This window comes from Aquimarina sp. AD10 (assembly GCF_003443715.1).
Taxonomy (GTDB): Bacteria; Bacteroidota; Bacteroidia; order Flavobacteriales; family Flavobacteriaceae; genus Aquimarina; species Aquimarina aggregata.
In genome coordinates, this window is the sequence record NZ_CP031965.1 from 1,267,401 (window position 1) to 1,382,743 (window position 115,343).

Here is a 115,343-nt window from a genome sequence, read left to right on the forward strand (position 1 = left end):
CATTTGCTATATCTTCTGGAGAACCTCCTCTTTTTAGTGGGATTGCATTTCTCCATCCTTCAACAACTTTTTCATCTAGTTTTGCAGTCATTTCGGTTTCGATAAAACCTGGTGCAACAACATTACTTCTTATATTTCTCGATCCAAGTTCAAGAGCAACAGATTTAGAAAAACCGATAATACCAGCTTTAGAGGCCGCATAGTTAGCTTGCCCAGCATTACCTTTAATACCGACAACAGAGCTCATATTAATAATACTTCCTTTGCGTTGCTTAAGCATAGTTCTCTGTACTGCTTTAGTCATATTAAAAATACTCTTAAGGTTTACCTCTATTACTTTGTCAAAATCTTCTTCGCCCATGCGCATTAAAAGATTATCCTTTGTAATACCAGCATTATTTACCAAAATATCAATACTTCCAAAAGTTTCTAATACATCTTTAGCTAGCTCCTGTGCCTGATCATAATTAGCTGCATTACTTTGATAACCTTTTGCCTTGATACCTAAATCATTTAATTCTTTTTCTAATTTTTCTGCAGCTTCTACTGAAGAACTATATGTAAAAGCAACATTGGCCCCGTTTTGTGCAAAAACTTCTGCTATACCCTTTCCTATACCTCTTGTGGCACCTGTGATAATAGCCGTTTTTCCTTGTAAAAGATTCATTCGCCTTAATTATTTTTGTGTTATTTAATGATTAGATCAAATATAAGAATTACAAACTGGTGACCAACAATAAACCCTGTGATTTCTCACAGGGTTTATTACAAAATTTTTCTAAAAATAAAATTTTAAAGCTTAACATCTTTACTTTCTTTTTCATAGTTAAAAAGATAATCTATATCCATCTCTTTAACTTCTCCTAACTTAGACAACGATTTAAAATCTATATCTTTTTTATTACCAATAACTAGAACATTATAATTCTCTCCCTTAATGTTCTTATTAAAGAATAGTTTAAGATCGTCTAGCGTCATGTTTTTAATTGTATTATATATTTCTTCTCTATTATCATTATCGATTCCTCTTTTCTTAAGGCTTTCATAGGTCCAAAAAATACTTGATTTTGTTATTCGCTGAGCTGCAATCTTCTTCAAAGTAGCTGTTTTAGCTTGATTAAATTGCTCTTCTGCTTCTGGCATGTTTGTCATTAACTCCATCATTGCATCTACAGCCTGAGGCATCTTATTTGCTTGTGTACCAATATATGCATATACGACATCTGATTTTCCTTTCTCTGAAGCTTGTGCATATGATGAAAAAGCAGAATATGCCAATGATTTTGATTCTCGAATTTCTTGAAAAACTATCGATGATAATCCTCCACCAAAATAAGTATTAAACAATCTAGAAGCAGCCATTTTTTTAGGATCAAATTCTGCACCTTTGGCTAACAACAACATTTCACTTTGAACCATATCATAATCTACAAAATACACATTACCTCCAGTTTCCTTTTGAATATAGGTTGTCTTTTCAGGGTAATCTTGTAATGATCCATCAACAACATGATGTTTATCTAATGATGCTATTGCTCCATCTAAATCTTTACCATAATAGAATATACGTTGTTTAAAATTACGTAATTCTTTTATTTTACTTACTAAATCCTCTGGATTCATATCTTTTAATTCAGAGATAGAATAAATATTACGCAATCTTGAATTTTCTCCATATTGTCCATAACTCATAAGTCCAGACCACAGTATATTTCCTTTTTGAGTTTTACTATCCTGTCTTCCTTTTAAGATTTTATCTACATATTTATCATATGTTTCTTGATTTGGAACAGCGTTATTCCAAAGATGCTCTAATAAAGTTAAACCTGCGTCAAGATTTTCTTTTAATCCAGAAATACCAACATAAGTTTTATCAGCAGATGCATTTACATTATAGCTAATTCCTATTTTATAAAACTCTTGCTTTAATTGTTCAGGTGTATACTTATCTGTTCCTAGATAATCTAAATATCCTGCTGCTAAAGATACTTTACGATCATGATCTCGTCCCATATCAAAAATAATATTAAGACTAAAAATATCATTGTTTGGGTTTTCTATATAAGAAACCTCTAGACCGTTACTTGTCTTACTTTCCTTAATTGCCGTTTTATAATCAATAAACTGCGGTGTTAAAGCTACAGGTTCTACCTTATTCAATTCTTTTAGAAAAGCGGACTCTTTTCCTCTATTCAATTCTATTGGCGTGATACCTGGCTTATCTACTTTTACTATATTTTTATCTTCGCCCTTAATCTTATGTACTTCTACGTAATTATTAGCATAAACCTTATTTGCCAAATCAACTACTTGTTGCTTTGTAATTCCTTTCATTTTGTCTAACATTTCTAAACGACTTTTCCAGTCTTGAAAACCTATAAAAGCATTTAGATATGAGTAAGCGGTAGAAGAAGCATTTTCATATTGTTGAATTTGCGATAATCTAAGATCATTAATCACGGCTTCTATTAACCAATCTTCAAACTCTCCTTTTTTTATCTTCTCTACTTGTGCTAATAAAAGTTCTTTAACTTCATCTAAAGTCTGATCTGCTTTTGGCGATCCGTATAAAATATGAAACCCATAATCATTATCAAAATTTGTAAATGATGAAGCATTTTGTACCAATTGTTTTTGGTTAAGATTTAAATCTATCAAACCTGCTTGCGCATTGGCTAACATATAATCAATTAAAGTTATCATGATCTCTTGTTCAGATCCTTTTCCTTCTGTTCTAAACGCTACATAAATAGACTCTGCTGTTGGTCCGTAAACTTCTTTTTTAATCGGAGAAGTTATTGGAGCCTCTGCCTTAAATGTTGGATGCTCGACTTCCTTTTTTTCATACCCTCCAAAAGCATCATTAACCTTTTTGATTGTAGTATCAAAATCAATATCCCCTACTAAAATAACTGCCATATTGTTTGGCACATAATACTTGTCAAAATATGCATGAATCGCTTCCATAGAAGGATTCTTTAAATGTTCTGATTTACCAATAGTAGATTGAGTACCATATGGGTGATTAGGAAATAACCCTTCTAGTACTGCAAAGTATTGCTTACGACCATCACTATCTTGGCCTCTATTAAATTCTTCATAAACTGCCTCTAACTCTGTATGAAACAAACGTAGAACCAACTGACTAAATCGTTCACTTTCTACCGTTAACCATTTGTCTAATTCGTTTGTTGGTATTTTATTTACATAAACCGTTTGCTCATTAGATGTAAATGCATTTGTTCCTTCTGCACCTAAGGATGTTAACATTTTGTCATATTCATTGGCAATAGATACCTTTGATGCTTCTTGAGAAACTTCATCAATTTTTTTATAAATCTCTTTTTTCTTCTCTGGATCGGTTTCTTTTTTATGTTCTTCGTATAAATCAGAAATTTGTTTTAAGAACACTTTTTCCTTTTCAAAATCCTGAGTTCCTATCTCATCAGTACCTTTAAAAACCATATGCTCTAAATAATGAGCTAAACCTGTATTATCTGCAGGGTCATAAGTCGAACCAGCTCGCACAGCAATTAATGTTTGAATTTTAGGTTCTTCTTCATTTTGACCTAAATATACTTTCAATCCATTATTTAAAGTATATAAACGTAATCCTGTAGGGTCATTTGTAACCGTCTCATACGTAAATCCTGCTGCGTCTGTATGTTGTTCTACAGCAATTTCTTTAGATTCATTTGTTTTTGATGATGAATCTTTACAATTACTTAGTAGCATTGTCAATGACAACAATAAAAAGGTGTTTAATAATTTCATATATCCAACTAAATTTATTTTATTTTTTCACAGTGTAAAGAAGTAATATTAATCTGGGAAAGAGTAGAATTATTTTAATTTTTAATAAATTTTTAACATTTGTTTTTTTTCAAAAAAAAACCCCTAAGTACGTAACTTAGAGGTTCTGATATCTTGTTAAAGCTATTATCCAATAACTTCTGCTACTTTTTTTCCTATTTCTGCTGGAGAATCAACAACATGAATACCACATTCTCTCATAATAGCTTTTTTAGCTGCAGCAGTATCTTCGCTACCGCCTACTATTGCTCCTGCATGTCCCATTGTACGTCCTGCTGGTGCAGTTTCACCTGCTATAAACCCAACTATTGGCTTAGTAGTACCGCTTTCTTTTATCCATTTTGCAGCATCGGCTTCAAGCTGTCCACCAATTTCACCAATCATAACAACACATTCTGTTTCAGGGTCATTTACTAAAAGCTCAACTGCTTCTTTTGTTGTAGTACCAATGATAGGATCTCCTCCGATTCCAATTGCAGTAGTAATTCCTAAACCTTGTTTTACAACCTGATCCGCCGCTTCATATGTTAATGTTCCTGATTTAGAAACAATACCAACTCTACCTTTCTTGAATACAAAACCTGGCATAATACCAACTTTTGCTTCTCCAGGTGTAATTACTCCCGGACAGTTAGGTCCAATAAGTCTACATTCTTTACTCTTTATATAATCTGAGGCCTTGATCATATCAGCCACAGGAATACCTTCTGTAATTGTAATAATAACTTTAATACCAGCATCTGCTGCTTCCATTATAGCGTCTGCAGCGAACGCAGGTGGCACAAAAATTATTGTAGTATCAGCACCTACTTCTTTAACAGCATCTTCTACCGTATTGAAAACAGGTTTATCAAGATGTACTTGTCCTCCTTTACCAGGAGTAACTCCACCAACAATATTAGTACCATATTCAATCATTTGCGTAGCATGAAATGTACCTTCACTACCTGTAAATCCTTGAACAATAATTTTTGAATCTTTATTTACTAAAACACTCATTGCGTTATTATTTTTTTAATTTCTTTTAGAGTTTCAAAAGTAAGCTTTTGTATACTATCGTTAAAATGAAAATCAAAAAAAATTTCTTTTAATATTATTTATTATTGAGAAATAAATGACTTCATACTTTCTGGGGTATTATCACCTTGTTGACTAATTTGGTACCCTTTATAAAGTTTACCTTCCTTAAGTTCCCAAATAGCAATAAAATGAGCAATAGCATCCTCTTTATCAGGGTTTTCTATAGTTTTTGCAAAGTATGTATATCGAATTGAAACTTGGTTTTCTTCTGCAATAAGATGACTAATCTCACATCTAAACGTCTCAAACGACACAGCCATGTCGGTAAACATCTTTTTAATATCTTCAAAATTTTTCTTGCTGAACCCAAAGCTACTATTCCAATATAGCTCTATATCAGGATGTAAATACTTCGAAAAAGCTTCAGCGTCGTGTATTAGATCAGCTTCATAAAAAGACTTTACTATATCCTTTCCTGTTTTACCCATTCTCTTTTAATTTTTCTATTAGATCAGGAACTTGCCTTATTGCTGCAATTTCCTTGTATTTTTTCCTAAAATCATCTGCTGGTGTTCCAAAGTAACTTTTATTTCCTGGTAAAGATTTACTTACACCCGATTGGGCCGAAATAATAGCTTTCTTTCCTATAGTTACATCACTAGTGATACCTACTTGTCCCCAAATAGTAACTTCATCCTCAATAACCACACATCCAGCAACACCAACTTGTGATGCTATTAAACATTTTTTACCAACTACAGTATCATGCCCGATATGCACTTGATTATCAATCTTCGTTCCTTCTTTAATTGTAGTATCTCCTGTAACCCCTTTATCAATAGTACATGACGCTCCTAAATCGACATTGTTTTCTATAACAACTCTTCCTCCAGAAAGCAACTTATCAAAACCTTCGGGTCTATTTTTATAATAAAATGCATCTGCACCCAGAACCGTTCCTGAGTGGATTGTTACATTATTTCCGATACTTGTATTGTCATATATACTAACATTAGCATGAATAAGGCAATTATCACCAATAGTAACATTATTACCTATAAAGCTTCCTGGTTGTATAATTGTATTTTTTCCAATTTTAGCCGAACTTGAAATTAGACTATTTGATTTTTCAAAAGGTTTGAAATAATTAGTTAATAAATTAAAATCTCTAAAAGGGTCATCAGAAATCAACAAAGCTTTCCCTTCTGGACACTCTACTTTTTTATTAATCAACACGATTGTAGCAGCACATTGTAGAGCCTTATCGTAATATTTAGGGTGATCAACAAATACAATATCTCCAGGAGTAACTACGTGAATCTCATTCATTCCTAGTACAGGAAAATCAGGATCCCCGATGTATTCGCTAGAAATTATAGTCGCTATTTGCTGTAATGTATGTTTTTGCGGAAATCTCATTTGGTTAATTGAAAATATTAATCTTTAGGATTAATACGTTAATTTTTTATGTTTTGCACAAACTTATATTTATAAAACAATAAAACCAAAGGTTTTGCCTTTGGTTTTTAGAGTTATTCTATTTTAATAGTCTATATTAATTATTCTTTAATACGTTCTTTGTAAGTACCTTTTTCTGTTTCAACTTTAATTTTATCCCCTTCATTTATAAATAGAGGTACCATTACTTCTGCTCCTGTTTCTACTGTAGCGGGTTTTGTTGCATTTGTTGCCGTATTTCCTTTTACACCAGGTTCTGTTGCTGTTACTTCAAGAATTACGCTTGCTGGCATTTCTACAGATAATGGCATTTGATCTTCAGAATTGATTATCACAGTAACTACTTCTCCTTCTTTTAATAATCCTGGAGCATCTAAAGAAGACTTTTCTAAAGTAATTTGATTATAATCTTCAGTATTCATGAAGTGATATGTATCTCCTTCGGCATACAAATATTGAAATTTATGTGTTTCAACTCTAACATCTTCAATCTTGTGCCCTGCAGAAAATGTATTATCAACCACTTTTCCTGTAGTAACACTTTTAAGTTTAGTTCTAACAAAAGCAGGTCCTTTTCCTGGTTTCACATGTAAAAACTCAATAATTTTATAAATGTCGTGGTTGTATTTAATACACAATCCATTTCTGATATCACTTGTACTTGCCATTATTCTATTTCTTTATTTTGCTGTTATTATTACTTATCGACTTATTCTCTTAATTTGAAAAATAGCCTTTCATAATTCCTCTTTGAGAATTTTTAATAAATTCTAAAACTTCATCTCGCTCAGGTGTAGCTTCCATTTCTGCTTCGATAATAGCTACTGCTTGAGTGTTATTATAATTTTGTTGATACAAAATTCTATATATGTTCTGTACTTCTCTAATTTTTTCTGTTGTAAATCCTCTTCTTCGTAAACCAATAGAATTAATTCCTACATATGATAATGGTTCACGAGCTGCTTTTACATATGGAGGAACGTCCTTACGAACCAATGACCCACCTGTGACAAAAGCGTGATTTCCTATACTACAAAATTGTTGTACTGCTGCCATACCTGCAAGCACTACATAATCACCTACATTAATATGTCCTGCTAACGTACTATTATTTGAAAATATACAATTATCCCCAACAATACAATCATGTGCAATATGGCAATAAGCCATGATCCAACAGTTTTTACCAATTTTGGTTTTCATTCTATCGGCTGTACCTCTATTTATAGTGACACATTCACGAATAGTTGTATTGTCTCCTATTTCTGTTATCGTATCTTCGTCATTAAATTTCTTATCCTGAGGTGTTGCAGAAATAACAGCTCCCGGAAAAATACTACAGTTTTTCCCAATACGGGCACCTTCCATAATCGTTACATTAGAGCCTATCCATGTACCCTCTCCTATTACTACATTATTATGAATTGTTGTAAAGGGTTCTATGACAACATTTTTTGCAATTTTTGCTCCCGGATGAACATATGCTAAAGGTTGATTCATTGGTTATGTTTATATTTTATTAATTTATTTTGATTTGACAATTTGTGCCATGAGTTCTGCCTCGGTGACTAATTTACCATTAGCATAGGCAAATGCTTGCATATGACATATACCTCTTCGAATTGGTGTTATTAATTCTAATTTAAAAATCAAAGTATCACCAGGTAATACCTGTTGTTTAAATTTTACCTTATCTATCTTCATGAAATAGGTAAGATAATTTTCTGGATCAGGTACTGTACTTAAAGCTAATATACCCCCTGTTTGTGCCATTGCCTCTACTTGCAATACTCCTGGCATAACGGGTGCTCCAGGAAAATGTCCTACAAAAAAGGGTTCGTTCATGGTTACATTCTTTAAACCAACCACATGTTTATCTGACATCTCTAAAATCCTATCTATTAATAAGAATGGTGATCTATGCGGTAACATATCCATTATCTTATTAATATCCATTAACGGAGGCTTAGAAAGATCAAACTGCGGAACTTTATTCCTTTTTTCAATCTTTATTATTTTTGAAAGTTTCTTGGCAAATTGGGTATTTACAAAATGACCTGGTTTATTTGCTATTATTTTACCTTTAATCCTAGTTCCGATAAGTGCTAAATCACCTATAACATCTAATAACTTATGTCGTGCAGCTTCATTAGGATAATGTAAAGTAAGGTTATCTAAAATACCATTTGGTTTAATTGCTATAGAATCTTTTCCGAAAGCAACTTTAAGTTTTTCCATGGTATTTGGACTTAACTCTTTATCAACATAAACAATGGCATTATTTAAATCGCCTCCTTTTATTAATCCATGCTCTAAAAGCATTTCTAATTCGTGTAAAAAGCTAAATGTTCTTGCATCGGCTATTTCTGTTTTAAAATCAGAAAGTCTTTTTAAAGATGCATTTTGGGTTCCTAAAACTTTAGTCCCAAAATCAACCATTGTAGTTACCTGATATTCTTCTGAAGGCATTACAATAATTTCACTTCCAGACTCTTCATCTGTATATGATATTACATCTTTTACGACATACTCTTCTCTTTCTGCATCTTGCTCGATTATATCTGCTTTTTCTAAGGCCTCGATAAAAAACTTACTAGAACCATCCATAATAGGCGGCTCTGATGCATCTAGCTCTATTAAAAGGTTATCAATTTCTAAACCAACACAGGCAGCCAGAACATGCTCAGATGTTTGGATACTAACCCCATTCTTTTCAAGATTTGTGCCTCTTTGTGTATTTACCACATAATTAGCATCTGCTTCAATGATAGGATTTCCTTCTAAATCAACTCTGCAAAATGCATATCCATGATTTTCGGGTGCAGGTTTAAAAGTTAACGTTACTTCTTTTCCTGTATGTAATCCTACTCCAGTAAGGGTTACTTCCTTTTTAATGGTTCTTTGTTTGCTTACAACAACATCACTCATTATTACTTATCTTTTTCTCTAGTTTGTATACTCTATCTACTATTTTAGGTAGATTTTTAAAATGTACATATGATTTATTGTAATCCGAATATCCTAAAGCAGGAGATCCTTGAATAGCTTCACCATCTTTAATATTTCTTCCAATACCTGATTGTGCTTGTATTCTTACTTTATTGCCTATAGTTAAATGTCCAGCGATACCTACTTGACCTCCAATTAGGCAATACTTACCAATCTTAGTAGATCCAGCAATACCGGTTTGTGCTGCAATAGCAGTGTGTTCTCCTATTTCAACATTATGAGCTATTTGTATCTGGTTATCTAATTTAACGCCTTTACGTATGATAGTAGAACCTAATGTAGCTCTATCTATTGTGGTTCCTGCACCAACATCTACATAGTCTTCTATAATAACATTACCTGTCTGCGGAACTTTACTATATTCTCCTTTTTCATTAGGTGTAAATCCAAACCCATCTGCTCCAACTATTGCACCACTATGTACGACGCAACCTTTTCCTATTACAGTTTCTGAATATATTTTTGCTCCTGAAAAAACGACAACATCATCTCCTATTGTAACATTATCACCAATATATACATTAGGATAAATTTTAGCATTTTGACCAATCTTTACATTTTCTCCTAAATAAGAAAAAGCTCCAAAATATATATTATCACCATAAGAAGCCGTTTCTGAAATAAAGCTAGGTTGTTCTATCCCGCTTTTATTCATTTTAACCATATTATAGTACTCTAATAATTGAGAGAAAGCTTTGTAGGCATCTTCAACTCTAATTAATGTGGTCTTAATACCTGATTCAGCTTCAAAGGATTTATCTACAATAGTAATTGAAGCATCTGTTGAATATATGTACTGAGTATATTTAGGATTGGACAAAAAAGTAAGTGACCCTTTAGTTCCTTCCTCTATTTTAGCTAGCTTAGATACTTCAACGGTCTCATCACCTTCAATTTCACCGTTTAAAATACCCGCAATTTGTGTGGCTGTAAAAATCATTCTAGCAAAAGTATAAAAAATGTGTTAATGTTTGTACTTTGGAGAGCACATAAAATATTTCTTAACAGGTTTTGACAAAGCCTCAAGATTATACTCATCTGTCGCTTCGACGATATCAACAATCTTTCTTGATTTAAAAAGAATATTTATATTCTGTTTATTTTGATGATAAGCTTGATTCGAAATTGTTCCCTCAAAAACAAAATAACGTGCATCTTCATCAGAAATTTGATATTCGTCTTTTATTTTTTCAATCTGTTTTTGTTTACTTTCCGTTTTAAAAGGCTTTTTCTTGATTTTTATTTTCAACAAATCTCTCTCTATAATCATTGCTGATAATGTTTTTAACACAAAATCATCAGAATACACCCATTCTTTCATTGCAGAAACTACATCGTAGTCGTCTAACCTTGAAAACAATTCTAGTACTTCTGGTGTAAAATTATCAAATGTAATTCTGTTTTCTAAAAAAAACGATAACGCCTTGCTAGCCGGCAGTTTTACTCCACTATTAACAAGTTCTTTTGCTCTTTGCAAAACTCTTATCAATAAATTCTCGGCTACCAAACTTGTCTTATGTAAGTAAACTTGCCAATACATCAATCTTCTGGCTAATAAAAATTTCTCAACAGAATAAATTCCTTTTTCTTCAATAACCAATTCATCATTTACAACAGTAATCATAGTGATTAATCGTTCACTATTAATATTACCTTCGGATACTCCTGTATAAAAACTATCTCTTTTTAAATAATCTAATCGATCCATATCCAATTGTCCAGAAATTAACTGATGCAAAAAGTTACGATCGTATTCTCCTTTAAAAATTTGAATAGCAAGCGTTAAACTACCGTTAAATTCTTCATTAATTTTCTCCATAAACATCAGAGAAATTGATTCGTGATTAACTTCGTTTACTATGCTATGTTCCATTGCATGTGAAAAAGGACCATGTCCTATATCATGCAATAAAATTGCTACATATAATGCTTCTTCTTCTTCTTCAGAAATGTTAACCCCCTTAAAACGAAGAACTCTCACTGCTTTCTGCATTAAGTGCATACAACCTAAAGCATGATGAAAACGTGTATGATGTGCCCCAGGGTAGACTAAATACGATAATCCCATTTGAGAGATGCGTCTTAATCTTTGAAAATATTTATGTTCTATAAGATCAAAAATAAGTTCATTAGGTATGGTAATAAAACCGTAAATTGGGTCGTTTAATATTTTTAGCTTATTTCTTTTTTTCAAGTTTACTTTACTTTTACAAAAGCAAATATACATATATGCAGCTCATATAGAACATTTCGAACCAAATTTAAGTCGGCTGGCAATATAAAAACATAGAGATAAGTTATACATTGAATTTTCAGATAATTAAAATTAGAATTAATGAGTAAAATAAAGATCCTTTGGGTAGATGACGAAATTGATTTACTTAAACCACATATATTATTTTTAGAGAAAAAAAACTACGAAGTTACCAAATGTCAAAGTGGAACTGAAGCTATAGAAATTATAGATGACCACAATTTTGATATTATTTTTTTAGATGAAAATATGCCTGGTCTCTCTGGACTAGAGACTTTATCTGAAATTAAGGAAAAGAAAGATAGTATTCCTGTTGTCATGATCACTAAAAGTGAAGAAGAATACATCATGGAAGAAGCTATTGGTAGTAAAATAGCAGATTATCTTATCAAACCCGTAAATCCAAATCAAATATTACTAAGTTTAAAGAAAAACTTAGATAACTCTCGTTTGGTTTCTGAAAAGACCACATCAAACTATCAACAAGAATTTAGAAAAATTGCTATGGATATGGCCATGGTGAATTCTTTTGAAGAGTGGTCAGAATTTTATCAGAGATTATTGTATTGGGAAATGCAATTAGAAGATATCGAAGATACGGGAATGTTTGAAATTTTAGAATCTCAAAAAACAGAAGCAAACTCACAATTCTGTAAATTTATAGACAAAAACTATCCAGATTGGTTTGATGGCAAAAATCATCCTCCTGTAATGTCTCATACATTATTTAAGGAAAAAATAATGCCCGAGATTAGCAAGGATCAACCTACATTACTAGTTGTTATTGATAATCTAAGATATGACCAATGGAAAGCTTTTGAACCCACTGTTAACAACTACTACAAAAAAGAAAGAGAAGAATCATATTACAGTATTTTACCTACAGCAACTCAATATGCTAGAAATGCAATTTTTTCAGGTTTAATGCCATCAGAGATGAAAAAAAGACATCCTGATTTGTGGTTAGATGATACTGATGAAGGTGGTAAAAACATGCATGAAAATGACTTTTTGACTGCACAAATTAAACGTTTGGGCATGAATATCAAACACGAGTATTACAAGATCACTAATGAAAGGTCTGGTAAAACACTAGCTGCAAATTTTAAAGGATTAAAAGACAATGATCTTACGGTAGTAGTTTATAATTTTGTGGATATGCTTTCTCATAGTAAAACCGAAATGGAAGTTATTAAAGAATTAGCTTCTAATGATAAATCATATCGATCTCTTACCCAGAGCTGGTTCAAAAACTCCCCATTATTAGAAATGATACAGCAGGCACAACAAATGGGCTTTAAATTAATTATTACTACTGATCACGGAACTATAAATGTAAAAAACCCTTCTAAAGTCATTGGCGATAAAAACACAAGTTTAAATCTTAGATATAAAACAGGAAAGAGCTTGACCTATGAAAAAAAGGAAGTTTTAGAGGCTACAAATCCAAAAACTGTACATCTTCCGTCAATAAATATGAGCAGTTCTTTTATTTTTGCCAAAGGAGATTATTTCTTTGCCTATCCAAATAACTATAATCATTATGTTAGTTATTATAGAAATACCTACCAGCATGGTGGCGTTTCTTTAGAAGAAATAATTATTCCATTTGTAGTTTTAAATCCAAGATAGTATTTCACTTTCTTGAAGTACACTTAAAAAATGACCATAGAATATACTCTTGAAGATCTTCCTATTGTAGCTAAACAAATATTAACCAATGTAAGTACAAAAATTGTTTTGTTTGATGCTGATATGGGAATGGGAAAAACAACATTGATTAAAGAAATATGTAAACAACTTGGGGTTCAGGATATCATTTCTAGCCCCACATATTCTTTAGTAAATGAATATGATACCGAAACAGGGCCTATTTATCATTTTGATTTTTATAGAATTGAAGATGAAGAAGAAGCATATCATATTGGTTTTGAAGAATATCTAGATAGTAATAATTGGGTTTTTATAGAGTGGCCAGAAAAAGTGTCAAACATACTTCCAAAAGACGTTTCTATAGTAAAAATCAACCTTTCGAATAATGACAAAAGAATACTTTTATTAAATAGTTAAAGTAAAACTTGGTTTTTAAAAATTTAATACTATTTGTTTTGTTGGCTTTTTTATTCGTAATTTGAGATACAGAATTTCACACAAATGAGTACATCCAAATCTCCTTTTACCAAAGAACAACTTCTACCACAGGAGGAAATGATTGAAGTTGCGCCTAAAAAAGGAAAATTGTTTATCGGAATCCCAAAAGAGACAAGTTATCAAGAAAAGAGGGTATGCCTTACTCCAGATGCAGTTGCAGCATTAACCGCTCATGGTCATAGAGTTTTATTAGAAACCAATGCAGGCATTGGAGCTAGTTTTACAGATAGAGATTATAGTGAAGCTGGAGCAGAAATCACTAATGATAGAACTAAAGTATTTGGGTGTCCTATTATATTAAAAGTAGAACCGCCGTCTCTGGAAGAACTTGAACATGTAAATCCGCAAACAGTTTTGATATCGGCTTTACAGTTAAAAACACAATCTAAAGAATATTTTCAAGCCTTAGCTAAAAAAAGAATTACTGCCTTAGGTTTTGAATTTATCCGAGATGCAGATGGTGCCTACCCTGCCGTAAGAGCATTAAGTGAGATTGCAGGGACCGCTGCGGTACTAATTGCATCAGAGTTAATGAGTAGCGCTACCACATCTCAAGGATCAGGACTAATGATGGGTAATATTAGTGGTGTACCCCCCGTAGAAGTGGTTATTTTAGGAGCCGGCACAGTTGGTGAGTTTGCTGCTCGTTCTGCAATAGGGTTAGGCGCTAATGTAAAAGTATTTGATAATTCTATTACCAAATTGCGATGTATCCAGACTAATGTAGGAAGACCTTTATTTACCTCTACAATTCAACCTAAAAATCTACTAAAAGCATTACGCAGATGTGATGTGGTTATTGGAGCGGTAAGAGGAAAAAATCGAGCTCCCGTTATCATCACAGAAAACATGGTAGAATGTATGAAAGCAGGTGCAGTTGCAATTGATGTAAGTATTGATATGGGCGGATGTTTTGAAACCAGTGAAGTTACATCTCATGATCACCCTACATTTATTAAACATGGTGTTTTACATTACTGTGTACCCAACATTCCATCGCGATACGCCAGAACATCTTCATTATCCATAAGTAATATTTTTACTCCTTACCTATTACAAATTGGTGACGAAGGAGGTATAGAAAATGCTGTAAGATTTGATCGAGGTTTAAAAAATGGATTATATTTTTATCACGGTATTTTAACCAGTAAACCCATTGCAGATTGGTTTGATTTATCTTACAGAGATATTAATTTATTAATTCTTTAAAAAACCGGATAACTCTATAAAATCCTTATCATTTATTCAATAAACTTTACTTACTTTTGGGCTCATATTTTTTAACATATGAAATTAGCTCATCGTTTATTTTACTACTTAGGTGGATTTGGAATTGGACTTATACTGTTATTTTTCTTTTTAGGAGGCAAAAAAGCATCATGTGACTATGGCCCATCATCAAGAGTTTTAAAAAATATCAGGATAAAAGAGAGAGTCTTTTCGAAAATGGTTCAAAATAGTATTCAAACAAACCAAATTGATACAGCAGATATATCTTATCTTTTACTTGAAGGAGATGTCGATTTTTCAAAAAGTAATACGAAACTGGATTCTTGTAGGACTTATTTTATAGAAGGCCTTGTTAAAGAGAAAATAATATCAATGCTAATTGAAAACTGCGATTCTATTGCTCGAATTAACACTATACAAATCTCAGAGTAATTACTACAGTTTTTTACGCATAGCCCAAAACTCAAAGGTTTCCTCGCCAATAGTAAAATTATGCTCTCCTACCATATCGTAACCTTTGCCTTTATAAAACATTACCGCTTCTTTTTTAATTTTTAGATTAGACAACCACAAATTAGTATACTTTTTTTCTGTTACCGTCTGTATAATACATTCATGAAGTTTACTACCAATACCCTGACCTTCATACCCTTTTAGCAAATAAATGCGATGTAGTTTACATGTGTTTTGATCTTTAATAAATTCTGAAGGCGAGTCCAATTTTAGTTTAGCATACCCAATAGCTTTAGCTCCTATTTTATCATATACTAACCAATATACGTTTTCTTGTTTTGCTAAACTGTTTTTTATTTTTTCGGTAGAAAAAGAAACATTTACATAACTATCAAGATTAGTCTTTTCTTTAAAAAAACCCCCATAAGACTCTATAAAGGTTTCCCTCCCTAAAAGAGAAATTTGCTCAGTATCGTCTATTGTTGCCCGCCTAATTTCAATCATAAATTACCTTTTTCTAGGTGCAATATCGATAAAAAAATCTAATACCTGTTTAAACTTATCTTTAACAATAGGTTTATACACTATTTTAGTAGACACAGGGTACTTTTCTGTACAGTTACCTGTTAAACAATTAACTGGACGTGTAGGTCTCTTCTCAAACCCTCCACCACAATTTGGACAAACATTATGTAAAATGGTATCAACACAATCTTTACAAAACGTGCATTCAAAAGAACAAATCATAGCCTCCGAGCTAGTGTTTGGCAAATCCTTTTTACAATTTTCGCAAACTGGTCTTATTTCTAACATATCAAATGGATTTATTTTTACTTACATAAAGCTTTACAGCTTCTGGTACTTTAACATCAAGAGGTAAATTCGTATCAGAAATAGCGTCATATGCGACTTGTTTTATAGGTACCACTCCTGCCCATATAGGCAAATCATGATCTTCTTGTTCATCATTTACTCCTTCTGCTCTAATTTTGGCTGATGCAGTATTTATTTTTATTTCTAAAACCAAGGTTGCATTAAACTCCTTAGTATTTGGGTGTCTAACATTGTCCCAATGTCCAGGAACCATATGATTCAAAATATAGGCCAAGGCTTCCATTTTTTCATCAGAATCATCAATTTTTCTAACACTACCAAAAATAGAAACAGATCTGTAATTAGCTGAGTGATGAAAAGCAGAACGCGCTAATACTAAACCATCTAAATGTGTCACAGAAACACTTGCTACACCAGCATCTAACAAACTAAGCATCATTCTATTCTTTAGCGATCCATGAATATAAATAACATCACCTTTTCTTGCATAAGCCGTGGGGATTACGATGGCTTGACCTTTATAAACATAGCCTACATGACATAGAAAAGAATCATCTAAAATCGAATTAATTGTATCTATATCATAATTAGCTCTTTTTGGACCTCGCTTTACTTTGTTTAATTCTGAAATTGAATATTCTGCCATAATTATTTATATATTAATGTTTCTTTACAAATAGTTTCTTCTCTTTAAAAGAGAAGAAACTAAATCTCGAAATAATACTAAAGCAATACATCTTAAATAAAACTTGTTTTATTTCTTGTTCAAAAATATTAGTTTTATGGTGTGTTGTAATAATCCAGTTTGTAAATATATAATAGTCCAGTTTTGTTTCCATTTAAAAATAATATCACTTTAGAGCGTAAAAATAATCGCAATCTGTATTTACAAATTTGTGATCAAATTATCGGATTTATCAAATCAGGTCAACTCCCCCCTTCTGCCAAATTACCAAGTTCAAGAAAACTTTCTGAAGATCTTAATGTTCATCGTAAAACAATAATAGCTGCGTATGATGAATTAATTGCCCAAGGATGGGTAGAAACTCTACCTGCAAAAGGCACCTATATTAAAAGCTCTTTACCTGTAATAAAACAACAATCTTTTGGCAAAAACAGCTTACAAACCAACTCTAAAACTAAAAGTAATTTCTCTTTTATACATCGTCCTCATTTAATTCGTAAAGAACAGAAAATTGATTCATTAGAATTAAGAATAGACGATGGAGTACCCGACAATAGATTAGCCCCAATAGAAGAAATTGCTAAAACCTATCGCAATATTACTAAAAGAGCATACTACACAAAGCTCTTAGGGTATGACTCTATATATGGCAATCTTGAACTTAGGAAAACTCTTGTTAACTACTTAAATGAAACACGTGGTTTAAACATTTCTCTAAATAACATATTAATTACTAGAGGAACCCAAATGGGAATGTATTTAGCAGGTCAACTTCTTCTTAATGATACTACAAATAGGATTATAGTAGGAACAACAAATTATATGACATCTGATAACACATTTACTGAAGCTGGTGGCATTATAGAACGTGTACCAGTTGATGAAAATGGATTAGATACGAATGTAATTGAAAATATTTGTGAAAGGAAAAAAATAAAAGCAATTTATGTAACTTCACATCACCACCACCCTACGACAGTTACATTATCTGCAAAAAGAAGGATGCACTTATTACAACTTGCAAAAAAGTACAATTTTGCAATTATTGAAGACGACTATGATTATGATTTTCATTATAGCAACTCCCCCATTCTACCTCTGGCCAGTAATGACAACTACGGAAATGTAATTTATATCGGAGGTTTTACCAAAATAATAGCTCCAGCTATGCGTATCGGATATATGATCGCACCAAAGGATTTTATCGATGAAGCAGCTAGATTAAGGCGTATAATAGATCGACAAGGAGATATGATTTTAGAACAAACTATGGCACGTATGATTATTTCTGGTGACATTCAAAGACATAGTAAAAAGGCATTAAAAATCTATAAAACACGTAGAGACTTATTTTGTGCTCTTTTAAAAGAAAAATTAGGGAATTATTTCGACTTTCAAATCCCCAAAGGCGGCATGGCTGTTTGGGTCTTACTAAATAAAAAATACAATTGGGATACCGTAATTTCAAAAGCCCAACTCTTAAACCTTGAGTTTAATGCTGAATGGAAACGCTACGATAATGATAACTCTGGTCATAATGGAATAAGGTTTGGTTTTGCATCTTTAAATGAAGAAGAAATTCATGAAGTAATTCATAGACTTTCTAAAATCATGAAATCTATAAATTGTTAGTTTTAGCAGGATATTGCCAAGATAATTATTGTATCAAAAGTGTTTTTTTAATTCATTTTTATAATTCAAAATCATTTGTTATAAGTTTCAAACCATATGACACACTTAAGGAAGAGTGCATTGTAAATATTTACAGTATTAACCAATGAACATCTTATTAAAGAAAAACACACAAATGAATAGCAACAATAAAGACCATTAGTATACTCAAAATATGTTAGTTGTTAAAAAATCTTCAAACGATTAGCAAATTTCTTAAAACTTTTACTTTTCTAAAATTTTGGGTATAAAATTTATACAAACTAAGTAATAATAGGTTCTATTTAGTAATACTAACTTGACAACACTTGTTAGTTGTTCTTTGGTAAATGCTTTTGTTAAAAAACATTTAAGCATTAATTGACATACAGTGTCGTGATTACTCGAAAACGAATTTTTAGTGAAGGAATGGAATACTTTATTAATTTTTTCAAATTCAAATTATAATCATGAAAGAACAGTCTAGTAAATTATTAAAAAAGTGTCTCATTACCTGTTTACTCACACTAATAATAGGTATATCCGATGCACATGCACAACAAACAATAACAGGTAAAGTTGTAGGCGAAGACGATGTAGGAATTCCTGGGGTAAATATTTTAGTTGAAGGAACATCGACAGGACAAATTACTGATTTTGATGGAAATTTTAGCATTTCTGCCGATACCGGAGATCAACTTATAATATCATATTTGGGGTTTATAACTCAAAAAATAACAATTGGCAATACAACAAACATCAACATTAAATTAATTGCAGATGTGCAATCCTTAGATGATGTTGTTGTTATTGGTTATGGTACTGCAAGAAAAAGTGATCTAACCGGTGCTGTTACACAAGTATCTGCAAAATCCTTTGAAGATCAACCTTTAGCCCGTTTAGAAGAGGCTTTACAAGGTAGAGCCGCAGGTGTTACAGTTGCTAAAGCTAATGGAGCTCCTGGTTCTGCTATTAAAGTAAGGATTCGAGGTGCAAATTCTATTAACCGTAGTAATGATCCACTAATTGTAATAGATGGTTTTATAGGCGGTGATTTAAGTACTTTAAACCCTAACGACATTGCTTCTATAGATGTCTTAAAAGATGCTTCTGCAACTGCTGTATATGGATCTAGAGGGTCTAATGGTGTTGTTTTGATAAGTACTAAAAAAGGTAAAGGAGTCGCAAAAATTGATATAGACTTCTTTACAACGATCTCTGCAGTTCCAGAATTACTTCCAACTTTAGGAGCCGCTGATTTTTCGAGGATAGAAAACAGCAGAAGAATCCGAGGTGGTGGAACAGCAATATTTACCGATGCAGAAATTGCCGGTTTCGAAGCTAATGGAGGAACCAACTATCAAGACGAAATTTTTCAAACAGCTATAAGTCAAAATCTTCAACTATCTGCGAATGGATCTGAAGGAAAAGTTGGATATTTTATATCGGGTAACTACGTTAATCAAGAAGGTGTGGTTATTAATACAAATTATGAACGATATTCGTTGCGATCAAATCTAAATGCAAATATCTCAGATAAATTTAAAATTGGCTTTAATATTTTTGGTAGTCGAACCACAACCATAAATGATTTAAACCAATTTGGGCGATTTCAAGGAAGTGTGGTACTAAATGCGTTGTCATGGGACCCCACTACTCCTATTTTTGACGAAAACGGAAATTACAACAACCTATCCAACCGTAGTTTGGCTTCTTTAAACTATAACCCTGTTGCCAACTTAACACTGGCAAATGTTGAAAATATAAGTGATCGTATTGATGCCAATATAAACCTTAGTTACAATATATTAGAAAATCTAACCTATACATTAATTGCTGGGGTTACTACTTTTAACGGATCTAGTGAAAGTTACAGAACATTTAGAGCTGATCCACCAACTGCTACTTTTGGTAATAACAAAAACACTACACATCAAATCAGTAATATCCTTTCATGGCAGAAAGAATTTGGTAAGCATAATTTAAAAGCGACCGGAGTTTATGAATTTTCAGGAATTCAAAATCGTTTTAATGGCTATACTGCTGCTCGTCTTTTTGTACCAGGTGGATTTTATTTTGCAGAAACCGCTCCTAGTTCTAGTCAAACCGTTTTTAACAATTTTTCAGAAAGAAGTATTCAATCTTTAATGGCACGTAGTGAATACATATACAACGACGCTCTATTTGTAACAGGTACGGTTCGTATGGATGAATCTTCTGTGTTTAGATCAGATAACAGAAGAGGGTATTTCCCTTCAGTGGCTTTAGCATATTCATTCGATAATATGCCATTTATAGAAAACAGTACTATTTTTAGTAATCTAAAATTGAGAGCTGGCTGGGGTCAAGTAGGTAATGAAAATATAGACCCATACACCACTTTTCCCAATGTACAAAATGCAAACTTCTCTTTTAATGGATCAGATGCTACACCAGGCGTAACACCTGATAGTTTTGGTAATCCAGACCTAAAATGGGAAACTACCACACAAACAAATGTAGGTGTTGATCTTACATTTCTAAAAGGAAGAATCAATTTCTCAATTGATGCATACCAAAAAAACACCACAGACCTACTTTTAGATGATCCGATTATCCCTTCTAATGGTGGTAATGTAACAATTTCAAAAAACATAGGAGAAGTTGAAAATAAAGGAATCGATATTGCTATTGCAGCAGATGTAGTCAATACGGATAATTTTAATTGGAATTCTAATTTTAATCTGTCACATAGTAAAAATGAAGTAACTGACTTAGGTGGACGTGATGAAATCCAAGGAACCTTTGGTAGTATCGATGGACAAGGCCGAATTTGGAATATTATCCAAGTAGGCCAACCACTTGGTCAATTTAATGGAACTACATTTTTAGGTACTTGGAAAACCTCTGAAGCTGCAGAAGCAGCTACTTTTGGAAGAATACCTGGAGATGCTAAATACCTTAGAGATGAAAATGGTGAAATTTTATTTGGAGCTATTGGTAATGGTACTCCAACCTTAACATGGGGATTTAATAATACGATTACTTATAAAAATTGGGATTTAAATGTATTCTTTCAAGGGGTACATAACTTTGATATTCTTAATGCTGTACAAGGTGTTATTGTAGGTAACACTGGAAATCAAAGAAGTTTTTTGGCTCCTGAACAATTAAACCAATGGACTCCACAAAATGAAACTGATATACCCGCAGGAGGTCCAAACGAAGCTGGATCCACTCGTTATGTAGAAAAAGGTGATTTTATTAGACTTAGCAATCTTACTTTGGGATATACCCTTAAAGACATAAAACACATAAATGCTAATGTGAAATTATACGTGACTGGGCAAAATTTATTTTTAATCACAGATTATACTGGTTATGACCCTGAGCTTACATCTGTACCCGCAGATGATAATGCAGGGAATAAAAGTGTAGATGTCGCAGCTGGTATAAATGCCGGAGCTTATCCCAATCCAAGGTCATTCATTTTTGGAGTAAAAGTAGGATTTTAATACAAAAAACAAATTTTATGAAAACAACATATAACAGAAACCGATATAATATAAGATCCATATTATCTTTTCTGATAATAGCATCTGTTTTTTACAGCTGTGCGGATTTAGATGAAGACCCAACAATTGCACAATTAGCTCCAGGTGCATACTCCAAAATTCAAGAATTAGAACTTGGAGTTACTGGGGTACACGCAAAGTTAAATGATGCTTCTTGGATGACAACTTTTTATGCTCCAGCTTGGGCCGGAGATGATATTACTACACATATTGGAAGTAATAAGGCAGAATTTAGAGAATTTGATCAACGATTAGTTTCTCAAGCCAATTCAAGAGTACGAAATAACTGGGAAGCAATTTACAGTACTATTCGTGCAGCAAATACTGTTTTGGCAAATAATGAAGGCTTAGTTCTTACCGAACCAAGTGAAATAGAAACTCAAAATCGACTCATTGCCGAAGTGTATTTTCTAAGAGGTGTAATGTTCTTTCATTTAGCCAGAATTCATGGAAGAATACCTTTACCTATTATTCCAGACCCAGATCAACAATTAGGATTAGCAGAACAGATTGATGTTTATGAACAAATTGAGTCAGATCTTTTAAGAGCCGAAAGTGGATTACCCGATATATACCCAGGAGTAAATGCTGGAGCTCCCAGACCAAACAGTGGTTCTGCAAGAGCATTACTAGCAAGATTATATCTAGATTGGGCAGGATTCCCGGTTAAGGATAATGCCAAATATACTGATGCAGCTTCTAGTGCAAAACAAGTAATTGACAATAGTGCGGCGCATAATTTTACGCTACTTGAAGATTTAGAAGATTTATGGACTTTAGAACATCGATTTAATGACGAAGCGGTTTGGACCATTCCTTATTGTCGAAGTTGTGGTCAACCTAATCGTAAATTCGGAAAGTTAGGTAATCCGTCAGATCTTCAAGGATGGCAAGAAACCTTTGCAGAAATTAGATTTTTTGAAGACTTCCCAGAAGGTGCAAGAAAAGAAGCCACATACAGAACCGAACTTGATTGGAAGAACTTTAGCGATCAACCAACACCGGTTTTTAAGAAAATTGTAGGTCCTATTGACGATATCCCATTATCAGATTTTCAAACTGATAGAAATGACTTCTTTATACGCTATGCCGAAGTTCTTTTAATCTATGCTGAAGCTTCTGCCCGATCAGGAAACATTACTCCAGAATCATGGGAAGCTTTAAATATGATTAGGCGAAGATCTGAAGGGCTTCCTTTTAATATTCCAGATCCATCGGTAGATGTAACTACAGGAGACCTTGCAGAATTAGCATTTACCGAAAGAAAATGGGAGTTTGCTGGTGAATATTTACGCTGGAATGATTTAGTGCGAATGGAACGAGTTGAACAGGCACTCTCGGATCGAGCACCACAAACCTCATTAAATAACAGTGGTGAATTGTTACCCGAACCAAATCCAATAAAAGGATCACTTGGTACAGATAATTACTTTACTCCTATTCCGCAACGAGAAATAGATCTTAACCCAAGTATAAACAATTAAACAAAAAGAAATACAATAATTTTGAATTAGTTATTTTTAAACACAACGGTAGAGTCTTACGTAACTTTATCGTTGTGTACTTTATATTCAACAATTAAATACGATTCTAGATAACAACAAAGCATGAAAACTTTTGAAATAAAATCATTATTAAGAAATATAAAAAGTATCGGTCTAGTATTTATAACTACTACGCTCTTTCTTGCTTGTTCGGAACCAAACAATTCTGCCATTTCTAAACATAAAACAGAAACAAAAAAACTCTTTACAGCAATAACGTCTACTATATCAGGTATTGATTTCGAAAATAAATTAATAGAAACATTAGAATCTAATTATTACCAATACATGTATACCTACATTGGTGGAGGTGTTGCGGCGGCAGATTTTAATAATGACGGATTAATGGATTTATTTTTTATTTCTAACACTCATGACAATAAATTATATCTAAATCAAGGTGATTTTCGCTTTAAGGATATTACAAAAAAGGCTGGTATACAAAAAAGAAAAGGTTTCGATTCTGGAGTTGCCGTAGCAGATGTTAATAATGATGGCTTTGTTGATATTTATATTTCTCGGGGTGGTTGGCAAGAAGAGGATAATAAATTTGCCAATATGCTTTATATAAATAATGGTGACCTTACGTTTACAGAAAAAGCTGAAGCTCTTGGTCTGGCAGATAAAAACCGTACAATACAAGCTACTTTTTTTGACTATGACAATGATAATGATCTTGATGTATATATCTCTAATACCCCTGATATTACAAGTAGATCAAAAGTTGTCGATCTAAAAGCTGTTGAAAACGATCCAAAAACATTACAGCTTAAAGGAAGTGATAGACTTTATAACAATGATGGAACAGGACATTTTACCGACGTTTCTGAAAAATCAGGACTAGTATATGATATAGGATTTGGTCTTAATCCTCAAGTTGGTGATCTTACTAATGATGGATTATTAGATATCTATGTATGCAATGATTTTAATGTACCAGATTTAGCATATATTAATAATGGAGATGGGACGTTTACAGAATCTAGGGATAAATTATTCAAGCATATGTCCTTTAATAGCATGGGTAGTGATATTGCCGATATTAATAACGATGGATTACCAGATTTAATGACATTAGATATGAATCCAGAAGACTATATTCGATCAAAAACCACAATGGCAATGACTTCTATTGAAAAATTTGATAAAATGGTTGCCAATGGATATCATCAACAATACATGCACAATATGCTCCAACTTAATAATGGTAATAACTCATTTAGCGAGATTGCCCATATGTCTGGCATAGCAAATACTGATTGGAGTTGGTCCCTATTAGCCGCCGATTTTGATTTAGACGGTTATAAAGATATATACATCACTAATGGAGTTTACAGAGATGTTATAGATAGAGATAAAAACAACGAAATACTCCAGATATTAAGAAAAAATGGTAGAAAACCAACTCAAGAAGACTTCTTCAGTTTTGCAAAAATGCTACCTCAACAAAAACTTACCAATTACTTCTATAAAAACAAGGGTAATAAAACATTTCAAAATACATCATCAACATGGGTAGATACTACAGCTACATTTTCTAATGGTGCCGTTTATGCCGATTTAGATAATGATGGTGACTTAGATATAGTTGTAAATAATATAAATGATAAAGCCAATATTCTTAAAAATAATGCTATCGAATTACAAAAAGGAAATTTTGTAAAAGTTAGACTAGAGGGACCAAAAAAAAACAACTTTGGTATAGGAACAAAAGTTAAAGTATACTTTACAAATAATACAATACAATCTCGTCAATTAATAAATACAAGAGGTTTTCTGTCATCTGTTAGTAATGTTTTACATTTTGGATTTAAAAAACAAGATACAATCTCAAAGATTGAAATCACATGGCCAGACGGAAAACAACATCTGTTACAAAAGGTTTCAAGTAACAAATTAATAACGGCAAAATATGCTAGTGATACCTCACTTCAAGATACATTTACAGAAAAAACAACAACAAAAACAATTTTCAAAAAAACAACTTCAAGATTTGGTCATATTGAAACTGCCTTTAACGATTATGACCTACAGATACTACTACCTCATAAACTCTCTCAAACTGGACCTGCAATAGCAAAATCAGATGTGAATAATGATGGCTACGACGACATTTTTATCGGTGGTGCGCATGGATACGTTGCACAATTACTATTAGGGAATAAATCTGGCGATTTTAAAGCTTATTCAAATTTAGATTTTAAAAAAGATAAACAGCGTGAAGATGTTGGGGCCTGCTTTTTTGATGTAGATAATGACGGAGATCAAGACTTATATGTCGTTAGCGGAAGTTATGAATTTAACAATACTCCAAAACTATTGCAAGACAGATTGTATCTAAACAATGGTGCCGGGCAATTTTCAAAATCAAAAAATCAGTTACCAGAAATGATAACTGCAGGATCAGTTGTTGTTCCTAATGATTATGATAATGATGGTGATATTGATTTATTTGTTGGCGGACGTGTTATCCCCAGTAAATACCCTTATGCTCCTTCTAGCTATTTATTAATAAATGATAATGGAAAATTTATTATCCAAACACCAGCTCTAGCGCCTGGCCTACAAGATATAGGTATGGTAACCGATGCCGTTTGGGTAGATATTAATAATGATGAAACCACTGATTTAGTGGTAACTGGAGAATGGATGGGTATCGAGGTTTTTATCAATAAAGACAACAAATTATTAAAAAGTGATCATTATGAAACACTATCCTCAACAACAGGTTGGTGGAACAAAATAGTAGTTGCTGACATTGATAATGATGGAGATCAAGATATTATAGCTGGTAACCTAGGGTTAAATTATAAATTTCATGCTTCTAAAGAAAAACCTTTTCATGTTTATACACGTGATTTTGATTTTAACGGGAAAGAAGATATCATACTGGCCAAATATTATAATGAAAAACAAGTGCCTGTTAGAGGGAAAGTTTGTACCGCCCAACAAATACCACATTTAGCAAAAAAAATAACGACATATAATGAATTTGCAAACAAAGACCTTGGTGGAATTTTAGGTAAAGGTATTACCTCTGCATTACATTATCAAGCTATAGAATTTCGTTCGGGAATATTTAAAAACAACGGCAATGGAGCATTTGAATTTTCTCCACTACCTATCGACGCACAACAATCGCCAATCAATAGTATTTTATTTGAAGATTTTGATGGAGATCAAATAAAAGATCTGTTAGTGGCGGGTAATAACTATCAATCAGAAGTAGAGACTACAAGAGCCGATGCAGGGATTGGTTCTTTTTTAAAAGGTAATGGTACAGAACTATTTAGTCCTATTTCTAATCAAAAGTCCGGTTTTTTCACCAATAAAGACACACGACACATGCTGTCTATAAAAAATGAGAAAGGAAAGTTTATAATAGTAGCAAATAATAATGATTTACTAGATATTTTTAAAGCATACTAATCATTTTTTACATCCAAAAACTTACGAAAAGACGAAGTGTTTTCTAGCCATACGATCAATAGAAAGCCTAATGTATATGCCAGTATATCCATCCAAGAAAAGGAGCTTCCGATAACAATTCTAGCTAGTTTTGATTCTTGTAGACCTAAAAAATAGATGACCTTAAAATATTGCATTATTTCGACAAAATAACAGAATAAAAGAACAAACAAAGCTGTCTTTAGTACTGGTAAATTGAAAAAAGTTTTAACCCCATAATATAAAAGGAATACAACCAAAGTATCTCCAAAATATGGTCTTATTATAGCATCATCAATATACATTGCAATGATGATTTCTATCAAAAACACTAAAATGGTTAAAATGAAATACTTTTTATGAAACCTTAACATCATAATGTTTACCTTCTTATTCTATATCCAAATCATACTTACTCAGTAATCCTAAGAGACCAAACTTACTAAATTTAGCTTTCTTTAAAATGTTATTATCCGGATCAATACTATAGTTTTTGGCTGTTCTAAAATCTGTTTTTTCAGCATTGGTATTATCAAAAACGGTCTTTGTCATATCACACTGATCAAATACAGCTCCTTTAATATTAGCATTCGTAAAATCAACTTCTTTTAAACTACAGCTTTTAAACATAGTATTCTTCATTTCGAATCCAAAAAAAGATGCATAATCAAGATTACAATGATCAAACACTACCGAAAACATAAATGTATTACATCCACTAAAATCTAAGCCAAGCATTTTACAACCAGAAAACAGAACCTCTTGAAATGAGGTTACTTTCATCAATATAGATCCAAAATTGCAGTTATTAAATTCACATTCTAAAAAAGTAACAACAGAAATATCAGTGTCAGAAAAATTACAATTTATAAAAGTACAATTGTCATATTCTTTTGACTCTAATTTTTTACCAGAAAAATTTTGACTGTCAAAAGTTTGATCAAGTATTGAATTACTCATATTTCTTATTGATTGTTTCTACCAAAATTTAAAAGTAGTGTATTGTATTTTTATAATCAGAAACATGACTAACTAATTACCAATCCTCCACGGTGGGTTTTTTCTGTTGTCTCCTGCAAAATAAAGGATTACTTGATTTCCATCAGGGTCTTTTAGTCTCGCTTCACGCCAAAGCCAAGTTTGATCTTTTGGCAATTGATCAAATACTACTCCATCTTGAGTAAGTCGTTTTACCTCATCATCTAATTTAGATGTTTCAAAATAGATATATGCTCCCTCTCCTTCAGAAAGTGTTTCTACCAAATGAATAGAAAAAGTTGCGTCTCCTTCTACACATTCAAACCTAGCATAGTGAGGCAACGCTTTTACGATTAAACGCAACCCTAGTTTTTCATAAAAAGAAATAGATTTTTCTATATCTAAGGATGGCACTGTTACTTGATTTAAGTTCATAAAGTCTATGCAAGGATTTTATAGTTTTCTACGTTTTTTTTCTTGTGATAAAAGATTTAACTCACGACTTGTTTGTCCGGCTACAGAAGTATTTTCTTCTGCTCTTCGTATCAAATAAGGCATTACATCTCGTACCGGTCCAAAGGGTAAATATTTTGCTACATTATAGCCTTCTGATGCTTGATTAAAACTAATATGATCACTCATGCCATATAGCTGGCCAAACCAAACTCTAAAATCATCTTTAGCGATAGACAGATCATCCATCAATTGCATGGCTAAATAACTACTATGCTCATTATGTGTACCTATAAAAACTGAAATATCTTCTATATTTTCAAGAATGTATTTCATAGTAGTATTAAAGTTTTCGTCGGTGTGTTCTTTACTTGCACAAATTGGTGTAGGATATCCTTTTTCTTCTGCACGTTCATTTTCTTTTTCCATATAGGCACCTCGCACTATCTTTACTCCTATTTTAAAACCATATACTCTTGCTTCTTCATGCAAACTCTTCAAATACTCTAAACGATCATGTCTGTATAATTGCAATGTATTATAAATAATAGCTTTTTCTGTATTATACTTACGCATCATTTTAGCAACTAAATCATCAGCAGCGTCTTGCATCCAACTTTCTTCTCCATCAATCAATAATGCAACATCACAATCAAATGCTTTTTGACAGACTAGTTCAAAGCGCTTTTCTATACGTTTCCATTGTTCTTCTTCTTCTTTAGTTAAAGCTTCACCTTTTGTTTTCTTTTCGAAAACCGAAAATCGTCCCAAACCTGTTGGTTTAAATACACTAAAAGGCATCGCGTCTTTATGATCTGCAAATTCAATCAATTCTATTGTTTTTAGAAGAACTGCATCAAATTGAGACTCGTCTTCTTTTCCTTCAACAGAATAATCTAAAACCGAACATACTCGTTTTTCGAACATTTTATCTACTACAGGTAAGCAATCTTCTTCACTAACTCCTCCACAGAAATGATCAAATACAGTTGCGCGTATCAATCCTTGTACTGGCAAATGAGCTTTAATAGCAAAATTTGTTACTGCAGTACCGATTCTTACTAATGGTTCATTAGAAATCATTTTAAACAAAAAATATGCTCTTTCTAATTCTGAATCGCTTTTTAACGAAAAAGCTTTTTGTGTATTCTCAAACAAGTTATTGTGACTCATCAAAAAAATAATTTAGATTATCATCAGTTTTATACTAGCATTCCTATAAATATGATCGATTTACAAGAATACTTTGTGTTTATTTTATGATATCTGCAAATATAGAACTTGCGAGTTTATTTTAATCTAAATTCTACTTAATTTCGCTCTCATAATTTAACTACACATGAAGCCCATAGTTTCTAAAGAATCAATAGTATATTTTGGTCAGGAATGTTATACTGCCCTAAACGCTTACTTAGAAAAAGCTAACCACTCTAAAATAGCCATTCTCGTTGATAGCAATACTCACGAATATTGTTTGTCATTACTAATGAGTACAATCGAAAAAGAATATGATATAGAGGTTATTGAAATTGAACCTGGCGAAATTCATAAAAATATTGAAACTTGTAGTGGTATTTGGAATGCTCTTTCTGAATTAGGTTTTGATCGTAAGAGTCTTCTAATTAACCTTGGAGGAGGTGTAGTTACTGATCTTGGAGGTTTTATAGCCTGTACATACAAAAGAGGTATTAACTATATCAATATACCAACTACTCTATTGGCCATGGTAGATGCATCTGTTGGAGGTAAAACTGGTGTTGATCTTGGCAATCTTAAAAACATGGTTGGGGTAATTAGTGAATCTGAAATGGTATTAATAGATACAGAATATTTAGGTACGCTCCCCGTAAATCAAATGTGTAGTGGTTTTGCAGAAATGTTGAAACATGGTTTAATTCAAGATCGTGAATATTGGAACAAAATTAGTGATCTCTCTCAATTAGATATTGAAGAATTAGATCAAATGATATATGATTCTGTAGTGATTAAAAATAAAATTGTTACTGAAGACCCTACAGAACAAAATATTAGGAAATACCTTAATTTTGGTCATACTCTTGGGCACGCTATAGAATCTTTTTACCTAACGCATCCAGATAAACCTGTTTTATTGCATGGTGAGGCCATTGCAATTGGTATGATTATGGAAGCCTATATTTCATCCCAGTTACTATCATTAACAGAAGAAGATTTACAACATATTAGCGATGTTATTCTTGCTACATTTCCAAAAATTGATATAGAATCTAAGGATTACCAAGAAATTATGAATCTTTTGATTCATGATAAAAAAAATGAAAAAGGAACCATTTTGTTTGTATTATTAACTTCTATAGGTGCTGCAAAATATAACTGCACTGTTGATGATGATTTGATTTTAAAGTCTTTTGAATATTACAAATCTCTTTAATACAATTTCACTACATTTAGTTTACCATACGAACTTAAATTCGCAACCTCTTGAAAAAGAAATTCTTTAAGCTGTTCAAAATATTAGTGTTGGGCATACTAACTTTGATTATTATTGTAGTTGCTTCACTTTATTTTTCTTTGAATGAAAAGATGCCTGAAGGTGAAACAGGTAGTAAAGCAGATCAATTTGCTTTAAAAATACAAGAAGCACTGCACTATCAAGCGTATCAAGATACTGATTACCTACAGTGGACATTTAGAAACAAGCATCATTACCTCTGGAATAAGCAACAACAAACTGTTCAAGTTAAGTGGGATGACCATACTGTACATCTTAATCTTAATAAACCACAAAAAAGTTATTTAGAAAATAAAAATGTAAACGAAAAAGAAAGAAAAAAAATTCTTTCTACAGCTCTAGCCTATTTTAACAATGATTCTTTTTGGGTAGTTGCTCCTTTTAAACTATTTGATACTGGTGTTACCAGAAAATTAGTAAAGTTAGATGATAATAGCCAAGGCTTACTTATAAACTATAGCTCTGGAGGAACAACCCCTGGAGATTCATATCTTTGGAAAGTTGATCAAAATTATATCCCTACTAGCTACCAAATGTGGGTTTCTATACTACCTATAGGAGGAATAGAAGCTACTTGGAGTGACTGGAAAAAAACAGAAAGTGGTACTTACTTATCGCAACAACATAAATTACTAGGCTTTGGAATTCCTATTAGTAATCTTAGAGCCTGGAACGATTAAGTTTCACATAGTATTAGAAAAATAGTGATACATAAAATTTAAACAACAAAATCAACAATAACACCGAGATCACATTCAAAATAAAGCCAACTTTAACCATTTCTGATACTTTAACATAACCACTTGCAAAAACTATTGCATTGGGTGGTGTAGCCATAGGAAGCATAAATGCACAACTAGCAGCCATAGTAACAGGAATTAACATATGAAGCATTGGTACATTTAAACCTAGTGCAATACCTGCAACAACGGGAACAAATATGGCTACCAAAGCCACATTGCTCATTAATTCGGTCATAAAAAGCATAAAAACAATTAATAATGCCGTGACTACTACTAAACTTAATCCTTTATTTTCTGCTATAGTATTTGCTACTAACTCTATTAAACCTGCATGTGACAATCCGCTTGCTAGAGCTAAACCTCCACCAAATAAGATTAAAATTCCCCATGGCAATTTTTGAGTATCTTTCCATTCTAAAGAAAACTCCCCTTTACTTAATCTAAAAGGAATTACAAACAAAGCAAAAGCTCCCATCATACTTATTCCTGTATCAGAAAGCTTTAAATCAGGAAAAAAACCATTAATTGTCGTTCTAGATATCCAAAGTGCAATTACTACACTAAAAATAACAAGTACTCGACGTTCTTGTTTTGAAATCTTGCCTAATTTTTTTAACTCTTCGTTGATTACATTTTGTGAAGCATTAAAACTTTTAATATGATTAGGATAAATCCATTTTACCATCACAAAATAAATAATAGTAATCATCGTCACCGAAAAAGGAAAAGCAAGTAACATCCAATTTAAAAAAGATATTTCTATTTGATATTCGTTTTCAAGAAATCCAACCAACACAGAATTAGGTGGTGTACCTATAATGGTTGCCACTCCACCAACATTGGCAGAAAAAGCAATTCCCAACATTATGCTTAATGCAAAATTTTTATCATTTTTTGTAAACCCATCTTTATCATCAATTAATAACTGTATCACTGATAAAGCAATAGGCAGCATCACTACTGTACATGCTGTATTGCTAATCCACATACTCATAAAAGCAGTAGCTATCATAAAACCAAGAATAACCCGATCAGGGCTTGTTCCGGTAATTTTTATAATGGTTAATGCTATTCTTTTATGAAGGTTTACTTTTTCTAAGGCCAAGGCCATTACAAAACCTCCAAAAAACAAAAATACAATAGGGCTACCATAACTCTGAGATACGGTTTTTAAGTCTAAAACTCCTACTAGAGGGAATAAGATTAATGGTATTAATGCTGTTACAGATATAGAAACAGCTTCTGTTATCCACCAAACTATCATCCAAACAGCAACAGATATAACCTTATCTGCTACTTCTGAGATGAATATAAAAGGTAAGTTGATCAATACCAAAAACAACAGAGGTCCTAGAATTAATCCTATTTTTTTAACAAGAGGGTATTTACTCATTTATTTTTAGAGCTATCCCCAACAAAGTGTTGAGATTTATTCTTAAAAAGCACATTAAATGTAGTCAAACTACCATAAATTCTCGTGATGTATTGTTGCAAGTCTATTTTGTCTTGTTGATCAAGGTTAGAGCTATTAATCTTCTGTTCCATCACTCGAATTCTATCCCTAACCATCACAATTTTATGAAAAAATTTATCAATAGGTAACTCTTTAGAAGTTAAATTCTGATCTCCAGGTTGCATTATTAGCTTACCCCCCTTCCACTTATCTGCGATAGGTACAATTTCTGAAATATCACTATATCGCTTTAAAAGATCTTTTACTACTTTTTCTACTTCATAGAAGCTAACCGTATCGACTTCATCTTCTACTCCATCAATGATTTCAAATTCATCGTCTACATTTACAGTTTCTAATCCATTATCTATAAAAGTTACCCAATACATTTTTGAAGTTACATTGGTTACTACGCCCAATCCAAATTCAGGATGTTTTATTCTGGAGCCTATCCCTAAAATCATAATTATAATTTTTAATCTAAAGTAGTAAGATTCGTAATAATTAGAAAATTAATACTATATAAAAAGGGTGAAGTTATTTACTTCACCCTAGTAGCCTAATTTTATATATACTCGAATATTATTCTATAAAAACTTTTTGAGTAATTATTCTATTAGAATTTGTAATCTGAACAAAATAAACTCCTGTAACCATATTACTAAGATCAAGTACTTGAACTCCATTTACTTTAGCTTCATTACTTACAGCTGTTGACTGTAAAGTTCTACCGTTAATATCTTTAACCAACACTTTTGACATTTCATCTGCAAATGTCCCCATCGTAATAGTTAATAGGTTTTTTACAGGATTAGGAAACATTCCTATTTCATTCTGCAAACCAGCTACCTGAGGTATAGCGGTATTATTTCTTAATCCATTTATTGTAAATTTCTCCCAAGAACCTATCCTTGTTCGATTACAGGTTATTGGAGCACCGCCATTCTCAGAAGAAACATACTTTCCATTATTTCCTTTTAGAGCTTTTTTACCTCCACCTGCATCTACTATAGTGAATTTCTCCCAAGAACCTATTCTGGTTCGATTACATGTCATAGGAGCCCCTCCATTTTCAGATGAAACATACCTTCCATTATTTCCTTTTAATGCCACTTGTCCTCCACCCGCGTCGACAACAGTAAATTTTTCAAAAGAACCTACAACCGTCCTATTACATGTCATTGGATTACTTCCATTTTCTGAAGAAATATATCTATTATTATTACCTTGAAAAGTTACTGATCCATCATTACCCGGACCACCATCACAAGTTTGCACACAGCTTTTTGAATTTATAGTTCTTTGAATCAAAGCTTTTGGCTGTGGACCAAAGCCTTTATTAAAATTAATACCAACATTAGTAAGGTGACAATAACTCATAATAGTACCTCCGCCAGATGGTAATCCGGGTCTTGCACAACCGCCTTCTGTTCCATAACAGCCATCGATAGCGGTATTATTATTATTCCACTTACAAGCTTGGGTATGTGGAGATCCTAAATTATGTCCCAATTCGTGAGCAACTACCTCTACAGACCATGAGTATGTAGGTACGTTACTAAAAGATTTTCTAATACCCGAAACTGCATATTTGTAAGAACCACATAACGCATTGACCCAGGCAACACCTCCAGAAAAGTTATAGGTTACAAAATGTCCTAAATCACCATTAAAACTATTTCGATTTCTATAATTTCGATAATTAGTTAACCCATCAAATGGGGCTGCACTGGTCCAAGCTTTTACTCCAGAAAGACGAATACTAATATCATCATTTGCATACAATACTGAAACCTGATTAAAAATAGCTTCAATAAAATCTGAAGCCCCCTGTGCACCTCCTTTATCACGAACAATATCATTTGCAATATCGAAGAATATTTTAGGGCATTTTACTGCTGCTTTACCTTGGGTATTATCTTGAAGTTGCTCGCTCTTTTCAGGATTATCTTCTATCCTACAAACAAAATCATTAAGGTGTCTTATGTCCTTATCTTCATAAATGATCTGTTCGTTACTATTTTTAAGTTTACCAATCACTAAATTGCTTGGTTTTTCACCAATACTAATAATACCAGATATTTCTGCGCTTAAAAAACTTATAGCAACAACAGAATTAGGTACTCCTTTTACAATACCTCTATAATGTAGTACATTATTATCTGGTGTTACAATTTTACCAGAGGGCATTTCAATAATTTGATAATCATCTGTAGTTATTTTTGTTTTTACAAGTTCTAATGACATTGCTTTCTTTTGGCCAGGAATAGTAAGAGTCATCGCAACAGGAGCTTTAGATTTAAAAGCGGCCTCCTTTCCTTTATCAAAAGAAAAAAGAGTATAGTCTTTTAATTCTGATGGGATTTTAGTTTTTGACTTTTGTTTATTAACTGTCGTAAAAAGATCTACGTTTTCAAATACAGTACCATTAGTTTTTTCTTGCTGTATTCTCTCACTAGGATTGTGGGGTTGCTTCTGTGCAAAACCAATTGCCGTTATTAGGGCAAACACAATTGTTAAAATGTTTTTCATCGTTAGAAGTTTTAATTTTGAAGATGAAGAATCTTGATGCATGTAGGCCAAATATGTTATCAAAATCTAAATACTTCAATGAGTTTGTATAACCTTAATTTACAAACTTTTAAACACAACATAGACAACCTTTGTGAACAAATCTAAAGTTGGCAGAAGAGTAGATTTCTTAGCGATTTTAATAAAAATATAAGCCAAAAAACAGTATTCAAAATCAAAAATAAGAACCTTCTATACTCATGATCTTAAAAAAAAAGTCTTATTTAATTATTCTGAAATGCAAAAAGGCTACTAACTATGGTTCACAAATTGTTAAAAAAAAAACAAAAAAAACACCTACAAAAAACTTACATAACATTTTCCGAAAGAAAATTACTACTAAGCATAAGCCTTATAAACAAAGAGGTTTTACCATTATATACTTAAACAATCGTTATAAAACGACGATAATTTATCAATAAAAAAGTCATGTAAACTTGAATAACTTCAGAAAATACATTTTTATTTCAAAAAATATTCTTTAAATACTAAAACGGAAAGGGTACTCATTTTACAAAACGCTATCAAATACCTACATTTGCAATCTTGGTTAAAATTTTATGGTAGTATCAAAAGAAAATATTGAGGTTTTAGGAGCACGAGTTCACAACTTAAAAAACATAGATGTAACTATACCCCGAGAAAAATTAGTAGTTATTACAGGCTTATCGGGATCTGGTAAATCTTCTCTTGCATTTGATACGATTTATGCAGAAGGACAAAGAAGATATATTGAGACTTTTTCTGCCTATGCACGTCAATTTCTAGGAGGTTTAGAAAGACCTGATGTAGATAAAATAGATGGGCTATCTCCAGTAATCGCTATCGAACAAAAAACTACCAGTAAAAGTCCGAGAAGTACTGTGGGAACAATCACAGAAATATATGATTTTTTAAGGCTGCTCTTTGCAAGAGGAAGTGATGCCTACAGCTATAACACAGGAGAAAAAATGGTGAGTTATAGCGATGATCAAATTAAAGATCTGATTCTAAAAGATTTTAGTGGAAAAAAAATCAATATCCTTGCGCCTATTGTACGATCTAGAAAAGGACATTATCGTGAGCTTTTTGAGCAAATTGCAAAACAAGGATTTGTTAAAGTTCGTACCGATGGCGAGATAAAAGATATTACTAAAGGAATGAAACTTGATCGCTACAAAACTCATGATATCGAGATTGTTATAGACAGACTCAAAGTTTCTGAAGATCAAGAGAATTCTAAGCGTTTAATGGAGACCATTAATACGGCTATGTACCATGGTGATGACGTTCTTATGATTATTGAACAAGAATCTCAGGAAGCGCGCTTTTTTAGTAGAAACTTAATGTGTCCTTCAAGTGGGATTTCTTATCCTAACCCAGAACCTAATAATTTTTCATTTAATTCTCCAAAAGGGGCATGTCCAAAATGTAATGGTATAGGTAATCTTTATGAAGTAAATATCAATAAAATTATTCCTGATGATTCAAAATCTATTAAAAGTGGTGGTTTAGCGCCGCAAGGACCTCAAAAAAATAATTGGATTTTTAAACAATTAGAACTCATTGGTCAACGCTTTGACTTTAAACTTAGTGACCCTATTAAAAAAATTCCTAAGGAAGCTATGGAGATTATTCTTCATGGTGGAAAAGAAAAATTTAGTGTTGATAGCAAGACTTTAGGAGTTAAAAGAGAATATAAAATTGATTTCGAAGGTATTGCAACTTTTATAGAAAATACATACAATACCAATGATTCTACTTCTTTAAGAAGATGGGCTAAGGAATTTATGGATAATATTCAATGTCCTGAATGTAATGGATCAAGACTGCGCAAAGAATCTCTGTATTTTAAAGTTAATGAAAAAAATATTGCCGAGTTAGCTTCGATGGATATAAGTGAGTTAACAGATTGGTTTAAAGAACTACCTGTTAAATTAAGTGAAAAGCAAAAGAAAATTTCTGGTGAAATTTTAAAAGAGATTAATGCGAGATTACAGTTTTTGATTGATGTAGGTCTTACCTATTTATCTTTGAATCGAAGTAGTAAATCTCTATCTGGTGGTGAGGCACAGCGTATACGACTTGCAACGCAAATTGGTTCTCAATTGGTAGGTGTACTTTATATATTAGATGAACCTAGTATTGGATTACACCAAAGAGATAATGAAAAACTTATCAATTCTCTTATTCAATTAAGAGATATTGGTAATTCTGTTATTGTGGTAGAGCATGATAAAGACATGATAGAACGTGCAGATCATGTTATAGACATTGGACCACATGCAGGAAAACACGGTGGAGAAATTATTAGTGAAGGAGATCCCTTAGATTTAAAAAAACACGATACCCTAACTGCCGACTATTTAAGCGGAAAAAGACAAATAGAAGTTCCTACTAAAAGAAGAAAAGGAAATGGTAAAACTATTTCTTTAAAAGGAGCTACAGGAAATAACCTAAAAAATGTTTCTATTACTATTCCTTTAGGAAAAATGATCGCTGTTACTGGAGTATCAGGTAGTGGTAAATCAACTTTAATTAATGAAACATTATACCCCATTCTTAATGCGTACTACTTTAACGGTGTCAAAAAACCAATGCCTTATAAAAGTATAAAAGGGTTAGAACATTCTGATAAAGTTATTGATGTAAATCAATCCCCTATTGGTCGTACTCCAAGATCAAATCCTGCTACTTATACAGGTGTTTTTTCAGAAATCAGAAGTCTATTTGCTAAAACTCCTGAAGCCATGATCCGTGGGTATAAGCCTGGGCGATTTAGTTTTAATGTTCAAGGAGGTAGATGTGAGACCTGTAAAGGTGGCGGATTGCGTGTAATAGAAATGAATTTTTTACCTGATGTATACGTAGAGTGTGAAACCTGTCAAGGTAAACGATTTAATAGAGAAACATTAGAGATAAGATATAAAGGAAAATCAATTTCTGATGTATTAGAAATGACTATAAATGAAGCATGCAACTTCTTTGAACCTATTCCTAAAATTTACCGAAAACTAAAAACTATCCAAAATGTTGGTTTAGGCTATATTACACTAGGACAACAATCAACAACACTATCAGGTGGTGAAGCGCAACGTATTAAATTGGCTACAGAACTATCCAAAAGAGATACCGGAAATACATTTTATATTTTAGATGAACCAACAACAGGGCTTCATTTTGAAGATATTAGAGTATTAATGGAAGTTTTGAATAAATTAGTTGATAAAGGAAATACAGTATTAATTATCGAACATAATCTTGATGTAGTTAAAATGGCTGATTACGTTATTGATATTGGATATGAAGGCGGTAAAAATGGTGGTCAAGTCATTGCAAAAGGTACACCAGAAGAAATTATAAAAGAAAAGAAAAGTTATACCGCGAAGTTCTTAAAGAAAGAACTTGGCATTTTAAATTAAAAGAATAAATTTTATGGAACAACAACATCATAAGGGCTGGAATGAAATAAAAACTAATGACTCTTGGGCTATCTTCAAGATCATGGGGGAATTTGTTAATGGATTTGAGAAAATGAGTAAAATAGGACCTTGTGTATCTATTTTTGGATCCGCTCGTACAAAAACTGATGACAAATACTATCAGTTAGCAGTAGATGTAGCTAAAAATATTGTAGACAATGGCTATGGTGTCATTACTGGTGGTGGACCTGGTATTATGGAAGCCGGAAATAAAGGAGCCCATTTAGGAGGCGGAACCTCTGTAGGGTTAAACATAGACTTACCTTTTGAACAACATGACAATCCATATATAGACAGTGATAAAAGTCTTGATTTTGATTACTTCTTTGTACGTAAGGTAATGTTTGTAAAATACTCACAAGGATTTGTAGTAATGCCTGGAGGTTTTGGAACCTTAGATGAATTATTTGAAGCGATGACATTAATACAAACCAAAAAAATAGCAAAATTTCCTATAATTCTTGTAAGCACAGAGTTTTGGGGTGGACTTATTGATTGGGTAAAAAGTACATTACTAAATAAATTTGGAAATATTAGCCCTGGTGATCTTGATCTTATTCATGTCGTAGATACGCCCGAAGAAGTACTTACTATTCTAGATAAGTTCTATGGTGAGTATAATTTAAGTCCAAATTTCTAAGTAATATCTTTGAACTTTAGACAATTATCAAATTCACACAAAATAAAATGCTTAAAACTAACTCAATTTCAGTATCAACCAATTCGTATGATAGCTTAGCGAAAGCTTCTTCTTATCTATTATTAATCAATTTTTCTAATATATAAAAAGAGTGAATCTCGCTAAAATATATTATTCCGTAATTGCATTTTTTATATGCTTTGTTGCTCATAGTCAACATAGTATTAAAATTGATGCAAGTCTTGATACCGAAAAAAAGATAGTATCAATTGAGCAAGAAGTTGTATTTACCAATACTTCTGAGCATGTATTAAAAGAAGTGTTTTTTCATGACTGGGCAAATAGTTTTGCAGGTAAAACAACCCCCTTAGGAAAACGATTTTCTGAAGATTTTTTGAAACGATTTTACTTTGCAAAAGATCATGAACGAGGTAGCACAATCATTCAAAAAATTAGCGATAACGCAACTAACGCCTTACAATGGAGTCGACACGAAGGGATAGCCGATATTATCAAAGTAATATGTACTAAACCTTTACTTCCTGGAGAGAGTCAAACATTTATTTTAAAGTATCAGATAAAAATTCCAAGTAGTAAATTTACTCGATATGGGTATCATGACAACGGTAATTTTGATTTAAAGTATTGGTACATTGTTCCTGCCGTATATGACACAAAATGGAATATCTATAGTCATAAAAATCTAGATGATCTTTACATGGAACTAAGTGATTACGAAATCGTTTTTACAGTTCCTGAAGAATACCATGTGGTAAGCGAATTAACTCAGAAAGAAATAGCTAGAAATTTACCTGAAGAAGAAGACCAAAATTTAAAAATTATAACACTTAGTGGCGAGAATCGAGGAGAAATAAATTTACATATAGGGAAACAGCCCAGTTTTTATAGTTTTCCTGCGGGAGATTTTATATTCATTAGCAATATAGACGATAACAATCTAATGCCAAAAATGAAATCTGTGGCTACAGAAAGGATTTTAGATTTCTTAAAGAAAAAACTAGGGCCTTATCCATATAATAAGATTGTTATTTCTGAAAGTGATTATAAAAATAATCCTGTTTATGGCTTAAACCAATTACCTGATTTTTTAAGACCATTTCCCGATGGCTTTCAATATGAAATTAAACAACTCAAAGCCATTACAGAAACGTATTTGGATAAAACATTATTGGTAAATCCCAGGCATGATACATGGATAAAAGATGCTTTACATATTTATCTAATGATCTCGTATACTGAACAGTTTTATCCCGATATGAAAATAATCGGTAAACTAAGCAAGGTTATTGGTATACGCTGGTTTCATATAGCAGATTTAGATTTTAATGATCAATATTTTTTAGCCTATAAAAATATGGCTAGATTATTTTTGGATCAACCCCTGTCGACTCCACAAGATAGCTTAGTAAAGTTCAACAAAAATATTGCTAATGCATACAAAGCTGGTGTAGGATTTAAATATCTAGAAGATTATCTCGAAAATGATAATGTTTTAGATGAGACTATAAAAGAGTTTTATTCCAAAAATGTACTTAAACATACGAGTTCTGAAAAATTTAAAGACATACTTCAATCTATAGCGCAAAAAGACGTAGAATGGTTTTTTAAAGATTTTGTAAACACAAACAAAAAACTGGATTTTAAAATCAAATCTGTAAAAAGAAAAAAAGACTCTTTAGAAGTTACCATAAAGAACAAAAAAGAGAATAGTATGCCTATCTCTTTATATGGATTAAGAAAAAAAGATGTTGTATCCAAAACATGGGTTACGGATATCGTAGGAACTAAAAAAGTCATGATACCTAATGATAACATAACCAAACTAGTATTGGATTATGAGCAAAATGTTCCCGAGATTAATAGAAGAAATAATTATAAAAATTTAAAATGGATACTCAATAAACCTATCCAGTTTAGATTATTAGAAGATGTTGAAGACCCTAGGTATAGCCAAATATTTTTTATTCCTGAGTTTGAATTTAATGTATATGATGGGTTTACTATAGCTTCAAAATTCTACAATAGTACATTGATAAGACGTAACTTTGAATACAATATATCACCTGCTTATGGATTTAGGTCACAAAAAATACTAGGCTCGGCTGCTTTCTTTTTTAGAAATCAAATAGCAGAACATGGACTATATCAGATTCGTTATGGTGTAAATGGAAGTATGTTTAGCTATGCTCCCGATTTATTATTTAGAAGGTTTTCTACCTCTGTAAGCTTCAATTTTAGACCAAAAGATTTAAGGTCTAATGAAAATCAACGATTAACAATAAGAAATGTAAATGTTTTTAGAGAGAGAGATGAAATAAATCCCGTTGTAACTCCAGATTATAATGTTTTTAATGCCAGATACGGCTATTCAGATTTCAATCTTACTGATTTTTTAGGATACAGTTTAGATTATCAAGTTTCAAAAAATTTCAGTAAACTTTCTACAACAATAAACTATAGAAAATTATTCTTAAACAATAGACAGTTAAACTTACGATTGTTTGCAGGAGCGTTTGTTTTTAATGATACAGAAAAAGATGGTGACTTTTTCAGCTTTGCGCTAGACCGCCCTACAGATTACTTGTTTGATTATAACTATCTAGGAAGAAGTGAAGATACAGGATTTACAAGTCAGCAAATTATTTTAGCAGAAGGTGGATTTAAGTCAAGACTGGATTCCCCGTTCGCAAATCAATGGATTACTACATTTAATGCCAATACGAATATCTGGAATTGGATATATGCATATGGAGATGCCGGTATTGTTAAGAACAGAGGAGAATCTGCCAAATATGTTTATGATGCCGGAGTAAGATTAAGTTTAGTTGCTGATTTTTTTGAACTCTTTTTCCAGTGGTATCAAACAAAGGATGGGAAATTGCACAACCAAATTATGACGAACAGATAAGATTTATTATTACGTTAAGTCCCGAAACGCTTATTGGACTTTTTACTAGATCATGGTACTAAAAATTGCAAATGTGAAAATTTTGAGCATTTGTTAATCAATACTTAAAATATTACTCAAAAACGATGATTTATCAATAAAAATCCAATTTTGATGTATTATACTCAAAACATTTAAGAGTTTAGCACTTGCAATTGGTCTGTATTTTGACTAAATTTGCAAACCTAAACTTCGTTCGTATGCAACCAGAAATAGTAAGCTCATCTAATATCTCATTTGAAGAATATAGAAATCAAATACTTAAAGATTACAAAATTGCAACTATAAGTAGAGAATGTAGCTTATTAGGCCGAAGAGAAGTACTAACTGGAAAATCAAAATTCGGAATATTCGGTGGCGGTAAAGAATTACCACAATTAGCAATGGCTAGAGTATTTCGCAATGGAGATTTTAGATCAGGGTATTATCGTGATCAAACTTTTATGATGGCCATTGATCAATATACAATTGAGCAATTTTTTGCTGGTCTCTATGCACATACCGATATAAACAAAGAGCCTTTTGCTGCAGGTAGACAAATGGGAGGGCATTTTGCAACGCATAGTCTAAATGAAGATGGCAGCTGGAAAAATCTTACGCAACAAAAAAACTCAAGTTCTGACATCTCCCCCACTGCTGGGCAAATGCCACGATTACTTGGTCTTGCACAAGCATCTAAAGTTTTTAGAAACGAAAAAAGTGTCTCTGATTTTTCTGATTTTTCTGTAAATGGAAATGAAGTAGCTTGGGGAACAATAGGTAACGCAAGTACCAGTGAAGGATTATTTTGGGAAACTGTAAATGCAGGTGGCGTACTACAAGTACCTATGGTTATAAGTATTTGGGATGATGAATACGGTATTTCTGTACATGCTAAACACCAGACTACAAAAGAAAATATTTCTTTAATCCTTGAAGGCTTTAGACGTGATGAAAATCATGAAGGATATGAAATTATAAAAGTTAACGGATGGGACTATGCTGCATTAATGGATGCCTATGAAACCGCTGAAGAGTTAGCTCGTGAAAAACATATTCCTGTAATTATACACGTTAAAGAACTAACTCAACCTCAAGGGCATTCTACTTCTGGATCTCATGAAAGATACAAAAGTGAAGAACGTTTAAATTGGGAAAGAGAGCATGATTGCAATAAGAAATTCAAAGAGTGGATCATCGATCACAATATTGCTACTACAGAAGAGCTTCTAGATATTGAAAAAGAGGCTAAAAAAGCCGTGCGTAAAGGCAAAAACACAGCATGGAACGCATATCTTTCTGAAATTAAAAATGAGCAAACAGAAGCCATTACTCTTCTTAAAGCTGTTGAAGGAATAAGTAAAAATAAAAATTTCATATCCCCACTAATAAGTGTTCTTGAATCAAAAGAAGAGCCTATTAGAAAAGATATATTAGAAGCTACAAGAAAAACACTTCGTTACATCACTAAAGAGAATTTTATAGAAAAAACCAATTTACAAAATTGGATAAATAGTTATATAAAAACTACGCAAGGAAAATATAGCGATCATTTATATAACGATTATGATTCTAAAGTGATAAATATTAACGAGGTTAAACCAGAGTATAACGAAAACTCTGAATTAGTCGACGGAAGAATCATCATTCGTGATAATTTTGACAATATATTTGATAGAGTTCCTGAAACACTAATTTTTGGAGAAGATAGTGGTAAAATCGGAGATGTAAACCAAGGTCTAGAAGGGTTACAAGAAAAATTTGGAGAAATTAGAATTTCTGACACTGGTATTCGTGAGGCTACAATAATAGGTCAAGGAATTGGTATGGCCATGAGAGGACTTAGACCCATTGCAGAAATACAATACTTAGACTATATTTTATACTGTATACAGGGACTAAGTGATGATCTTGCAACATTAAGATACAGAACTTTTGCAAAGCAAAAAGCTCCTCTAATTGTTAGAACGAGAGGACATCGATTAGAAGGAATATGGCATTCTGGATCGCAAATGGGAGGACTTATCCATTTATTAAGAGGTATTCATTTACTTGTACCTCGAAATATGACTAAAGCAGCAGGTTTTTACAATACACTATTAGACAGCGATGAACCAGCAATAGTTGTAGAATGTCTTAATGGATATCGTCTTAAAGAAAAAATGCCTGCTAATTTGCCAGAAACAAGAACTCCAATTGGTATCGTTGAAACAATAAAAGAAGGTACCGATATTACTTTAGTTTCTTATGGATCTACATTAAGGTTAGTAGAACAGGCTTCAAAAGAGTTATTAGCGGTTGGAATTAATGCCGAAATTATAGATGTTCAATCTTTACTCCCTTTCGATCTTAATCATGATATCGTAAAGAGTGTTGCCAAAACAAATAGAATTTTGGTTATTGACGAAGATGTACCTGGTGGTGCTACTGGTTATATTTTACACAAACTAATCGATGAGCAAAATATATATCAATATCTAGATAGCAAACCTCAAACATTAAGTGCACAGCCACATAGGCCTGCATTTGGTACCGATGGAGATTATTTTAGTAAACCATCTGTAGAAGACATTTTCGAAAAAATATATGATATAATGCATGAGGCTAATCCAGAAAATTATCCAAAACTAAGATAATTTACCGGTAATCCTCTATTCGAATACGTTTACCATCTTTATAAGATATAACGAAGATTCGTTTATCTAATATTCCAGACTGAATCAGTGTTTTTCTGAAATCTTGCGCTTCCGCTAACGTTTCAAAAATACCTAAACTCAGTTTGTACAAAGATGCATCACTATACACCAAGGTATTGGTAAATTTCTGAGAAATTGAAGATATTTTCTTATTGTTAGCAGCTTTAATTTGAACAGAAAATACCGTGTCTCTGCTTATTAAACTTCTATAAAGATATAAGTCTTGTATTTCTTTACTCGTAGCTTTTTCCTTTTTAAGGATCTCCAATTCATTTTTTGCAATATTTAACTCATTTTGCAATGCTAAAATTTCTTGGGCATACTTACTATTAGCTTGTGATTTTTTAGAAGTAGATTTATTAGAATAAAAGGCATTTGCTATTAAGAATACTGCTAATAACAAGAAAACAACAGAAAAGGATCCAAATAGTCTATTTGATTTTCTTGTTCTCCTTAACTTTTCTGCTTCTATTTCAAGAAGATCTTCCAATTTTTTTTGTTTTATCTCGGACTTTTCTATCTGATAATGTAATGATAGTAAATCCTCATCTTTAAGAACTTTCATGGCTGGGGGAAATTTATGAAGTTTTATGTTACACTAAAGATTATAAATCATACAACGCTTAAAGGAGTTTTTGTTGAGATATTTTATACACAATATCATTATTAGTTTCTAAGATTAAAACAGGTTGGTCTAAAATAATCTTTTGAAAAGCTTTTAATGGAAATCCATTAGATATTTGATTAATTTTATCAATCTTCACTCTCACTTTATCGTCCAGTTCCAGAATTCTTGATGATGAATTCTTGTTATGAATATAATAATTATTATACAAAAAATACAATGTATCTCCCTTTTTATCAATATCATACTCAGCTTCTCCGTATTCTTTTGCTTTTTTCACAGCTAATCTTCCTTTATAAAACTCTATAAAGTCTACTTCAACAAAAATGGCATCGTTACTTTTAAAAGCCTTTTTAACATAACCGTATTGCCTTTTAAATTTACGCTTTGATTTATTTAGAGAATCCTTATCTGATCCAATACTATCATTAGCTACTACAATTCGCGAACCTGAGCTATCATACATATATGCTTCTGAAGAATCCTTAGTACTATTCATTTCTTCAGAGATTCCTTCTTTTAGTTTTTGTACTTCTTGTTGTAATGAATCATTAATCATAAGAAGCTTCTTCATTTCATTAGAGTTTTCAACAGATGGTGCATCTGAAGGAAAAATCATATTATTTTGAATCAAATAAAAACTACCAGCAATCATAAGCAAAATTAGCCCGATTATAAGCACGAAATACATATTTCTAATACGCTTACTCTTCTTTAAATCTTCTGAAATAGACTTAAGACGATCTTCAAATTTTTGCTGCTTAATATCAGTTTTTTCAATCTGATAATGCATTGACAACAGTTCTTCTTCTTTTTTATCCATTTTATAAACAGTTATACTTTTAACAAAAAGTAATTAAAAGCTATTTACAATTAAGGCTGCCACTTTATATCCTTAAAATTAGGTTTTCTTTTTTCTAAAAAAGCATCTCTTCCTTCTTTTGCTTCATCGGTCATATAGGCTAGTCTCGTTGCTTCTCCCGCAAACACTTGTTGCCCAACCATACCATCATCGGTAAGATTCATTGCAAATTTCAACATTTTTATAGAAGTAGGAGATTTTTCTAATATTTCTTGGCCCCACTCATAGGCTGTACTTTCTAGGTCTTTATGAGGAATTACAGCATTAACCATTCCCATTTCATATGCTTCTTGAGCTGAATAATTTCTTCCTAAGAAAAATATTTCACGAGCCTTTTTCTGTCCTACCATTTTTGCTAAATATGCTGACCCATACCCACCGTCAAAGCTAGTTACATCTGCATCTGTCTGCTTAAAAATTGCATGTTCTTTACTAGCTAGAGTAAGATCACAGACAACATGTAAACTATGTCCTCCTCCTACTGCCCATCCAGGTACTACTGCGATCACAACTTTAGGCATAAACCTTATAAGTCTTTGTACTTCTAAAATATTCAATCTATGTCTTCCATCATCTCCAACATACCCCTGATGCCCTCTCGCCTTTTGGTCTCCTCCACTACAAAAACTATATACTCCATCTTTTGTAGATGGCCCTTCTGCAGACAATAAAACAACACCTATTGACGTATCTTCCTGAACATCATAAAAAGCATCATACAATTCACTTGTTGTATTAGGTCTAAAAGCATTTCTAACATTTGGTCTATTAAATGCAATCCGTGCTACACCATTTGCTTTTTTATAGGTTATATCTTTATACTCTTTTACCGTTTTCCAATCTATTGAACTCATTATACTATTATTTTTTCACTATCAAAAATACTACAATATAGCTTACCACACCACATCAATCACAAGGCAAATCTAAGAAAATCATAAAATTTTGTGTTTTTTTAGGTTTACAAAGAAGATTTAGCATAGTTTTTGATATAATTTTATATATTGATAGAATATTTATAATTATGAGAGGTTTTTTAGTTGTACTAATAGGGTGTTTTTGCTGTATTTCTTATGGACAAGAAACAAAGAGTAAATCTATTATTATAGAAATAGAAGATATTCAGTTAGAGAAACTAGGTGCTCCTTTGTCTTTTATAACAGAAAACACTCCTGAAACCAGCAAGTACCAACTACAAAAGGTAGATCTAAGTATTGACCTGCGTGAGCAATATCTCAGAAAAAAGAACAAGGTTACAACAATGTATTTACCAGAAAATAAGTTTGTTAATGCTAAATACAATGTAGCAATACCACAACCTCAAACAAAAAGAACATCATTTAGTATATCAGGAAATGGTTACGGTAATTCTAACACCAATTCTAGCGGTATAAAAAATATTGCTTATAAAGATGCTTCCCTATATAGCGGAGCTTTCTGCCCTATTACTGGTTTGGCATATTAATTTTCTTTTAAGACTCACCGTTACTATAATATTTGGCATTTTCTTTTAAACTTGAATTTGATTTTTCTTCATCGTAGAGATGTGTTAATACTCCTAGTTCTTCTTTTATAGAATCAACCTTATCTATTAATAGTTTCATTTCATTTTCGAGATTCGTGCCATTCTCTTCATTCTTACGCTTTACTTTAGCTTTCATTTCTATCTCTGTTTTAGTTTCATCCATTCCGTTCACTATCACTCCAATAAAAAGATTAAGAACCACCATAGTCCCTATTAAAACAAAAGATACAAAAAACATGGACGCCAAAATCGGAGAGCTTTTGGGATTGACACATAATGCTTCGTTACCATCATATCCATATGAATCACACCCATACATATTGATATACATGATATCTGTCCAATCTTCTAAAGTAATCACCCTAAAAAGAGACAGTATACTTCTCTGCAAGTTTTCAAAATGAATTGGGTCATTTTCTCCAAATAAGAATACAGCCATAGCACCATATATGTAAAACAACATACCTAGCAATAAACTGATATAAGCCATAGATGGTATACTTCTTAATAGTGCACCAACGATTAACTGTAATTCTGAAAGTGCAGTAATTAATTTAAAAACTCTAAGAATTCGAATTAGCCTGAGTACAGGAAGAAACTCTGCATTATCTCCTAAAAATGGCCCAATATAGCAGGCAACAACTATAAAAAAATCAAATAAATTCCAGGGATCTTTAAAATAATTTTGAGGTTGACTTCCTTCCGCTGTAATTTTTATTAGAACTTCAACAGTAAAAATGATTAAAATTATCCAATCAAGTTTATCAATAATAGTTGTCCAGTGCGCGACTTTTTCTCCATAAGTCTGTATGCCTACCAAAACTCCGGCAAGTAAAATAACAACAATTATAAAGTTTTGGAACCACTTAGAATCTGCAATTTTTTTGCATAGTAAGACCATTAGAAATAAAAGGTTAAGTTGTTGAAATTATTTAGTTTGAGAATATAAATTTAAAAAAATAAATCATTTATGAATTTATAGTCAACTACTTAAACAAATTTCAGTTCCTTTTATTGCTTATTCTAACAATCGTATTCCATCTTTTTCTATTGAGATTTTTCTAGCTTTATATAGTGTACCAATTGCTTTTTTAAAACTCTTTTTACTCAATTGAAAAACAGCTTCAATATCTTTAGGGTCTGATTTATCATTTAAATCTATAAAACCGCCACTTGACTCTAATTCTTTTAAAATTTGCTGAGCATTAGGCTCAATACCTCTAAATCCGTGTCTTTGAAGGGTAATATCTATTTTTCCATCGGGACGAACCTTTTTTACAAATCCTTTTAACTGATCTCCCACACTTATTTTTTGGAAAATCTCGTCGCTATAGACTAACCCAAGGTATTTTTGGTTTACAATCATATTCCACCCTTGAGGAGAAGGATGAGATGCTATTAGGTCTACCTCGTCAAAAGGTGATAATAATACTAAAGAATTATCAAGAAATTTATTTGTTTTACTAGAAGCAAGCAACCTATTTGTTTCTTGATCTAAATAAACATACACAAGGTACCAACTACCTTTTCGCATCTTTGATGCCTGCTCTTTAAAGGGCACAAAAAGATCTTTTTCTAAACCCCAATCTAAAAACGCCCCAATTTCAGCAACACTAGTACATTTTAAATAAGCAAAAGATTTTACTGTTGCATAGGGTTCTAGTGTAGTAGCTACAATACGTTCAGAACTATCTAAATATACAAATACCTTAATTTCATCTCGAATTTTAAATTCTTCAGGAACATATTTATTAGGCAATAAAACTTCATCTCCTTCTTCATCACAGAGATAAATTCCTTGATCTCTTTCTCTTACTACTTCTAAAGTATTATATACGCCAAGTTTTAGCATTTCTTAAATTTTTGTGCAAAGATACTTTTTTAAAATTATGAATACAGATAAGACTCATGTTTTTAATTTATCCTAAAAATTGATGGAGTAAAAAGAAACCTCGGTAGTATAAAACTACCGAGGTTTCTTTTTCACAATAAATTGCTACAATCTAGGGCACTTATATCCCCTATTTGTATACAGATTCTTTTTTGAAATGTTTTGTCAAAAGATAATAAACAACAGCTCTGTACTTATTACGGTTAGATTTACCATAAGCATCGATAACTGAAGCAATAGCCTCGTCTAACTTAGCTCCGTCTGCAAGACCTAACTTTTTAATAAGAAAATTTTTCTTTACTGTTTCCAATTCTTTTGGATCACTACCAGATACTGTAGCTGCATCAGCATTATAAATTGATGGTCCGCATCCTATTGTAACTTTAGTTAATAGATCCATATCAGGTGTCTGACCTATTTTATCTTTGATGTCAGCAGCGTACTTAGTGATTAGTTCATCTCTCTTACTCATAAGGTGATTATGTTTTAGGTTATTAGTTAATTATTACTTGTTTATCCAAAGATAGATGAAATATAAATGAATAAATAACTAATAAAGTATATCCAACATTGCTTATTAGATGAAATGCTTAAAATAATCGATTAAAGTACTGTCGTTTTCTTTTCTAGGCGTAAAAATCTCTAATAATTGAGGTACATTATTATTTTGATACAGCAATTGCATCTTTTCTCTAACCTCTTCATGATCGCTTGCGCTATGATATTTAAAACCATACATTTTACATAAATGTATCGCTGTAAGATTATGAGTCGTTTCAAAATATGTACTAAAATTTGTATTTTCTTCTTTCCCAGGTAGTATTCTAAAAATGCCCCCTCCCTGATTATTTATTATAATAATTTTAAAGTTAGAAGGGATGTAATTATTCCATAAAGCATTACTATCATAAAAGAAACTTAAATCCCCAGAAATTAAAGTAGTTGCCCCAGATATTAATGATGCTCCTATAGCTGTTGATGTACTGCCATCGATACCACTAGTCCCTCTATTGCAGAATACTTTAAATGACGGTTTTAATGAAAATAACTGGGCATAACGAACAGTTGAGCTATTACTCAATTGTATTATTTGATTTTCTGGAATTTCACTGAATAGTGTTTCAAAAACTTTAAGATCACTAAACACAATATCGTTAAGATATATTTTATGCTTATCTCTTCTTTGATCTCGAATAGAAATCCATTTTGATTTATAAGTACTTTTTATGGGTAATGTATCGGGTAAAAAATCTTTAAAAAAAGAATTAGGTTTTAGTTTTATATGCTCTGTTAAACAAAAATATGTATCAAACGCCTTTTTATCATCTACATGCCAATGTGATTGTGGTTGGTATTTTCTTAAAAAAGCTTTAATACGTTTAGAGACCACCATTCCTCCTATTGTTAATAGAACATCAGGTTGGAGTTCTTCAAACTCTTCTGCCGATAAAGATGTTATTAATTGGTCAATACAATTAATATGACTAGAATGATAAATATTTGATGTAGTTTCTGTTAAAACCAAAACAGAAGGATCTTTTGCTAATAACTCTATCCATTCTAGGTCTACTACCTCTGGCGAGTTAACCCCTATAAGGATCATTTTACGTTTTGATGTGTTCCATAAATTTACCATTTCTAAATGAACATTTTTTGCAATATGATGTTCTGGATATTCAACCGGTATATTTTTAGGAAACACAGAAGGTTTGGTTATTTTATCATACAAAGGTTCATAAAAAGGTACATTAATATGAACAGGTCCCTTTTGCTCAATTGCCTTATTTAAAGCGAGGTTAATCTCTCTCTCGTTATGCTTTTGCGCTTCATGTTGCTTTTGCTGGACTTTAATATCATCAATTTTTTTCTCTGTTACGATCTCTGAGTAAAGATTTGCAGAATACAAAATATGATTTTCGAATACATTTTTTTGTCGTATGGTCTGACCATCCCCTATATCAATGCGTTCTATCGGTCTATCTGCACTTAGCACCACTAAAGGGATATCACTATAAAATGCTTCAGAGATCGCAGGATAATAATTTAACAAAGCACTACCAGATGTACAAACTAATGCTACCGGTTTTTTTATCTGTTGCGCGATTCCTAATGCAAAAAAAGCTGCACAACGTTCATCAACTATACTATAGCATTTCATTTCAGGATGCTCGCTAAAACCTATAGTTAATGGAGCATTTCTTGATCCCGGTGAAATAACAATATGATATATATCTTTAGCCTCACATAAAGAAACAATGGTTTGTGCTAAAGGGATTTTTGAATATAAGCGTGTTTTCATTCGAAAAGCTAAATTACAATATCATACTAATTTACACTAGCGTTTTTGTAGTAATTTACAACAAAACATTTTTCATTGTTTCGGTTTTTCTTACGGTTTCTTCCCATTCTAATTCTGGAATAGAGTCTTTTGTAATTCCTCCTCCTACATAAATACTTGCTTTATTTTCCGAAATAGACATACATCTAAGATTAACATATAAATTTGATTGCATCTCCTCGTTTGAGGCAAAACTAACCTCTCCTAAAAAGCCTGTATAATACTTTCTATCATAACCTTCTTCTTGTAAGATAAAAGACTTGGCATTATCTTTAGGCAATCCACAAACAGCTGGTGTTGGGTGTAACACATTGATAACATTATGAAATTGTGGTATCATTTCATCACTTATACCGCCTTGAATATCTGTTCGCAAATGTAATAATGTACCAGCCTTATGGGTATATCTTTCAGAAGATGAAATATTCTTTATCACTGATGAAAGTTGTTTTAGTACAAAATCAGTAACCATTGCTTGCTCTTCTTTCTCTTTATCCCCCCATTGTACATCTACCGTATCTATATATGGTTGTGTTCCAGCTAAAGCCATTGTGTGAAAGCTCCCTTCTTTAGTTTCAACCAGTGTTTCTGGAGTAGCTCCTAACCAAAGCCCTACTTTAGGATGATACCAACAATACACAAAGGCATTAGGATATTTATTCAACAGTTCAGAAAATACATCTAACAAATTATTATTAGTAAAATCAACTTCTTCTTTACGTGATAGTACTACTTTTTTTAAAATACCGGATTTAATTTCTTGAATACCCTTATTTACTAATTTAATGTGCTCTTGTTTAGAAAGATCATTAACTGTTCTATTTTCTCGAAAACTATCAATATTCTCAGGCGCAACTAATTTAGCTAAGGCGCACTGGTAATGTTCACTATTTTTAACAGGAATAAGAATTGATTTTGATTTGTTATCAAATGGTGCAAAAACAAAACCAGAAGTATCATAAGAATCCATTTGATGTAATACATCATTCTTTTGTAAAAGACATTTTAATATATCTTCACCCGGTTTACGATAAACTACAAAAGGTAATTTGTCTTGGTATTGTTTATTGATTTTAGTAAAAACATCCTTTATGTTCATACTATTTTCTTTTTGGAAGTGCTATAGTAGTTAATTTTACAATAGATATTAGATTTTCTTCTTCGTCTCTAATTTTAATATCCCATAATTGAGTCGTTCTTCCTTGATGAACTACCTCTGCGCGAGCAAATACATATCCACTTCTAATACTCTTAACATGATTAGCAGAAATTTCTATTCCCCGAATACTAAACTCTTTACTATTCAGAAACATCTGAGTTGCAGCACTACCAACACTTTCTGCCAAAGCCACCATCGCTCCGCCATGTAACACTCCATCTGGTTGATGCACTCGAGGTGTAACTGGCATTTTTGCTATTAAGTAGTCCTTACCTACTTCGCAAAAAGAAATCTCTAGTGTTTCCATAAGAGTATTTTTACACATTTTTGCGCATTGTTCCAACACTTCTTCTTGTGTTAATTTCATAGTGACATAAAATTTTAAGTAAAAATAAACAAAGGCACTAAAATATTCTAACTATATTTATTTATTATTTTAACGAACGTTCAATAAAATGCCATCTATAAAAACATCTAAAGAAGAGTTATTGCAAAAAGTCATACCGGTGCTAAGAGTTAGAGGTGTACACAATAGTAGTTTAAGTGCATTGGCTAAAGCATGTAACATTCAAAAATCTCATTTTTATTATTACTTCAATAATAAAGAAACACTAATAAAAGAAGTATTAGATACAGTGTACAGTTACTTTAATTACAATTTCTCTCGAATTATCAAGAATGATGAGTTAAGTCTAGATCAAAAACTTCTTAAACTAAAACAATTACTGTATAAAGTATTTAGCATATCGGATGGAGGTTGTATTATGGCAAATACTGCATTAGAGACTATCCATCTTGATCCAATTTATAAAACCGAAATACGTCTTTTCTTTCAAGATTTCATTTCAGGAATACAGGTATTGCTAGAACATCACCATTCTTCAAAAGACTCTTTAGTACTTGCAGAACAAATTGTTCAAGATATTGAAGGTGGTATTTTATTAGTGCAAGTGTATGATGACCAAAAATATTTAAAGAATGCTATTTCCAGAATGGAAAAATTAATACTAAACAAATAATTGATGACAACACATACTATCAACTCTTTTGACAATTATCCAATTGTAGTTCATGAATTTAAACCTCAAACTCCGAATCAAAAAACTGTAGTATTCGCCCCTGCTGTTGCTGTTCCCCAAAAATTTTATTTCAATATGGCTAAATATTTAGCTAACAAGGGATGTAATGTATTTACATTTGATTATCGCAGTATTGGTTATTCACGATCACAAAATATTAAATACCTAAAAGATCATGGTTATTTTTCTTGGGCTTTAGATTTTAAAACCATCTCGAAATATGCAAAAGAAAAATTCCCAAATAATCAACAATACATGATTGGGCATAGTTATGGTGGGAACAGTATTGGTTTTAGTGATGCCCATCAATATTATGACAAATACTTAACAATAGCCTCTCAATTTGGGTATTACAAGCATTTTTCTTTAAAGATGAAATTACTTATTCATCTAAATTTTAGGTTATTCGTACCAATCACGACAACCCTTTTAGGATACTATCCCTCTAATTGGTTTGGGCTAGGAAGTCCACTAACTACAAAAACAGCAAAAGACTGGGCTACATTCTTACTGCATCCTGATTCTATGCTGCATTTTACCAAAGGAAACAACACTACATATTATGAAGACATCAAAGCTCCAATGTTATTGATAAGCATTGAAGATGATCTTTTTGCGCCAAAAAAATCAGTTGATATTTTAGGCAAACGGGTATATAACAATGCTAACATCACAAGAAAACACATTACGCCTTCGGATTATAATTTAAAAACTATTGGTCATTTTGATTTTTTTAGAATAAAAAATCAAGATATCTTGTGGCCTCTTATAAACGAATGGTTTCAGTTATAAAATCACAATACTAATTATGCAAAAAGAAGCAACATATCAATCTATTAACACCTATGATACGTTAAACGAATTAACTTCTAAAACAAAAAATGTATGGTTGGTATTTCATGGTATTGGATATCTAAGTCGATATTTTATTCGTTTGTTTGAGAGTTTAGACAAAGAAGAGAATTATATCATTGCACCTCAAGCTCCTTCGAAATATTACAAAGGAGAAGATTACCGACGTGTTGGCGCTAGTTGGCTTACCAAAGAAAATACAAAAACAGAAACCCAGAACGTACTTAATTATATTGATGCTGTTGTAGCTGCCGAAAACATACCAAACACTACAAGGTTTGTTATTTTAGGATATTCGCAAGGTGTTAGTATTGCGAGTCGTTGGATAGCTAGTAGGAAAAAGAACTGCCACGCTATTGTAATGATTTCTGGTGGTTTTCCTAAAGAATTGTCCAAAGACGATTTCACATTTATGTCAACAGATACCAAGGTAACACATATTCTAGGAGAAAAAGATCCTTATTTCGAAATAGAAAAGGTAAATGCCGAGAAAGAACGTGTAAAACAAATCATACCACAAATTGAATTTAGGACTCATTCTGGTGGACATGAATTAGATCCAAAAACACTAGTTAATGTCCTTTGATATATTAGATTATCATTTTTAATATTTTATAATTAATCTTTTAAAACCCTACTAGGCTCTGTCTGAAATATTGAATTTATCTCATAAGCTAAATCTTCTACATTTTTCCCTTCTGATTTCATTTTAGAAATTACTATTTTATTCTTTTTCGCTTTTAACGGATTATTAAATAGCATTACATCTGTAAGATTTGTAAGGTGATATAAAGGCCATAAATTGTTTATATGATTTCCTTCTAATGCCAACCATCTTAAATCCGACATATTTGCTACAGGAAGTAAAGATTTTATTTGATTTCTAGAAATCAATAGTTTTTTCATCTTTACTAAATCAACTAAAGCAGAAATATCTTTCAAACTATTATCTCTAAGATCCAGCCATTCTATACTATCCATATTTTTTATAAAAGATAAATCAATTATACTGCAGTTTTTAAGAGTTAAAACTCCAATATTTTTCAATTTTGATAAAGGAGAAAAATTTTTGATCTCATTATCTTCCAAATTTAATTGTACAACATTAGCTAATAGACTAATAACCTCGATATCTGAAATATAATTGTTTCCAAGAATAAGTATTTCTAGCTTTGATAATTTTGCCAATACGCTTATATCTTTCACTTTATTATTCGGGATCCAGATTCCATGTAAATCTACTAATTCAGATAATGGAGATAAATCTTCTAACATATTAAATGCCATATTAAAATGCGTTAGCTCTTTCCAATTTTCTACAACAGATATATTGCTTATTTTATTAAAATTAAATGTAATTCCCTTTAAATGCACAAGCTTATCTAGTTTTCTTAAGTCATATATTTGATTTCTATCCATTGACAAATTCTCTAAATTAACCAGATTTGAGAGTGATTTTACATCAGACACTAGATTTCCATTTAAGCTAAGTTTTTTAAGACTTTTAAGCTCTTGCAAAGGCTCTAAGTCTTCTATTTTGTTGTTATCTAGATACAATGTTTTCAGGTTTTTAGCATATTCTAATCCTTTAAGGTTTACTATTCCTTTTCCGATAGCTACAAATCGTGTTAAAGATTCAAGATCATCTTTAGTGATATCCCCAGTAGGTTTATCTTGAAATTCTCGGATAGCTTTTTCTAAATAAAAATCTGGAATATCTATTTTTTCTGATTTGCTATATACTGCAGATGATGCAATTAATAGAACTACTAGAAAACTCATTCTTTTTTTAAAACTCATTACTAAACTTATCATAACTATATTATTGGTGAGCAAGCAAAGCTATTTTGATATTAAACAGAATTAAAAAGAATTAGGATGAAATATGTTCCAAAATATAATTTGGAACTTTATTTTTGAGAATTCAATGTTTTAAGGTAAGATTTAGGTGTGTGCGAAGTGAATTTTTGAAAAGCGCGATAAAAAGTTGTTTTAGATTTAAAACCAGAATCTTGTGCTAGAGCCAATAAAGTAAACTGACCGCTAGAGTCAGTATCTAATTTATTTTTCACTTCTTCTATTCGATATTTATTAACAAAATCGTTAAAAGACACTTTAAAATCAGTATTAATGATCTTAGATACAACTCCCGTAGTCGTATCTAAATCTTCTGCCAAAATACGCAAAGAGAGATCCGGATTAAGAAACATTTTCTTAACCTCCATCGCTTCTATAATTTTATTAGAAATCGCATTATCAATTACAGGGTAATTACTTACTATAAATTTTGAATAAGAGGCATACCCAATTACTGATATAACATACACTATTATAGAGTAATATATTTTAATAAGAATAGTAAATGAAATTCCCAATAATTCATCCAAAGGGCTTCCTTTCCAATAACCATAAACTTCTCCTATTACAATGGAAACAAGATCTAAAATAGCACCCGCCATTAAGAAAAAGAATAAATACTTTAACCATTTATAAAACTGCAACTGGTTCTTAGAAAGCCTATAGTTCTTAGCTTTATTTATTAATTGATAGGCAAACCAAGTATAGATTAAAAGCATTAACAACAAGGAAACATCATGCACATATTTAATTTGAAAATAATAAAAAGTTAAAGCCACAGTGCCCTTTGCTTCTAAAGAATGATTAATAGTATTAATCCATAATATGATACTATAAATCCAAAATGCGAAAGGAAAAACAAGATGTTTTAGGTCTGGTATACCTATTTTAAAATCTGAAACAAAAACCGATTTAACATACAAAAACAAAAGAGGAAATATAAAAATAGAAAGACGTACAGGTAAAAACATCAGGTTAGGATTATTTTGAATTATTCCTGAATTACCTAAAAATGTAGGCAAAATTGACAATCCTAATACTCCTAAAATCGAAATCAATAACTTATTTTGAATTTGCTTCCTATTTCTTGTTATAAGTATAAGAAGAATCATTACTACACTTTGAAAAATCCCAAAAAGTAAAAGTACACTTGTTAGTGTCAAATTCATTATCGTATGTAATTGTTATAATTTATTGAACTTTACGCAATTCTTTAAGAACATCTCTACTATGGACTGTGTCGTATATTATCGTAAGTTTCTCTATCTTATTTTCTGAATTTAGCTCAATAATATCCACAACCTTAAATTGTACATTTTCACCAGTCTTTAATTTCCAATCATAATCAAAAAGTAAAGAAATTCTATTTGATTGTTTCTCAAAAAATAATCCATCAAATGTTAATATAGATTCAGTAGTATCTGCAGCTAAAGCTTTATAAAAATCTTTTGCAGGCCTAGTACCATACAATGGTGATATTACAAGACCATCGTCTGTAAATAAATCAACTACCCTGTCTATCTCGCCTTTTTCTAAAAAAGAAAGATATTTTTTAGCTACTTGTTCCTTCATTTTCCAATTTAATTATATTGCACCTCTAAGCTACAAAGCTTAGAGGTACAATTTGATTATTTTTTTTTTACAAATATCGCTCTTCAATAACCTCAAAATGATGTACTTGATGACCTAAAAGAATATAACCTGCTGCTCTTGCACTCATTGGACTACCACTAGCTTCTCCGATCATTCCTAACATTTCGTCTGTAAAACTTCTAAATAAAGCAATAGAACTATTACGCATAGCTTCAAAATCAGATAGTATATCTTCTTTACTATAATTGTTAGCATTTGAATACGGTACATAGTTATCCTGATCAAATCCAACAATTGGTGTTTTGTCATTTCTAGCAAAACGCAGTGCACGATACGAGAAAATACGTTCGGTATCAATTAAATGTTGCAACACTTCTGCAACTGACCATTTGTCATCTGCATAAGCATATGACCATTTTTCTAAGGGAATAGCATTAACAAAATCTGTAAATTCTTTTTTACCACTTTGCAGGCCTTCTACAATATCAGCATGTGATGCTTTTGATATGTAAGTACCATAATACGGATTGTATTCTCCTTCTTTTACTTGAGATAACATAAGACAAACTATAATAAAAGTTATTGTAATTAAAAATGAGGTAGGAATTTAACAATTCCTACCTCATTACATTATACTCTTAACAGTACTTTATAATTCTCTTCTTTATGCAGAATTACGACTTGCATTTATATTTCCGAATAATGAGCGTGTTACCATTTTCTCATAAACCTCCAATTCATCAACGTCTACATTTCCTCCTCTTTGGATTTCTTGAATTTTCTTGAGCGCATATTGCTGTATCGTAAGTAATGGCAAAACAATATTTTCTCTAATATCAATCGACGCTTTTCCTGCCGGTTCATTTTGCATTAGCTCAGAATAACCAGTCAACTTAAACAACAATCGTTTTGTCAAAAGGTATTCATCATGAATAATATCCCAAAATGCTCCATATTGCTCATCTTCTTTCATATAAGCGGTTAACTCAAAGAATGATTTTGTAAGACTCATCATACTATTACCAACTAAAGTTCTAAAAAACGGAGAACCTTTGTAAAGTGATATTACTTTATCAAATTCGCCTTTATCTTCATATACCTTTAGAGCTGTTCCTACTCCATAAAATCCAGGAACATTTTGTTTTAACTGACTCCAACTACCCACAAAAGGTATTGCACGTAGATCTCCAAAATCTAGAGTTGCACTTTTACTTCTTTTTGAAGGTCTACTTCCGATATTCGCTTTACCATAGTATTTTAAAGTACTCATATGTTCTAAATACGGTAGAAACTTTGGGTGATTTTTAAAGTCTACATAAGCTTGGTAACTTGTATCTGCCAAGTTCTGCATTGTTTCCTTATTCTCTGCAGAAAACAAATTACCCTCATTATTAGTCAATTCGTTTTCTACACCAGCTCCCAGCAACTGTTCTAAGTTATACTGACAGGAATCTAAAGTTCCAAAATTTGAACTAATAGTTTGCCCTTGTACTGTTAATTGAATTTCTTCATCTTCTACTGTTGGGCCAAGAGAGGCATAGAATTGATTTGTATTTCCTCCTCCTCTTGCCGGTGGTCCTCCTCTACCATCAAAGAACACAACTTTTACATCATATTTTCTAGAAACCTCTGTTAGTGCTTCTTTAGCTTTAAAAATCCCCCAATTTGCCATTAAATATCCACCATCTTTAGTTCCGTCAGAGAATCCAAGCATAATGGTTTGTTTCATCCCACGACGCTTAAGATGTGCCATGTAGACAGGACTACTATACAGTGATTCCATTACTTGATGCGCTACTTGTAAATCAGGTACAGTTTCAAAAAGCGGAATAACATCTACAGTAGGTAACTCCCAATCACAAAGTCTAATTAGAGCAAAAGTTTCCATAACGTTAAGCTCATTTCCGTTATTACTAATAATATAACGGTTTGCAGCACGTTCACCATTCTTTTCCTGAATAGTTTTTATCGCATAAATAGATTCTAATGTAGCTCTAGTAATATCTTCTTCAAAAACCGAAGGGTCTAATTTACCGTTTGCTTTTGATAATATTTCAATTTGTTCTTGATCGGATAAAGACTCATAATTTTCAGGAAAAATATTTAATCCTAAAGCAATACTCTTTCTAACTACATCGGTCAATACTTTATGATGAATTCTTGAGTCTTGACGTATATCAAGAGTAGCAAAATGAAAACCAAAGATTTTTACCTTATTAATCAAATTTTGCAATTCTTCTAAAAACAAAGATTGGTGTTCTGCAATCAATTCTTCTTTTACCTCTAATAAGCCATTCATTAACGTTTCAATTGATAATGGTTCTGCTGTTTTTGCGTAGTAAAAGTTGTCATATAATGCCGTCTCTAAGACTCCTATTTTTTCTTGAAGGTTTCCGAAAGTAATCCTTCTCTTAAGATTTCTAATATCCCTGTAATAGTTGATCAAAACAGTTTTACGTAATCTTTTTGCAACTTTAAGAGTAGTTTCTGTGGTTACAAATGGATTTCCATCACGATCTCCTCCTGGCCAAAACCCTAAATTGATCAAATCATTCTCCATATCCTCACCTTCAAAGATATTTTGTTGAATATAATTGTAAATAGTACCTGCAGAGTGATAAAATACATTTTCTAAATACCAAATCAAACTTACAGCTTCATCATATGGTGTTGGTTTTTCCTTTTTAAAGAATGCGGTTTTACCTAATTGAGCCAATAATTTTTTAATTCTTGCAGAATCATTACCTCGAATTGCTTTATCTAAATCATGAATAATCCCAAGAACAGTTCCTGGATAAAATTGTGTGGGATGCGCCGTTAATGTGGGACGAATTTTAAATCGTCGAAGATATTCTTTAAGTTCTTCTAATTGTCCCTTTGCTTGTGCTTCTTCTTTTATACTTCTTAATGTCCCTCTACCATCCATATTATTTACAACTGGAAAAGCGGCATCTTCTATAGCATCAAACAATACTACTTGACGCTCGATGTATTGTATAAACCTAAACAATAAATCATGTTTTTCTTTCTCAGAAGGATTGTCCTGATACAGGTTAAAAAAGTTTTCTACAATCTCTGTTGGATTTTTGTGGGCATCATAGCCTTTTTCACATACTTCGCTAAATAGTGGCAAAAGTACACCTGTATTTGTAATAGTGTCAAACGGCAAAGTCATGAATATACTATTATAGATCTGATACTTTGCCAGAACATTTTCATTAAAACGTTCTATTTTTGGAATTCTAGCCATTTTTGTGGTGGTAATTGTGGTTTGTGGTTATATTTAAATACATATTACAAGAAATAATATAGCTATCAATTCTTTGTTTGTATTTCTTAAACTTAAAAAAACCCTCTAAGAAACTTTCTTAAAGGGTTTATATTATATCAATAGATACCCTTTACATATCCTGAAAAATAGAATGCATTAAGCGTTTTTTATCATTAATACTTTCTTCTAAAGAAATCATAGTTTCTGTACGATATACTCCATCGATATCATCTAACATAAAAATAATTTCTTTTGCATGATTAGTATCTTTTGCTCTTACTTTACAGAAAATATTAAATTTTCCAGTAGTAATATGAGCAACAGTTACATAAGGTATTTCATTAATTCTTTGTAACACAAACTTAGTTTGCGAAGTATTTTGTAGATATATACCTACATAAGCTATAAATGAATATCCTAATTTTCTGTAATCCAATGTTAATGAAGAGCCTTCAATAATTCCTGCTTCTTCCATTTTTTTAACTCGTACATGCACGGTACCTGCAGAAATCAATAATTTCTTTGCAATATCCGTAAAAGGAGTACGCGTATTTTCAATCAACATATCCAAAATTTGGTGATCTACTTCGTCTAATTTAAATTTTGCCATAGTAATTCATATTATTTTTCCCGATTATTTACATTGCAAAAATAACAGAAAAATAAAGTTTTCATACATTTTATTTCATCTTTTTATCGATTCTATTGAGAATAATTCAGAATCTAAGTAAAATTTTAACAAGTCAATCTCTGGAACTATCTCTACTCTAAGGTTTTCGTTACGTATTGTTCTCTTTTCACCCTTAATTTCTCTGTGTCCGTAAAATTTTCGTAAGTTTTCAATTTTAACAATCTTTGGTACGAATTTCACATTATTTTCAGATAATTTCTCAGTATACTGTACCGCTATATCTACATTCTTGTCTTTTAAAATAACGTCTCTTATAATAACGTCATAGAAGCATTTTCCATTCTCAGGAATCAAAAAATATGCTTTATACTGGTCTCCTGTTATATGATCATAAGTAATGCAATGTAAAGAAATCATTAAAGCATAGAAAATGTATGCTCTAGTCTCTTCTCGGTCATAATCGTTGGGATAATGCCCAGCCTCAAATAAAATAGTTGGTATTCCTATAGACTCTAATGTATCTCCAACACAATTAATATTAAAACCATCATCATATCGTCCTACTTGATCAGGTATACACTCTTGTAACACCGTATTCATTTTGGCTATCACTTGCATCGCTATTTTTCTACTTAACGTTATTGAACGCTCTTTATCGCCTGCAGGGGATAAAAATGATACTGTTGCAGGTAAATTAGTTTCTCCTGCACTAAAAATAGTACGTTGACCATGAAGGTTAAAAGCGAAATCAGGCTTAATAGTAGTTATGAGTTCATGCAAAACAATACTTTCCTTTTGTGTTTTTGTCTGAGCATCTCTATTTAAGTCAACATTATTATAATTAAGTCTGGTATATGCCATTGCACCATCTGGACTTAATATAGGAACAATATATAGAGTACATTCTTTTAATACTGATGTAGCAAATTCGTTTGATGTATCTGTAAGAACATTTAAAAGATCAAAAACAGCTTTTGTAGTTGTACTTTCATTTCCATGCATCTGTGACCAAAACAAAAGTTTCTTGGATCCAGTACCTAATGTTATAAGATGAATAGGAGCATTATTTTCTGAAGTCCCTATTTGTTTTACGCTTGTTTTAGTTGATAATTTATCTAGTAAAGGAGTAATATGATGTAGGTTAATATAACGCCCAAATAAAGATGATTCTTTATGTTTATTAAACAAATTCTGTAATGTACTTATCTTCATAATGTATGTAGTCAAACAACAAAATTAGTATTGTTTATCCAGTATTCATAACAATAAAAGAATAAGTTACAAATGTAACACTAACTATAATTTACAAATGTAACTACGCTATATTTACATTTGTAAACATTCTGATTTATGGGTTTTGTTTCTAATTGTAAACAGCTTATAAACCCGAATTTCCAAATGTATCTAAATAAATATCAAGATGTTTATTGAATTATCTAATTAATATTCAATATGTTATAAATCAATTAGTTATATATAGTTATTTTAAGTTATAATTTACATTAAAACCTTCTTGATTTACATTTGTAAACCTATTGTTTTACATAAATTGTTTACATTTGTATTCAAGTTTTAATTAAACAATAGTTTACAATGGTAAACACTACAGACTTTGGAAAAAGAATCCAAAAAATAATGGATCACTATGCTGTATCAGCTTCTTCTTTTGCAGATTATATGGGTGTTGGTAGATCCTCTATTTCACATATTTTATCAGGAAGAAACAAACCAAGCTTAGATTTTGTTATGAAAATAACTGAAGCATATACTGATGTAGATTTACAATGGTTGCTTTATGGAAAAGGTGCGTTTCCAAAATCAGAAGAATCTATTATTGAACAAAAAGAACCGATTATAGAATCCCCTATACAACCAAAAACCTCTACTCTGTTAGATACATCTGATCAAGATTTATTTTCACAATCAGATGTTCCAGAAAAGGAAATATCAATAACCGAATCTCACATAGAACAAATTCCTAAGACTTCAGTAGGAGATACTACGATAGATCGCATTGTCATTTTTTATGTCGATGGAACTTTTAGTTCTTACCAAATGAAAAAAACTTAACAACTTTTTCTTATCTGGCTTTATACTCTCTGGAAATAAATTTATTTTCGTTCTCTAGTTAAATTATCATATGAAGCAAATTGCTTTTATAGGGCTCCTAAGCTTACTTTTTACAAGTTGTTATCAACAAGAACGTAATTGCACCGATTTTAAAACGGGGACATTTGAATTCGAAACTTATCTTAACGGAGAATTAGTCAAAACCACTTTTGTGCGCAATGATACTCTAGAAATAGACTATTTTCAAGGTAAAAGTGATACCTCAAGTATTCGGTGGATTAATCCATGTGAATATATCGTAAAAAAAATACATCCAAAAAATATGGCTGAAGAAAAGGCGATACATATGAAAATCTTATCAACCGATGATCAAACCTACACTTTTGAATACGGACTTGTAGGAGTAGCCAAAAATAAACAACGTGGAACCGCAAAAAAAATAAAATAATGTTTGAAATTTTCGCATCAGCAGATGCCTGGGTAGCTCTGCTAACATTAACTTTTCTAGAAATCGTTTTGGGTATCGATAATATCATATTTATTTCGATAGCATCCAGCAAGTTACCTCAAAATCAACAAAAAAAAGCTACTAACATAGGACTATTATTAGCCATGGTGATGCGTATTGTTTTACTTTTTGGTATATCATTACTTGTTGCTATGGAAGCTCCGTTTTGGCATATCAATTTGCCATGGATTGAGGCTGGTATCAGCGGACAAGCCCTAATCTTATTTGGAGGAGGTATTTTCCTCTTGTACAAAAGCGTACATGAAATTCATGAAAAAGTAGATGAAAAAGGTGAGGAAGAAAAAGAAATAGCAGCTAAGAGCTCTTCTACGCTCTCAAATGCTATCGTGCAAATTACATTAATTAATGTTGTTTTTTCTTTTGATTCTATACTTACTGCTGTTGGTATGACCAACGGTCTTAGTGAAAATCCAAATGATGCTTTAATATTAATGATTATTGCAGTTGTAGTCTCTGTATTAATTATGATGTTGTTTGCAACACCGGTAGGTCGTTTTGTGAATAAACATCCTTCTGTACAAATTTTAGGGTTATCTTTTTTGATCTTAATTGGGTTTATGTTAATCGCTGAAGCTGCACATCTTGCGCATTTACAAATATTTGATAGTGAAGCAGGTACAATACCTAAGGGGTACCTTTACTTTACCATAGCTTTTTCTTTATTTATTGAGTTTTTAAACTTTAAACTGCGTAAAAAAGGAAAGCTTAGTGGACAAAAAAATTAAAGCTCAACACATAAAATAGAACATAAAACAGAAAGTTACTTTTATAAGTAGCTTTCTGTTTTTTTTAAATAAAAATGTTACTTCCTAAAGTAACATTTTCTGTACCTAAAACATATACTAGTATAGTATTAACAGAAAAGATTCTAAATTATAAAAATGAAAAAGACCATTTTAACACTAATTAGCGCAACATTAAGTTTTTTAGGGAGCGCACAAATAACAGAATTACCAAATGGCAATGTTGGAATTGGTTATAATAATCCCGATTCTAAATTAAGAATTCAAGGTACCCATTCTCTTGCCAGGTTTAAAACGAATATCGATGGAAATTTTGAAATTCAAGCGACTAGATCAAATACTAACTCATTAATTACTAACCTATTATTATCTTCTCAAAATCATATAATTCTAAACCCAAATGTTTTGGGAACTACTGGAAATGTTGGAATTGGAACAAATGACCCTAGTGCTATTTTGGATATAGAAAAAAATCTAAACGGCAATACTATACTAGAAATTACCAATAAAAATAATGGAACATCTGCAAGAAGAGGTATTTCTATTGGAAATGGAACATCTGGAAATTCTGTTTATTTGTTATCTACATCTTCAAATTATAATCAAGTAAATAGTTGGTCTAATTCTGGTGTATTAGGTACTGATAGTCAATTGCTAAATGGATTAATACTTAGATCTTCAGTAGGCAAAATAAGGTTTCAACCAGGAGGAATAACGGATAGAATTGTTTTTACTGAGAACGGTAGTGTCGGGATAGGAACAACAAATCCTGAACATTTACTACAGCTTCATAGTTCGGTCAATCCAACCTTAGCTATTGGGAAATTAAATACAAATAATGGAGGGAAATCTTCTCTAAGTTTTTTTGCAGGAAATGGGACCGTAGCTAATGGATTTACTGTTCAATATAACAAGGATACTACTAATGACAAATTATCATTTTTAGATGGTGGTAACAAAGAAGTGTTTTCAATTTTAAAATCTACTTCTCCACAAATTAATATTGGAAAATTAAATGAAAATACACAAGGTAAATCTTCTTTAAGTTTTTACTCAGGTAATGGTTCTACTTCTAATAGTTTTTCTTTACAATATCATAAAACAACAAATACAGATAGATTATCCTTTATAGATGGTGGTAACATAGAAACTTTATCAATTATTAATGGAGGCTATATTGGCATAGGAACAATAAACCCTGGTTCATGGAAACTAGCCGTAAATGGTAAAATAAGAGCTAAAGAAATAAAGGTAGAAACCGGTTGGTCTGATTTTGTGTTTTATGATGACTATAAACTCCCCTCTTTATTAGATGTAGAAAATCATATTAAAGAAAAAGGACATCTTAAAGATATTCCTAGTGCTAAACAAGTAGCAAAAGATGGTATCTTTCTTGGGGAAATGGATAGTAAATTATTACAAAAAATAGAAGAGCTAACCTTATACACCATTCAACAAGAAAAGAAAATCAAAAAACTTGAAGAAGAAAATAAAGAATTAAAATCTTTATCCAACAGACTCACAGAAATAGAAAAAATACTAAATTCAAAAAAATAAGCCGATTAAAAAACATATCATGATCGTAAAAATTGCAGAAGGAAATTTAAAAACAAAATTTGGAGAATATCATGAAATGATGTTTTACGATGGGCAAAAGGAATCTTTTGCCCTCGTGATGGGTGATGTAAAAGATGAAAATGACATTTTATGTCGTGTACATTCCTCTTGCATATTTGGACATCATTTTAATAGTATCGAATGTGATTGTAGAGAGCAAATGGAAATCTCTCAACAACTTATACAAAAAGAAGGCAAAGGAATCGTTATTTGGTTAGACCAAGAGGGTAAAGGAAATGGGCATTATGCTTTGTTAAAAAGTGCAATCTATAAAAAACAAGGAGTTCCTCAAGCAGAGGCCTATGAAGCCGTTGGCTTTAAAAAAGACAATAGAGATTTTAGAAGTGCTGCTGATATTCTAAAAGAAATCGGAGTAAAATCAATTAAAATGCTCACAAACAATCCAAATAAAGTAAACACATTAACTGAACACGGTATTATTGTTACAGGAACACAACCTACGATACTCTAAATTTCAAGTAGGCCTTCTACTCTATTTGGTATAAATATTGTACTTATAGAGTACAAAGATTTTTATCTTTATACTTTAAATTATGTAAGATTGTATAAAAAAAACAGTCTATTTATATAATTATGATCATTTAAAACATCAAGCATAATGTATAGATTTTTAATCATAGCCTTGTTATTTACTTTTACAAGCACTACCCTTCAGGCACAAGAATGGACTACTAATTTTGAAAAAGCTAAAATTAATGCTGCTGAACAAAACCGAAATATTATACTTGTTTTTCAAGGCTCTGATTGGTGTGTTCCGTGTATAAAATTAGATCGAGAAATTTTTAATTCTGAAGAGTTTAAATCCTATTCAAAAGATCATTTTATTATGGTACAAGCAGATTTTCCAAGAAAAAAGAAAAATCAATTGGTTCCAGAGCTGCAAGAGCAAAATAATAAATTGGCCGAAAAATATAACAAGAATGGTTTTTTTCCTTTTGTAGTGGTTATGGATAAAAATGGGACTGTACTTGGCGAAACAGGATATAAAAAAACAACACCTTCAGCATACATTAAATTATTAGAATCTTTTAAAAGTTAATTATTGAGAGCTTATACAAGTATTGTTATATTCATTTTTTTGCATGTATTAGGGTCTGCACAGCAAACACACAAACGTACTCTTCTACTTATGGGAAGCCGTTTTGATATTACTGTAGTAGCTCAAGATACTATACAGGCTAATCAATATATAGATATAGCAGTAGCAGAGATTTCGAGAATAGAAAAACTTATTTCTTCCTGGGATCAAAGTTCTCAAACCTCATTAATCAATAAAAATGCAGGTATTCGACCTGTAAAAGTGGATCAAGAGTTATTTGATCTTATTAACCGATCTATAGGTATATCTAAACTTACCGACGGAGCTTTTGATATTACATATGCATCTATGGATAAAATTTGGAAGTTTGATGGCAGTATGACTAAAATGCCTACAGAAGAAAAAATTAAAGCTTCGGTAGCTAAAGTTGGATATCGACATGTTGTTTTGGATAAAGAAAACTCTACTGTTTTCTTGAATAAAAAAGGAATGAAAATTGGTTTTGGAGCAATCGGCAAAGGATATGCCGCTGATAAAGCAAAGGCATTACTCATTCAAAACAAAGTAAGCGCTGGTATTATTAACGCCTCTGGTGATATGAATACTTGGGGAAAACAACCTGATGGTAACGATTGGAAAGTCGCAATCACCAATCCTCTAAATAAAACAAAGGCTTTTGCGCTGCTACCCATTGTAAACGGTGCCGTAGTCACTTCTGGTAATTATGAAAAATTTGTATCTTTTAATACTAAAAGATATTCACACATTATAGACCCTCGAACGGGGTACCCTTCTAGTGGTATTATAAGTGTGACAGTTTTTGCTCCAAAAGCAGAATTAGCCGATGCCCTAGCTACATCAATATTTGTAATGGGAAAAGAAGTTGGTATGAATAGAATAAATCAATTGGCACAGATAGAATGTATAATTATTAGTGATAAAGGAGATATTTATACATCTGATCATATACAAATTGATAATAATTAGTAATTTAGAATTTTAAATTAAACCCCAAATAATAAAGATTGTATTAAATTATTATCTTTATCCAAAACAAATCTAAAATGAAAAGAACCTTAACCTTAAGCTTATTGATAGCTTTTTTTACGTTATCCTTAAGTGCTCAAGACGCCTCGACCCTAGTAGGAAATTGGAAAGAAGACATGAAAAATACTAAGAGTAATCAATTGCTTCATGGTGCTCAATTCAATTTTAAAAGTGATGGAACTTTCAGCAGAATTAAATCTGAAAATTCAAGTTTAGGTACTTGGAGTATTAAAGACAAAACTCTCGTGCTGGAATATAAAGAAAGAACTTCTTCTAAATTACCAAAATTAACTAAAAACAATAGTGATAGCGATAGAATCGAAGTCGATATAATAGAACTATCACCTAGTAAGTTAGTCCTAAAGTACGGAGATAAACCGTACACATTAGTAAGAGGAAGTAATACCAGCATTAGCACTGCTGCAAAAGCAAAATCTGAACCACAAAATTAAATCTATAATTTCATATTTAAAATCTTAGTATTTCTAACGGAATACTAAGATTTTTTTTTAGAAATATATTTTTTATTGGAAATTCGCATTTTAAACTAATGTGTATATATTCTAAAGTATAAAACTATACAATTAACCAATATTAAATGAACCTAGAAAGAGAACTACAAAAAAGAAGCGGATCTGTGTGTGAATTATCAGGAGTAACTGAAAATTTGAAAATTTATGAAGTGCCCAAATCTCCAGGTACTGGTTTGGATGCGCATATCCTTATTTCTCAAACATGTATAGAACAAATTGAAGATGCTGATAAAGTAGATCCTAATCATTGGCGTTGTCTTAATGATAGTATGTGGAGTGAAGTTCCTGCAGTACAGGTAATGGCTTGGAGAATGCTAAATAGACTACGCGCAGAAAGTTGGCCACAAGATCTACTTGACATGATGTACCTTGATGACGACACTTTAGCATGGGCAAAAGCAACTGGTGACGGGGATGATGATAATGACACTATTAAACATATAGATGCAAACGGTGCTGTTTTACAAGCCGGTGATAGTGTGGTACTTATTAAAGATTTAAACGTTAAAGGAGCCAATTTTACAGCAAAGCGTGGTACTGCAGTTAGAAATATCTCATTAGTTCATGATAATCCAGAACATATTGAAGGCCGTGTGAGTGGCCAGAACATTGTTATTTTAACCAAATATGTGAAAAAATCGTAAAATACTATTTTAAAAATTCATTAAAAAGCCTGATTACTTAAGTGTAATCAGGCTTTTTTAAATCTATAAATATTATCTAGAACAGACTTCCTTGCTCTCCTTTGTCTTTTTCTGACTCGTCAGAGGTGGCATCGTTTTTTTCTTCTGAAGAAACATTTTCTTCTTCTACAACTTCGATTTCTTCTGCAGGCAGTTCTTCTGGTTCTTCATAAGGCAATGAATCTAATAAATTAACCTGTTTCACTTTGTGTGTTGTTAATTGATTACCTTGCGCCTTTACCCCTTTTATAGCAATAAAATCCTCAAAATTCAATTCTTCGTTAGGTCTTTGATCCTTACCTCTAATTTTTGTAAATACCAATTCGGCTATAGGTTTATAATCTGTTGATACCACTTCCAAAAATGATTTTGGATGTTCTGTAATAAACACTTCTTCTTTTTCTGGATTCTCCATCAAAAATCGCTTGACATAATAGCGTTCCTTCTCCCCATCCCAATAAATTGCAGAAATAGGTTTTTTAGGCTTCCATTTTTCTAGGACAATCATATCAGAACTGAAATGAAGTGTCATTTCTGGTATCAATGTTTTTGCAATACCATTTTGCGTGATTACTAATAAACGATCCTCGCCTCTAAACTCTCCTAAAAGATCACCTCTTCCATCTACATTGAGGCGTTGTACAGAGTCATCAAACCATATCTTACGAGGTTTTAATGTAGAGACTCCTTGTTCTTTTAATTCGATTCTTTTAATATTATACTTTGTAACTATATTCCCTTTAACGCCTCTACCTTTTATAAGTAGATCAGAAAAGTCAAGGTCAAATTTCAGTTTTTTAATACTACCTGCTTGACGTAAGAATATTGAAACAACTTCGGCTTCTCCGTTTGGATTAGCAGAGAAATACGAAATTTTAGAGCCTTTTTTTCCTTGAGCTAAATCATATTCTTTATCTCGAGTGACACTAGTTACTGCAAATCGTTTTACATAAGATGCTCCTCCTTTACCATCTTGATAAATCAGATTATAAATAGTACGCTTATCTTTTTTCTTAAACACAGCTACATGAATAATATCTTTACCAATAAATGTTTTTGCATCTACCTTAGTAATCATTAATTTACCTTCTCTAGTAAAACATATGATATCATCAATATCCGAACAGTCGGTCACATATTCATCTCTTCTTAGAGAAGTTCCTACAAAACCTTCTTCTCGATTTACATACAATTTTGTGTTACGAATAACTACTTTGGTAGCTTCAATATCATCAAAAATTCTAATCTCAGTTTTACGTTCTTTACCTTTTCCATAGGTCGTTTTCAAACGTTTAAAATAATCTATAGCAAACTCCACAAGATGCTCTAAATGATGTTTTACTTGAGCGATATCATCCTCTAAAGCTTCGATTTTTTGTTGTGCTTTATCTATATCAAACTTAGAAATACGCTTAATTCTAATCTCGGTCAAACGAACAATATCCTCTTCTGTGACTGCACGCTTTAAATGTTTGATGTGTGGTTGTAAACCTTTATCAATAGCCTCGATAACTCCTTCCCAAGTATCTACTTCTTCTATATCACGATAGATACGGTTTTCTATAAATATTCTTTCTAAAGATGCAAAATGCCATTGTTCTTGTAATTCATCTAATTGAATCTCTAGTTCCTTTTTTAATAAAGCTAACGTATTATCGGTAGAACGACGTAACATTTCAGAAACACCTATAAAATCAGGCTTGTTATCTTCTATCACACATCCTAATGGCGAAATAGATATCTCACAATTGGTAAATGCATACAGAGCATCTATTGTTTTATCAGGTGAAATTCCCGAAGGTAGATGAATTAATATTTCGACATTTGCAGCCGTATTGTCCTCTATCTTCTTAATTTTTATTTTCCCTTTATCATTTGCTTTAAGAACCGAATCTATCAATGACGTAGTTGTCGTAGAAAACGGAATTTCATTAATTACCAACGTATTTTTGTCAACTTGCGAAATTTTTGCACGTACTCTTACTTTCCCACCGCGATTACCATCATTATAATTTGTAAAATCTGCAATACCAGATGTAGGGAAATCAGGTAAAATAGTAAAGCGTTTTCCTTGTAAATGTTTTATAGAAGCATCTATAAGCTCTATAAAATTATGAGGAAGAATCTTAGTACTTAATCCTACTGCTATCCCTTCTGCACCTTGAGCCAATAGTAGTGGGAATTTTACTGGTAAATTAATAGGTTCTTTCTTTCTTCCATCATAAGACAGTTGCCAATCGGTAACTTTAGGGTTATAAACTACATCTAAAGCAAATTTTGACAACCTAGCTTCGATATATCTTGATGCTGCAGCTCTATCCCCAGTAAGGATATTACCCCAGTTTCCTTGCATATCGATTAACAATTCTTTTTGTCCAACTTGTACCATTGCATCAGCAATACTGGCATCACCATGAGGGTGATATTGCATTGTATGTCCAACAATATTAGCTACTTTATTGTATCTACCATCATCTAAATCTTTCATAGAATGAAGAATACGCCGTTGTACAGGCTTCAAGCCATCTTCGATTGCAGGTACCGCTCTCTCTAAGATTACATAAGATGCATAATCCAGAAACCAGTCTTTATACATTCCTGTGACTTTGGTAATCACTTCTTGCGGTTGGTGATCTTCTTGAGATGATTCGTGATGTAATTCTTCGTTTTCGTTTTCTTCTGACATGTAATATTACTCTAATTTACATTAAAATTTAGGCATAAATCGTTGGTGATCATCACCTTTACTTTTATTTTCAGTTTTCACTTCTTGCACTTCAGAAGTAGTTTCATTTATTTGTTGAATTTCAGGTTTTGCAGTGTCTATTTTAGTTCTTTTATTATCTGAGTATCGAAAAGAATTAAAATTAACACGCAACATTTCTGGTGTTATTCTTTTTGATAAATGAGGGTGAGTAGACAATTTTTCTGAAAGCCAAACCCAAAAACTATCTGTAATTTCTATTTGTTTTGTATATGCTTTCGTATCCATTTTATTATACAAACGTTTTCCTGAAGCTAAAAGTTTAATACCATCTACAGCACCTCTTGGACTAATTGTATATCCAACACTATCACACGTATATTCACAAGCTCTAGAATACGCTTGAGCCAAAAACGGGACTAGTAATGAAGGAAAAACGTACATCTTTTTATATACATGATTTCGTTTTACATGGCACAGTTCATGAGCAATAATAAATTCTACGATATCCTTTCTACCATCCAATATCACTTCGTACAAATCGCTGTAGATAATCAGATAATTAGCTCCAACAAATTTTGTAGCCATAGCATTTAATAACCCTCCAGATTCTACAATATAAATTTCAGGAACTTTTTTTATTGCTAATTTTTGACATTGATCAGTAACAATATCATATAAATCAGAAAATTGATCTTTACTCACTCGTACAGCACTTCCTTTTATATATCCTATAAAAAGGCCAGTACTTATTAGTATAAAAATCCCTACAAGTAAAAGATACGGCAAAAACAAAAGACCGGGAATACATAAAAGTATGGTAAATACAATCATTAGATTGTAATAAAACTTTTCTTTCTTGTGTACTTTAACTGTAATTTTTTCCATTCTTATAACGCTACTTATACCCCTTCTTCTTCTATAGTGTCTAATTCAACCTTAAGGTTGTCTATGATAAACTCTTGTCGTTGTGGAGTATTTTTCCCCATATAAAAAGATAATAATTCCTCGATCGTCTTTTCTTTATCCAACATTACAGGATCAAGACGAATATCATCACCAATAAAATGCACAAATTCATCAGGAGATATCTCTCCTAATCCTTTAAATCGAGTAATTTCTGGTTTCCCTGATAGTTTTTGTATGGCGTCTCTTCTTTCCTGTTCTGAATAGCAATAGATTGTTTGTTTTTTATTTCGAACTCTAAACAACGGAGTTTGTAATATAAATAAATGTCCTTCTTTTATTAACTCAGGGAAAAACTGAAGAAAAAAAGTGATTAATAACAATCTAATATGCATCCCATCGACATCGGCATCTGTTGCGATAACAATATTGTTATACCTTAGATCTTCCATTGATTCTTCAATATTCAATGCTGCTTGTAAAAGATTAAATTCTTCATTTTCATACACAATTTTTTTACTCATATTATAGCTATTCAGTGGTTTCCCACGTAAACTAAATACAGCTTGTGTATTTACATCTCTGGACTTGGTTATTGACCCACTTGCAGAATCTCCCTCTGTTATAAACAAAGTACTTTCTAGATTACGATCTTTTTTACTATCGGTAAGATGAATACGACAATCTCTAAGTTTTTTATTGTGCAAACTGGCTTTCTTTGCACGTTCGCGAGCAAGTTTACGAATACCAGATAAATCTTTACGTTCTCGTTCTGCTTGTAATATTTTGCGTTGTAAACTTTCTGTTGTATTTGGGTTTTTATGTAAGAAGTTATCCAGATATTGTTTTACAAAATCATTAATATAGGTTCTTACAGTAGGCAAATCTCCTCCCATATCTGTAGACCCCAATTTAGTTTTGGTCTGACTTTCAAATACAGGTTCCATAACCTTTATACTAATAGCAGACACAATAGATTTACGAATATCACTAGCTTCATAATTTTTACCGTAATATTCTCTTATAGTCTTTACGATAGCTTCTCGAAATGCTGCTTGATGTGTTCCTCCTTGCGTTGTGTGTTGACCATTTACAAAAGAATGGTATTCTTCACTATATTGTGTTTTACTGTGCGTAATAGCGATTTCAATATCATCACCTTTTAAATGTATGATATCATATAATCTATCTTCAACATTAATATTATCAGAAAGTAAATCTCTTAATCCATGCTCTGAAAAATATTTTTCTCCGTTAAATATGATCGTCAGTCCAGGATTAAGATATACATAGTTCTTAAGCATTTTAGCTACATACTCTGTACGATACTTGAAATGTTTAAAAATAGTATTATCTGGCACAAAAGATACTTTAGTACCTCTTCTACGGGAAGTCTCATCTAACGTTTCTTGATTGGTAAGGTTACCTTTTTCGAACTCTGCAGAAGCAGACTTGCCATCTCGGGTAGATTCTACTCTAAAAAATGTAGACAAAGCATTTACCGCCTTTGTACCTACCCCATTAAGTCCTACTGATTTTTTAAATGCTCTGGAATCATATTTACCTCCAGTATTCATTTTAGAAACTACATCAACAACTTTACCCAAAGGAATTCCACGACCGTAATCTCTCACAATCACTTTATCTCCTTGAATAGATATCTCAATAGTCTTACCAGCTCCCATCACATATTCATCGATCGAATTATCTAATACTTCTTTTACAAGAATATAAATCCCATCGTCGGCAGATGATCCATCGCCTAGCTTACCAATATACATCCCCGGTCGCATACGGATATGCTCTTTCCAATCGAGGGATCGTATATTATCTTCGGTATATTTAGTTTCCTTACTCATAAATTTTAGGGTAGAATGCTTGCTAATATAAGATTTCACTATCTAAATTAAAACAGCCTCTCTACAAAGTAATTAACAAATCCATAACGAATTTTGTTGACTATTTGGTATACAAGGAATTGACCAATCATGTATGCACTAATTCTCAATCACAATTAAAAGGATGATAACACTAAGAAATAAGAAAATAATTATATAAAATTGGGTAAGCTTAAGAACAACAAACGAATTACTCGGGTTACTAAATTTTCTTTATAATTTAAAATTGGTATTATGCAATTTCAGAATTTGAAATTTTGTAATTTCAACTAATCAAATAATTAACACCCAAAGTACAAAAATAGTATGGATCCTGTACATGCATTTGCAGCAAAAGAAGTTGGAGGTAAACTAGAGCCTTTTCAATATGATTTATCTAAAATAGGCCTTGAAGAAGTTGATATTAAGGTACATTATTGTGGCATTTGTCACTCTGACCTTAGTATGCTTAATAATGATTGGGGGATTACACAGTTTCCTTTTGTTCCCGGTCATGAAATTGTTGGTGAAGTTACCGCTATTGGAGCTCAAGTAAAGCATATTTCTGTTGGAGATCTTGTAGGTTTAGGATGGTTTTCTGAATCATGTATGTATTGTGACCAATGCATGAATGGTAGTCATAATCTATGCGCTACAAAAGAAGAAACTATAGTTGGCCGTCATGGTGGATTTGCTGATAAAGTACGTTGTCATTGGTCTTGGGCTACTGCGCTACCAAAAGGAATTGATCTAAGCAAAGCTGGTCCATTATTATGTGGTGGAATCACGGTTTTTAATCCAATTCTAATGGCTAATGTTAAACCTACAGATAAAGTCGGAGTTATTGGCATTGGAGGGCTTGGTCATATGGCTATAAAATTCTTAAAATATTGGGGATGCGAAGTCACAGCATTTAGTTCAAACCCATCTAAAAAAGATGAAATAATTGCTATGGGAGCTCATTCGGTAATTAACTCTCGAGATACCCTTGAAATGGAAAAAATTAAAGAAACTTTAGATTTTATATTAAATACTACTAATGTAACTTTAGATTGGCCTGGTTATCTTAAAACTTTAGCTCCAAAAGGAACTTTACATACTGTAGGAGCTGTTTTAGAACCTATTGGAGTTCCTGCATTTAGTTTAATTGGAGGCGAAAAATCAGTCTCAGGAAGTCCTTTGGGGAGTCCTGCTTTAACAAGAAAAATGCTCGATTTTTGCATAAGACATAACATCTATCCTATTACACAAGAGTTCCCATTAGAAAAGGTAAATGATGCCATAGAACATCTTAAAACTGGTAAAGCTCGTTATAGAGTAGTATTAAAAGTAATTTAAAAAGTATTTATTAACTCTAAAAACATAATCGCAATATGAAGTTTAAGTTCGCAATATTGATATGCTTATTTATAAGTTTTTATAGTGTTGCTCAAAATCAAAAAAAACAAGATCACACAAAAATGATAAAAGGAAAATTAGTTCATACAGTATTTTTCTGGTTGAACAACCCAGACAACGATAAGGAAAGAAAAACATTTGAACAAGGTGTTTCTAGATTGTTGAACGAGTGCGAACACATTACATCAAGTCATTTAGGAACACCCGCTAAGACAACTAAAAGGCCTGTTATTGACACTTCTTACACTTACTGTATTGTGGTAACATTTGAGTCTATTAAAGAACATGACTTATACCAAGAAGACCCTATTCATTTAAAATTTATTGGAGAAAACAAAAACCTATGGAAAAAAGTTCAGATATATGATTCATCTAGTCTTTGACTTTAGATGTAGTACATAAAAAAGGCTTCTGTTTAGAAGCCTTTTTTATGTACTATATTTTTTTGAGATTAATTTTTTAACCACACTTGTTTAAGATCTTCTTGCTCTTTAGAAGGGTTCTCTAATACCACAAGTTTCTTACCTTTAGTATACGATTTAGTAATTTTAGTTTTAATTACTACCTCTTCACCGGCTCTATTCAATTTAACTTCTAGATCATCTCCTTCTTTCCATTGAAAGGTTGCTCCTAAAACCTGATTTACGTTTTTAATAGACAATTTAGTGCCATTAATCTCTATAATATCGTCATTAGCTTTAACTCCGTTATCTGCCCAAAAGCTATTATCCTCAACAGCCTCTGTAAAAAAGATAGATCCAGTAGCTTGATTTCCTGCAAATATTAATTCGCCCGAATTTTGAATATAGTTCGTTTCTATTTTTTCTGCTTTCATTGCCAGACCAACCTTGTTAAAAAACTCATCATAGTTAATAGGTGTATTTCCTTCAACATGAGTTTTCAAAAATTTACCTACAGAAGGATAACTCATTGCTATAATTTCTTCTATTATTTTATCATCTTCAAAAGGTTTGTTTTTTCCGTATTTTGAAGATAATTCTTTCATTAAAGATAAAATCCCTCTATTTCCATCACTAGCCTCGCGCATTAGTATATCAATACACATTCCTATTAACGCTCCTTTCTCATATACATTAGCATAATTTGGAGCATAAGGTTGTTCTAATATATTTTCACTCATTTCAGTAAAACTCATATTATCATCATATGCATTTGCATTTTGAATCTTACCCATCATTTTACTAAAAAAATCTTCTTCTTCAACCAATCCTTGATTTACCTGAAATAATGATGCAAAATACTCTGTCACACCTTCGTACATCCATAAGTGTTTAGAAAAAGTAGGATCATTATAATCAAAATAATGTACATCTTCAGAATGTACACTAAGAGGGGTTACAATATGAAAAAACTCATGAGAAACTACATCAATCATTGCAGAGGCTAAAGCTTCGTCTTCCATTTGTTCTGGTAATACAACCACAGTAGATGTGTGATGTTCTAATGCTCCAAAACCTGTAGGAGAATTTTCTACGCCTTCAGCTAAATATAAATATATATCATATCTTGGAGTGCTATTCACATCTCCTAAATATGCTTTCTGTCCTTTCATCATCTTAAAGACAGTTTCTTTTATTTTTGCCGCAGTATGAACTTTATTAGGAGAATATACACTTAACACTATCTTAATATCACCTACATTAAACTCTTCTACATCAAGCTCTCCGTACATCATTGGGTTATCGGTAATTTCAAAATACCTGCTAGCAAAATACGAATCTGTTGTATTTTGACCATCCTCACTTGTCTCAGAACCTACCTTTTGTAAGGCAGATGTTCTTTGTAACGCTGTAGGAGCCTTAACTTTTAATCCATACTGATTGTTTTTTAAAATATCAAAATAACCAATAAATCCATGTAGGTTCAACACATAGTTTTTTGGATCTATATTTGTTCCAGAAGGAGAAAAAGGAGCACCAATAGTGATATTTTCTATATCATAAGTATCATTTACTTTATATTCTAGTTTATCTAATTGTTTTGCATTCGCAATTAACCATGAATTTTCATCTAATTTTTCGGTTTTAAGCTCATTCCCTTCATAATCATAAGCTTTAAAGTCATCTACATATTTCCCGAAATCACTTACAGAATATGTTCCTTGTACTACCTTAGGCAGAAAGTATTTTACCGAGTCTTGAACAAAACGTCCGGGATTTATACTAACAGGAACCTTATCTTCTACAACTTTTGTTAAATCTATTGTCGTGGCAATAGGAAGGTTTGTTGCAATGTCATTCGAAGGATTCTTCACTCCACATCCTACCATCAATAAACCAATTGAAATTTTGGTTACAATTTTTTTCATTTAATCAAATTAAAGTATTTATTAGTGCTAGACGTAAAAAAGACACTAGCGTTACAATTTTCGACATGCAAAATATACAATTTGTATTGACTTTAGCTTATTTTTAGGACTTTTTAATGAAATCACACAAATTTGGATGTTATAATTAACAAACATACGATACGCCTGTCTAAAGACCCTGAATTATTAGATCCTAACAAATCTACAATCATCTTTTTACATGATTCTCTTGGTTGTATTAAACTTTGGAAGGATTTTCCCGAAAAATTAGGCTTAGAAACAGGATTAAACGTGCTTGCATATGATCGTCAGGGGTATGGTGAGTCATCTCCTTTTACTATTCATGAAAGAAGTACCCATTATTTAAAAAATGAGGCTGAACTATTAGAGAAATTATTGGATCAACTAGGACTAACAGATGTTTTGCTATTTGGACACAGTGATGGAGGTAGTATTGCTATACTTGCTGCTGCATTGTTTCCAAAGAGAATAAAAGGTATTATCACAGAAGGAGCTCATGTATTTGTAGAAAAAGAAACTATTACCGGTATCAAAAAAGCAGTAGAGGCTTATACAAATACCAATCTTAAAGAAAAGCTTATACGATATCACGGAAATAAAACTGATGCCGTTTTTAGAATGTGGACGCAAACATGGTTATCTGATAAGTTTCAATCCTGGAATATAGAGTCATATTTAAGTCAGATACAATGCCCATCGTTAATAATTCAAGGAGAAAAAGATGAATATGGCACTTTAGATCAAGTAACATCTATTACTACAAATACTAAAGGTGAATCTACATCTTTAATACTTCCTAATATTGGGCATACACCACATAAAGAAAACGCTAAATTAGTAATCGCAAAAACCAAAAGTTTTATTCAGGAAGTTTCTTAAATTTTAATATTGAAGGTTTTTAGTAATTATATTTCTTAAGTCATTTTTGTTTAGAGGTTTGTTAATGATATCATTCATTCCAATGGCCAAACACTCTCCTTTTACTTCGCTCAATTCTGAAGCTGTAAGAGCTATTATGGGCGTTTCTTGATCAAACTCCCTAATACGTTTTGTAGCTTCTATACCATTAAGGTAAGGCATATTAAGATCCATAAGGATCAAGTCAAAATCCTCTTTTTTGACCATTTGTAAAGCATTGAACCCGTTTTCTACAATAATACAATCATAACCAATTAAATTTAATAGATTTTTAGTCACTATTTGATTGATCTTATTATCCTCTGCAACTAAAATTCTGCGATAAGATTGGGCAGTATTAGTATTATCTATATCTAATTGATTGTCGTCGTTTTCGTCTATGACTTCTAGTTCTAAATCAAAATAGAACTTCGTACCTCTTCCCTCTTTACTATCTAAATGAATTTGACTGCCCATAATATCCAATAGATTCTTCACAATAGACAACCCCAAACCAGTACCTTCGGATTTGTTAACTTCTCGTCCGACTTGAGAAAATTTCTCAAAAACAAACTCTTTTTTATCATCTGGAATCCCAACTCCACTATCCTCAACTTCGTATCTAATTATAGTGGTATCTTTTTCAATTGATTTTACTTTGACTCTTAACCATATCGTACCATTCTCTGTAAATTTAGAAGAGTTACCTATCAAATTTATTAATATCTCTGATAACTTTAATGAATCTATATTTACCACTTCTGGCAATTCTTTTTGAATATCCAGAACAAGTTTATTGTTTTTATTTTTTGCTTGATATTCGAATGAATGTAAAAGATTTTGTGACAGTAATGCTAAATTTGTCGGTGTTTTTGCCAGTTCTTCTTTATTTGACTCTATCTTACTTATTTTTAATACTTTATTTATTAAATCAAGTAAATAATCTCCTGAAAATTTTAAAGAATTTAGTAATTTTTTATGCTTTGCCAAGATATCATTATCCTCTAACAATAAAGTAGTAATACCTACTACACCATATAAAGGGGTTCTAAGCTCATGGCTCACTGTAGAAATAAATTGAGACTTTACATTAGTAAGTTTTTCGGCTTCAAGTTTTGCCTCAACTAGTTCTTTATTCTTTTGTTGTAGTGTAACATTTAACTTTTGTTTTGATCTATATCCCAGATAAAAGAAAAACACACTTCCTACCAATAAAACGAGACTAATAGATGAAATGATAATAATTAAATTACCTCTTTCTATTTTAGCCAAATATTCTTCTTCTTTTTTAGAATTTTCTATTTCTCTCTTGAATTCATTTAAACTATAATTTACTTTAGCCGTTTCTATTTGTCTTAGCTTTTCTTCATCAAGTAAATGATCTCTATAATACAAGTGTTTTTTTACGGTATAAAAAGCAGAGTCCTTATGCCCCATTTTTTCAAAAGTATCTGATTTAGCTTTATATGTATTTGATAAAATAGAGTAGATTTCTTTTTCTTCGGCTAATTGAATTACCTCATCAAATAACTTATTTGCCTTTTCATAATTATTCTTATGAGCATAATATTTCCCAAATAAATACTTTATATCATTAATGGCTATAATGCTTACTTCACCAGGATGGTTTTCAATAATATTCTGAGCTTGATTTAAATAAGGGAACGCAAGATCATACTTTTTTTGATCAACATACGCCCATCCTATATTTAATATTGGTGCCATTTTTTTACTTTGATCCTTTAGCTTTTCGGCTATTGCAAGTGACTCATTAAAGTACTTAATACTTTTAGCTAAGTCTTCATAACCATCAGAATACACACCTCCCAATACATTAAGACTATACACTATAGCAATAGTGTCTTTTGTCTTTCTAGCATATTTCAGAGCCTCATTTCCATGAAACTCCATGTTTTTAAAATCATGCACAACTTGATAATTACTGGCCATCATATAATGACCTCTATATTTATAATTATCGTTATTTAATTGGTGTGCAAGATCTATTGTTTTAATAGCGTAATCTAGGGATTTTCGTATTTTGAAAGCAGCACGAAACTTTTTAGATTCAGACATAAAGTGTTGCAGGCTATCGTTAACTGTATTAACCGCCTTATCCTGTCCATAGGTATCCCCACCTATTGCTACTAATAATGAATATGTAAGTAATATGATTCTAAAACTTCCCAAACTATGAATTTAAGCTTATTTATTAACCAAAAAACATCATATTTACCCCCAAGTAAATAAGAATATACTACTTTTAAGTATGTAAATTAAGCAAAAAAATATTAAGAATCACTAAAAAAAGTACTGATAGTCTTTGCTTTATAATATTTTCTATGCTATTCTGTTCTCTTAGTCACAATATATATCCCCAAAATAACAACAAGAGTTCCTACAATTTGAATTAATGAAAGATTTTCTCCCAAAAAGAAATATGCCAGAATAATTGTTGAAAACGGCCCTAAACTAGCAATTATAGAAAAATTAGATGCTCCTAGTTTTGCGATTGCTGCAGAGACTAAATACGAAGGGATTATAGTTGAAAAAATTGCCATTGCAATGCATATCAAATATAATTCTAATGGATAACTTAATATGTCTGTTCTATCAAAAATAACGTATTGTAATATTATACACAAAGAAGATACTATCATTGCATATGAAGTAAATACAATTACTCCAAATTTAGGGATCAACCAACCACTTCCAACTATATAAATTGCGTATGTAAGTGCGCTCATAAAAACAAGTATTGCACCCAAATATAAATTACCTGTATTTTCTAATTGAAGTTCTCCCCAAAATGTAATTAAAACACCAATATAAGTAATCAAAATAGCTTGTAATTGCCTATTCGATATCCTTTTGTTTAAAAAAACTTTTGATATAATAATTACTAATGTAGGATACAAGAAAAGTATTATTCTTTCTAGCCCTGCTTTGATATATTGTAAGCCTAAAAAATCAAAATAGCTTGCAAGATAATAACCAATTATACCAAAAAATAAGATCCATAAATAATCTTTTTTTCTAGCTTCTTGACTGTTTTTTCGTTGCTTAATTAATACTACTCCTATATAAAATGGTAACGAGAACAGCATTCTAAATAATAATAGGTGTTCTGAACTTATATCATACTTATATGCCAATTTTACCAAAACTGCTTTAGCAGAAAATAATACTACTCCTATAATAGCAAATATGATCCCGTAGGATGAAAGTTTTGTATGTTTCATTAATCAAAAATAACAGTATCTCTTTTTTGAAAATAAAGGTTTTATTCAATTTCTACGATGTTCAAAAAAAAACCTCTCTAAATATTTAGAGAGGTTTTTTTGATTCAAATATTTTTGTTATACATTAAATAAGAAATGCATGACATCCCCATCATTAACGATATAACCTTTACCTTCAACTCCTAATTTTCCTGCATCTCTAGCTTTAGCTTCGCTTCCATACTTAACAAAATCATCATATTTTATTACCTCTGCTCGGATAAAGCCCTTTTCAAAATCGGTATGAATAACTCCTGCTGCCTGTGGTGCTGTTGCACCAATAGTAACCGTCCATGCTCGAACTTCTTTTACTCCAGCAGTAAAATATGTTTGTTGATTTAAAAGTTTATAGGCTGCTCTAATTAAAACAGAGGCTCCGGGTTCTTCTAACCCCATATCTTGTAAAAACATCTGGCGCTCTTCATAATCATCTAACTCTGTTATATCTGCTTCGGTTCCTACAGCCAAAACAATGACTTCTGCATTTTCAGACGCTACTGTTTCTTTTACTTTCTCTACATAGTCATTTCCGTCAACAGCCGCATCTTCATCTACATTACATACATAAAGTACTGGCTTATCAGTAATAAATTGTAATGGCTTTACATAATTTACACGATCATCTTCAGAAATATCGATTGCTCTAACAGATGTACCAGCCTCTAATCCATCTTTAAGTTTCAATAAAATGGCTTCTTCTTTTTGAGCTTCTTTATTTCCTGTTTTAGCAGCACGTTTGACTTTATCTAACTTTTTTTCTACACTTTCTAAATCTTTTAGTTGTAGTTCTATATCAATAGTTTCTTTATCTCTAATAGGGTCTATCGAGCCATCTACATGTACAATATTATCATTATCAAAACAACGTAGTACATGTATAATTGCATCTGTTTCTCTAATGTTTCCTAAAAATTGATTTCCTAAGCCCTCTCCCTTACTAGCTCCTTTTACTAATCCAGCAATATCTACAATATCAACTGTAGCAGGAATTACGCGCTCTGGATCTACTAACTCTTCTAATTTTTCTAATCTTGGATCAGGCACATTTACCACTCCGATATTGGGTTCTATGGTACAAAAAGGAAAATTAGCACTTTGCGCTTTGGCATTAGACAAGCAGTTAAATAATGTTGATTTGCCAACATTTGGTAATCCTACAATTCCGGCTTTCATAATAATTATAATATAATCGAGAAAATTAAAAAATTCTCTAATTTTTAAGAGTGCAAAGATAATAGTATTAATACGTACCAAACAAATACTGGTTCATAAGATTATAGAATAATTGTATAAACTTAAACCCATACCGTTAGATAACGAAAATTATCAATTTTAGCAGTTTCTGTATTTTTTGTAATTTTAAATCCCAATACGTAAACATTATGAAAACCCTAAAAACTCTCACTACACTATTATGCTTCGGTTTTGCTTGTACTGGATTTGCACAATCTGAAGAAACCGATGCTAAAGATAATTTATCGACAGAAACAGTAACCAAAATCATTAGGATAAAAGGAGCTAATGGCGAAGAAAAAGTGATTAAAAAAGAAGAAGTTATTACTAAAAGAAGTAAGATTAAATTTAATCCCGAAGATGAAGATAAAGTAAACCAAACTGCCACATATTCTGATGCAGAAGTACAGGTTCAGAAATCTAATAGCTCAACAGAGATCGCTAGTTACACCATGATAACCGATGGAAAAGGTTATCGCATGACTTTTCTAAACAAAACAGGAAACCAAGTATCAAAAGTTAGGCCTATTAGTAATAACTATTACATTGTAAATTTAGGAGAAAAAAATAACGGAGTTGGACATTTTGATGCAGACAAAAATTTTATTCTAGAGATGTATGATGCGCAATCAGACGAGATTATGACCACCATCTATAAAGCCAAATAAACTATCTTGTTGTAAACTTCACATCCAAAATACTATAAACTTAAACCAAACATAAATGTTTGGTTTTTTTATGCTCTATAAAAAATAAGTCTCATTTTAAACAAATTAGCCTTGTTTTTGGATATATTTATAGTAACAATCACCACAAAATAAACATACTCACATGAAAAACTTAACACTCATTTTATTTAGTTTATTTACTAGTGTATCCTTTTGTCAACAAATTGTTACTGGTACTGTTACTGATGAATCTGGAGCTCCTCTTCCTTTTGTAAATATTATTGAAAAAGGAACAAGTACAGGAACCACTTCAGACGAACAAGGTAATTATACCATTGCTGTTGATGCCAACGCTACACTTATATTTAGTTTTGTAGGTTTTGAGACACAAGAAATTGTTGTTGGTACCTTAGAAAAAATAGATGTTGTTCTATCTGGAGGAGAAATTCTAAGCACTATTGTTGTTGTTGGCTCCAGAAGTCCTAAACGTACGGCCACTGATACCCCTGTAGCTATAGATATTATCGACATGCAAGAAATTATCACTAAAAGTGGTAAAGTTGAGATTAATGAATTATTACAATATACAGCCCCTTCGTTTAATGCAAATAAACAATCTGGATCAGATGGTGCGGACCATATAGATCCTGCAACACTGCGTGGTCTTGGACCTGATCAAACATTAGTATTAATTAATGGTAAAAGAAGACATTCTTCTTCTCTTATAAATGTATTTGGAACACGAGGTAGAGGAAACTCAGGAACAGACCTTAATGCAATTCCTGCATCAGCAATTAAAAGAATTGAAATACTTAGGGATGGCGCTGCTGCACAATACGGTTCTGATGCCATAGCAGGCGTTATTAACATTGTACTAAAGAACAATGTCAATAAATTAACTGGTAGTATTAGTTACGGAGCATATAATACAAATGCCAAAGGTGATTTTCCCAATGGCACTCCAAATACAGATGGAAATCGTTTGGACACCAATAATGATGGTAATCGATTAGCAGATGATAAAAGTTTTGATGGAGGATCTGTAAAAATCACAGCTAATTATGGCGCTGAAATTGGAGAAGATGGTTTCATTAATTTTACTACAGAATACATAAGTAAAAATAAAACATTGCGTCCAGGTTTTGATTTTAGAAGAGGTTTTGGTGAAGCTGCTATAGATGGATTTAATTTCTTCGCAAATACAGTGATTCCTATATCTAAAAAAACAGAGTTTTACGCGTTTGGAGGAAGAAACTATCGTGACACAGACGCTTTTGCCTTTACTCGTAATGGAGGCGAACGTGTTGTTTCTGAAATTTTTCCTAATGGATTTACTCCTAGAATAACATCAAATATTATTGATAATTCTGTATCTGCCGGGATTAGAACCGAAACTAGTGATAATTGGAAAATAGATATTAATAATACATGGGGTAAAAATAATTTTCATTACTTCATACAAGGAACATTAAATGCATCATTGCTAGCCTCCTCCCCCACAGATTTTGATGCCGGAGGTCATAGTTTAAGTCAAAATACGTTAAGTTTAGATTTTTCTAAGTATTATCCAAATACTTTAAAAGGATTAAATATTGCTTTCGGAGCGGAATATAGAACCGAAAACTTTATAATTTTTGCAGGTGAAGAAGGTTCGTATGCTACATACGATATAAATGGTCGTCCAATTATCGACCCAGCAACACAAGTACAGCCAATATTTACAGATCCAGATTCTGGAGCTACAACACCCAGACCAGGAGGTTCACAAGGGTTCCCAGGTTATAGCCCTGCTAATGAGGTAGATCGTTCTAGGTCAAATATTTCTATCTACACAGATGCAGAATTTGATATTACAGATAGTTTTCTTTTAGGAGCGGCAGCAAGATTTGAGGACTATAGTGATTTTGGTAGTACTATTAACGGTAAACTGTCATTTAGAATTAAAGCAACAGATGATATTAATATACGTGGATCTGTTAGTACAGGGTTTAGAGCTCCTTCTTTAGCACAGATTTATTACAATTTAAGGTTTACAGATTTTCAAGGTGGTACTGCTTCAGAAACATTATTATCAGCAAATAATAGCCCAGTTACTGCTTCTTTTGGAATTGAAGCATTACAAGAAGAAACCGCCATTAATGCTGCTATTGGTACTACAGCTTCTTTTGGTAAGTTTACTGCAACCATTGATGGATACTTTATCAATGTAAAAGATAGAATCGTATTAACAGGTACTTTTGCGGCGCCTCAAATACCAAATGTGAATGAGGCTCAATTCTTTGCTAACGGAGTAGATACAGAGACTGTGGGTCTTGATATCATATTATCTTGGAAAGAAAGTTACAATTTCGGAAATCTCTCTGCTACACTAGCAGGGAACGTAAACAATATGTACATAAAAAGTGTAAATACAGATTTAGATGAAAGCATATTTTTTGGAGAAAGAGAAAAAGCCTTTTTATTAGCTTCTGCACCAGAAAGCAAATTCTCATTTAATGCCAATTACAGTAAAGATAAATTTAATGCGGGTATTGGATTAACCCGTTTTAGTGAGATTGTTCTTATTGATTTTGCAGATACCGAAGATATCTATGGCGCAAAAATTACTGCAGACCTAAATCTTGGTTATAAACTTTCTGACGCTTTTAAATTAACTATAGGTGGAAACAATATCACTAATGAATATCCTGACCAACAAAATGATGGAGAAACTGAAGCCGGAGGATATTGGGATGCAGTACAAATGGGATTTGGAGGAGCATATTATTATGCCAGGTTAGATTTTAATTTTTAAAAAAATGTATTAAGAAACTTATTAAAAGCATTATATCCACCAGATATGATGCTTTTCTTATTTATGAGATTCAAATTATAAAAGATTGGTACGCCAAAAGCCAATTTTTTGAAAAAAATAAAGTAAAAAGTATATTCTGTTAATTATTTCATTTTTTATTTACAGTTATTTAAAAGAAAATTAAAACATCATGTTAAAAAGAAAAACCTTTTAAATATATTTAAGGCAACAATCATCTTAAATTAAAACTTTTTACATGAAAAAACTAACATTCATTTTATTCGTATTATCCGTTTGTTTTGGGTTTTCCCAGCAAACAGTCACTGGTGTCATTAGGGATGCCGACGGTTCTCCTTTACCTGGAGTAAATATTATCGAAAAAGGAACCAGTAATGGAGCTACAACCGATTTTGACGGTAAATATAGCATAGATGTCAGTAACGCAGAAAGCATATTAATCTTTAGTTATGTTGGCTTTAATACTCAAGAAATTTCTGTAAACTCTAAAACCGTAATTGATGTGACATTGGCGAGCGGAGCGCAATTAGAAGAAATTATATTAGTAGGATCCAGAGCATTACCAAGAAGTAATACTACATCGTCTCTTCCTGTTGATGTTTTACCAGCAAATGAATTAGTATCTACTGGTCAAATTACATTTGACAAAGCATTACAGTATAAAATACCTTCATTTAATACCGTACAAACACCAGTAAATGATGCTACATCATTATTAGACCCATATGAAATTAGAAATATGGGACCAAGTAGAACATTAATTCTGGTTAACGGTAAACGTAAAAATTTAAGTGCATTACTGTACACACAAACTTCTCCTGGTAGAGGTGAAACTGGCGCAGATATCTCTGCAATACCAACAGATGCTATTAAACGTGTTGAAATCTTAAGAGATGGAGCTTCTGCCCAATATGGTTCTGATGCTATTGCAGGAGTTATGAATATCGTTCTTAAAGATAACCCAGAAGAAGGCTCTGTAACTTTTAGATCGGGAATCACTTCTGAAGGAGATGGAGAAACAATAGGTATTAGTTTAAACAATGGTGCTAAAATAGGAGATGACAAAGGATTCTTTAATTACACTATTGATTTCTCTAAAGTAAGTTTAGCAAATCGTCCCGGTGATGTAGATGCCGAAGGTGAATTTTCTGATTTTGGTGGTACACGAGTAGGAGAAAGACTAGAAGACATTCGTGATTTTTTATCTAGACGTCCTGATGCAGGAAACATTAATGGATCTCCTGAAACAGCAGCATCCAAGTTTTTAGTAAATGGAGGGTATGATATCAGCGAAAACACTGAAATCTATATGAATGCGGCTTACGTATATAAAAAGGTAAATAGCTTTGCCAATTTTAGAACTCCATATTGGAGAGATATTCAGGATTTTCCGTATTTAGCAGATTTCTTCCCTAATGGTCCTGGAGGATCTTATGAAGGGTATCTTCCTACTTTTGAAGGAGATCTAAACGATTATAACGCAACAGTAGGGTTTAAAACTAAAAAAAATGGTTGGAATTATGATCTTAGTTACACTACTGGTGGAAATACGCAAACCTATTCTGTAAATAATACACATAATGGAAACTCTGTTTTGTCTCCATTAACATGGAATGATGCAAATAATGATGGTATCGTAGATCCTGGAGAAGTCATTGGAGGTGCAGATTTATATAGAGAAAGAAGTCCTATCTCATTTGATCCGGGAGGAACAAGATTTTCGCATAACGTAGGAAATATTGATATTGCAAAATTACTTTCTGATCAAGTTAGTATTGGTTTTGGTGCAGAGTTTAGAAATGAAACTTTTGAAATTATCGAAGGTGATCTGGCATCATATGATGGAGGAGGTTCTGATTCTTTTGCTGGAAATAGACCAGAAAATTCAGGAAAATTTAATCGTTATAATTTTGGTGGTTATTTTGATATTTCTGCTGATATTACTGAAGATTTTTTAGTAAATGGAACTATTAGATTAGAAGACTATAGTGATTTTGGAGAAGCTTTCGTTTGGAAACTAAGTTCTCGTTATAAATTTCTAGAAGATAAATTAACTTTAAGAGCATCTGTATCTACAGGGTTTAGAGCTCCAACATTACATCAAATCTTTACACAAAGAGCACAATTTAGTTTTGTTCCTGGTCAAGGTATACAAGTCGGAGGATTGATTAATAATGTTTCTCCGCAAGCAAGATTATTAGATATTCCACAACTGGATGCAGAAGAATCAACCAATATTACCGTAGGTATTGGGGCTAAGATTAATAGAAATATTAATTTCACCATAGATTACTATAATATTGCTGTAGATGATAGAATTGTTCTTAGTACAGAAATTGGAGCTACAGCGGCCGGAAATACACCTTTGGACGATGTCTTAACAGACAATAATTTATCAGATGTAAGTTTCTTTGTAAATGCCATTGATACTAGAACTTCTGGTATAGACCTAGTTGCTAATTACAAAAATATCGAATTAGGAACAGGAAAACTTGGTTTTAGTCTATCTGGTAATTATACATTAGAGAACGAAAGAGATGGGGATGTTAAAAACCCTGCTTTGGTAGCACAAGCTGGTCAGTCTGTAGTTAATGATACTCAAGAAGCCTTATTCTTTACTTCAAGACCCGAATTTAAGGCAATACTAGGAGCCAATTATGATATTGGTAAATTTGGTTTTTCATTAAATAATACGCTATTTGGTCCTACAAAATTTAGAAATCAAGGTTTGCAGGACTTAGAAGGTCTTGTTGGAGGTGATGCAGCAGATAGCGACGGAGGTTCTGATCTTGGAGTTGAGTTTATGACAAAAGTTGTTACCGATTTAGCAATAAACTATAGCGCAACAGACAAATTAACAATTGCATTAAATGTGAATAACATACTAGATGTATTACCAGAATGGGAGTTTGAAGCACTTACACCTACAGGAACAGCAGTACTTAACGATCCTGCAGCCGAAAAAACGGCTTTCAACTTAATTACATTTAATGGGCGATATTCTCAAATGTCGTATGATGGATATCATTTTAGCCAATTAGGTACTATGATTAATTTATCTTTAAATTATAAATTGTAAGTATTAGAAATTATATTTGATTGTCTAATCACCCTATTTATTTTTGATAAATAGGGTGATTTGATTTTAGTAATAGCAAAACCTCTTTTGTAAGAAGAAAAAATGATGTTTTATTTGCTTAATTACCTGTTATACTACTAATTTTGCAAAGCCCAAAAATGGATTCATCGGATATCAATACAAATGAAGGAATTAACTCGTTATTTTTATAACATTTTTATAGACAAAGGTATTTCGAAAGACCTATCAGAATATCTAAATATCCTTATTGGATTATCAATTCTCGTTTTTATTCTTTTCTTTATATATATTATCTTGAAAAGGGTCTTTCTTACTATTTTTAAAAGTTATGCATCAAAATCAAGGAATACTTTTGATGATTTTCTGGTAAAAAATAAGACGTTTGATTACTTAGCACATATTGTACCTCTTTCTTTAACTATTTGGATAGTACCCATGCTATTTATTTCTTTTCCAACAGCAGAGAAATATTTGGAAATTATATTTGACATAATGGTTATTATACTAACCATATGGGTGTTACGAAGTATCCTAAGAACCTTTAGAGATTACCTTAAGTCATTATCTTCATTTAAAGATAAACCTATCGATAGTTATGTTCAAGTGTTTATGATATTTGTTTGGACTATAGGGGGAATATTTATTTTTTCATCGATGACAGGAAAATCAATATGGACTTTTCTAACTGCATTGGGTGCTATGTCGGCTGTAATACTTTTAATCTTTAAAGATACAATCTTGGGCTTTGTAGCCAGTATACAAGTTGCGGTTAACGATACAGTAAGAATTGGTGATTGGATTACAATGGAAAAATATGGAGCAGATGGAGATGTTGTCGAGATTAATTTATCTTCTGTTAAAGTTCAAAATTTTGACAAAACTATTACCACAATACCAACCTATCATCTTACTTCTGAATCTTTCAGGAATTGGCGTGGTATGATGGATTCGGGAGGAAGAAGAATAAAGAGATCTTTACTAATAAAAACAGCAAGTATTTCTTTCTTATCTAATGATGATATTGAACGATTAAAAAAAGTAACTCTTATTGGTGAGTATCTTGAAAATAAACAACAAGAAATAAGTCTATATAATCAAAATAATAATATCGATAAATCTAATCCTGTAAATGGAAGAAATTTGACGAATATGGGAGTTTTTAGAATTTATGTAGCATCATACCTTGAGAATCATCCATATATCAATAAAGAAATGACCATTATGAGTAGGCAGCTAGCGCCATCTGCTCAAGGTATACCCTTAGAAATCTATGCTTTTAGCAATGATAAAGTTTGGAAAAATTATGAAAATATTATGGCTGATATTTTTGATCATCTGCTCTCTGCAATTCCTTATTTCAATCTTGATGTATTTGAATTAAATTTTGATATAACTAACAAAGAATAATAATTATTTATCTTATAATAATTGCCTATGATTACCAGTTTCAGAATAATTAGCTACCTAGAAGGTATTTCTTACCTCCTAATTTTATTTGTTACCATGCCTTTAAAATACATGTTTGATTCTCCAGAACCCAATAAAGTAATTGGTATGGCTCACGGTTTTTTATTTCTTATATATATTGTGTTTGCATTTCTTGTTAAGCCAGAAAAAAAGTGGAACACAAAAACTCTTGCTATAGTATTACTATGTTCAATTATCCCTTTTGGAACCTTTTGGATGGATAAAAAATATTTAAAATAACAGATTTAAAAAAAGACGTTTATAAATCACATAGGATAACATATGATGCTATTCTGGATATTCTATTCGCAAATGATAGATATTGGTTAGTTTACGTTTGAATACCTTTTTAATTTGTTGAATTTCTTTGAAAGTGATATTTGCATTGATAAATTGATCGTCATCCATTTGTTTACTTACGATTTTTTCTACAAAAGAATCTATTAAGCTACTTGTTGGGTTTTTTAAACTTTTTGAAGCCGCCTCTACACTATCGCTCATCATTAAAATAGCGGTCTCTTTAGAAAAAGGTTTAGGTCCTGGATACCTAAAATCTTCAATATTTACATTTTCATTACTTTCTTTCTCTTTTGTATAAAAATAATATACCGTACTAGTACCGTGATGTGTTCTGATAAAATCGATCACACGGTCTGGTAATTTGTATTTTTTCGCAATTTCTATACCTCTAATTACATGATTAATAATAATTCTAGCACTTTCTTTAGGAGATAATACATCATGAGCATTTCCAGACGTAGATTGATTCTCTGTAAAGTAAGTTGGGTTTGCCATTTTACCTATATCATGATAAAGAGCTCCTACCCTAACAAGCATAGCATTTGCACCAATTTCATTTGCTGCAGCTTCTGCAATATTAGCTACATTAAGAGAATGGTGGAAAGTTCCAGGCGCTTTATTAGACAATTCTTTTAATAATATTGAATTCGTATCACTAAGCTCTAATAAAGATACATCAGATATTAATCCAAATAATTTTTCATACGCATAAATCAGAGGATGAACAATTAAAGTCGCAAATCCACTAATAACAAACAAGACCACAGTTATCCAATCAATATTACTTATACTTCCTTCATGAATAATGTGAAATGATATATAAGCAAGGATATAAACTACCGTAATTTGTCCTACCGAAATAAATAAATTTGCTCTTTTAAACGATTCAGAGATAGTAAGTATAGTTACTATTCCCGCAATAATTTGTAAGAACGTATATTCATAACTATTAGGAACTACAAATCCCAAAATCAAAACCGTAACCACATGTGTAAATAAACCCAATCTAGAATCAAAAAAGGCTTTTAACACTAATGGTAATATACATAAAGGAACGACATAGATATAACCAGATCTATATTTTACCACCAAGGTGGTTATCAAAACCATAAAAAGTATATTGAAAAAAATAAAAGTGACCTGAGTATTATTATCATAGATCTCTGTTCTGTATTTTCTAATAAACAATAATAGCATCATTAATGCCAGAGACACCAAAAGACTATACCCTAAAACAATCCAATAAAAATTCTTGTCACTCCAAACCTGAGACTCATACTCTGCCTTTAAAGAACTTAAAATTTGTAATTTATCTCCTTCGACAACTTCTCCTTTAGCTATAATCCTACTATCACGAGATACCCCTCCTCTAGTCGTTAAAACCTTGGCTAGTTCATTTTCTAATGTACTTTCGGTTAATTTATCATTCAACCTAACATTAGGTTTTACCAAATCATAAAACAAGGCCACAAAACCACTTTTAAACTTTGTATATTCACTTTTATCAATTCTTGAATTAATAAGACGGGTTATGGCATTGGGAGTTTGTATTTGACCATATGTAACAGCTTCAGCTTTGTTTCCTTTATTTAAAAATATTTGTCTATTACTACTATAAGAATAGGTTTCTTGCAAAACACCATATCTATATATATCATTTAATAAAATTCTTCCAAAAAGTTTAGCTTGATCACGTGTACTACTTTGATTTAACGTAGGAAGGTTACTTGCAAACATTTCTTCATACAACTCTTTTGCAGTATTCGCAATTATTGTATCATACTCGAAATACGGAATAATATTATCTGTGATTCGTTTTTTCTCATCCTCAATTTCTTCTTCTGTTTTAGCTATTGCAAAATCAAAGGGAGCATACAAGTTTTCATATTGCCATGGTTTCCCTTTGGTAAACTCGTACTTAAAAATTCCTCCTTTAGGGAATAGATACACGATTAGTGCAGTAGTAATTATAAAAAGAAATATCTTATAGATAGTTGATTTTCTTTTATACAGGCTGTCTAAAATTCTTTTCACAAATTGAATCAATTAATTACTCAAAAGTACTAAATCAAAGTTAGATGTATATCGTTAAGAAAGTAACAAACAAAATAACAAGTCAAAAATAGCTTTTAAAATCGTAATTTATTGAAAAGTAACTCGACAACTATAAAATAAAAGTTTGCGGATTCTACTTTGCACTTTCTTATGTTTATCCTGCAAAAAATCCTTAAATTCGCAACAAATAATACACATATCTAAAAAAAATATAATGAGTAAAGAAGTTGTAATTGTTTCTGCTGCAAGAACACCTATAGGAAGCTTTTTAGGAAGTTTATCCACTGTTCCTGCAACCCAACTAGGTGCTACTGCAATTAAAGGTGCATTAGATAAAATAAGTCTTGATCCATCGTTAGTTCAAGAAGTGTTTATGGGTAATGTAGTTCAAGCTGGGAATGGTCAAGCACCTGCCAGACAAGCTGCTTTAGCTGCTGGAATAAGCGATACGGTGCCTTGTACTACTGTTAATAAAGTCTGTGCCAGTGGTATGAAAGCCGTTATGCATGCTGCCCAAGCTATTGCCTTGGGGGATGCCGATATTATTGTAGCCGGTGGTATGGAAAATATGAGCTTAATTCCTCATTATGTTAGACTTAGAACAGGTCATAAATTTGGACCTCAAACTTTTGAAGATGGCATGCAAAGAGATGGATTAGTAGATGCTTATGATAATAATGCAATGGGAGTATGTGCCGACTTATGTGCTAATGAATATGAGTTTAGCAGAGAAGATCAAGATGCTTATGCAATACAATCATACGAAAGGTCTGCTAAAGCTTGGGCAGAAGGTAAATTTGCTAATGAAGTTGTACCAGTTGCTGTTCCTCAACGTAGAGGCGAACCTATACTGGTAACTGAAGATGAAGAATTCAAAAACGTGAAAATGGAAAAAATACCAGCTTTGCGTCCTGCCTTTAGCAAAGATGGTACTGTTACAGCCGCAAATGCTTCGACTATTAATGATGGAGCAGGCGCAGTAGTTGTAATGAGTGCAGAAAAAGCTAAAGAATTAGGTTTAAAACCTCTTGTAAAAATCAAAAGTTATGCCGATGCTGCTCACGAACCTAAATGGTTTACAACTGCACCTGCGAAAGCTTTACCAAAAGCTATTGATAAGGCAAATATAGCTTTAGAAGATGTAGATTTCTTTGAATTTAATGAAGCATTTTCTGTTGTAGGTTTAGCAAATATGAAAATATTAGGCCTTACAGATAAAAATACCAACGTAAATGGTGGTGCTGTATCTTTAGGACACCCGTTAGGTTGTTCGGGTGTAAGAATATTAATTACATTAATGAACGTTCTAGAACAAAATAATGCTAAAATAGGTGCCGCTGCAATATGTAATGGCGGTGGTGGTGCTTCTGCAATGATTGTAGAACGTGTTTAACTGTACTAAAATCAATATTTAATATCAGCGAAACTTCGTTTAAATTTTCTATATAAAATTCATGCAATACGGTATTTGTAATCTGAGTATTGTCCCATTACGTTTTGAACCAAAAGACACCAGTGAAATGGTTTCTCAAGTATTATATGGTGACCATTTTAAAGTAATAGAACAACGAAAAAAATGGAGTAAAATTCGTCTGGCCTTTGATAAATACGAAGGTTGGATTGATAATAAACAGTATTTGGAAATTTCTGAAACCGATTATAAAAATTTTGATACCCAACATCAAGATTTGGCAGGGGATTTAGTAGAGTTTATTAGTTGCGCAAAAAATCAATTAATGCCTGTACCTTTAGGAGTATCTTTAGGTAGTTTGGATTTTTTAGAACACCAATATGAAGGGCTTAGAATTACAGAAAAACGGACTAAAGATCAGATTGTCGAAACTGCGTTTTTATACTTAAACACTCCCTATCTTTGGGGAGGTAAAACAAATTTTGGTATTGATTGTAGCGGTTTCACTCAAATGGTTTACAAACTTAATGGATATAAATTATTAAGAGATGCGTCTCAACAAGCAACTCAAGGAGAACCTTTAAGTTTTATTGAAGAAAGTGAAGCTGGAGATCTTGCATTTTTCGATAACGAAGAAGGTGCTATTATTCATGTAGGTATTATAATGAAAGATAACTATATTATCCACGCGCATGGTAAAGTGCGTGTGGATCGTATAGATCATACAGGCATTTATAATGCAGAAAAACGTACGCATACACACCAATTAAGAGTAATCAAAAGGATTATCTAATCAAACCTGTTTTTTACAGGTACTACTCCCCTTTTCTTGAATAAACCCTACAATAAATATTTGTAAATAATTTACAATCCGCTCAATGTAAATTGCCAATATCAATTCGTGAAAAGCGATTTATATCCATTTTAAAAGCTCTAATTTAGGAATACACAAAGAGTACATGGAGTACAAATGGTATACATAAAGCACCTACTCTTCTTTTTGCATAACATCTTATTGCAATTACACTTCATGTAATAATACATTTGCAACACCTTTCGAGGTAATAACTACTCAATTAAATTAACTCTTAAAAACACAAATCATGAAATTTAAAACTCTTATTTTTCTGAAGATGATCTTTTTGATCACATTTTCTAGTGCCTTTGCACAACGTCCTAGTTTTAATAAAAACAAAGATATTTTGATCGCTTGTTTTGACATTAGACCTGATCCAGATGATATTCATGCAGTAGCAGCTCTTGGTAGTATGCTTGCACACCAAGATTTAAGTAATGTAAATTATTTTGCCGTTGCTGGTGCTTATGGTAATCAAGGTGGAAGATACCTTCAATCAAATTCACTTTTCAATATGGCTTTTGGAAACAACTGGACCGATGCACATAATAACAGGTCTGCAGCCATAGCAGCCATAACCAATAAAGTAACACCTATCCTCAAAAATGGTGGGAAAGTTTGGGTACAAGAAGGAGGTCAATCAGATGTAACAGCAGATTGGTTAATGCCTTTAATTAACGCTAATAACGGCATCAGTTCTACAACAACTAAAAACAATGTGATTTTAGTTCAACATGATGATGGTTTTAATGAAGGTAAAGCAAATCAATCCAAACTCCGAAATGTAAAAGCAAACACAAGATACTTTCTTCTTGATGATGGAAATGCAGGTTGGAATGACGGATGGGGAGATCATGGACCATGGTCAACACCTATGTATCGAAATCGAAGCAATTCATTTGTTGATCAAGCTAAAAACTCCCCTAATAGTGTAGCCAAAAGACTATGGACAGAAGCTGATCGTATTTTTAACAATTATTTTCCTAATGGGTTTCCTCATGACTGGTCATTCTTCTTCACAGATGGTGTTGACTATTCTGATTGTGTTGAAAATTGGTGGATTTTTGAAATAGGTACAAAAGCAGATACTCATGCCAAATTTTGGTCTAGGTACGTAATGAATACTACAGGAAACAATCCAGATCCGGATCCAGATCCTAATCCAAATCAGCAATTTTTTATAGTAAACCGTCAAACGGGGAAAAAATTACAGCCTCAGAATAATTCAGATGCAGTTACATTGATCCAAGTTTCGTCAAATACTACAAGTAACATAGTAAAATGGGAACAAGTAAATACTTCTAATGGTTATTTTTACTTAAAAAATGTAGAAACTGGTAAATACTTTAGACCAGTAGGTGATAATGATGGTTCTGCTCTTGAACAAAGACCTACTAGTTATGGTGGTAACTATACACAATGGAAAAAAGTAAACTCTTCTAATGGATATTTTTACTTACAAAATAGACAAACGAATCACTACTTTAGACCTAGTACTGATGCTAATAATAGTCCTATGGTACAACGTCCAACAACATATTCTGGTAACTATACCCAATGGAAATTTGATGCCGTAGGTTCTAAAAGTAACACTATAGAGTCTAATAAATTAAATTTAACTATATATCCTAATCCTGCAACAAATGAACTACAGGTACTAGGCGCAGATATAGAAAGTAATGTATCTATTAAAGATATTTCTGGAAGAACCGTAATACAGGAAACTACTACAGGAAAAAACATGAAGTTTGATATATCTCATCTTCAAAAAGGTATGTATTTACTAACTGTAAAAAATACTATTGAAAATAAGACTATTAGATTTATTAAAAGATAAATCGTAGTTTAAATATTTAGAAACGCCATGTATTAATACATGGCGTTTTTTTATTAGTTTCTTTCAATCAAAAAAAAGAGAATTAATATCATTTAACCTCATTTTTCTAATCATTACTTATAATTATTGTACTAAAAAAGAAGAGGCATCATAACATAAATTTTAGTTCTAAAAGGTTCGATAAAATTCAAAATTATAATCATTTTTTCTTGTTTATTGTTCTAATTACAAGCCCCTAAAACCATTTGTTGCAATCCAAATTTTCGATTTAGGATACCCTTATAACAATAACTCATGTTTTAACTACCATTAGTATTCTAATAGTCTTTTTGGTTTTTTGTTTGGTAACATAAATAAGCCAACCTCATAATGATATCAGGGTGTTTCATATTCTTCACCTAATATAATATTAATACATTTTTCAAATATTTTAGGCTTCAAAAAGGGATTAATACTATTTCTATTCTTAAACAAACTAGGGTACATTTGGGGTACATAGAGTACAAATGGTATACAAAATCATATGTCATTGATTTTTACTTAGTATAGTTCTCCTTTCCTTTTGTACTAGTATATATTTACGCTTGCTTTAGAGCATAACTAAACTCAAAAGCAAAAAAAAACTCATTAACTAAAACTTTTAACTCAACAAACACAAATCATGAAAAAAAGAAAAACCCTATCATCATTATGGGCTATAATGATGATAATGGTCATGTCCTATATGGGGCATGCTCAATCCGTAAATGTCAGCGGAACACTTCAAAAATGGCATAAAGTGGCCGTTTCTCTAACACTACCCGGTGGTAATTTATCAGAATCTGAAGGTACATTTAGAAACACAAGGATGGATGTTATCTTTACCAGTCCAAGCGGAACGACTATTAGAGTACCTGGTTATTTTGCTGCAGATGGTAACGCTGCTAACTCAAATGCTAAACAAGGTAAGGTATATAGAGCATTCTTAAGACCTAATGAAATAGGAAACTGGAGTTATAGAGTACTTTATTATACAGGAAATAACGTTGCAATAGCATCTGTTAATAATTTACCTTCTCCGGTACATAATTTAACAGGAGCTATTAATGGGATTGTCGCATCTAACAAAACAGCTCCAGATTTAAGAGCAAAAGGTCGTTTGGTGTATAAAACTACTGGTACAGATAGTGAGCGTCGTTATCTTCAATTTTCTGAAACTGGAGAGTATTATCTGAAGCTAGGTCCAGATTCTCCTGAAAACTTCTTAAACTATAACGATTTTGATGCCGACGTTGCAGGGAATATAAACTCTGGATTTACTCCTGAACACCAATTTAATCCACATGCATCAGATTACAACAACACTGACCCTACTTGGGATGGTGGAAAAGGTAAAAACATTATTGGCGCCTTAAATTACCTTAAAAATCAACGAATGAACTCTGTTTCTATGAGTCTTTTTGGGGGTGATGATAAAAATGTATATCCATGGACAACTGCCAATGCTAAATTTGTTTACGATGTATCTAAGTTAGAACAATGGGAAATTGTTTTAAATCATGCTGAGCACAATGGATTATTATTACACTTAAAATTAGCCGAAAATGAAAATTGGGATGCCTTAAATAGTAATCAAATAAAAACATACTACCGTGAAATGATCGCTCGTTTTGGTCATCATTTAGCAGTAGAATGGAACTTCTCTGAAGAATATCGTGGAACCCCTGCAAGTGCTATAGAACGTATTGATTTTATGGCCGCTAATGATCCTTGGCAAAATCATCGTGTGATTCATACCTATCCTGATGAGCATAACAAGTATACAACTTGGTTAAATTTAAATGCAAAATTAACAGGAGCTTCTATTCAAAGTTCTAGCAAAAGTAATTATGCATCTGCTTACAATGGACCTGATGGAATATTAACTTGGATTAACAATTCTAAAAATAATGGAACTCCTTGGGTAGTTGCTTCAGATGAGCAAAATCCTGGAGGAACAGGAATTTTTACGTCACAAAACATTTCGAGTAGTGCTGTTAAAACAGAAGCTAGAACCCGTATTCTTTGGAAAACTATGATAGCCGGTGGACCTGGTGTAATGTGGTATGGCGGTGGACAAGGTGATTTTAAAACGGAAAACTTCAACCGTTTTAATACATTATTTACTTGGTCACGTTATGCCGTAATAGATTTTTTCCAGAATAATAATATTGAATTTTGGAAAACCTCTAATAATGATAATCTAGTATCTGGTTCTGCAAATTGTTTAGCAGAAGCAGGAAGAACGTATGTAATCTATTTAGAAAATGGAGGTTCTACAAACTTGAACTTAAATGGACAATCAGGAGATTTTTCTGTGCAATGGTTCAATCCACGTAGTGGTGGAGCATTATTAAATGGTAATGTAACACGAGTTTCTGGAGGTGGTAACAGAAGTATTGGTAACCCTCCAAATTCGGCTAACTCTGATTGGGTAGCCTTAGTAAGACAAAATGGAACCGATCCTGTTTCTGGTGTAAGTATAACACAAGCATCTGTATCTATTAATGTAGGAAGAACATCAAACTTAACAGCTACAGTAAGTCCTTCATCTGCTGCCAATAGAGACGTAACATGGAGCTCTAATAATACCGCAGTAGCAACAGTAAATGCTAATGGAGTTGTGACAGCTATAGCAGAAGGTACTGCAACAATAACAGTTACTACTGTAGACGGTGGTTTTACAGATACTTCTACTGTTACTGTTACTCCTGCACCAGTAGTATCAGGTGCTTGGGTAGAAAATGATGGATATTTGGTAATTGAAACTGAATCACTTGATTTCCCAACAAACTCACTTTGGTCAAAAAAGACAACTGGAGGAAATCAGCCATTAGGTAATGGTTACATGCAATATGATGGTCCAGATCGTCAATTTGTTGACCCACTTCCTGATGGAGTATTAAAGTATAATATCAAAATAAATACTCCCGGTACTTATCAATTTATTTGGCGTACAGGGTACGGTTTCAATTCAACAACTTTTGACGGGGCAAACGACTCTTGGTTAAAAGTAAACGGAACTGATTTTTATGGAACCAAAGGAGGTGCTAAAACCGGAAGTTTAAATGAATGGATGAAAGTATGGGTACAAAAAGATGCCTTTGTGAATGAATGTACAGGAGAACATGCAGGTGTAAATGGATTGACTATTTTTGCCGACTTTGATACACCTGGTTATTATTCGATTGAAGTGGCAGGGCGTTCAAAAGGTCATGTTATCGATAGACTATTCATGTTTCAAGACGGAAAACGTCCTATAGCTTTAAACAATAGTACTCCAGAATCTCCACGAGAAGGTAATACCAATCCTATAGCAGTGACTGGTGTTTCTGTATCACCTGCAACAGTTTCAATTAATGCAGGACAAACTAGTGCTTTAACACCAAACTTTACCCCTTCAAACGCAACGAACAGAGCGGTAACTTGGGAATCAAATAATCCTTCAATTGCTACAGTTAATACTAGCGGTGTAGTTACAGGTGTAGCGGCTGGTAGTGCAATTATTACTGCAACTACAGACGATGGTGGATTTACTGCTACAAGTACTATTACTGTAGGAGGAGGATCCTCTTGCTCTAATGTAACCCTAGGTGCTGTAAGTGATTTTTCAAACTTTGAACTTCCAGGATTTGCTCCGGGATATGTAGATAACGTTAGAAATGCCTTAGCAATCGATGCTTCTCAATACAAAGATCAGTTTGCTGCTGCTACCACTTCTTTTAGTGGAGAAGCAGGAACTTATGATGTAGTGATTAACACTCTTGCCGAATTAGATGGTGAGAGTACCTATAGAGTATTCATTGATGAAGTATTAATCGGAACATTCCAAAACCCAACTACTACTGTAGATTATTCTCCTGCTAGCCAAACTTTTAGTGGTATTACTGTAGCCAATGAAGCTGTACTTAGAGTAGAATTTAATTCAAACTCTAATGGACAAGTACCAGAAGGAGGAGGATTTGCTTTTTCTAGAGGTCGTTGGACATCATTAGAGTTTAAATGTACTGATAGTACAACTCCAACTGTAGATTGTAGTGCAGCTCCAACTGGTTTGGCAGTGTCTAGCGTAACTGATACATCTGTTACATTATCTTTTGATAATACAGCTACAGATACAAGAACTTTTGAGTTAAGAGCATTCCCTGAAGGTGGATTTACAGGAAATATTAATACAGGAGGTGTTGGTTTTGCAGCGGCAGCGGCAGGTAGTTCGAGTGTAACTATGACTGGTTTAGTAGCTGGTACGGCATATGACTTTGTATTTCGTGCTTTATGCCCTGGAGGTACTCCAGGCACAAGTCCTTTAGCTCCAACAGTTGTAGGAACTACTTCTGGAGGAACCACAACAATTGCAGTAACAGGAGTAAATGTTTCTCCTGCAACGGTCACAATTGATGTTGCTCAAACAAGTACTTTGACTGCAACAGTAGCACCAGTAAACGCTACAAATAAAAATGTAACATGGAGTTCTAGCAACACAAGTATTGCAACAGTTAGTGCCGCTGGTATAGTAACTGGAGTAGCAGCTGGAACAGCTACTATTACTGCAACTACTACTGATGGTGGATTTACTGCTACAAGTAGTGTTACTGTAAATACTGTTTCTACTCCAAACACTTTTGCTATCCCAGGAACTATTGAAGTAGAAAACTTTGATGCTAAAAGTGGTGATGTAAAAGCCGAAAATACTCCAGGAACAAATGGAGGTCAAAATTTAGGTTTCATTAAAAATAATAATTATACCGAGTATGATATTGATGTAGCCACAACTGGAACCTATACACTTACTGCTTTTACTTCTTCTAACGGTGTTGGAGGTAATATAGTAGCTTCTGTTAAAGGAACTGATCTAGGTACAGTTGCTGTCCCTGTAAATAACGATTGGCACAATTACAGTACTCCTATCACTACTGAAATACAATTAACCGAAGGTACTCAAAGACTTAGATTGACATATACAGGAACTGCAGGTTTCTTATTTAATTTTGAACGAGCTGAGTTTACATTAAATGCTACAACACCAACAGCAGATTGTAGTGCACCACCGGCTAATTTAACAGTATCTAGCACAACAAATACTTCTGCTACTATAGCTTTTGATAATACATCTAATGATACAAGAATAATAGAAGTAAGAGCTTTTAATGAAGGTACTTTTAATGGTGCTTTATCCGGTGCTGTATCGTTTGCTTCTGGAAACAACGGAGCTACTTCTGTAACGATTAATGGTCTTACTGCAGGAACAACATATGATTTTGTTGTTCGTTCATTATGCGGACCTGGTGGAAATGGCCCAAGTGCTACAGCTACCGTTTCAGGAAAAACAACAGGAGGCAATACTTCTACACCAGTAACAGTAGATTTAAACCCAGTAGACGATGCTTATATACAAGCAAGTAATAATTCTACCATAAATAATAATGTGCTTTATGTAGATGGAACAAATCGTGTTTCTTACTTAAAATTTGATGTTTCAGCTATTAGTGGTACTATAGCTTCTGCAAGCTTAAAACTTACAGGAAGTACTGATTCTGGTAATGGAGTAATTGATGTTAACCTAGGAACAAATAGCAATTGGACAGAAACGAATTTAACTTCTGCCAATGCTCCGGGAAAAGGTGTTGCATTAGGTAATATAAATGGTCCTTTTTCTAAAGATACCGTTAAAGACATTGCACTAACTGGTGTTACTAAAAATGGTAACTTCTTAACCTTAATCGTTAGTCAAGCTAATGGCGCTGATGCTAACTTTAGTTCTTCTGAAGCTGCTACCGGAAAACCGGTTTTAACAATTACGTACAATTCAACAACAGGAGCTAAAGATGAATTAAATGCTAATCTTATAAAGGCGTTCCCTAACCCTGTACATAATGTTTTAAATCTTAGTGGTCTTTCTGAAAAAAGTTTGATAACTATAATAGATTTAAGAGGACAAACAATCTTGAAAGAAAGAACGTCTGCTTCTAAAAATGCGCAATTAGATGTTTCTCAACTTCCTAAAGGAATGTATTTTGTGCAAGTTCAAAACGGTACTAGTAATTTTAACCTTAAAATTTTAAAAGACTAGGACAATTTAATGAAGTCCCATTATAAAACTAAGAGTGACACTTAATCGGTGTCACTCTTTTTTTTGAACATAAATATTATTGTATTTTTAAGAAGTATATTATAAATAGATGAATTTAGAAAAAATAAGATTGACAAAAGTCACATTACAAGATGCTCCAAAATTGCAAAATATTGGGCAACAAACTTTCTATGACACCTATGGCCCACCCCTGAATACAGAAAAAAATATACAAATTTATATACAGAAAAACTTTGAATTAGATCAGCTTAATATTGAACTTCAAAATCCAAACTCTTGTTTTTACTTTGCAAAATTAAATGACCAAGTGGTAGGATATTTGAAATTAAATTGGGGAAATGCACAAACAGAAAAAACAACAGAAAATACACTGGAAATTGAAAGAATTTATGTTGTAAAAGAATATCAAGGAAAAAAGATTGGTAATATATTAATACAAAAATCTATCGAAATTGGTAAATCTAAAAATATCGATTATCTCTGGTTAGGTGTATGGAATAAGAATACAAAAGCAATTAAATTTTATAAGAATAATGGTTTTTTACCCTTTAATAAACATGAGTTTTTATTAGGCACAGAATCACAAGTCGATATTATAATGAAACTATCCTTTTAGTAAATTTAAAAATTTATGATTTTAGTAACAATTGCCTATTCATATTTTGATTATTTTTGAAACGTTCATTTCAGTAAAGAATGCCAAAAGTAGAAACATTTAACAGACAACAAGTATTGCATAATGCAACTGAAGTATTTCATAAAAAGGGATACAATGGTACTTCTATGCAAGATTTGGTCGATGCGACGTCTCTTAATAGATCGAGTATTTATAATTCTTTTGGAAGCAAATTAGGTATTTTTATGGATGTTCTTTCTTATTATCACGCCACTTATAAGCGACAAATAGGAAAAAAGGTAGTTAGTTCTCATAATGCATCAGATACACTTAATGGTATTTTTGACATTTACATTAACGATATTTTAAACGATAACGATGAAAAAGGTTGTTTGATTTTAAATTCTAAATCAGAAATGACAAATCAAGATCTTACTATAAAAGCATTTATAGAAGAAAATCAAGAACAAACACTTGCTTTACTTGAAGACATAGTTTACAATGGTCAAATGGAGAAAATATTTAATAAAAATCAAACTCCCGCACAATATGCATTGTATTTATTTACTGGGATACAAGGCTTTAGAATGACAGGGATATTAAATAAAAATCAAGATGATTTAAAAAATCTTGCACAAACTATTATCAAAGTACTTTATTAATTTTTTTTTAACTTAATTTGAAATGATTGTTTCAAATAAAACTATAAATATCAAAAAACAATGAAAAAATTACAAGACAAAGTTGCCGTAATTACTGGAGCTAACAGTGGAATTGGATTAGCAACAGCCAAATTATACCTAAAAGAAGGTGCTAAAGTTGTACTTTCTGGTAGACGTAAAGAGGCCTTAGATGAAGTTGCCAAAGAATTAGAAGGTGATTTCATAACGGTTACGGCAGACGTATCCCAAGCATCTGATAACAAAAAATTAATAGATGAAGCTACTGCCAAATATGGTAAGATTGATGTGTTATTTCTAAATGCCGGTATCGCTCCCCCTATTCCAACTCATGAAATATCTGAAGAACATTATGATACTTTATTTAACACCAACGTAAAAGGGCCCATTTTGGCAACTAAAGAAGCTTTGCCACATATTAATGATGGTGGAACTATTCTTTTTACCAATTCTGTAGTGCACCAAAAAGGGTTCGATGGATTAGGAGTATATTCTGCTACCAAAGGTGCATTAAGAGCCTACCAAAGAGTGCTTACATCAGAGGTGAAATCAAGAGGAATTAGAGTTAACGCAATCGCTCCAGGGCCAATTGAAACACCTATTTATAGTAAAATGGGATTACCCGAAGATGTAGTTGAAGAAATGGGAAAAGGGTTCGCGCAACAAGTACCATTAGGTCGTTTTGGAACATCAGAAGAAGTAGCTAAGTCAGCACTATTTTTAGCTTCAGATGATGCTTCATACATTAATGGTGTAGAATTAGAAATAGACGGTGGACTAAGTCAGATTTAAAAATAAGTCCTTTAGAAATAGTAAAAGCTGATTATGAGAATAATCAGCTTTTACTATTTTTCACATCATCACTTTATTCCTATTTTATACAATAACAATAAAACTCACCATAATAGTTTTTTGTATAAAAAACACATTATTCGTATATTACATTCATTAAAATCTATTATTTATATAATTTTTAAGAATTTTTCATCAAATTCCCAAATCCCTCCCATTTGGCATATAACATATTGAAAGTATATTATGGGACACGAAAACGATAATTACAAGTGGTATTCGCAAATAGAATTATCCAAAGATTTATTCAAATTATTTTTTTTCGTTAAAATAAACGAAACTTACTTTTATACTGGTGATACCCCGAAGATCACAAAGAAAGAATAAGTCTAAGACTACTATTTTGGATAAAAAGTACAACTTGTGATTCCAAAAACACTTACTTAAGATAGATAATTCCAAAGTAAACACAATCAATTGCAAATCTATTTTTTAAGACTCAAATGCGAGTTCTATAAAAACAACTCTATTTAATTGTAATACCAGAAATAATTGCTTCAAATAAAAATTTACAAATAAACCTAATAGAATGAAAAAATTACACAACAAAGTAGCCATCATCACAGGAGCAAATAGTGGAATCGGATTAGCAACAGCCAAACTATATTTAAAAGAGGGTGCCAAGGTCGTGCTTTCTGGCAGACGTCAGGAAGCGTTAGATGAAGTAGCCACAGAATTAGAAGGTGATTTTATTACCGTTACTGCAGATGTATCTATAGCAGAGGATAACAAGAGATTAATCAAGGAAGCAACAAATAAATACGGCAACATTGATATTTTGTTTCTTAATGCTGGTGTTGTCTTAGCACCTACTCCAACTCATGAAATTACCGAAAAACATTATGATGAGATATTTAATATTAATGTAAAAGGGCCAATATTAGCAATAAAGGAAGCCTTGCCGTATATAAATGATGCAGGAACAATTTTATTTAATAATTCTGTAGTTACACAACGAGGTTTTGATGGCCTTGGAATATATTCTGCAACAAAAGGTGCATTACGTGCCTATCAAAGAGTATTAACATCTGAAGTAAAAACAAGAGGTATTAGAGTAAATTCTATTGCTCCAGGGCCAATCACGACTCCCATTTTTGACAAGATGGGGTTACCCAAAGATACTACTGCAGAAATGGGTAAAGGTTTTGCCCAACGAGTACCATTAGGTCGTTTTGGAACATCAGAAGAAGTAGCTAAGTCTGCTCTTTTTCTAGCTTCGGATGATGCATCTTACATTAATGGTATAGAATTAGAAGTAGACGGAGGATTAAGTCAAATCTAAACTAATTTAGATCTTTTAATAAAAAAGGATGATTTTAAAACAAATCATCCTTTTTTTTATTTACACTTCTTTTTTTTTGGTTTTGGAACGTTTCCTATCAGTTCACTATGTTCTTTTATTAACTCTGAGACTTTAATCATACCTTCTTCAAAATGATCAGAATCTGCGGGTAATAACATCCATGTTTTAGGCCCAAAATCTTTTATAATTCTAACATCCTTAATCTGTTTTTTTAGTTGTTCATGATGTTCCAACTTAGTTGCAATCCATATTCCATTATCATGAGGGTTTTTATCTTTTTCACGTAAAGCGAAAACAATTTTCTCTTCATAATAAAAGGCATCAACTCCAAACATTCTATGGTGTCTTAATTGAATTGGGAATAATGCATCTAAAATAAACTCATAAGGATATAGCACCTATCTATAATTCTTTAATTTGTCTTATCATTTGATTGGTAAACCCCCATTCGTTATCATACCAGATCATTATTTTTACCAGGTCACCATCAACTACTCTAGTCATAGATGCGTCTACAGTAGAAGCATAAGGGTTTTGTTGAATATCTGAAGATACAATGGGTTCATAAGTAACATCCAATACATGAAGATATCGATCAGTCTTTGATTCTTTTTCAAGTATTGTGTTAATTTCTTCTGCCGTAGTGTTTCGTTCGGCGATAAATGTCACATCACTTACAGATCCCACAGGAACAGGTGTTCTTATTGCCACACCATCAAATTTACCTTCATATTGTGGTAATGCCTTTGTAGTTGCAATTGCAGCTCCCGTAGAAGTTGGTGTTAAATTAACTGCTCCTGCTCTACCCATTCTAGGGTTCTTTTTAGACGGAGAATCAACTAGAGTTTGTGAAGCCGTATACGCATGTATCGTATTTAAAATCGCTTTTTTGACCCCGATAGTTCTTCCTAAAATTTCTACAACGGGACTTATATTATTAGTTGTACAACTTGCACAAGAAAATATTGCTGTTTTACCATCTTCAGTATTTACACCATGCACTACCGTAGGTGTATCCTTGCTTTTGGTTGGTCCCGAAATCACAACATTTGTAGCTCCCGCATGTATATGTTTTTCCGCATCTTCTCTATTTGTAAAAAACCCTGTACTTTCAATTACAATATCAATCTTATTTTCTTTCCATGGCAATTGTTCAGGATCTCTTTGGTTACAATATAAAATCTTCTCATCTCCAATTTGCAGATAAGAATTATCAATACTCACCTCTTTATCATATATGCCATATACGCTATCGTATTTTAATAAATACTGAGCATTTTCGATAGACATGAGATCATTAATTGCTACTACTTGTAACTCTGGATCATCCATAATTACTTTTAGGGCTGCACGTCCTATTCTACCAAATCCATTAATAGCTATTCTCTTCATTTTGTTATGTTGATTTATGTGGTTAAAATATTAAACTATAGTCGTAAAAAACATGTAAATATTACTGTTAAAAGAGAATTTTATGTTTTCATCAATCTAGTAACGAAACTCCATTTAAATCTGTAGTAAGTACATCGCTCATATAATCAAAATATGGTCTTAATAATTCATAATGATAGATAACTTTTTCGATAAAGTCAGGAGCAAAAACTTCTGCATCGGTAAAATTGTGTTGAACAAAAAATAATTTATTCTTAATTAAATCTATTGCATGATGTTCTTTGTTAAAACCCTTAGGAGCTGTTTTAACTTGATAATCAGTATTAAAACCTCCAAAAGCTTTCTTAAAATCTTTTTGTGATAAAATAGCTCTTATCTCCTGATCATCCATTTCAAATTCTTTTCTTATGCGCAGTAAATCAGCAGGTTCTGGACCAAAAAAACCTCCTGCCATTAAAGAATTCCCTGGTTCTAATCTTAAATAATATCTACCTCTACGATGCGCACCTGCTCGCATAAAACTTACACTACGATGTACATTATAAGGTGTTTTATCTTTACTAAATCGTATATCACGATTAATTCGAAAAACCTTTGTTTTCTCTATTTCATCTTTTTCATTTAACCTATCAGCTATAGTAGCATAAAACGCTTTCAATATTTTTTCATTGGCTTGATATTCCTTTTTATTTTCGGTCATCCAATCTCTATGATTATTTTTTTTTAGTTTTTTTAAAAACTCAAATGCTTTTTTAGGTACGGTATTATTCATAAGGTTTACTTTGAACCTAAAAATACTAAAATCTCATAGCAAGATTATAGTTTAACTAAAAATTATGCATAAATCGAAATTTTAGAAGTAGGATGTTATAATTATCTGAAAAATGTAAGGATTTAAGTGTAATTAAGACTTATGTATTCTTAATTCTATATATTTACTAGAGTTTTCAAATAGAACGTAATGACAAAAGAACGAGATCGTATTGTTGCTAAGATCGAAGAACAAAAAAAGAATCCAAACCTAAAGTTAAAACTAAAAGAGAGAACCGAATATTTTACAAATCTACTTTTTTATACCCTATTTGATACCGATACAGAAGTAGCCAAAAATATCGATCTTCTTGAAAAAACTTTTGAAGAACTTATAGATTTAGCATGTTGGGAAACAGAAAAGCCTTGTAGTAAATTATGGCAATCTTATTTGGAAAAACTACCTATTATATTAGAAAAATTAAATCTAGATGCCCAAGCATTTATGAAAAGTGATCCTGCTGCTAATTCTATTGAAGAAATTTATATGGCATATCCAGGATTTTATGCTATTGCAATATATAGATTAAGTCATGAGCTTTTAAAATTTGGTTTACCTTTAGTTCCCAGATTAATGACCGAATATTCTCATCGTTTAACAGGAACTGATATAAATCCGGGAGCAGAAATTGGAGATTCTTTTTTTATTGATCATGCCACTGGTATTGTAATCGGTGAAACGGTGATCATTAAAAACAATGTAAAAATATATCAAGGTGTTACTCTTGGTGGATTGTATGTTGATAGAAAATTAAGAAATGTAAAACGCCACCCAACTGTAGAAGACAATGTAACTATTTATGCTAATGCTACTATCTTAGGAGGTAGTACAATTATTGGTGAAAATAGCACAATTGGTGGTAACGCATGGATTACCTCATCGGTTCCCGAAAATTCAATCATATCCAACACTTCAGAAATTAAGATCAAAAAAGTAGTATAATGTCAAATAGTATTTTAGACCTTATAGGAAACACGCCTTTGGTCAAGGCTACCTCTTTAATAAAAAATCCTAATGTAACATTATACCTAAAACTAGAAGGACATAATCCTGGAGGAAGCGTAAAAGATCGTGCTGCATATAATATGATCAAATCGGCCTTAGATCGAGGAGATATAGACAAAAACACTAAACTTATTGAGGCAACAAGTGGTAATACAGGTATTGCCTTGGCTATGATTGCTGGTATTTTTAAACTAGACATAGAATTAGTAATGCCAGAAAATTCTACTAAAGAACGTGTACAAACAATGCGTGCTTATGGTGCCAAAGTTACACTTACTTCTTCAGATATAGGTATTGAAGGAGCTCGTGACTATGCCGAAGCTAAAGTCAACAATGAGGGATATATAATGCTTAACCAGTTTGCAAATGATGATAATTGGAAGGCACATTACAAAACTACAGGACCAGAAATTTGGAGAGATACCAAAGGTGAAATTACTCATTTCGTATCGTCTATGGGAACTACCGGAACAATCATGGGGACTTCGACTTTTTTAAAAGAACAATCAAAAAATGTTCAGATTGTGGGAGTACAACCCACAGATGAGTCAAAAATTCCTGGGATTCGTAAATGGCCCGCAGCGTATTTACCAAAGATTTTTAATCCCGATAAAGTTGACCAAGTTATTGAAGTTAGTCAAGAAGAAGCTACAAAAATGGCCAAACGACTTGCCATAGAAGAGGGTGTTTTCTCAGGTATGAGTAGTGGTGGTTCAGTAACTGCAGCTCTAAAGCTTGCCGAAACTCTTAAAAGCGGTGTTCTCGTAGCCATTATATGTGATCGTGGAGATAGATATTTAAGTTCTGACTTGTTTGAGTAAACTTGATATACTAATTGCTTTCAATCTACAACTTTTCGAATTTCAAAATGTATTTTGTATTTTACTACTAATACTAGTAGATATACTTCAAAAACCTATTCGTAAAAACGCAATATTTTCCTGAGATAACTATATCTATTTAGTAATGGTTATATTTATAATACACTAAAACTAAATAATATGAAAAAATTAATCTCAGAATTTATTGGAACACTTTGGCTGGTATTAGGAGGCTGTGGGAGTGCTGTGTTAGCTGCCGGATATCCTGAATTAGGTATTGGATTTGTTGGCGTTTCTCTTGCCTTTGGTTTAACTGTTCTTACTATGGCATATGCTATAGGACATATTTCAGGGTGCCACCTTAATCCTGCTGTATCTATTGGACTTTGGATAGGTGGACGGTTTGACAAAAAAGAGCTTATTCCATATATTATAGCTCAAGTTTTAGGGGGGATTGCGGGAGCAGGTATTTTATATCTTATTGTAAGTGGAAAATCTGGTTTTGAAATAGGTGGATTTGCTGCAAATGGATATGGAGAGCACTCTCCGGATGGATACTCGATGATATCTGCATTAGTTACCGAAATAGTAATGACTTTTATGTTTTTAATTGTTATTTTGGGAGCTACGCATTCTAAAGCACCAAAGGGTTTTGCCGGTTTATCAATAGGTTTAGGACTAACATTAATTCATCTCATAAGCATTCCTGTTACAAACACTTCTGTAAACCCTGCAAGAAGCACAAGTCAGGCTATTTTTGCCGGAGATTGGGCTTTAGGCCAGTTATGGTTATTTTGGGTGGCTCCAATTATCGGGGCAATTTTAGCCGGATTTATATATAAATATATATCTCCAGAAGAAGCATAAACAAATTCTATTATATAAATAAAGGCAATAGTAATTTTAACCATGTTATTGCCTTTATCAAAACAACAATCAAGGTCTATTTTTTCGTGCTATTTTTGTTCCTTTGCAACTATGCCAGATCAACAACAAATCCTAACAACGTTAAAAGAGTATTTTGGATATGATAGTTTCAGACCATTACAAGAAGAAATTATATCATCTATTTTTAAAAGTAAAGACAATCTAGTTATCATGC

General features: G+C 32.1%; 94 protein-coding genes (2 of these 94 cut by a window edge). 47 read left to right on the forward strand and 47 right to left on the reverse strand.

Annotated elements, in window-relative coordinates; translation table 11 throughout:
* The 10 genes from fabG to D1816_RS05445 form a co-directional block, all read right to left on the reverse strand.
* Positions 1-667, reverse strand: the 5' portion of a protein-coding gene (gene fabG, locus D1816_RS05400) for a 3-oxoacyl-[acyl-carrier-protein] reductase (protein ID WP_066309490.1). 80 nt of this gene lie to the left of the window's left edge; the window shows 667 of its 747 coding nt (coding positions 1-667); it begins with the start codon at positions 665-667; its stop codon lies off the left edge, out of view.
* A gap of 125 nt (positions 668-792) precedes the next feature.
* Positions 793-3,774: a pitrilysin family protein gene (locus D1816_RS05405; protein WP_066309487.1), complete on the reverse strand. Its 2,982-nt coding sequence runs from the start codon at positions 3,772-3,774 to the stop codon at positions 793-795.
* Positions 3,775-3,939: 165 nt separating this feature from the next.
* Positions 3,940-4,812, reverse strand: a complete 873-nt coding sequence (sucD, locus tag D1816_RS05410; protein WP_066309485.1) for a succinate--CoA ligase subunit alpha — start codon at positions 4,810-4,812, stop codon at positions 3,940-3,942.
* 101 nt (positions 4,813-4,913) lie between these two features.
* The gene (locus D1816_RS05415; protein ID WP_066309484.1) at positions 4,914-5,321 is read right to left on the reverse strand and encodes a nuclear transport factor 2 family protein; all 408 of its coding nucleotides are present in this window, start codon (positions 5,319-5,321) and stop codon (positions 4,914-4,916) included.
* On the reverse strand, positions 5,314-6,252 hold the full coding sequence (locus D1816_RS05420) for a UDP-3-O-(3-hydroxymyristoyl)glucosamine N-acyltransferase (RefSeq protein WP_118501466.1): 939 nt from the start codon (positions 6,250-6,252) through the stop codon (positions 5,314-5,316). The genes D1816_RS05415 and D1816_RS05420 overlap by 8 nt, the downstream gene beginning before the upstream one ends.
* Positions 6,253-6,392: 140 nt before the next feature.
* On the reverse strand, positions 6,393-6,959 hold the full coding sequence (gene efp, locus D1816_RS05425) for an elongation factor P (protein WP_066309478.1): 567 nt from the start codon (positions 6,957-6,959) through the stop codon (positions 6,393-6,395).
* Between the two features lie 49 nt (positions 6,960-7,008).
* Complete coding sequence (gene lpxA / locus D1816_RS05430) at positions 7,009-7,791, reverse strand: acyl-ACP--UDP-N-acetylglucosamine O-acyltransferase (RefSeq protein ID WP_066309476.1); 783 nt, start codon at positions 7,789-7,791, stop codon at positions 7,009-7,011.
* Between the two features lie 24 nt (positions 7,792-7,815).
* The gene (locus D1816_RS05435; RefSeq protein WP_118501467.1) at positions 7,816-9,219 is read right to left on the reverse strand and encodes a bifunctional UDP-3-O-[3-hydroxymyristoyl] N-acetylglucosamine deacetylase/3-hydroxyacyl-ACP dehydratase; all 1,404 of its coding nucleotides are present in this window, start codon (positions 9,217-9,219) and stop codon (positions 7,816-7,818) included.
* Positions 9,212-10,240 carry a UDP-3-O-(3-hydroxymyristoyl)glucosamine N-acyltransferase gene (lpxD, locus tag D1816_RS05440; RefSeq protein WP_066309474.1) on the reverse strand — a complete coding sequence of 343 codons (1,029 nt, stop codon included), beginning with the start codon at positions 10,238-10,240 and terminating at the stop codon, positions 9,212-9,214. Before lpxD ends, D1816_RS05435 begins: the two co-directional genes overlap by 8 nt.
* A 24-nt stretch (positions 10,241-10,264) precedes the next feature.
* Positions 10,265-11,494 carry an HD domain-containing protein gene (locus D1816_RS05445; protein ID WP_118506214.1) on the reverse strand — a complete coding sequence of 410 codons (1,230 nt, stop codon included), beginning with the start codon at positions 11,492-11,494 and terminating at the stop codon, positions 10,265-10,267.
* Between the two features lie 141 nt (positions 11,495-11,635).
* Here D1816_RS05445 and D1816_RS05450 point away from each other — a divergent pair, with 141 nt between their 5' ends.
* The 4 genes from D1816_RS05450 (at position 11,636) to D1816_RS05465 (ending at position 15,367) form a co-directional block, all read left to right on the forward strand.
* The gene (locus D1816_RS05450) at positions 11,636-13,186 is read left to right on the forward strand and encodes a PglZ domain-containing protein (protein ID WP_118501468.1); all 1,551 of its coding nucleotides are present in this window, start codon (positions 11,636-11,638) and stop codon (positions 13,184-13,186) included.
* Between the two features lie 30 nt (positions 13,187-13,216).
* Entirely contained in the window at positions 13,217-13,624 is a 408-nt protein-coding gene (gene tsaE, locus D1816_RS05455) for a tRNA (adenosine(37)-N6)-threonylcarbamoyltransferase complex ATPase subunit type 1 TsaE (protein WP_066309470.1), read from the forward strand.
* Between the two features lie 84 nt (positions 13,625-13,708).
* Positions 13,709-14,914, forward strand: a complete 1,206-nt coding sequence (locus D1816_RS05460; protein WP_066309469.1) for an alanine dehydrogenase — start codon at positions 13,709-13,711, stop codon at positions 14,912-14,914.
* Positions 14,915-14,992: 78 nt separating this feature from the next.
* Complete coding sequence (locus D1816_RS05465) at positions 14,993-15,367, forward strand: DUF4258 domain-containing protein (RefSeq protein WP_066309466.1); 375 nt, start codon at positions 14,993-14,995, stop codon at positions 15,365-15,367.
* A gap of 3 nt (positions 15,368-15,370) precedes the next feature.
* Here D1816_RS05465 and D1816_RS05470 read toward each other — a convergent pair whose 3' ends face one another.
* From D1816_RS05470 to D1816_RS05480, 3 genes are read right to left on the reverse strand one after another with little or no spacing between them, the layout of a single operon-like run.
* Positions 15,371-15,892 carry a GNAT family N-acetyltransferase gene (locus D1816_RS05470; protein ID WP_118501469.1) on the reverse strand — a complete coding sequence of 174 codons (522 nt, stop codon included), beginning with the start codon at positions 15,890-15,892 and terminating at the stop codon, positions 15,371-15,373.
* Between the two features lie 3 nt (positions 15,893-15,895).
* The gene (locus D1816_RS05475) at positions 15,896-16,201 is read right to left on the reverse strand and encodes a DUF1272 domain-containing protein (protein ID WP_066309460.1); all 306 of its coding nucleotides are present in this window, start codon (positions 16,199-16,201) and stop codon (positions 15,896-15,898) included.
* Between the two features lies 1 nt (position 16,202).
* The gene (locus D1816_RS05480; RefSeq protein ID WP_066309458.1) at positions 16,203-16,868 is read right to left on the reverse strand and encodes a pyridoxamine 5'-phosphate oxidase family protein; all 666 of its coding nucleotides are present in this window, start codon (positions 16,866-16,868) and stop codon (positions 16,203-16,205) included.
* Between the two features lie 183 nt (positions 16,869-17,051).
* Here D1816_RS05480 and D1816_RS05485 point away from each other — a divergent pair, with 183 nt between their 5' ends.
* The 4 genes from D1816_RS05485 (at position 17,052) to D1816_RS05500 (ending at position 27,084) form a co-directional block, all read left to right on the forward strand.
* The gene (locus D1816_RS05485) at positions 17,052-18,539 is read left to right on the forward strand and encodes a PLP-dependent aminotransferase family protein (RefSeq protein ID WP_118501470.1); all 1,488 of its coding nucleotides are present in this window, start codon (positions 17,052-17,054) and stop codon (positions 18,537-18,539) included.
* A 488-nt stretch (positions 18,540-19,027) separates the two neighbouring features.
* Positions 19,028-22,051: a TonB-dependent receptor gene (locus D1816_RS05490; RefSeq protein WP_118501471.1), complete on the forward strand. Its 3,024-nt coding sequence runs from the start codon at positions 19,028-19,030 to the stop codon at positions 22,049-22,051.
* Between the two features lie 17 nt (positions 22,052-22,068).
* Positions 22,069-23,595: a RagB/SusD family nutrient uptake outer membrane protein gene (locus D1816_RS05495; protein ID WP_118501472.1), complete on the forward strand. Its 1,527-nt coding sequence runs from the start codon at positions 22,069-22,071 to the stop codon at positions 23,593-23,595.
* A gap of 123 nt (positions 23,596-23,718) precedes the next feature.
* Complete coding sequence (locus D1816_RS05500; protein ID WP_118501473.1) at positions 23,719-27,084, forward strand: VCBS repeat-containing protein; 3,366 nt, start codon at positions 23,719-23,721, stop codon at positions 27,082-27,084.
* Here the strand turns inward: D1816_RS05500 and D1816_RS05505 are convergent.
* From D1816_RS05505 to D1816_RS05520, 4 genes are all read right to left on the reverse strand, one after another.
* Complete coding sequence (locus D1816_RS05505; protein ID WP_066309445.1) at positions 27,081-27,479, reverse strand: DUF2809 domain-containing protein; 399 nt, start codon at positions 27,477-27,479, stop codon at positions 27,081-27,083. The genes D1816_RS05500 and D1816_RS05505 overlap by 4 nt on opposite strands.
* A 13-nt stretch (positions 27,480-27,492) precedes the next feature.
* Positions 27,493-28,062: a pentapeptide repeat-containing protein gene (locus tag D1816_RS05510; protein WP_118501474.1), complete on the reverse strand. Its 570-nt coding sequence runs from the start codon at positions 28,060-28,062 to the stop codon at positions 27,493-27,495.
* A gap of 72 nt (positions 28,063-28,134) precedes the next feature.
* Positions 28,135-28,515: a VOC family protein gene (locus D1816_RS05515; RefSeq protein ID WP_066309440.1), complete on the reverse strand. Its 381-nt coding sequence runs from the start codon at positions 28,513-28,515 to the stop codon at positions 28,135-28,137.
* Positions 28,516-28,533: 18 nt separating this feature from the next.
* Positions 28,534-29,706 (reverse strand): proline dehydrogenase family protein, encoded by a 1,173-nt coding sequence (locus D1816_RS05520; protein WP_118501475.1) that lies wholly within the window; start codon positions 29,704-29,706, stop codon positions 28,534-28,536.
* A gap of 166 nt (positions 29,707-29,872) precedes the next feature.
* Between D1816_RS05520 and aroB the strand changes: the two genes are divergently transcribed.
* Together aroB and D1816_RS05530 are read left to right on the forward strand one after the other, a co-directional pair.
* Positions 29,873-30,943, forward strand: coding sequence for a 3-dehydroquinate synthase (gene aroB, locus D1816_RS05525; protein ID WP_118501476.1), 1,071 nt, complete (start codon positions 29,873-29,875; stop codon positions 30,941-30,943).
* Between the two features lie 50 nt (positions 30,944-30,993).
* Positions 30,994-31,704: a hypothetical protein gene (locus D1816_RS05530; protein ID WP_147405051.1), complete on the forward strand. Its 711-nt coding sequence runs from the start codon at positions 30,994-30,996 to the stop codon at positions 31,702-31,704.
* Between the two features lie 13 nt (positions 31,705-31,717).
* Here D1816_RS05530 and D1816_RS05535 read toward each other — a convergent pair whose 3' ends face one another.
* The 3 genes from D1816_RS05535 to D1816_RS05545 form a co-directional block, all read right to left on the reverse strand.
* Positions 31,718-33,160 carry a DASS family sodium-coupled anion symporter gene (locus D1816_RS05535; RefSeq protein WP_118501478.1) on the reverse strand — a complete coding sequence of 481 codons (1,443 nt, stop codon included), beginning with the start codon at positions 33,158-33,160 and terminating at the stop codon, positions 31,718-31,720.
* Positions 33,157-33,684 (reverse strand): hypothetical protein, encoded by a 528-nt coding sequence (locus D1816_RS05540; protein WP_118501479.1) that lies wholly within the window; start codon positions 33,682-33,684, stop codon positions 33,157-33,159. Before D1816_RS05540 ends, D1816_RS05535 begins: the two co-directional genes overlap by 4 nt.
* Before the next feature lie 118 nt (positions 33,685-33,802).
* Complete coding sequence (locus D1816_RS05545; protein WP_158597735.1) at positions 33,803-35,752, reverse strand: M12 family metallo-peptidase; 1,950 nt, start codon at positions 35,750-35,752, stop codon at positions 33,803-33,805.
* Between the two features lie 599 nt (positions 35,753-36,351).
* Between D1816_RS05545 and uvrA the strand changes: the two genes are divergently transcribed.
* The 4 genes from uvrA to D1816_RS05565 all read left to right on the forward strand — a co-directional run bounded on the left by uvrA (position 36,352) and on the right by D1816_RS05565 (position 45,475).
* Entirely contained in the window at positions 36,352-39,192 is a 2,841-nt protein-coding gene (gene uvrA, locus D1816_RS05550; protein WP_118501481.1) for an excinuclease ABC subunit UvrA, read from the forward strand.
* 13 nt (positions 39,193-39,205) lie between these two features.
* Complete coding sequence (locus tag D1816_RS05555) at positions 39,206-39,892, forward strand: TIGR00730 family Rossman fold protein (RefSeq protein ID WP_066309415.1); 687 nt, start codon at positions 39,206-39,208, stop codon at positions 39,890-39,892.
* A 151-nt stretch (positions 39,893-40,043) separates the two neighbouring features.
* Positions 40,044-42,821 (forward strand): metalloprotease, encoded by a 2,778-nt coding sequence (locus D1816_RS05560; protein ID WP_240338682.1) that lies wholly within the window; start codon positions 40,044-40,046, stop codon positions 42,819-42,821.
* Positions 42,822-43,060: 239 nt separating this feature from the next.
* The gene (locus D1816_RS05565) at positions 43,061-45,475 is read left to right on the forward strand and encodes a thiamine pyrophosphate-dependent enzyme (protein WP_118501483.1); all 2,415 of its coding nucleotides are present in this window, start codon (positions 43,061-43,063) and stop codon (positions 45,473-45,475) included.
* 1 nt (position 45,476) lies between these two features.
* On the opposite strand, the gene D1816_RS05570 is transcribed toward D1816_RS05565, so the two are convergent.
* The 3 genes from D1816_RS05570 to D1816_RS05580 are packed head-to-tail and all read right to left on the reverse strand — an operon-like array spanning position 45,477 to position 47,876.
* A complete protein-coding gene (locus D1816_RS05570; protein WP_118501485.1) occupies positions 45,477-46,100 on the reverse strand; it encodes a hypothetical protein in 624 nt (207 codons plus the stop codon).
* 58 nt (positions 46,101-46,158) lie between these two features.
* Complete coding sequence (locus D1816_RS05575; protein ID WP_118501487.1) at positions 46,159-46,983, reverse strand: hypothetical protein; 825 nt, start codon at positions 46,981-46,983, stop codon at positions 46,159-46,161.
* Positions 46,984-47,033: 50 nt separating this feature from the next.
* Positions 47,034-47,876 carry a 1,4-dihydroxy-2-naphthoyl-CoA synthase gene (locus D1816_RS05580; RefSeq protein ID WP_198403790.1) on the reverse strand — a complete coding sequence of 281 codons (843 nt, stop codon included), beginning with the start codon at positions 47,874-47,876 and terminating at the stop codon, positions 47,034-47,036.
* Between the two features lie 170 nt (positions 47,877-48,046).
* Between D1816_RS05580 and D1816_RS05585 the strand changes: the two genes are divergently transcribed.
* Positions 48,047-48,487, forward strand: coding sequence for a hypothetical protein (locus tag D1816_RS05585; RefSeq protein WP_118501489.1), 441 nt, complete (start codon positions 48,047-48,049; stop codon positions 48,485-48,487).
* Positions 48,488-48,494: 7 nt separating this feature from the next.
* Here D1816_RS05585 and D1816_RS05590 read toward each other — a convergent pair whose 3' ends face one another.
* From D1816_RS05590 to D1816_RS05615, 6 genes are all read right to left on the reverse strand, one after another.
* Positions 48,495-49,448, reverse strand: a complete 954-nt coding sequence (locus D1816_RS05590) for an ion transporter (protein ID WP_066309399.1) — start codon at positions 49,446-49,448, stop codon at positions 48,495-48,497.
* Positions 49,449-49,565: 117 nt separating this feature from the next.
* Positions 49,566-50,399 carry a S1 RNA-binding domain-containing protein gene (locus D1816_RS05595; RefSeq protein ID WP_066309396.1) on the reverse strand — a complete coding sequence of 278 codons (834 nt, stop codon included), beginning with the start codon at positions 50,397-50,399 and terminating at the stop codon, positions 49,566-49,568.
* A gap of 169 nt (positions 50,400-50,568) precedes the next feature.
* Complete coding sequence (locus D1816_RS05600) at positions 50,569-50,910, reverse strand: DUF2853 family protein (protein WP_066309394.1); 342 nt, start codon at positions 50,908-50,910, stop codon at positions 50,569-50,571.
* 105 nt (positions 50,911-51,015) lie between these two features.
* The gene (gene menD, locus D1816_RS05605) at positions 51,016-52,737 is read right to left on the reverse strand and encodes a 2-succinyl-5-enolpyruvyl-6-hydroxy-3-cyclohexene-1-carboxylic-acid synthase (RefSeq protein ID WP_118501491.1); all 1,722 of its coding nucleotides are present in this window, start codon (positions 52,735-52,737) and stop codon (positions 51,016-51,018) included.
* 55 nt (positions 52,738-52,792) lie between these two features.
* Positions 52,793-53,875 (reverse strand): chorismate-binding protein, encoded by a 1,083-nt coding sequence (locus D1816_RS05610; RefSeq protein ID WP_118501493.1) that lies wholly within the window; start codon positions 53,873-53,875, stop codon positions 52,793-52,795.
* Position 53,876: 1 nt separating this feature from the next.
* On the reverse strand, positions 53,877-54,302 hold the full coding sequence (locus tag D1816_RS05615) for a PaaI family thioesterase (protein WP_066309385.1): 426 nt from the start codon (positions 54,300-54,302) through the stop codon (positions 53,877-53,879).
* Between the two features lie 88 nt (positions 54,303-54,390).
* Between D1816_RS05615 and D1816_RS05620 the strand changes: the two genes are divergently transcribed.
* The 3 genes from D1816_RS05620 to D1816_RS05630 are packed head-to-tail and all read left to right on the forward strand — an operon-like array spanning position 54,391 to position 56,452.
* Positions 54,391-54,954, forward strand: a complete 564-nt coding sequence (locus D1816_RS05620; RefSeq protein WP_066309378.1) for a TetR/AcrR family transcriptional regulator — start codon at positions 54,391-54,393, stop codon at positions 54,952-54,954.
* Between the two features lie 3 nt (positions 54,955-54,957).
* On the forward strand, positions 54,958-55,806 hold the full coding sequence (locus tag D1816_RS05625; protein ID WP_066309377.1) for an alpha/beta fold hydrolase: 849 nt from the start codon (positions 54,958-54,960) through the stop codon (positions 55,804-55,806).
* A 16-nt stretch (positions 55,807-55,822) separates the two neighbouring features.
* Positions 55,823-56,452 (forward strand): alpha/beta hydrolase, encoded by a 630-nt coding sequence (locus D1816_RS05630; RefSeq protein ID WP_118501495.1) that lies wholly within the window; start codon positions 55,823-55,825, stop codon positions 56,450-56,452.
* Positions 56,453-56,484: 32 nt separating this feature from the next.
* On the opposite strand, the gene D1816_RS05635 is transcribed toward D1816_RS05630, so the two are convergent.
* The 7 genes from D1816_RS05635 to D1816_RS05665 form a co-directional block, all read right to left on the reverse strand.
* On the reverse strand, positions 56,485-57,681 hold the full coding sequence (locus D1816_RS05635; protein ID WP_118501497.1) for a leucine-rich repeat domain-containing protein: 1,197 nt from the start codon (positions 57,679-57,681) through the stop codon (positions 56,485-56,487).
* Positions 57,682-57,776: 95 nt separating this feature from the next.
* Complete coding sequence (locus tag D1816_RS05640) at positions 57,777-58,892, reverse strand: AraC family transcriptional regulator (protein WP_118501499.1); 1,116 nt, start codon at positions 58,890-58,892, stop codon at positions 57,777-57,779.
* A 22-nt stretch (positions 58,893-58,914) separates the two neighbouring features.
* Positions 58,915-59,295: a nuclear transport factor 2 family protein gene (locus D1816_RS05645; protein WP_118501501.1), complete on the reverse strand. Its 381-nt coding sequence runs from the start codon at positions 59,293-59,295 to the stop codon at positions 58,915-58,917.
* A 67-nt stretch (positions 59,296-59,362) separates the two neighbouring features.
* Complete coding sequence (locus tag D1816_RS05650) at positions 59,363-59,875, reverse strand: DinB family protein (protein ID WP_118501503.1); 513 nt, start codon at positions 59,873-59,875, stop codon at positions 59,363-59,365.
* A gap of 105 nt (positions 59,876-59,980) precedes the next feature.
* A complete protein-coding gene (locus tag D1816_RS05655) occupies positions 59,981-62,566 on the reverse strand; it encodes a phosphoenolpyruvate carboxylase (RefSeq protein WP_066309349.1) in 2,586 nt (861 codons plus the stop codon).
* A gap of 151 nt (positions 62,567-62,717) precedes the next feature.
* Entirely contained in the window at positions 62,718-63,197 is a 480-nt protein-coding gene (locus tag D1816_RS05660; RefSeq protein ID WP_066309347.1) for an Lrp/AsnC family transcriptional regulator, read from the reverse strand.
* Positions 63,198-63,272: 75 nt separating this feature from the next.
* Positions 63,273-64,430 carry a M14 family zinc carboxypeptidase gene (locus D1816_RS05665; RefSeq protein ID WP_118501505.1) on the reverse strand — a complete coding sequence of 386 codons (1,158 nt, stop codon included), beginning with the start codon at positions 64,428-64,430 and terminating at the stop codon, positions 63,273-63,275.
* 381 nt (positions 64,431-64,811) lie between these two features.
* Here D1816_RS05665 and D1816_RS05670 point away from each other — a divergent pair, with 381 nt between their 5' ends.
* From D1816_RS05670 to D1816_RS05710, 9 genes are all read left to right on the forward strand, one after another.
* A complete protein-coding gene (locus D1816_RS05670) occupies positions 64,812-65,288 on the forward strand; it encodes a helix-turn-helix domain-containing protein (RefSeq protein ID WP_066309343.1) in 477 nt (158 codons plus the stop codon).
* A 70-nt stretch (positions 65,289-65,358) separates the two neighbouring features.
* A complete protein-coding gene (locus tag D1816_RS05675; protein WP_066309340.1) occupies positions 65,359-65,736 on the forward strand; it encodes a DNA topoisomerase IV in 378 nt (125 codons plus the stop codon).
* Positions 65,736-66,542: a TerC family protein gene (locus tag D1816_RS05680; protein ID WP_118501507.1), complete on the forward strand. Its 807-nt coding sequence runs from the start codon at positions 65,736-65,738 to the stop codon at positions 66,540-66,542. The genes D1816_RS05675 and D1816_RS05680 overlap by 1 nt, the downstream gene beginning before the upstream one ends.
* Positions 66,543-66,698: 156 nt before the next feature.
* Positions 66,699-68,117, forward strand: a complete 1,419-nt coding sequence (locus tag D1816_RS05685) for a hypothetical protein (protein WP_118501509.1) — start codon at positions 66,699-66,701, stop codon at positions 68,115-68,117.
* Positions 68,118-68,136: 19 nt separating this feature from the next.
* On the forward strand, positions 68,137-68,649 hold the full coding sequence (gene ribA / locus D1816_RS05690; protein ID WP_066309335.1) for a GTP cyclohydrolase II RibA: 513 nt from the start codon (positions 68,137-68,139) through the stop codon (positions 68,647-68,649).
* Positions 68,650-68,796: 147 nt separating this feature from the next.
* A complete protein-coding gene (locus tag D1816_RS05695; RefSeq protein WP_118501511.1) occupies positions 68,797-69,237 on the forward strand; it encodes a thioredoxin family protein in 441 nt (146 codons plus the stop codon).
* Positions 69,238-69,327: 90 nt separating this feature from the next.
* Positions 69,328-70,224: an FAD:protein FMN transferase gene (locus D1816_RS05700; RefSeq protein WP_082832332.1), complete on the forward strand. Its 897-nt coding sequence runs from the start codon at positions 69,328-69,330 to the stop codon at positions 70,222-70,224.
* 77 nt (positions 70,225-70,301) lie between these two features.
* Entirely contained in the window at positions 70,302-70,736 is a 435-nt protein-coding gene (locus D1816_RS05705; protein WP_118501513.1) for a lipocalin family protein, read from the forward strand.
* A gap of 146 nt (positions 70,737-70,882) precedes the next feature.
* The gene (locus D1816_RS05710) at positions 70,883-71,461 is read left to right on the forward strand and encodes an alkylphosphonate utilization protein (RefSeq protein WP_118501515.1); all 579 of its coding nucleotides are present in this window, start codon (positions 70,883-70,885) and stop codon (positions 71,459-71,461) included.
* A 76-nt stretch (positions 71,462-71,537) separates the two neighbouring features.
* Here D1816_RS05710 and D1816_RS05715 read toward each other — a convergent pair whose 3' ends face one another.
* The 3 genes from D1816_RS05715 to D1816_RS05725 are packed head-to-tail and all read right to left on the reverse strand — an operon-like array spanning position 71,538 to position 76,969.
* On the reverse strand, positions 71,538-74,186 hold the full coding sequence (locus D1816_RS05715; RefSeq protein WP_066309317.1) for a DNA gyrase/topoisomerase IV subunit A: 2,649 nt from the start codon (positions 74,184-74,186) through the stop codon (positions 71,538-71,540).
* A 21-nt stretch (positions 74,187-74,207) separates the two neighbouring features.
* Entirely contained in the window at positions 74,208-75,092 is an 885-nt protein-coding gene (locus D1816_RS05720; RefSeq protein ID WP_118501517.1) for a M48 family metallopeptidase, read from the reverse strand.
* Between the two features lie 14 nt (positions 75,093-75,106).
* Positions 75,107-76,969: a DNA topoisomerase IV subunit B gene (locus D1816_RS05725; RefSeq protein ID WP_066309302.1), complete on the reverse strand. Its 1,863-nt coding sequence runs from the start codon at positions 76,967-76,969 to the stop codon at positions 75,107-75,109.
* Positions 76,970-77,314: 345 nt separating this feature from the next.
* Between D1816_RS05725 and D1816_RS05730 the strand changes: the two genes are divergently transcribed.
* Entirely contained in the window at positions 77,315-78,325 is a 1,011-nt protein-coding gene (locus tag D1816_RS05730) for an NAD(P)-dependent alcohol dehydrogenase (RefSeq protein ID WP_118501519.1), read from the forward strand.
* A gap of 35 nt (positions 78,326-78,360) precedes the next feature.
* Positions 78,361-78,768, forward strand: a complete 408-nt coding sequence (locus tag D1816_RS05735) for a Dabb family protein (RefSeq protein ID WP_199729945.1) — start codon at positions 78,361-78,363, stop codon at positions 78,766-78,768.
* Between the two features lie 68 nt (positions 78,769-78,836).
* Here the strand turns inward: D1816_RS05735 and D1816_RS05740 are convergent, their stop codons facing one another.
* Positions 78,837-80,714: a peptidase M61 gene (locus D1816_RS05740; RefSeq protein WP_118501521.1), complete on the reverse strand. Its 1,878-nt coding sequence runs from the start codon at positions 80,712-80,714 to the stop codon at positions 78,837-78,839.
* A 132-nt stretch (positions 80,715-80,846) separates the two neighbouring features.
* On the opposite strand from D1816_RS05740, the gene D1816_RS05745 reads away from it, so the two are divergent.
* Complete coding sequence (locus tag D1816_RS05745; protein ID WP_233565250.1) at positions 80,847-81,614, forward strand: alpha/beta fold hydrolase; 768 nt, start codon at positions 80,847-80,849, stop codon at positions 81,612-81,614.
* A gap of 3 nt (positions 81,615-81,617) precedes the next feature.
* Here D1816_RS05745 and D1816_RS05750 read toward each other — a convergent pair whose 3' ends face one another.
* The 3 genes from D1816_RS05750 to ychF all read right to left on the reverse strand — a co-directional run bounded on the left by D1816_RS05750 (position 81,618) and on the right by ychF (position 86,086).
* Positions 81,618-83,822 carry a response regulator gene (locus D1816_RS05750; RefSeq protein WP_118501523.1) on the reverse strand — a complete coding sequence of 735 codons (2,205 nt, stop codon included), beginning with the start codon at positions 83,820-83,822 and terminating at the stop codon, positions 81,618-81,620.
* Positions 83,823-83,977: 155 nt separating this feature from the next.
* The gene (locus D1816_RS05755; RefSeq protein WP_066309286.1) at positions 83,978-84,874 is read right to left on the reverse strand and encodes a DMT family transporter; all 897 of its coding nucleotides are present in this window, start codon (positions 84,872-84,874) and stop codon (positions 83,978-83,980) included.
* Between the two features lie 117 nt (positions 84,875-84,991).
* Positions 84,992-86,086, reverse strand: coding sequence for a redox-regulated ATPase YchF (gene ychF, locus D1816_RS05760; RefSeq protein WP_066310937.1), 1,095 nt, complete (start codon positions 86,084-86,086; stop codon positions 84,992-84,994).
* 209 nt (positions 86,087-86,295) lie between these two features.
* On the opposite strand from ychF, the gene D1816_RS05765 reads away from it, so the two are divergent.
* The 5 genes from D1816_RS05765 to D1816_RS05785 all read left to right on the forward strand — a co-directional run bounded on the left by D1816_RS05765 (position 86,296) and on the right by D1816_RS05785 (position 94,433).
* Positions 86,296-86,814 (forward strand): hypothetical protein, encoded by a 519-nt coding sequence (locus tag D1816_RS05765; protein ID WP_066309279.1) that lies wholly within the window; start codon positions 86,296-86,298, stop codon positions 86,812-86,814.
* 163 nt (positions 86,815-86,977) lie between these two features.
* A complete protein-coding gene (locus D1816_RS05770) occupies positions 86,978-89,608 on the forward strand; it encodes a TonB-dependent receptor (protein WP_066309277.1) in 2,631 nt (876 codons plus the stop codon).
* Between the two features lie 256 nt (positions 89,609-89,864).
* Positions 89,865-92,705, forward strand: a complete 2,841-nt coding sequence (locus D1816_RS05775; RefSeq protein WP_066309275.1) for a TonB-dependent receptor — start codon at positions 89,865-89,867, stop codon at positions 92,703-92,705.
* A 183-nt stretch (positions 92,706-92,888) separates the two neighbouring features.
* Entirely contained in the window at positions 92,889-94,133 is a 1,245-nt protein-coding gene (locus D1816_RS05780; RefSeq protein ID WP_118501525.1) for a mechanosensitive ion channel family protein, read from the forward strand.
* A 27-nt stretch (positions 94,134-94,160) separates the two neighbouring features.
* A complete protein-coding gene (locus D1816_RS05785) occupies positions 94,161-94,433 on the forward strand; it encodes a DUF3817 domain-containing protein (protein ID WP_066309269.1) in 273 nt (90 codons plus the stop codon).
* A gap of 48 nt (positions 94,434-94,481) precedes the next feature.
* On the opposite strand, the gene D1816_RS05790 is transcribed toward D1816_RS05785, so the two are convergent.
* Complete coding sequence (locus D1816_RS05790; protein ID WP_066309267.1) at positions 94,482-96,527, reverse strand: HD family phosphohydrolase; 2,046 nt, start codon at positions 96,525-96,527, stop codon at positions 94,482-94,484.
* A 235-nt stretch (positions 96,528-96,762) separates the two neighbouring features.
* On the opposite strand from D1816_RS05790, the gene D1816_RS05795 reads away from it, so the two are divergent.
* The 8 genes from D1816_RS05795 to D1816_RS05845 all read left to right on the forward strand — a co-directional run bounded on the left by D1816_RS05795 (position 96,763) and on the right by D1816_RS05845 (position 110,191).
* Positions 96,763-97,941, forward strand: coding sequence for an acetyl-CoA C-acyltransferase (locus D1816_RS05795; protein ID WP_118501527.1), 1,179 nt, complete (start codon positions 96,763-96,765; stop codon positions 97,939-97,941).
* Between the two features lie 61 nt (positions 97,942-98,002).
* Entirely contained in the window at positions 98,003-98,752 is a 750-nt protein-coding gene (locus tag D1816_RS05800; protein ID WP_118501529.1) for a C40 family peptidase, read from the forward strand.
* Between the two features lie 310 nt (positions 98,753-99,062).
* Positions 99,063-100,652 (forward strand): T9SS type A sorting domain-containing protein, encoded by a 1,590-nt coding sequence (locus tag D1816_RS05805; protein ID WP_118501531.1) that lies wholly within the window; start codon positions 99,063-99,065, stop codon positions 100,650-100,652.
* Positions 100,653-101,313: 661 nt separating this feature from the next.
* Positions 101,314-106,740 (forward strand): Ig-like domain-containing protein, encoded by a 5,427-nt coding sequence (locus D1816_RS26020; protein WP_233565249.1) that lies wholly within the window; start codon positions 101,314-101,316, stop codon positions 106,738-106,740.
* 109 nt (positions 106,741-106,849) lie between these two features.
* On the forward strand, positions 106,850-107,377 hold the full coding sequence (locus D1816_RS05830; protein WP_118501533.1) for a GNAT family N-acetyltransferase: 528 nt from the start codon (positions 106,850-106,852) through the stop codon (positions 107,375-107,377).
* Between the two features lie 80 nt (positions 107,378-107,457).
* Complete coding sequence (locus tag D1816_RS05835; RefSeq protein ID WP_066309252.1) at positions 107,458-108,039, forward strand: TetR/AcrR family transcriptional regulator; 582 nt, start codon at positions 107,458-107,460, stop codon at positions 108,037-108,039.
* 60 nt (positions 108,040-108,099) lie between these two features.
* On the forward strand, positions 108,100-108,849 hold the full coding sequence (locus D1816_RS05840) for an SDR family NAD(P)-dependent oxidoreductase (protein ID WP_066309251.1): 750 nt from the start codon (positions 108,100-108,102) through the stop codon (positions 108,847-108,849).
* A 589-nt stretch (positions 108,850-109,438) separates the two neighbouring features.
* Positions 109,439-110,191: an SDR family NAD(P)-dependent oxidoreductase gene (locus D1816_RS05845; RefSeq protein ID WP_066309247.1), complete on the forward strand. Its 753-nt coding sequence runs from the start codon at positions 109,439-109,441 to the stop codon at positions 110,189-110,191.
* 56 nt (positions 110,192-110,247) lie between these two features.
* Here D1816_RS05845 and D1816_RS05850 read toward each other — a convergent pair whose 3' ends face one another.
* The 3 genes from D1816_RS05850 to D1816_RS05860 form a co-directional block, all read right to left on the reverse strand.
* A complete protein-coding gene (locus tag D1816_RS05850) occupies positions 110,248-110,610 on the reverse strand; it encodes a hypothetical protein (protein ID WP_147405050.1) in 363 nt (120 codons plus the stop codon).
* Between the two features lie 4 nt (positions 110,611-110,614).
* Entirely contained in the window at positions 110,615-111,604 is a 990-nt protein-coding gene (locus tag D1816_RS05855) for a type I glyceraldehyde-3-phosphate dehydrogenase (RefSeq protein ID WP_118501535.1), read from the reverse strand.
* Between the two features lie 91 nt (positions 111,605-111,695).
* Entirely contained in the window at positions 111,696-112,376 is a 681-nt protein-coding gene (locus D1816_RS05860) for a DUF2461 domain-containing protein (RefSeq protein ID WP_118501537.1), read from the reverse strand.
* Between the two features lie 189 nt (positions 112,377-112,565).
* Between D1816_RS05860 and epsC the strand changes: the two genes are divergently transcribed.
* The 4 genes from epsC to recQ all read left to right on the forward strand — a co-directional run.
* Positions 112,566-113,357, forward strand: coding sequence for a serine O-acetyltransferase EpsC (epsC, locus tag D1816_RS05865; protein WP_066309236.1), 792 nt, complete (start codon positions 112,566-112,568; stop codon positions 113,355-113,357).
* Positions 113,357-114,241, forward strand: a complete 885-nt coding sequence (cysM, locus tag D1816_RS05870; protein WP_118501539.1) for a cysteine synthase CysM — start codon at positions 113,357-113,359, stop codon at positions 114,239-114,241. The genes epsC and cysM overlap by 1 nt, the downstream gene beginning before the upstream one ends.
* A 180-nt stretch (positions 114,242-114,421) precedes the next feature.
* On the forward strand, positions 114,422-115,108 hold the full coding sequence (gene aqpZ, locus D1816_RS05875; protein WP_066309229.1) for an aquaporin Z: 687 nt from the start codon (positions 114,422-114,424) through the stop codon (positions 115,106-115,108).
* Between the two features lie 111 nt (positions 115,109-115,219).
* Positions 115,220-115,343: the 5' portion of a DNA helicase RecQ gene (gene recQ / locus D1816_RS05880; protein ID WP_118501541.1), read on the forward strand. Its footprint extends 1,988 nt past the window's final position; the window shows 124 of its 2,112 coding nt (coding positions 1-124); the start codon lies at positions 115,220-115,222; its stop codon lies off the right edge, out of view.

Excerpts from the sequence above, each read along its gene's own strand:
- D1816_RS05590 (WP_066309399.1), bottom strand. The coding sequence starts at position 49,448 with ATGGTCTTACTATGCAAAAAAATTGCAGATTCTAAGTGGTTCCAAAAC.
- D1816_RS05575 (WP_118501487.1), bottom strand. The coding sequence starts at position 46,983 with ATGGATAAAAAAGAAGAAGAACTGTTGTCAATGCATTATCAGATTGAA.
- D1816_RS05595 (WP_066309396.1), bottom strand. The coding sequence starts at position 50,399 with ATGCTAAAACTTGGCGTATATAATACTTTAGAAGTAGTAAGAGAAAGA.
- D1816_RS05405 (WP_066309487.1), bottom strand. The coding sequence starts at position 3,774 with ATGAAATTATTAAACACCTTTTTATTGTTGTCATTGACAATGCTACTA.
- D1816_RS05630 (WP_118501495.1), top strand. The coding sequence starts at position 55,823 with ATGCAAAAAGAAGCAACATATCAATCTATTAACACCTATGATACGTTA.
- efp (WP_066309478.1), bottom strand. The coding sequence starts at position 6,959 with ATGGCAAGTACAAGTGATATCAGAAATGGATTGTGTATTAAATACAAC.
- D1816_RS05765 (WP_066309279.1), top strand. The coding sequence starts at position 86,296 with ATGAAAACCCTAAAAACTCTCACTACACTATTATGCTTCGGTTTTGCT.
- D1816_RS05420 (WP_118501466.1), bottom strand. The coding sequence starts at position 6,252 with ATGAGATTTCCGCAAAAACATACATTACAGCAAATAGCGACTATAATT.
- D1816_RS05625 (WP_066309377.1), top strand. The coding sequence starts at position 54,958 with ATGACAACACATACTATCAACTCTTTTGACAATTATCCAATTGTAGTT.
- D1816_RS05770 (WP_066309277.1), top strand. The coding sequence starts at position 86,978 with ATGAAAAACTTAACACTCATTTTATTTAGTTTATTTACTAGTGTATCC.
- D1816_RS05415 (WP_066309484.1), bottom strand. The coding sequence starts at position 5,321 with ATGGGTAAAACAGGAAAGGATATAGTAAAGTCTTTTTATGAAGCTGAT.
- D1816_RS05615 (WP_066309385.1), bottom strand. The coding sequence starts at position 54,302 with ATGAAATTAACACAAGAAGAAGTGTTGGAACAATGCGCAAAAATGTGT.
- lpxA (WP_066309476.1), bottom strand. The coding sequence starts at position 7,791 with ATGAATCAACCTTTAGCATATGTTCATCCGGGAGCAAAAATTGCAAAA.
- D1816_RS05435 (WP_118501467.1), bottom strand. The coding sequence starts at position 9,219 with ATGAGTGATGTTGTTGTAAGCAAACAAAGAACCATTAAAAAGGAAGTA.
- D1816_RS05495 (WP_118501472.1), top strand. The coding sequence starts at position 22,069 with ATGAAAACAACATATAACAGAAACCGATATAATATAAGATCCATATTA.
- D1816_RS05755 (WP_066309286.1), bottom strand. The coding sequence starts at position 84,874 with ATGAAACATACAAAACTTTCATCCTACGGGATCATATTTGCTATTATA.
- D1816_RS05830 (WP_118501533.1), top strand. The coding sequence starts at position 106,850 with ATGAATTTAGAAAAAATAAGATTGACAAAAGTCACATTACAAGATGCT.
- aroB (WP_118501476.1), top strand. The coding sequence starts at position 29,873 with ATGAAGCCCATAGTTTCTAAAGAATCAATAGTATATTTTGGTCAGGAA.
- menD (WP_118501491.1), bottom strand. The coding sequence starts at position 52,737 with ATGAAAACACGCTTATATTCAAAAATCCCTTTAGCACAAACCATTGTT.
- D1816_RS05650 (WP_118501503.1), bottom strand. The coding sequence starts at position 59,875 with ATGTTATCTCAAGTAAAAGAAGGAGAATACAATCCGTATTATGGTACT.
- D1816_RS26020 (WP_233565249.1), top strand. The coding sequence starts at position 101,314 with ATGAAAAAAAGAAAAACCCTATCATCATTATGGGCTATAATGATGATA.
- D1816_RS05780 (WP_118501525.1), top strand. The coding sequence starts at position 92,889 with ATGAAGGAATTAACTCGTTATTTTTATAACATTTTTATAGACAAAGGT.
- D1816_RS05545 (WP_158597735.1), bottom strand. The coding sequence starts at position 35,752 with ATGAAAAACATTTTAACAATTGTGTTTGCCCTAATAACGGCAATTGGT.
- D1816_RS05665 (WP_118501505.1), bottom strand. The coding sequence starts at position 64,430 with ATGAAGATAAGTACATTACAGAATTTGTTTAATAAACATAAAGAATCA.
- D1816_RS05500 (WP_118501473.1), top strand. The coding sequence starts at position 23,719 with ATGAAAACTTTTGAAATAAAATCATTATTAAGAAATATAAAAAGTATC.
- D1816_RS05655 (WP_066309349.1), bottom strand. The coding sequence starts at position 62,566 with ATGGCTAGAATTCCAAAAATAGAACGTTTTAATGAAAATGTTCTGGCA.
- D1816_RS05740 (WP_118501521.1), bottom strand. The coding sequence starts at position 80,714 with ATGAAAAAAATTGTAACCAAAATTTCAATTGGTTTATTGATGGTAGGA.
- D1816_RS05785 (WP_066309269.1), top strand. The coding sequence starts at position 94,161 with ATGATTACCAGTTTCAGAATAATTAGCTACCTAGAAGGTATTTCTTAC.
- D1816_RS05675 (WP_066309340.1), top strand. The coding sequence starts at position 65,359 with ATGAAGCAAATTGCTTTTATAGGGCTCCTAAGCTTACTTTTTACAAGT.
- D1816_RS05520 (WP_118501475.1), bottom strand. The coding sequence starts at position 29,706 with ATGAGTCACAATAACTTGTTTGAGAATACACAAAAAGCTTTTTCGTTA.
- D1816_RS05795 (WP_118501527.1), top strand. The coding sequence starts at position 96,763 with ATGAGTAAAGAAGTTGTAATTGTTTCTGCTGCAAGAACACCTATAGGA.
- D1816_RS05535 (WP_118501478.1), bottom strand. The coding sequence starts at position 33,160 with ATGAGTAAATACCCTCTTGTTAAAAAAATAGGATTAATTCTAGGACCT.
- D1816_RS05505 (WP_066309445.1), bottom strand. The coding sequence starts at position 27,479 with ATGATGTTAAGGTTTCATAAAAAGTATTTCATTTTAACCATTTTAGTG.
- D1816_RS05775 (WP_066309275.1), top strand. The coding sequence starts at position 89,865 with ATGAAAAAACTAACATTCATTTTATTCGTATTATCCGTTTGTTTTGGG.
- D1816_RS05635 (WP_118501497.1), bottom strand. The coding sequence starts at position 57,681 with ATGATAAGTTTAGTAATGAGTTTTAAAAAAAGAATGAGTTTTCTAGTA.
- D1816_RS05465 (WP_066309466.1), top strand. The coding sequence starts at position 14,993 with ATGAAATTAGCTCATCGTTTATTTTACTACTTAGGTGGATTTGGAATT.
- D1816_RS05450 (WP_118501468.1), top strand. The coding sequence starts at position 11,636 with ATGAGTAAAATAAAGATCCTTTGGGTAGATGACGAAATTGATTTACTT.
- lpxD (WP_066309474.1), bottom strand. The coding sequence starts at position 10,240 with ATGATTTTTACAGCCACACAAATTGCGGGTATTTTAAACGGTGAAATT.
- D1816_RS05565 (WP_118501483.1), top strand. The coding sequence starts at position 43,061 with ATGCAACCAGAAATAGTAAGCTCATCTAATATCTCATTTGAAGAATAT.
- D1816_RS05720 (WP_118501517.1), bottom strand. The coding sequence starts at position 75,092 with ATGGAAAAAATTACAGTTAAAGTACACAAGAAAGAAAAGTTTTATTAC.
- aqpZ (WP_066309229.1), top strand. The coding sequence starts at position 114,422 with ATGAAAAAATTAATCTCAGAATTTATTGGAACACTTTGGCTGGTATTA.
- uvrA (WP_118501481.1), top strand. The coding sequence starts at position 36,352 with ATGGTAGTATCAAAAGAAAATATTGAGGTTTTAGGAGCACGAGTTCAC.
- D1816_RS05585 (WP_118501489.1), top strand. The coding sequence starts at position 48,047 with ATGAGAGGTTTTTTAGTTGTACTAATAGGGTGTTTTTGCTGTATTTCT.
- sucD (WP_066309485.1), bottom strand. The coding sequence starts at position 4,812 with ATGAGTGTTTTAGTAAATAAAGATTCAAAAATTATTGTTCAAGGATTT.
- D1816_RS05610 (WP_118501493.1), bottom strand. The coding sequence starts at position 53,875 with ATGAACATAAAGGATGTTTTTACTAAAATCAATAAACAATACCAAGAC.
- D1816_RS05840 (WP_066309251.1), top strand. The coding sequence starts at position 108,100 with ATGAAAAAATTACAAGACAAAGTTGCCGTAATTACTGGAGCTAACAGT.
- D1816_RS05700 (WP_082832332.1), top strand. The coding sequence starts at position 69,328 with ATGGGAAGCCGTTTTGATATTACTGTAGTAGCTCAAGATACTATACAG.
- D1816_RS05580 (WP_198403790.1), bottom strand. The coding sequence starts at position 47,876 with ATGAGTTCAATAGATTGGAAAACGGTAAAAGAGTATAAAGATATAACC.
- tsaE (WP_066309470.1), top strand. The coding sequence starts at position 13,217 with ATGACCATAGAATATACTCTTGAAGATCTTCCTATTGTAGCTAAACAA.
- D1816_RS05680 (WP_118501507.1), top strand. The coding sequence starts at position 65,736 with ATGTTTGAAATTTTCGCATCAGCAGATGCCTGGGTAGCTCTGCTAACA.
- D1816_RS05730 (WP_118501519.1), top strand. The coding sequence starts at position 77,315 with ATGGATCCTGTACATGCATTTGCAGCAAAAGAAGTTGGAGGTAAACTA.
- D1816_RS05855 (WP_118501535.1), bottom strand. The coding sequence starts at position 111,604 with ATGAAGAGAATAGCTATTAATGGATTTGGTAGAATAGGACGTGCAGCC.
- epsC (WP_066309236.1), top strand. The coding sequence starts at position 112,566 with ATGACAAAAGAACGAGATCGTATTGTTGCTAAGATCGAAGAACAAAAA.
- D1816_RS05540 (WP_118501479.1), bottom strand. The coding sequence starts at position 33,684 with ATGATTTTAGGGATAGGCTCCAGAATAAAACATCCTGAATTTGGATTG.
- D1816_RS05710 (WP_118501515.1), top strand. The coding sequence starts at position 70,883 with ATGAACCTAGAAAGAGAACTACAAAAAAGAAGCGGATCTGTGTGTGAA.
- D1816_RS05725 (WP_066309302.1), bottom strand. The coding sequence starts at position 76,969 with ATGAGTAAGGAAACTAAATATACCGAAGATAATATACGATCCCTCGAT.
- ribA (WP_066309335.1), top strand. The coding sequence starts at position 68,137 with ATGATCGTAAAAATTGCAGAAGGAAATTTAAAAACAAAATTTGGAGAA.
- D1816_RS05640 (WP_118501499.1), bottom strand. The coding sequence starts at position 58,892 with ATGAATTTGACACTAACAAGTGTACTTTTACTTTTTGGGATTTTTCAA.
- D1816_RS05805 (WP_118501531.1), top strand. The coding sequence starts at position 99,063 with ATGAAATTTAAAACTCTTATTTTTCTGAAGATGATCTTTTTGATCACA.
- D1816_RS05490 (WP_118501471.1), top strand. The coding sequence starts at position 19,028 with ATGAAAGAACAGTCTAGTAAATTATTAAAAAAGTGTCTCATTACCTGT.
- D1816_RS05670 (WP_066309343.1), top strand. The coding sequence starts at position 64,812 with ATGGTAAACACTACAGACTTTGGAAAAAGAATCCAAAAAATAATGGAT.
- D1816_RS05715 (WP_066309317.1), bottom strand. The coding sequence starts at position 74,186 with ATGTCAGAAGAAAACGAAAACGAAGAATTACATCACGAATCATCTCAA.
- D1816_RS05705 (WP_118501513.1), top strand. The coding sequence starts at position 70,302 with ATGAAAAGAACCTTAACCTTAAGCTTATTGATAGCTTTTTTTACGTTA.
- D1816_RS05620 (WP_066309378.1), top strand. The coding sequence starts at position 54,391 with ATGCCATCTATAAAAACATCTAAAGAAGAGTTATTGCAAAAAGTCATA.
- D1816_RS05470 (WP_118501469.1), bottom strand. The coding sequence starts at position 15,892 with ATGATTGAAATTAGGCGGGCAACAATAGACGATACTGAGCAAATTTCT.
- D1816_RS05835 (WP_066309252.1), top strand. The coding sequence starts at position 107,458 with ATGCCAAAAGTAGAAACATTTAACAGACAACAAGTATTGCATAATGCA.
- D1816_RS05800 (WP_118501529.1), top strand. The coding sequence starts at position 98,003 with ATGCAATACGGTATTTGTAATCTGAGTATTGTCCCATTACGTTTTGAA.
- ychF (WP_066310937.1), bottom strand. The coding sequence starts at position 86,086 with ATGAAAGCCGGAATTGTAGGATTACCAAATGTTGGCAAATCAACATTA.
- D1816_RS05480 (WP_066309458.1), bottom strand. The coding sequence starts at position 16,868 with ATGGCAGAATATTCAATTTCAGAATTAAACAAAGTAAAGCGAGGTCCA.
- D1816_RS05515 (WP_066309440.1), bottom strand. The coding sequence starts at position 28,515 with ATGAACTTAAATCAAGTAACAGTGCCATCCTTAGATATAGAAAAATCT.
- cysM (WP_118501539.1), top strand. The coding sequence starts at position 113,357 with ATGTCAAATAGTATTTTAGACCTTATAGGAAACACGCCTTTGGTCAAG.
- D1816_RS05460 (WP_066309469.1), top strand. The coding sequence starts at position 13,709 with ATGAGTACATCCAAATCTCCTTTTACCAAAGAACAACTTCTACCACAG.
- D1816_RS05570 (WP_118501485.1), bottom strand. The coding sequence starts at position 46,100 with ATGAAAGTTCTTAAAGATGAGGATTTACTATCATTACATTATCAGATA.
- D1816_RS05475 (WP_066309460.1), bottom strand. The coding sequence starts at position 16,201 with ATGTTAGAAATAAGACCAGTTTGCGAAAATTGTAAAAAGGATTTGCCA.
- D1816_RS05735 (WP_199729945.1), top strand. The coding sequence starts at position 78,361 with ATGAAGTTTAAGTTCGCAATATTGATATGCTTATTTATAAGTTTTTAT.
- D1816_RS05695 (WP_118501511.1), top strand. The coding sequence starts at position 68,797 with ATGTATAGATTTTTAATCATAGCCTTGTTATTTACTTTTACAAGCACT.
- D1816_RS05660 (WP_066309347.1), bottom strand. The coding sequence starts at position 63,197 with ATGGCAAAATTTAAATTAGACGAAGTAGATCACCAAATTTTGGATATG.
- D1816_RS05510 (WP_118501474.1), bottom strand. The coding sequence starts at position 28,062 with ATGAGTAATTCAATACTTGATCAAACTTTTGACAGTCAAAATTTTTCT.
- D1816_RS05645 (WP_118501501.1), bottom strand. The coding sequence starts at position 59,295 with ATGAAGGAACAAGTAGCTAAAAAATATCTTTCTTTTTTAGAAAAAGGC.
- D1816_RS05555 (WP_066309415.1), top strand. The coding sequence starts at position 39,206 with ATGGAACAACAACATCATAAGGGCTGGAATGAAATAAAAACTAATGAC.
- D1816_RS05685 (WP_118501509.1), top strand. The coding sequence starts at position 66,699 with ATGAAAAAGACCATTTTAACACTAATTAGCGCAACATTAAGTTTTTTA.
- D1816_RS05600 (WP_066309394.1), bottom strand. The coding sequence starts at position 50,910 with ATGAGTAAGAGAGATGAACTAATCACTAAGTACGCTGCTGACATCAAA.
- D1816_RS05845 (WP_066309247.1), top strand. The coding sequence starts at position 109,439 with ATGAAAAAATTACACAACAAAGTAGCCATCATCACAGGAGCAAATAGT.
- D1816_RS05860 (WP_118501537.1), bottom strand. The coding sequence starts at position 112,376 with ATGAATAATACCGTACCTAAAAAAGCATTTGAGTTTTTAAAAAAACTA.